Annotated in this window: 70 protein-coding genes, 1 tRNA gene and 5 pseudogenes (1 of these 76 cut by a window edge); 47 read left to right on the top strand and 29 right to left on the bottom strand. The window is 70.8% G+C overall.

The features are described 5' to 3' along the window. On the bottom strand, positions 1–385 hold the beginning of the coding sequence (locus ACWD26_RS31040; RefSeq protein WP_451275271.1) for a Gfo/Idh/MocA family protein. The gene continues 767 nt to the left of window position 1, outside the view; only the first 385 of its 1,152 coding nucleotides appear in the window; it begins with the start codon at positions 383–385; its stop codon lies beyond the left edge, outside the window. A 255-nt stretch (positions 386–640) separates the two neighbouring features. On the opposite strand from ACWD26_RS31040, the gene ACWD26_RS31045 reads away from it, so the two are divergent. Then, entirely contained in the window at positions 641–1,684 is a 1,044-nt protein-coding gene (locus tag ACWD26_RS31045) for a LacI family DNA-binding transcriptional regulator (RefSeq protein ID WP_451275272.1), read from the top strand. A gap of 276 nt (positions 1,685–1,960) precedes the next feature. Here ACWD26_RS31045 and ACWD26_RS31050 read toward each other — a convergent pair whose 3' ends face one another. Next, positions 1,961–2,329, bottom strand: coding sequence for a hypothetical protein (locus ACWD26_RS31050; protein WP_451275273.1), 369 nt, complete (start codon positions 2,327–2,329; stop codon positions 1,961–1,963). Between the two features lie 188 nt (positions 2,330–2,517). On the opposite strand from ACWD26_RS31050, the gene ACWD26_RS31055 reads away from it, so the two are divergent. The 7 genes from ACWD26_RS31055 to ACWD26_RS31085 all read left to right on the top strand — a co-directional run bounded on the left by ACWD26_RS31055 (position 2,518) and on the right by ACWD26_RS31085 (position 8,712). Continuing rightward, positions 2,518–2,721 carry a CsbD family protein gene (locus ACWD26_RS31055; RefSeq protein WP_451275274.1) on the top strand — a complete coding sequence of 68 codons (204 nt, stop codon included), beginning with the start codon at positions 2,518–2,520 and terminating at the stop codon, positions 2,719–2,721. A gap of 225 nt (positions 2,722–2,946) precedes the next feature. Next, entirely contained in the window at positions 2,947–3,954 is a 1,008-nt protein-coding gene (locus ACWD26_RS31060) for an iron-containing redox enzyme family protein (RefSeq protein WP_451275275.1), read from the top strand. Between the two features lie 87 nt (positions 3,955–4,041). Next, positions 4,042–4,734, top strand: a complete 693-nt coding sequence (locus ACWD26_RS31065) for a HemK2/MTQ2 family protein methyltransferase (protein ID WP_451275276.1) — start codon at positions 4,042–4,044, stop codon at positions 4,732–4,734. Further along, positions 4,715–4,972 carry a CDGSH iron-sulfur domain-containing protein gene (locus ACWD26_RS31070; protein ID WP_451275277.1) on the top strand — a complete coding sequence of 86 codons (258 nt, stop codon included), beginning with the start codon at positions 4,715–4,717 and terminating at the stop codon, positions 4,970–4,972. Before ACWD26_RS31065 ends, ACWD26_RS31070 begins: the two co-directional genes overlap by 20 nt. Positions 4,973–4,987: 15 nt before the next feature. Further along, positions 4,988–6,526 (top strand): FAD-dependent oxidoreductase, encoded by a 1,539-nt coding sequence (locus ACWD26_RS31075; protein WP_451275278.1) that lies wholly within the window; start codon positions 4,988–4,990, stop codon positions 6,524–6,526. Positions 6,527–6,765: 239 nt separating this feature from the next. Next, positions 6,766–7,572, top strand: a complete 807-nt coding sequence (locus ACWD26_RS31080) for a sugar phosphate isomerase/epimerase family protein (protein WP_451275279.1) — start codon at positions 6,766–6,768, stop codon at positions 7,570–7,572. A 219-nt stretch (positions 7,573–7,791) separates the two neighbouring features. Continuing rightward, entirely contained in the window at positions 7,792–8,712 is a 921-nt protein-coding gene (locus ACWD26_RS31085; RefSeq protein ID WP_451275280.1) for an MHYT domain-containing protein, read from the top strand. 4 nt (positions 8,713–8,716) lie between these two features. Here the strand turns inward: ACWD26_RS31085 and ACWD26_RS31090 are convergent, their stop codons facing one another. Next, positions 8,717–9,475, bottom strand: a complete 759-nt coding sequence (locus ACWD26_RS31090) for a Type 1 glutamine amidotransferase-like domain-containing protein (RefSeq protein WP_451275281.1) — start codon at positions 9,473–9,475, stop codon at positions 8,717–8,719. Between the two features lie 575 nt (positions 9,476–10,050). Here ACWD26_RS31090 and ACWD26_RS31095 point away from each other — a divergent pair. From ACWD26_RS31095 to ACWD26_RS31105, 3 genes are all read left to right on the top strand, one after another. After that, positions 10,051–11,838, top strand: a complete 1,788-nt coding sequence (locus ACWD26_RS31095; protein WP_451275282.1) for a glycoside hydrolase family 3 protein — start codon at positions 10,051–10,053, stop codon at positions 11,836–11,838. A 122-nt stretch (positions 11,839–11,960) separates the two neighbouring features. Beyond that, positions 11,961–12,614, top strand: a complete 654-nt coding sequence (locus ACWD26_RS31100) for a hypothetical protein (RefSeq protein WP_451275283.1) — start codon at positions 11,961–11,963, stop codon at positions 12,612–12,614. A gap of 111 nt (positions 12,615–12,725) precedes the next feature. Beyond that, positions 12,726–14,987, top strand: a complete 2,262-nt coding sequence (locus ACWD26_RS31105) for a protein kinase domain-containing protein (protein ID WP_451275284.1) — start codon at positions 12,726–12,728, stop codon at positions 14,985–14,987. Positions 14,988–15,044: 57 nt separating this feature from the next. On the opposite strand, the gene ACWD26_RS31110 is transcribed toward ACWD26_RS31105, so the two are convergent. The 9 genes and pseudogenes from ACWD26_RS31110 to ACWD26_RS31150 form a co-directional block, all read right to left on the bottom strand. Then, entirely contained in the window at positions 15,045–16,475 is a 1,431-nt protein-coding gene (locus ACWD26_RS31110) for a S28 family serine protease (protein ID WP_451275285.1), read from the bottom strand. Positions 16,476–16,597: 122 nt separating this feature from the next. Beyond that, on the bottom strand, positions 16,598–16,993 hold the full coding sequence (locus ACWD26_RS31115) for a hypothetical protein (RefSeq protein ID WP_451275286.1): 396 nt from the start codon (positions 16,991–16,993) through the stop codon (positions 16,598–16,600). A gap of 84 nt (positions 16,994–17,077) precedes the next feature. After that, positions 17,078–20,809 carry an ABC transporter ATP-binding protein gene (locus ACWD26_RS31120; protein ID WP_451275287.1) on the bottom strand — a complete coding sequence of 1,244 codons (3,732 nt, stop codon included), beginning with the start codon at positions 20,807–20,809 and terminating at the stop codon, positions 17,078–17,080. A gap of 214 nt (positions 20,810–21,023) precedes the next feature. Continuing rightward, the gene (pgm, locus tag ACWD26_RS31125) at positions 21,024–22,664 is read right to left on the bottom strand and encodes a phosphoglucomutase (alpha-D-glucose-1,6-bisphosphate-dependent) (protein ID WP_451275288.1); all 1,641 of its coding nucleotides are present in this window, start codon (positions 22,662–22,664) and stop codon (positions 21,024–21,026) included. Between the two features lie 1,018 nt (positions 22,665–23,682). Next, positions 23,683–24,027, bottom strand: coding sequence for a hypothetical protein (locus tag ACWD26_RS31130; protein ID WP_451275289.1), 345 nt, complete (start codon positions 24,025–24,027; stop codon positions 23,683–23,685). Next, the gene (locus tag ACWD26_RS31135; protein ID WP_451275366.1) at positions 23,994–24,491 is read right to left on the bottom strand and encodes a hypothetical protein; all 498 of its coding nucleotides are present in this window, start codon (positions 24,489–24,491) and stop codon (positions 23,994–23,996) included. Before ACWD26_RS31135 ends, ACWD26_RS31130 begins: the two co-directional genes overlap by 34 nt. 134 nt (positions 24,492–24,625) lie before the next feature. Then, positions 24,626–24,916 (bottom strand): annotated as a pseudogene (locus ACWD26_RS31140) (RNA polymerase sigma factor); the annotation flags it as partial. A 92-nt stretch (positions 24,917–25,008) separates the two neighbouring features. Beyond that, positions 25,009–26,055: an esterase-like activity of phytase family protein gene (locus tag ACWD26_RS31145; protein ID WP_451275290.1), complete on the bottom strand. Its 1,047-nt coding sequence runs from the start codon at positions 26,053–26,055 to the stop codon at positions 25,009–25,011. Between the two features lie 60 nt (positions 26,056–26,115). Next, positions 26,116–27,009, bottom strand: a complete 894-nt coding sequence (locus ACWD26_RS31150) for a serine hydrolase (protein ID WP_451275357.1) — start codon at positions 27,007–27,009, stop codon at positions 26,116–26,118. 313 nt (positions 27,010–27,322) lie between these two features. Here ACWD26_RS31150 and ACWD26_RS31155 point away from each other — a divergent pair, with 313 nt between their 5' ends. Both ACWD26_RS31155 and ACWD26_RS31160 read left to right on the top strand, forming a co-directional pair. Beyond that, positions 27,323–28,093, top strand: a complete 771-nt coding sequence (locus tag ACWD26_RS31155) for an 8-oxoguanine DNA glycosylase OGG fold protein (protein WP_451275291.1) — start codon at positions 27,323–27,325, stop codon at positions 28,091–28,093. 215 nt (positions 28,094–28,308) lie between these two features. Further along, complete coding sequence (locus ACWD26_RS31160) at positions 28,309–28,677, top strand: DUF4180 domain-containing protein (RefSeq protein WP_451275292.1); 369 nt, start codon at positions 28,309–28,311, stop codon at positions 28,675–28,677. 10 nt (positions 28,678–28,687) lie between these two features. On the opposite strand, the gene ACWD26_RS31165 is transcribed toward ACWD26_RS31160, so the two are convergent. Beyond that, a complete protein-coding gene (locus ACWD26_RS31165) occupies positions 28,688–29,026 on the bottom strand; it encodes a hypothetical protein (RefSeq protein WP_451275293.1) in 339 nt (112 codons plus the stop codon). Positions 29,027–29,114: 88 nt separating this feature from the next. Further along, a complete protein-coding gene (locus ACWD26_RS31170; RefSeq protein ID WP_451275294.1) occupies positions 29,115–29,759 on the bottom strand; it encodes a class I SAM-dependent methyltransferase in 645 nt (214 codons plus the stop codon). Between the two features lie 279 nt (positions 29,760–30,038). Between ACWD26_RS31170 and ACWD26_RS31175 the strand changes: the two genes are divergently transcribed. The 3 genes and pseudogenes from ACWD26_RS31175 to ACWD26_RS31185 all read left to right on the top strand — a co-directional run bounded on the left by ACWD26_RS31175 (position 30,039) and on the right by ACWD26_RS31185 (position 32,896). Continuing rightward, positions 30,039–30,842: an endonuclease I family protein gene (locus tag ACWD26_RS31175; RefSeq protein WP_451275295.1), complete on the top strand. Its 804-nt coding sequence runs from the start codon at positions 30,039–30,041 to the stop codon at positions 30,840–30,842. 98 nt (positions 30,843–30,940) lie between these two features. Continuing rightward, positions 30,941–31,192, top strand: a pseudogene (locus ACWD26_RS31180) (glycosyltransferase family 39 protein); the annotation flags it as partial. Positions 31,193–31,399: 207 nt separating this feature from the next. After that, complete coding sequence (locus ACWD26_RS31185) at positions 31,400–32,896, top strand: hypothetical protein (RefSeq protein WP_451275296.1); 1,497 nt, start codon at positions 31,400–31,402, stop codon at positions 32,894–32,896. A 68-nt stretch (positions 32,897–32,964) separates the two neighbouring features. Here ACWD26_RS31185 and ACWD26_RS31190 read toward each other — a convergent pair whose 3' ends face one another. Then, complete coding sequence (locus ACWD26_RS31190) at positions 32,965–33,873, bottom strand: alpha/beta fold hydrolase (protein WP_451275297.1); 909 nt, start codon at positions 33,871–33,873, stop codon at positions 32,965–32,967. 106 nt (positions 33,874–33,979) lie between these two features. Between ACWD26_RS31190 and ACWD26_RS31195 the strand changes: the two genes are divergently transcribed. After that, entirely contained in the window at positions 33,980–34,594 is a 615-nt protein-coding gene (locus ACWD26_RS31195) for a TetR/AcrR family transcriptional regulator (RefSeq protein ID WP_451275298.1), read from the top strand. Positions 34,595–34,612: 18 nt separating this feature from the next. On the opposite strand, the gene ACWD26_RS31200 is transcribed toward ACWD26_RS31195, so the two are convergent. Continuing rightward, a complete protein-coding gene (locus ACWD26_RS31200) occupies positions 34,613–34,702 on the bottom strand; it encodes a DUF5959 family protein (protein WP_451275358.1) in 90 nt (29 codons plus the stop codon). 56 nt (positions 34,703–34,758) lie between these two features. Between ACWD26_RS31200 and ACWD26_RS31205 the strand changes: the two genes are divergently transcribed. Both ACWD26_RS31205 and ACWD26_RS31210 read left to right on the top strand, forming a co-directional pair. Beyond that, positions 34,759–35,211 carry a DUF5959 family protein gene (locus ACWD26_RS31205; RefSeq protein WP_451275299.1) on the top strand — a complete coding sequence of 151 codons (453 nt, stop codon included), beginning with the start codon at positions 34,759–34,761 and terminating at the stop codon, positions 35,209–35,211. A 78-nt stretch (positions 35,212–35,289) separates the two neighbouring features. Next, positions 35,290–35,874: a DinB family protein gene (locus ACWD26_RS31210; protein ID WP_451275300.1), complete on the top strand. Its 585-nt coding sequence runs from the start codon at positions 35,290–35,292 to the stop codon at positions 35,872–35,874. Positions 35,875–36,036: 162 nt separating this feature from the next. Here the strand turns inward: ACWD26_RS31210 and ACWD26_RS31215 are convergent, their stop codons facing one another. Genes ACWD26_RS31215 through ACWD26_RS31225 form a run of 3 tightly spaced genes read right to left on the bottom strand, consistent with a single transcriptional unit; the run spans position 36,037 to position 40,266 of the window. Continuing rightward, complete coding sequence (locus tag ACWD26_RS31215; protein ID WP_451275301.1) at positions 36,037–37,728, bottom strand: thiamine pyrophosphate-binding protein; 1,692 nt, start codon at positions 37,726–37,728, stop codon at positions 36,037–36,039. Between the two features lie 25 nt (positions 37,729–37,753). Next, on the bottom strand, positions 37,754–38,755 hold the full coding sequence (speB, locus tag ACWD26_RS31220; protein WP_451275302.1) for an agmatinase: 1,002 nt from the start codon (positions 38,753–38,755) through the stop codon (positions 37,754–37,756). Between the two features lie 56 nt (positions 38,756–38,811). Further along, on the bottom strand, positions 38,812–40,266 hold the full coding sequence (locus tag ACWD26_RS31225; RefSeq protein ID WP_451275303.1) for a sodium:solute symporter: 1,455 nt from the start codon (positions 40,264–40,266) through the stop codon (positions 38,812–38,814). Positions 40,267–40,372: 106 nt separating this feature from the next. On the opposite strand from ACWD26_RS31225, the gene ACWD26_RS31230 reads away from it, so the two are divergent. The 3 genes from ACWD26_RS31230 to ACWD26_RS31240 all read left to right on the top strand — a co-directional run bounded on the left by ACWD26_RS31230 (position 40,373) and on the right by ACWD26_RS31240 (position 43,435). After that, positions 40,373–41,974, top strand: coding sequence for a helix-turn-helix domain-containing protein (locus tag ACWD26_RS31230; RefSeq protein ID WP_451275304.1), 1,602 nt, complete (start codon positions 40,373–40,375; stop codon positions 41,972–41,974). A gap of 36 nt (positions 41,975–42,010) precedes the next feature. After that, complete coding sequence (locus tag ACWD26_RS31235; RefSeq protein ID WP_451275305.1) at positions 42,011–42,559, top strand: ATP/GTP-binding protein; 549 nt, start codon at positions 42,011–42,013, stop codon at positions 42,557–42,559. Positions 42,560–42,640: 81 nt separating this feature from the next. Next, entirely contained in the window at positions 42,641–43,435 is a 795-nt protein-coding gene (locus ACWD26_RS31240; protein WP_451275306.1) for a phosphatase, read from the top strand. Positions 43,436–43,564: 129 nt separating this feature from the next. On the opposite strand, the gene tesB is transcribed toward ACWD26_RS31240, so the two are convergent. From tesB to ACWD26_RS31255, 3 genes are all read right to left on the bottom strand, one after another. Then, a complete protein-coding gene (gene tesB / locus ACWD26_RS31245; RefSeq protein WP_451275307.1) occupies positions 43,565–44,443 on the bottom strand; it encodes an acyl-CoA thioesterase II in 879 nt (292 codons plus the stop codon). A 48-nt stretch (positions 44,444–44,491) separates the two neighbouring features. Next, a complete protein-coding gene (locus tag ACWD26_RS31250; protein ID WP_451275359.1) occupies positions 44,492–45,649 on the bottom strand; it encodes an acyl-CoA dehydrogenase family protein in 1,158 nt (385 codons plus the stop codon). A gap of 592 nt (positions 45,650–46,241) precedes the next feature. Then, positions 46,242–46,895: a TetR/AcrR family transcriptional regulator gene (locus tag ACWD26_RS31255; protein WP_451275308.1), complete on the bottom strand. Its 654-nt coding sequence runs from the start codon at positions 46,893–46,895 to the stop codon at positions 46,242–46,244. An 86-nt stretch (positions 46,896–46,981) separates the two neighbouring features. On the opposite strand from ACWD26_RS31255, the gene ACWD26_RS31260 reads away from it, so the two are divergent. The 10 genes from ACWD26_RS31260 to ACWD26_RS31305 all read left to right on the top strand — a co-directional run bounded on the left by ACWD26_RS31260 (position 46,982) and on the right by ACWD26_RS31305 (position 60,263). Next, positions 46,982–48,598: a carboxyl transferase domain-containing protein gene (locus tag ACWD26_RS31260; RefSeq protein WP_451275309.1), complete on the top strand. Its 1,617-nt coding sequence runs from the start codon at positions 46,982–46,984 to the stop codon at positions 48,596–48,598. A gap of 22 nt (positions 48,599–48,620) precedes the next feature. Beyond that, positions 48,621–50,567, top strand: a complete 1,947-nt coding sequence (locus ACWD26_RS31265) for an acetyl-CoA carboxylase biotin carboxylase subunit (RefSeq protein ID WP_451275360.1) — start codon at positions 48,621–48,623, stop codon at positions 50,565–50,567. Further along, positions 50,564–51,523 carry a hydroxymethylglutaryl-CoA lyase gene (locus tag ACWD26_RS31270; protein ID WP_451275310.1) on the top strand — a complete coding sequence of 320 codons (960 nt, stop codon included), beginning with the start codon at positions 50,564–50,566 and terminating at the stop codon, positions 51,521–51,523. The genes ACWD26_RS31265 and ACWD26_RS31270 overlap by 4 nt, the downstream gene beginning before the upstream one ends. 5 nt (positions 51,524–51,528) lie before the next feature. Continuing rightward, positions 51,529–52,689: an acyl-CoA dehydrogenase family protein gene (locus tag ACWD26_RS31275; protein WP_451275361.1), complete on the top strand. Its 1,161-nt coding sequence runs from the start codon at positions 51,529–51,531 to the stop codon at positions 52,687–52,689. A gap of 355 nt (positions 52,690–53,044) precedes the next feature. Then, the gene (locus ACWD26_RS31280) at positions 53,045–54,097 is read left to right on the top strand and encodes an ABC transporter substrate-binding protein (protein ID WP_451275311.1); all 1,053 of its coding nucleotides are present in this window, start codon (positions 53,045–53,047) and stop codon (positions 54,095–54,097) included. Between the two features lie 116 nt (positions 54,098–54,213). Continuing rightward, on the top strand, positions 54,214–55,071 hold the full coding sequence (locus ACWD26_RS31285) for a siderophore-interacting protein (protein WP_451275312.1): 858 nt from the start codon (positions 54,214–54,216) through the stop codon (positions 55,069–55,071). 177 nt (positions 55,072–55,248) lie between these two features. Then, positions 55,249–56,694: a lysine decarboxylase DesA gene (desA, locus tag ACWD26_RS31290; RefSeq protein WP_451275313.1), complete on the top strand. Its 1,446-nt coding sequence runs from the start codon at positions 55,249–55,251 to the stop codon at positions 56,692–56,694. Beyond that, complete coding sequence (locus ACWD26_RS31295) at positions 56,675–57,964, top strand: lysine N(6)-hydroxylase/L-ornithine N(5)-oxygenase family protein (protein ID WP_451275314.1); 1,290 nt, start codon at positions 56,675–56,677, stop codon at positions 57,962–57,964. Before desA ends, ACWD26_RS31295 begins: the two co-directional genes overlap by 20 nt. After that, complete coding sequence (locus tag ACWD26_RS31300; RefSeq protein ID WP_451275315.1) at positions 57,961–58,494, top strand: GNAT family N-acetyltransferase; 534 nt, start codon at positions 57,961–57,963, stop codon at positions 58,492–58,494. The genes ACWD26_RS31295 and ACWD26_RS31300 overlap by 4 nt, the downstream gene beginning before the upstream one ends. Further along, entirely contained in the window at positions 58,491–60,263 is a 1,773-nt protein-coding gene (locus tag ACWD26_RS31305; RefSeq protein WP_451275316.1) for an IucA/IucC family protein, read from the top strand. Before ACWD26_RS31300 ends, ACWD26_RS31305 begins: the two co-directional genes overlap by 4 nt. A 297-nt stretch (positions 60,264–60,560) precedes the next feature. Here the strand turns inward: ACWD26_RS31305 and ACWD26_RS31310 are convergent, their stop codons facing one another. Next, positions 60,561–62,165 (bottom strand): beta-N-acetylhexosaminidase, encoded by a 1,605-nt coding sequence (locus ACWD26_RS31310; protein ID WP_451275317.1) that lies wholly within the window; start codon positions 62,163–62,165, stop codon positions 60,561–60,563. Positions 62,166–62,269: 104 nt separating this feature from the next. Here ACWD26_RS31310 and ACWD26_RS31315 point away from each other — a divergent pair, with 104 nt between their 5' ends. Beyond that, entirely contained in the window at positions 62,270–63,148 is an 879-nt protein-coding gene (locus ACWD26_RS31315) for a DUF4429 domain-containing protein (RefSeq protein WP_451275318.1), read from the top strand. Between the two features lie 54 nt (positions 63,149–63,202). On the opposite strand, the gene ACWD26_RS31320 is transcribed toward ACWD26_RS31315, so the two are convergent. Beyond that, positions 63,203–64,789, bottom strand: coding sequence for a purple acid phosphatase family protein (locus tag ACWD26_RS31320; protein ID WP_451275362.1), 1,587 nt, complete (start codon positions 64,787–64,789; stop codon positions 63,203–63,205). A gap of 216 nt (positions 64,790–65,005) precedes the next feature. On the opposite strand from ACWD26_RS31320, the gene ACWD26_RS31325 reads away from it, so the two are divergent. Both ACWD26_RS31325 and glmS read left to right on the top strand, forming a co-directional pair. After that, positions 65,006–65,263 carry a hypothetical protein gene (locus tag ACWD26_RS31325; RefSeq protein WP_390996511.1) on the top strand — a complete coding sequence of 86 codons (258 nt, stop codon included), beginning with the start codon at positions 65,006–65,008 and terminating at the stop codon, positions 65,261–65,263. A 57-nt stretch (positions 65,264–65,320) separates the two neighbouring features. Continuing rightward, the gene (glmS, locus tag ACWD26_RS31330) at positions 65,321–67,138 is read left to right on the top strand and encodes a glutamine--fructose-6-phosphate transaminase (isomerizing) (protein WP_451275319.1); all 1,818 of its coding nucleotides are present in this window, start codon (positions 65,321–65,323) and stop codon (positions 67,136–67,138) included. A 195-nt stretch (positions 67,139–67,333) separates the two neighbouring features. Here the strand turns inward: glmS and ACWD26_RS31335 are convergent, their stop codons facing one another. Continuing rightward, a complete protein-coding gene (locus ACWD26_RS31335) occupies positions 67,334–67,912 on the bottom strand; it encodes a GPR1/FUN34/YaaH family transporter (protein WP_451275320.1) in 579 nt (192 codons plus the stop codon). A 214-nt stretch (positions 67,913–68,126) separates the two neighbouring features. After that, positions 68,127–68,657 (bottom strand): universal stress protein, encoded by a 531-nt coding sequence (locus ACWD26_RS31340; protein WP_451275321.1) that lies wholly within the window; start codon positions 68,655–68,657, stop codon positions 68,127–68,129. A gap of 491 nt (positions 68,658–69,148) precedes the next feature. Between ACWD26_RS31340 and ACWD26_RS31345 the strand changes: the two genes are divergently transcribed. The 4 genes from ACWD26_RS31345 (at position 69,149) to ACWD26_RS31360 (ending at position 72,010) form a co-directional block, all read left to right on the top strand. Beyond that, complete coding sequence (locus tag ACWD26_RS31345; protein WP_451275363.1) at positions 69,149–69,511, top strand: hypothetical protein; 363 nt, start codon at positions 69,149–69,151, stop codon at positions 69,509–69,511. A gap of 378 nt (positions 69,512–69,889) precedes the next feature. Beyond that, entirely contained in the window at positions 69,890–71,116 is a 1,227-nt protein-coding gene (locus ACWD26_RS31350; RefSeq protein ID WP_451275322.1) for a helix-turn-helix domain-containing protein, read from the top strand. A 91-nt stretch (positions 71,117–71,207) separates the two neighbouring features. Then, the gene (gene orn, locus ACWD26_RS31355; RefSeq protein ID WP_451275323.1) at positions 71,208–71,810 is read left to right on the top strand and encodes an oligoribonuclease; all 603 of its coding nucleotides are present in this window, start codon (positions 71,208–71,210) and stop codon (positions 71,808–71,810) included. Positions 71,811–71,937: 127 nt separating this feature from the next. After that, positions 71,938–72,010: transfer RNA gene (locus ACWD26_RS31360), tRNA-His, on the top strand. A gap of 198 nt (positions 72,011–72,208) precedes the next feature. Here the strand turns inward: ACWD26_RS31360 and ACWD26_RS31365 are convergent. Continuing rightward, a complete protein-coding gene (locus ACWD26_RS31365) occupies positions 72,209–72,982 on the bottom strand; it encodes a hypothetical protein (protein WP_451275324.1) in 774 nt (257 codons plus the stop codon). Between ACWD26_RS31365 and ACWD26_RS31370 the strand changes: the two are divergent. Beyond that, positions 72,970–73,216: pseudogene (locus tag ACWD26_RS31370) on the top strand (hypothetical protein); the annotation flags it as partial. The gene ACWD26_RS31365 and the pseudogene ACWD26_RS31370 sit on opposite strands and share 13 nt — an antisense overlap. Positions 73,217–73,239: 23 nt before the next feature. Here ACWD26_RS31370 and ACWD26_RS31375 read toward each other — a convergent pair. After that, positions 73,240–73,968: an SDR family oxidoreductase gene (locus ACWD26_RS31375; protein WP_451275325.1), complete on the bottom strand. Its 729-nt coding sequence runs from the start codon at positions 73,966–73,968 to the stop codon at positions 73,240–73,242. Between the two features lie 76 nt (positions 73,969–74,044). Between ACWD26_RS31375 and ACWD26_RS31380 the strand changes: the two genes are divergently transcribed. Beyond that, positions 74,045–74,422: a MerR family DNA-binding transcriptional regulator gene (locus tag ACWD26_RS31380; RefSeq protein WP_451275326.1), complete on the top strand. Its 378-nt coding sequence runs from the start codon at positions 74,045–74,047 to the stop codon at positions 74,420–74,422. A gap of 248 nt (positions 74,423–74,670) precedes the next feature. Here the strand turns inward: ACWD26_RS31380 and ACWD26_RS31385 are convergent, their stop codons facing one another. Next, positions 74,671–75,726 carry a LacI family DNA-binding transcriptional regulator gene (locus ACWD26_RS31385; protein WP_451275364.1) on the bottom strand — a complete coding sequence of 352 codons (1,056 nt, stop codon included), beginning with the start codon at positions 75,724–75,726 and terminating at the stop codon, positions 74,671–74,673. 549 nt (positions 75,727–76,275) lie between these two features. On the opposite strand from ACWD26_RS31385, the gene ACWD26_RS31390 reads away from it, so the two are divergent. The 6 genes and pseudogenes from ACWD26_RS31390 to ACWD26_RS31415 all read left to right on the top strand — a co-directional run. Next, complete coding sequence (locus ACWD26_RS31390) at positions 76,276–77,637, top strand: ABC transporter substrate-binding protein (protein ID WP_451275327.1); 1,362 nt, start codon at positions 76,276–76,278, stop codon at positions 77,635–77,637. 5 nt (positions 77,638–77,642) lie between these two features. After that, positions 77,643–78,647 carry a carbohydrate ABC transporter permease gene (locus ACWD26_RS31395; protein WP_451275328.1) on the top strand — a complete coding sequence of 335 codons (1,005 nt, stop codon included), beginning with the start codon at positions 77,643–77,645 and terminating at the stop codon, positions 78,645–78,647. 10 nt (positions 78,648–78,657) lie between these two features. Continuing rightward, entirely contained in the window at positions 78,658–79,575 is a 918-nt protein-coding gene (locus ACWD26_RS31400) for a carbohydrate ABC transporter permease (protein WP_451275329.1), read from the top strand. A 129-nt stretch (positions 79,576–79,704) separates the two neighbouring features. Further along, positions 79,705–81,138 carry a GH1 family beta-glucosidase gene (locus ACWD26_RS31405; protein WP_451275330.1) on the top strand — a complete coding sequence of 478 codons (1,434 nt, stop codon included), beginning with the start codon at positions 79,705–79,707 and terminating at the stop codon, positions 81,136–81,138. 410 nt (positions 81,139–81,548) lie between these two features. Further along, positions 81,549–81,730, top strand: a pseudogene (locus tag ACWD26_RS31410) (VOC family protein); the annotation flags it as partial. A gap of 669 nt (positions 81,731–82,399) precedes the next feature. Then, positions 82,400–82,749, top strand: a pseudogene (locus ACWD26_RS31415) (hypothetical protein); the annotation flags it as partial.

The following is an 82,749-nucleotide window of genomic DNA, read 5'->3' on the forward strand; positions in this document are numbered from 1 at the left end:
CGAGGCGGGCCAGCTCAAGGGCGCCGTCGAGACCGGTGGCGGTCGGCTTCTCCGTGTAGATGTGCTTGCCCGCCGCGATCGCCTTCTTGATCGCCTCCTCGCGGGCCGAGGTGACCTGGGCGTCGAAGTAGATCTCGACGGACTCGTCGGCGAGGACCTGGTCCACGTCCGTGGCCCAGTGCTCCAGGCCGTGCTGCTCGGCGAGCGCCTTCAGCGCGTGCTCGCGGCGGCCCACGAGGATCGGCTCGGGCCACAGCACGGTGCCGTCACCGAGGTCGAGGCCGCCCTGTTCGCGGATGGCGAGGATGGAGCGGACGAGGTGCTGGCGGTAGCCCATGCGCCCGGTCACGCCGTTCATGGCGATCCGTACGGTCTTGCGTGTCACGGCCGGTCCCTTCATTCGTATGTCGTTCGGTGCGCGCTGTGGGGTGTACGCGTCCGCGCCGCGTACGCCCGGAGAACCCGTGGGAGAGGTGAGCGTGACAGCAAGCGCTTTCTATCTGATGAGAAGCTAGCCTCTGACCAGCGGTCTGGACAAGACCGCGAAGGGGTCGAGTTGTTCGAGGGGGCGAACGGCGATCGCGGTCGTATGGTTCCCCGACAGCCCCAACGAGACGCGCACCCGGAGGACGAGAAAACGATGACTGTGACCCTGGCGGACGTGGCGGCCCGTGCGCAGGTGTCGCCCGCGACCGTCTCCCGGGTGCTCAACGGCAACTATCCGGTGGCCGCGTCCACGCGCGAGCGCGTACTGAAGGCCGTGGACGAGCTGGACTACGTCCTCAACGGTCCCGCCAGCGCCCTCGCCGCCGCCACCTCCGACCTGGTCGGCATCCTCGTGAACGACATCGCCGACCCCTTCTTCGGGATCATGGCCGCCGCCATCCAGTCCGAGATCGGGGGGCCGGGCGGGCGCGCGGGCGGGGAGCGGCTGGGCGTGGTGTGCAACACGGGCGGCTCCCCGGAGCGCGAGCTGACGTATCTCACGCTGTTGCAGCGGCAGCGGGCCGCGGCTGTCGTGCTGACCGGTGGGGCCATCGAGGATCCGGCTCATCTGGCCGCCGTGGGCAACAAGCTGCGCAAGCTGGCGGAGGCCGGGACGCGGGTGGTGCTGTGCGGGCGACCGCCCACGCCGGAGGCCATCGCGATCACCTTCGACAACCGGGGTGGCGGGCAGCGGCTCACCGAACATCTGATCGGACTGGGGCACCGGCGGCTCGGATACATCGCGGGACCGCAGGAGCGGACGACGACCCGGCACCGGCTGGAGGGGCACCGGGCCGCGCTGGCCGCAGCCGGGATCGAGGACGATCCCGAGCGGACCGTGTACGGGCGGTACGACCGGCTCTCCGGGTACGAGGCGACGCTGGAGCTGTTGCGGCGGGACCCGTCGCTGACGGCCGTGGTCGCCGCGAACGACACGGTGGCGCTGGGGGCCTGTGCGGCGCTTCGGGATTCCGGGCTACGCATTCCGGACGATGTCTCCGTGGCCGGATTCGACGACCTGCCGTTCAGCATCGACGCGGTGCCGGCGCTGACGACCGTGCGGCTGCCGTTGTCGGAGGCCGGGGCTCGAGCGGGGCGGATCGCGATGGGGCGGGAGGAGCCGCCGCCGGGCGGGATCGCCACGGTTCGGGGGGAGTTGATGGTGCGGGGGTCGAGCGGGGCGCCTCGAAGAGCGTGAGGCGCGAGACCGGTCGGGCGTCGTGCAGTGAGGTGGGGCGAGGCCGGTCGGGCTTCCCACAGCGGAGAGGCGCGAGACCACTCCGGCTCCCCACAGCAGGGAGGCGTGACACCACTCCGGCTCCCCACAGCGGAGAGGCGCGAGGCCAGTCGGGCCTCGTGCAGTGGGGTGGGGTCGGTGGGGACCCTCAGGTGCTCAAGTTGGCTCCGGTCGGAGCCGGTAGGTCCCCGCGCCCCCGGAGGGACGCGGGGTGGGGGCCGGGGTCCGGCCGCCTGGCTAGTACTTCGTGGGGAACAGGGCGATCTTGGCCTTCTTGCCGGAGACCGACTTGACCCAGATCTTGAGGTTGTTGAACTTCACGGTGCCACCGGGGCTGGTGCTGCCGCTGAGGTAGACACCGCCCGACGTGGCCGAGAACTTGACGGACCGTGAGCTGACGGAGACGACCTTCAGCTTCCCGAAGCCGAACTTCTTGCTGCTGACCTTGATGGTCTTGGGGGCGGAGACGGTGGTGTTGCAACGGCCGTCGTAGCAGGGGCCGTTGGCGGCCTGCGCGGCCGGGGCCAGGGCACCGAGGCCCAGTGCGGCCGTAAGGGTCAGGGTCGCGGCGGTGGTGACGGCTCGTCGGCTCGTACCCGTGGTCATGAGGTGGACCTCCTGTGGTCGGCGGGTTCCCGCTCGGCGTTTCCGGCACGATTTGTAGCCCGCCCGAGCCGGGACCCCTCCCGAGACAGGTCCCGTCACGGAACGTGACGCTTCGGCGCGCGACAGTCACCGGACCGTCTTACGTTGGGCGGGAGAGCCATCGCCTCACCCCCCATCAAGGAGGAACCATGGCTGCCAAGGCCAAGAGCAAGGGCCACATGGACAAGATCACCGGCAAGACCAAGGAGATGACCGGGAAGGTCACCGGCAACCGCGAGCAGCAGGCCGAGGGCAAGATGCAGCAGGCACGCGGCGAGGCCAAGAAGATGCAGGGCAAGGCCCAGGAGCGCGTGGAGAAGGCTCAGCGTTCGGTGAAGCGCGACCGCGCCTGAGTGCCGCCGGGCACGTACCGGCGTACGGCCTGTGAGTGGGCGTACCCGCGTACAGCCGGTCAGTGGACGTACCCGCGTACGGCCAGTGAATGGGCGTACCCGACGTGCGGCCGGTGAATGGGCGTACCCGACGGACGCCCGGTGAATGGGGGCTCCCGTGATCATGGGGAGCCCCCTTCGCATGTCCGCTGGTGAGTACTCGCGCATCACGGGTACCCGGCGCCCATGGAGACCCGGATGACAGGACCGGCGCTGCCGGAGAGCAGGGGCCGGGTTTCGGCTGCGGTCCTGGAGTACCTGCGGGGGAAGGGGGCACTGCCGGACGGCCGGGAGATCGCCGGGGCCGACCCCTTCGGCGACGATCTCCAGCTCGCCCTCTACCTCTGTTACGAGCTGCACTACCGGGGCTTCGCCGACGTCGACGCCGACCTCGAATGGGACCCGGAGCTGCTGCGGTGCCGGGCGGCCCTGGAGTGGCCGTTCCTCGAAACCCTGCGCGACCGGGCGACGCGGCACACCAGCGCCCAGGAGGCGCTGGACGAGCTGCTGGTGGAACCGGCCGGCGGGGACGGAGACGGGAACGGAGGCGGTGTCGGTGACTTTCTGCAGGACGAGGGCGAGCTGTGGCAGGTGCGTGAGTACGCGGCGCAGCGCTCGCTGTACCACCTGAAGGAGGCCGACCCGCACGCCTGGGTGCTGCCCCGGTTGTGGGGGCGGGCGAAGGCGGGGATGGCCGCGGTGGAGTTCGACGAGTTCGGCGGGGGCCGGGCCGACCGGGTGCACGCGCGCCTCTTCGCCGACCTCATGACCGACCTGGGGCTCGACCCGGCCTACGGCCGCTATGTGGACGCCGCCGGTGCCGAGGCCCTCGCCCTGGTGAACCTGATGTCGCTCCTCGGCCTGCACCGCTCCCTGCGCGGCGCTCTCGTGGGCCACTTCGCGACGGTCGAGATCACCTCCTCCCCCGGCTCCCGACGGCTCGCCCGCGCGATGCGGCGGACCGGTGCGGGCGCCGCCGCCGAGCACTTCTACGACGAGCACGTCGAGGCCGACGCCGTGCACGAGCAGGTCGTACGGCGGGAGGTCGTCGCCGGTCTGCTGGAGGAGGAGCCGCAACTGGACGCCGACGTGGCCTTCGGTGTCGATGCCACCAACCATCTGGAGGACGCCCTCGCCGACCGTCTCCTCGGAGCGTGGCGAGCGGGCCGGTCGTCGCTCCGCACGCCCGTCTGACCGGCTCAGGTGCTCAGACACTCACGTGCTTCGGACGCTCAGTGACCCGACAGCTCATCGCTCTCTCGCTCTGGAGGCCAATCCCCCGTGATCCCGCTTTCGCTGCCCGTGTCGCTGCCCGGCGTCTACGCCCCTCAGGACGACACCGAACTCCTGGTCCACGCCCTGCGGCGGGAGCCTCTCGCCCCGCACGCCGTCGTGCTCGACGTCGGTACGGGGACCGGGGCCGTCGCGCTGGCCGCGGCACGGCGGGGTGCGCGGGTCACCGCCGTCGACATCTCCTGGCGGGCCGTCCTCAACGCCAAGGTCAACGCCGTACTGGCGGGGCTGCCCATGACGGTCGTACGGGGGAACCTGCTGGCCCCGGTGTCCGGGCGGTCCTTCGATCTCATCGTGTCCAACCCGCCGTACGTGCCGGGTCCGGGCGTCGACGGGTTCGACTCCGTACGAGGGGACGCGCGGGCCTGGGACGGCGGGTGGGACGGGCGGCTGGTGCTGGACCGGATCTGCCGGGACTCGCCGTCCCTGCTGCGGCCCGGCGGGGTGCTGCTGCTGGTCCAGTCGGCCCTGAGCGACGCGGAGCGGACGCTGGCGCAGTTGCGGGCGGAGGGGCTGCGGGCCGACGTCGTGGACCACCGCCGGGTCGCGTTCGGGCCCGTGCTGCGGTCGCGGAGCGCATGGCTGCGCGACCGCGGGCTGCTGGGAGAGCCGTCCGACGGGGACGGCGGCGACGACGAGAAGGAAGAGCTGGTGATCATCCGTGCCGAACGTCCCCGCTGAACGCCGCCGTCTCACCGTGCAACGCCCTGGCCCGCTGCTGGTCGAGGGGCCGGTCGACGTCACGTTGGAGGACGGTACGACCGTGTCGTCGGACCGCTTCTGCGTGGCCCTGTGCACCTGTCGCCGCAGCCGCATCTACCCGTGGTGCGACACCAGCCACCGCCGGCGGGCCGCGGCCGACGCACGACGGCAGCCCGATGCCGACGACCCCCGCCACGCTCAGCAGCCGCCCACCTGAAGGGATTCCGGAGCCATGCCGCAGCAGAAGCAGCCCATGCAGCCCAAGCACGAGTCGTACTGGATCGAGAGCGCGCCGCAGGAGGGCGCGTACCCGCCGCTGGACGGGGAGCTGATCGTCGACGTGGCGGTGGTCGGGGCGGGGATCGCCGGGATCAGCACCGCGTGGGAGCTGGCGCGGCGGGGCAAGCGCGTGGCGCTGCTGGAGGCGGACCGGGTCGCCTCGGGGGTCACCGGGCACACGACGGCCAAGGTGAGCGCGCTGCACACGATGATCTACGACCGGCTGCGGCGGACCCGGGGCGCCGAGGCCGCGGCGCTGTACGCGCGGTCGCAGACGGAGGCGATCCGGCATGCCGCCGCGACGGTGAAGGAGCTGGAGATCGCGTGCGACTGGGAGGACACGGCGGCCTACACGTACGCCGAGGACGAGGGGCGTGTCGCGGAGCTGCGGGCCGAGGCGGAGGCGGCGCGGGAGGCCGGGCTGCCCGCCGAGTTCGTGACGGAGACGGGGCTGCCGTTCCCGGTGGCGGGGGCGGTGCGGGTGGAGGAGCAGGCACAGTTCCATCCCCGTAAGTACCTGCTGGCCCTGGTCGGGGATCTGGTGCGGCAGGGCGCGTCGGTCCATGAGGGGACCCGGGTGGTGCGGCTCAAGGAGGGTTCGCCGTGCCGGCTGACGACCGAGGCGGGGTACACGGTGACCGCCGGGGACGTCGTGGTCGCCACGCACTACCCCGTGTTCGACCGGGCGATGCTCTTCACCCGGCTCTCCCCGCGCCGCGAACTCGTCCTCACCGCCCCGATTCCCGCCGAGGCCGACCCGCACGGCACGTACATCACCCAGGAGCAGCGCACCCGCTCGGTGCGCACCGCCCCGTACGGCGACGGGCGGCGGCTGCTGATCCTCACAGGGGAGCACTTCACGCCGGGCACCGCCGACGTCGACGAGCGGTTCGCCCTCCTCGGGGACTGGGCCGTCGACCGCTTCGGGCCGCTCGACTTCACCCACCGCTGGGCCACGCAGGACAACGACTCCACGGACTCCGTACCGCTGGTGGGCCCCTTCCACGCGGGCAGCCGGCACAGCTGGGTGGCGACCGGGTTCGGCGGCTGGGGCATGAGCGGCGGCATCATGGCCGGGCGGCTGCTGGCCGAGCAGATCACCGGGCACAAGGCGCCGTGGAGCGACCTGTACGACCCGCGCCGGGTGCTCAGCGCGGTGCGGGAGGCGCCGAGCTTCCTCAAGCACCAGGCCCAGGTCGCCCGCCACTTCGTCGGCGACCGGCTGAGCCCGCCCGGCGACACCTCCGTCGAGTCCATCGCTCCCGGGGACGGCGCGGTCGTCCGGCTCTACGGGCACCACTGCGCGGTCCACCGCGACGACGACGGCGTGATCCACGCCGTCTCCGCCCGCTGCACGCACATGGGCTGCCTGGTCGGCTTCAACCGCGCGGAACGCACCTGGGAGTGCCCCTGCCATGGCTCCCGCTTCGACCCGGAGGGGAACATCGTCCAGGGGCCGGCGACGAAGCCGCTGGAGAGGCGGGACATTTGAGGGTGCGGGATGGCCGGGTGACGTTCTCGGGTGCGGGTGCGCGGGTGGCTGGTCGCGCCCACGCGGCGGAGCCGCATATCGACACAGTCCCGCGCCCCTGAGAAGCTGGGCTGCGCCCCTGCTTCTCGCCGCCCGACCGTAGAACCTCCGGCCCACACCCGCGTCCCAGAGGGGCGCGGGGAACTGCGCGAGAAGCCCCACTCACCCGCAGCCGACAACGACGTGTACGGTCCGAAGGCATGAAACTCGCGTTCTCCACCCTCGGTGTCCCCGGCCTCCCCCTCCCCGACGTCATCCACCTGGCCGTCACCCACGGCTACCACGGTGTCGAGTTGCGCGCCCACCCCGAGGAGCCGGTGCACCCGGGGATCGGGGCCGGCGAACGGGCCGACGTGGCCGCCGAGTTCAAGGCGGCCGGTGTCGAGATCCTCGGCCTCGCGGGGTACGCACGGGTCGCGGCGCCGGGCGAGGACGGCCCCGTACTGGACGAGATCCGCGAACTGCTCGACCTCGCCCGGGACCTGGGCGCCCCCTTCGTCCGCGTCTTCCCCGGCGGCGACCTGGCCGGCGGCCAGAGCGCGGAGGAGGCCGACGCGATCGCGGCCCGGCGGCTCGGCACGGCGGCGGAGGACGCGGCCGACCGGGGCGTACGCGTCCTGCTGGAGACCCACGACTCGCACCGCACGGGCGCCGACGCGATCCGTGTGCTCGGCCCGGTCGGCCATGGCAGCGTCGGCTCGCTCTGGGACGTGATGCACACCTGGCTCGGCGGCGAACAGCCCGCCGAGTCCTACGCCGCCCTCTCCCCCTTCCTCGGCTACGTCCAGGTCAAGGACATCGCCTCCCCCGACGACACCACCCCGCTCCCCCTCGGCGCGGGCGTCCTCCCGCTCGCCGAGTGCGTCGAGCTCCTCTCCCGCAAGGAGTGGGACGGCTGGCTCTGCTGGGAGTACGAGAAGCGGTGGTACGAGGAGGCCGCGCCGCTGCCGGAGCTGCTCGCGGCGGGCCGGGAGCACCTCGGACGACTGCTCAACGACGCCGCGTAAAGCCATGGCCTGAGCTTGAAACATCAAGCTCAGGCCGGGTGCGGCGGAGATTTTGGCCGCGAATCGACACGAGTCACCCAAAGCCGATCACCTGCCGAGCGAATACCAAGCAGATACCGACAGTAACTCTTGGAAAACGGAGCGCTCCGGCCTTCCTTACACCAGACTTACCTCCCGCACCCGCCACTCAACTGGCCATGCAACGGGGGTAATTCGCATATGCAGGGCACGGTCGACGGTTTCAGCTACGGCGCGGTCACCCCGGTGGCCGCCTACATCATGGCCTGCCTCGGCGCGGCGCTCGGACTGCGCTGCGTCGTCAGGTCGGTCTACAACGAGCGGTCCTGGAAGCCGGGTTGGCTCGCCTTAGGCGCGGCTTCCATAGGCTGCGGCATCTGGACGATGCACTTCATCGCGATGCTCGGCTTCCGGGTGAAGGAGAGCCGGATCCACTACGACGTCGGCCTGACCGTGCTCAGCCTGGTCGTGGCCGTCACCGTCGTCGGCGTCGGGGTATTCGCCGTCGGCTATCGCGGCGTCAGCACGGCCACCCTGTGCTCGGCGGGGTGCGTCACGGGGCTCGGCGTGGCCGCCATGCACTATCTGGGCATGGCCGCCATCCAGTTGAACGGCTACATCCAGTACGACATCCCCGTCGTCGCCCTCTCCGTCGGCATCGCCATCGTCGCCGCGACCGCCGCGCTCTGGGCGGCCGTGTCGATCCAGGGCTTCCTCACCAGCCTGGGCGCCAGCCTGGTCATGGGAGTCGCCGTCTCCGGCATGCACTACACCGGGATGGCCGCGGTCGGGGTGCACCTCCACGGCACCACCGGCGGCACGATCACCGGCGAGTCGCCCATGTCCATCCTCCTGCCGATGCTCATCGGGCCTGTCCTCTTCCTGCTGCTGGCCGGGGTGGTCGTCATGTTCGACCCGATGCTGGTGCTGGGCGACGGGGACTGGAACAAGTCGGCTGTCCGGCGACGCGCCCCCGAGGAACCGCGCCGGCCCTGGCAGGCCGACCGCCCCGACGTACCGCTGGAGCACCCGGACGACTCCACCGGCTCCCTCTTCGAGCCCGTGCCCGGCCGGTCCCACCGACAGCCCCAGGACACCGGACGCCGCATCCAGCAGTGGTGAGCCCTCAGCCGGCGAACCCACCCGCGTCGCGCGGCTCCGGCAGGAGGCGCGGCTCGACGCGTTCCTCCGTCGCCGTGTCGCCGTCCCGCCGTACGACGTACGCCCCCTTGCCCGGCACCTCCGCGACGGCCTCCACCAACCGCGTCCCGCGGTAGACGAGGCCGACCCCGTCGTCCGTGCAGTGGGTCTCCGGCAGGGTCCCGTCGGCGACGAGGCGGTGCACCAGGGGCCGCCGCCCCGCGTCGCTGTCGTAGTGGACGCCGTTGCCGTACGGGAGGTACGCCAACGCGTCGGTGACGGGGCGGAGCCGGGGGCCGAAGGAGTCGGTCGTGCCGCCCCGGAACCAGCAGATGGAGCCCGCGCTGACGCCGCTGAGGACGACACCGGACTCCCAGGCGCGCCGGAACGTGGCGTCGAGGCCGTGAACGCGCCACACGGCGAGCAGGTTGGCGACCGAGCCGCCCATGACCCAGACGACGTCCTGTTCGAGGACGGCCGCCTCGATGTCCTCGATGTTCGGCATGGGAAAGAGGGCGAGCGGCGTCAGGTCGAAGCCGGCGACCCGCGCCGCCTCGCCCATACGCGCGGTCATGTGCTCGGAGTCGCCGACCGCCGTACCGACGTACATGACCTTCGGGCGCCGGCCGTTCACCCCCGACAGCTCCACCGCGTGGTGCACGAGCGAGTGGAAGGTCACCCGGGTGCGGTCACCGAGACGGTGACCGCCCGAGGTGGCGACGATGGTGGGCTCGGAGGCGGTCATGGCGGGAGGCTAGCGGAAGCCGCGCGAACACCTCGTGGAAGCCCGCCTTGGAGGTGACCGACGCGTTCCGGCTCGGGGGTTGCGGGTTCGTCGGCGGGTGCGGGTGGTTCGTCGTTGCTCGCGCAGTTCCCCGCGCCCCTGAGGGCCCCGGGCGCGACCCATGCTTTTCAGGGGCGCGGGGAACTGCGCGACCAGCCCCCACTCAGCCGCACCCGCCGACGGACCCTCACCCCCCCCCACCACCTCCCGCGACCCTCCCGTCCCGCCCGTTCCAAGTTCCGAAAATCGCCCGTCCGACGGGAACCCGAACCCACCCCACCCCGTCCAACCGCCATGCTGCCGGACGAGTCTCCGCAGCGCGGACGTCGGCTTCGCCGCTGGCTGCGATCGCTGACCAACCCTCTCCTCCGCCTGCGGCCGGCAGCACGCCGTCACCGGCGCGCCCCCCTCCGACAGCGCCGGTGACGGCCCCTTGGAAGCGGCCCGCCGTGCGTTCCCTTGACCGGAAGAAACTTCCCGGATATTCGTGACACCTTGGAAGTTTCCTTCAGCGGCTCCCTCCGGAAGGAGCGCACGTGCCCTCCAGACGTACCGTTCTCGCCGCCACGGCCGGCGTCACCGCGGCCCTCGGCCTCGGCACCGACGCACAGGCCGGCAGCACCGACGACAAGAGGCTTCGCACTCTCGTCTCCCGTATGACGCTCGAGGAGAAGGTCGGGCAGCTCTTCGTGATGCGGGTCTACGGGCACTCGGCGACCGCGCCCGACCAGGCCGACATCGACGCCAACCTCCAGGAGCTCGGCGTCCGGACGGCCGCCGAGCTGCTGGCGAAGTACCGGGTCGGCGGGATCATCTACTTCTCCTGGGCGCACAACACCCGCGACCCGCACCAGATCGCCGCCCTGTCGAACGGCATCCAGCGCGCCTCCCTCGGCCTTCCGCGCGGCCTGCCCGTCCTCATCTCCACCGACCAGGAACACGGCATCGTGGCCCGGGTCGGCGAGCCCGCCACGCTGCTGCCGGGTGCGATGGCCCTCGGCGCGGGCGGTTCGCGCGCCGACGCCCGCGAGGCCGGGCGCATCGGGGGTGCCGAGCTGCGGGCCCTCGGCATCCGGCAGGACTACGCCCCCGTCGCCGACGTGAACGTCAACCCGGCCAACCCGGTCATCGGCGTACGCTCCTTCGGCGCCGACCCGAAGGCCGTCGCGGGGCTGGTCGCCGCGCAGGTGAAGGGGTATCAGGGTGCCGGGGTCGCGGCGACCGCCAAGCACTTCCCGGGGCACGGGGACACGGCCGTCGACAGTCACTACGGCTTCCCGGTCATCGAGCACACCCGGGAGCAGTGGACGACGCTGGACGCCCCGCCGTTCCTGGCCGCGATCCGCGCCGGGATCGACTCGATCATGACCGCGCACATCATGGTCCCCGCCCTGGACCCCTCCGGCGACCCGGCCACCCTCTCCCGCCCGATCCTCACCGGCATCCTGCGCGAACGACTCGGCTACGACGGGGTGGTCGTCACCGACTCGCTCGGCATGCAGGGCGTCCGGGAGAAGTACGGCGACGACCAGGTGCCGGTGCTGGCACTGAAGGCCGGCGTCGACCAGCTCCTCAACCCGCCCTCGATCGACGTGGCGTGGAACGCCGTGCTCGCCGCCGTACGCGCCGGGGAGCTGACCGAGGCGCGGCTCGACGCGTCGATCCTGCGGATCCTGCGGCTCAAGGCGAGGCTCGGGCTGTTCGAGCCGCCGTATGTGAGCGAGGCGGGCGTCGACCGGGTGGTGGGGACCGCGCGGCACCTCGACGCCGCCGACCGGATCGCCGAGCGGACCACGACGCTCCTGGTCAACGAGGGCCCGCTGCTGCCGCTGTCCCGGCGTACGCACGAGAACGTGCTGGTGGTGGGCGCCGATCCGGCGTCCCCGTCGGGCACCACGGGCCCGCCGACGGCCGTCCTCGCCGCCGAGCTCACCTCCCTCGGCTTCACGACGACCCGCCTGTCGACCGGTACGGCGCCCTCGCAGACCGTCATCGACCAGGCCGCGGCGGCGGCTGTGGGCAAGGACGCGGTGGTGGTCGCCACGTACAACGTCACCGCCCAGCAGAAGGCGCTGGTGAACCGGCTCCTCACCACCGGGGTCCCCGTCATCGCCCTCGCGGTCCGCAATCCGTACGACGTGGCCCAACTGACCGGGGTGAAGGGCTACTTGGCGTCGTACTCCTGGACGGACGTCGAGGTGCGGGCGGCGGCGCGGGTGCTGGCCGGGCGGGTGGCGCCGCGCGGGAAGCTGCCGGTGCCGGTGCAGCGGGCCGACGACCCGGCGCGGGTGCTGTACCCGATCGGACACGGGCTGACGTACTAGACCTACGACGCACACCCGGCGTAACCCCGCCGACTGACGCAAAGCGCACGGTACGCCTGGCGTGGCCCTCCCGAGCGGGTCACGCTGGACGTGGGGAGATCGGGGGGTGGGCCGTGCGAGGGGTGTCCGCGGGGCTTGTGTGGGCGAGCGTGACCGTGGCGGTCGCCCTGCTGTCGGGGTGTCAGGCCTGGACGGGCGGGGTGGGTGAGGAGCCCGAGGAGCGGCCGAGTACGACCGCGCCGGCCCGGCCGTCCGAGTACGGGACGGTGTTCCTCGGGGTCGACGAGTGCAGCTCGTTCGGGACGACCAGCTTCACCGAGGTGCCCTGCGCGGGCGAGCGCGCCGCCGCCCGGGTCGTGGCGCGGCACGACGGCCGGGTGGGCCAGGGGCCGCTCTGTCCGCCGACCACCGACTTCGTCCTGCACATCAGCGAGTCCCGGCCCTCCTACGGCGAGTCCGGCGAGTCCACCGAGTCCACCGAGGACGAGGACGGCGACGGCTCCGTACCGCAGGGCTACGCCTGTATGCGCAAGCTCCAGCCGCCGCACCCGGGCGACCCCGGCGGCGGAGGCGGTCCCCGCACCATCGTCGGCGACTGCGTGTACAGCGCCGGGCGGGGCGAGGTCCGCGAGACCGCCTGCGACGGCAGGGGCAGGCACGCCCCGGAGTACGAGGTGACGACGGCCGTCGGCACCAGGGCGCAGTGCCCGGCCACCACGGATCTGTATGTGCAGTTGGGCGGGGCCAGGCCGGTGGGGTGCGCGGTGCCCGTCTGAATTCCGCGTCCCCCTTGGCGAATCGCGTCGTGAATCCCTCCGTACACCGTGATCTCGGATCGATATCATCCGCTTACGGACCGTAGGACGACGGTGAACGGTGGGGGGACCATGGCCCAGGATCCTCAGGGCGCTCCTGGTACGGAGGAGTTGCCGGAGATTCCCGGTTACCGCATCGACTCGTTGCTCGGCTCCGGTGGGATGGGCCGCGTCTTTCTCGGTACGTCGCCCTCGGGCCGCCAGGTCGCCGTGAAGGTGATCCGCGGCAACCTCGCCCACCAGCCCGACTTCCGGCGCCGTTTCCGGCGCGAGGTGACCGCCGCCCGGCAGGTCAGCGGCGCCTTCACCGCGCCCGTGGTGGACGCCGACCCGGACGCCGACCCGCCCTGGATGGCGACCCTCTATGTGCCCGGGGAGCCGCTGGACCAGCGCATCAAGCGGGGGCCCGTCCTGGGCGCCGAGGAGCTGTACCGGCTCGCCACCGGCCTCGCCGAGGCGCTGCGCGACATCCACCGCGCCGGCATAGTGCACCGCGACCTCAAGCCGGCCAACGTCCTGCTCGCCGCCGACGGCCCCCGGGTCATCGACTTCGGCATCGTGCGCGCCGCCGACACCGACATGCCCACGGGCACGGGGATCACGGTGGGCACCCCGCCGTTCATGTCGCCGGAGCAGATCCGCGCCCAGAAGGACGTCGGGCCGCGCAGCGACATCTTCGCGCTGGGCTCGGTGCTGACGTACGCGGCGAGCGGCCATGTGCCGTTCGACGCCACGGACGTGTACGCGGTGGCGTACCAGCTGGTCCACGAGCCCCCCGATCTGGAGGGGGTGCCGGACTGGCTGCTGCCGGTGGTCGAGAGCTGTCTGGCCAAGGAGCCGGCCGAGCGCCCGGACGCGGACGAGCTGCTCGCCCTGCTGCGGAGCACGACCTACCCGGCCGGCCCCGGCTCCCCGGACACCTTCGTGCTGCGCTCACCGGCACCCGGCTCCCAGGCGCCGCCCGTGAGCGCGGGCGCGGGCTCCGCCGCCACTCCGCCGCCCCGGCGGCGCCGGCGGCTCGTCCTCGCCGTGGCGGCGGTGGTGGCCGTCGCCACACTGTCGGGCGGACTGCTGTACGGGCTGCGCGGCGGCGAGGACGGCGCCGGGGACGGCTCGGATTCCGCCGGGAGTCCGAGCGGGAGGCCCGGCCGGACCGCGCGGGCCGTCACCCAGCCGGAGGGGTCCGCCCCGTACACGAGCACACAGTCCGGCTCGGGCGGCTTCACGTTCACGTACCACGACAGCCCCGAGCGCCGCCCGGACGGCTGGCGGCGCTGGCAGTACAACCTCCAGAACAGCGACTGCGTGTACGCCCGGTCGTCCCTGGTGTGCGTCGGCGACCGGACGGTCCGGATCGACGCCGCGACCGGCGAGGAGCTGTGGCGGACGGACGAGGCCTCGTCGTACGGCCAGAACACCCCGGTCGTCGTCGGCGACACCGCGGTCGTCAACATCGGCGACCGCCTCATCGGTCTCTCGCTCGCCGATGGCACGGTGAAGTGGCGTCACGCGATGGCGTTGCTCACGCAGCGGCTCATGGGCGACGGCGAACGGGTGTACGCGGTCGACCACGACGCCCTGGTGCTGGCCGTCGACGCGCGCACGGGCCGGGAGAGCTGGACGCTGTCGGCGCGGAGCCCCGGGGGCGGCAGGGGGCAGCCGCCCGCGCTCCGGGTCGTCGGCGACCGGCTGTACGTGTTCACCGGCGTCACCGACTCCGACCCCGGCGAGGGCTTCGTCACGGTCGTCGACACCGGCAGCGGTGAGAAGGTCGCCGGTTTCGAGCTGTCCGCGCCGTGCGAACCCGGCAGCCAGGCGCTGCTCGAGGAGGACGGCGCGACCCGGCTGTACTGCATCGTGCTGAACGACGAGAGCGCGGAGAGCACCCTGTTGAGCCAGGAGCTCGCGCCCGGCGCCAAGGGGGTGCGCACCGAGGTCGACGCGACGCTGGGCGGAGGCCAGAGCGGGGCGCCCGAGCTGTCGGTGACCCCGGGCCGGGTGCTGTTCGTCTCCCCCACCCAGACGGGCGGCGAACTGGTCGCCGTGGACACGGACCGGCAAACCGAGCTGTGGCGCAGCCCCATGCCCGGCCTGGGCCCGGCCGACGCACCGCCCGTCCAGGCCGGCGACCGCGTCTATGTCGCCAACACCCGTGATGTCGCCGTCTTCGAGCCCCGCACGGGCGAGTTGCTCTACCAGCACAGCCTGCCGAGCATCAAGGACGCCAGCGGTGTGGAGTCGGGCCTGGACACCGAGCCGATGGTGGCGGGCGGCATCGTCTACGTCCCGTCGACCCGGGTGGGCTGGATGGCGCTGGACACCGAGGAGCAGTGAGCCCCGGCCCCGCTCTGCGGCGGAACCGGGGCTCGAATCACTTACTGTCGCTGCGAGTTACGGCCTGAGCGTGAGCTCCCGCTCGACGTCACGCTTGTCGATCTTGGAGTCGAACTTCGCCAGCGGCTTCGCCTTGCTCGGGTCCTCCTCGACGGCGGCCGGGACGACACCCGCCCACTCCAAAATCCGGGCCGTGGCCAGGTCCTTCTGCGACTCGACGAGACCGGCGACGTTGGCACCGTGGTTGGCGCCGGGGGCCGTGAAGACGTACGAGTCACGGGCCTTCTTGCCCAGGTGGAAGGGCTCGGCGCCCCACGGGTCGTTCTGCCCGTACACGAAGAGCATCTGCTTGGCGTTGTTCCGGACCCAGGTGTCGACGTCCCGCATCGCGTACGGCTGGAACCGCATGTCGATGTCACGCGGGACGAAGTTCCGGGGCGGCTGGTAGCCGTAGCGGATGTACTTCTTCTCGATGTGCGGGAACTTGATCGTGGGCGCGCCCAGCTGCGTACCGGCCTGGTAGTAGTACGGCGTGTACGGCGTCAGGCCCTGGTCGGTGTACGAGGAGAAGCCGCCGATCGTGTCGATGGACGTCCAGATCTCGTCGTCCGTGGCCTTCTTGGCGTCCTTCGGGATGACGTCGCTGTCGCAGTCGGCGAGCAGGCTGTACTGCCAGAAGCCCCACACGTAGTCGAGGACGACGGCCTCGTACGCCTTGTCCAGGCTGCCGACCGTGTTGAAGGTGAAGCCCTCGGCGGCGGCGAACTCCGCGTACTTCTTCTTCAGCGGCTCACGGCGCACCAGCGCCTCGCGCTGCACGGCGTTCAGCCGGTCGCGGCACTCCTTGGTGCCGACGTTCGCGAAGAACCGGTCGTACGCCGAGTCCTCCTTGTTGACGACGTCGTTGGGGGCGACGTACGCGACGACGCCGTCCATGTCCTTCGGGTAGAAGCGCTCGTAGTAGGTGGCGGTCATACCGCCCTTGGACCCACCCGTGGAGATCCACTTCTTGCCGTAGACCTTCTTCAGCGCCCTGAAGATGCGGTGCTGGTCGCTGGCGGCCTGCCAGATGTCGAGCTTGGACCAGTCGGCCGGGTCGGGGCGGGACGGGGTGAAGAAGCGGTACTCCATGGAGACCTGGTTGCCGTCCACGATCTGCGTCGGCTCACTGCGGCGGGGGGCCGTGTTGACGCCGTAGCCGCTGGTGAAGAAGACCGTCGGGCGGTTGGTGTCCTTGTGCAGCACGGTGATCCGCTGCTGGAACGTGCCCTTGGAAGGGCGCCGGTGGTCGACCGGCTGGGTGTAGTTGAGGACGAAGAAGCGGTAACCGGGGTACGGCTTCTCCTCGATCAGGCTCATGCCCGGTACCGCGAGCAGTCGGTCCTTGATGTCACCGGTGTCCGGCTCGGCAGCGGTGGCCGCCCCCGCCGTGCTCAACGTGCCTATGAGCACCACGAGCGACAGCACCCATCGGAGTGCTTTGCGCATGCTTCTCTCCCCTGTGCAGCGGCTGTGCGCCGGAAGCTATCGGAGCGACCGCCGGGGCACCAGGGAGGAAAGGGGCCAACTGGACTGCTTTCAGACGGAGATGGGAAAGGTAGGGAAAACCCTCAGCGCAGGATCCAGCCGGAGTCGTACGTCCGCGAGCCGACCCGGGCGTGGATCCACACACCGCGTTTGCCCGCGTGCACGGTCACCGGCCCGGTGGGGTGGGTCTTGTTCCTGCCCCACCGCCCGCCCCACGGGCGCATCTGGACGTACGCCCTGCGGGCCTTCCCCTTCCCGGCCTTCTTCGGCACGAGCACGGCACACACGTACCGGGGGCCCTTGCGGTGGACCCTGATGGTCCCGGCGTCGAACGTCAGCGTCCGCACCTTGCGCCCCGGACAGGACGGGGCGCCGGCCGCCTCCGCGCTCCCCACCGGACCGGTCAGCGCCAGCAGTCCGGCCATCGTCAGCACGGCCAGCACGAGCGCCGCCGGCCGACGTCCCCCACGCCTGCTCACTGTTGTCCCTCCCGCCACACGACCGTACTGATGTACGGACGCGGGACCCCCCTCGAACGGTTGCGCGTGCGGGTCGACTCGCTGCTACGGCTTCAGCGCCGGCTCGCCCACGAAGGTCCGCCACAGCTGCGCGTACCGGCCGTCCCGGGCCAGCAGTTCGTCGTGGGTGCCGTCCTCCGCCACCCGGCCGTCGGCCATGACGACGACGCGGTCGGCGCGGGCGGCGGTGGTGAGGCGGTGCGCGACGACGAGGGTCGTACGGCGGACGGCGAGGCGGTCGGTGGCGTGGTTGACCTGGGCCTCCGTCGCCAGGTCCAGGGCGGCTGTCGCCTCGTCGAGGAGCAGGATGTCGGGGCTGACCAGCTCCGCGCGCGCCAGGGCGATCAGCTGGCGCTGGCCGGCGGAGAGGTTGCGGCCCCGCTCGGCGACCTCGTGGAGGTAGCCGCCGTCGAGGGTGGCGATCATGTCGTGGGCGCCGACGGCGCGGGCGGCGGCCTCCACCTCGGCGTCCGTGGCGTCGGGGCGGCCGTAGGCGATGGCGTCCCGGATCGTGCCCTGGAAGAGGTACGCCTCCTGCGGGACGACGCCCAGGCGGTGGCGGTACGAGGTGAGGTCGAGGTCGCGCAGATCGGTGCCGTCGACGGTGACCCGGCCGCCGGTGGGGTCGTAGAAGCGGGCGACGAGCTTGACGAGGGTCGACTTGCCGGCGCCGGTCTCACCGACGAAGGCGACGGTCTGCCCGGCCGGGATGGACAGCGCCACACCGCTGAGGGCCTCCTCATCGTCCCCGTACGCGAAGTCCACGTCCTCGAAGGTGATGTCACCGCGCAGCGAGAGCACCTCCAGCGGCTCGTCGGCGGACTTCGTCGACGTCGGCTCCTGGAGGAGTTCCTGGATGCGGCCCAGGGAGACGGTGGCCTGCTGGTAGCCGTCGAAGACCTGCGAGAGCTGCTGGACGGGGGCGAAGAAGAGGTCGATGTAGAGGAGGTAGGCGACCAGGGCGCCGGTGGTGAGGGTGCCCGCGTCGACGCGGTGGGCGCCGACGATCAGGACCGCCGCCGCCGCTGCCGAGGACAGGAACTGCACGAACGGGAAGTAGAGCGAGATCAGCCACTGGCCGTGGACGCGGGCTTTGCGGTAGCTGTCGCTGCCGGCCGCGAACCGCTCGCCGCCGTCGCGCTCACGCCGGAACGCCTGCACGATCCGCAGCCCGGCCACCGACTCCTGGAGGTCCGCGTTGACCACGGACACCCGCTCACGGGCCAGCTCGTACGCCTTCACACTCGCCCGGCGGAAGAAGACCGTGCAGACGATCAGCGGCGGGAGCGTCGCGAAGACGACGAGAGCGAGCTGTACGTCGATCACGACCAGCGCGACCATGATGCCGAAGAAGGTGACGACGGAGACGAAGGCCGTGACCAGACCGGTCTGCAGGAACGTCGAGAGGGCGTCGACGTCGGTCGTCATCCGGGTCATGATCCGGCCCGTCAACTCCCGCTCGTAGTAGTCGAGTCCGAGGCGCTGGAGCTGGGCGAAGATCTTCAGGCGCAGGGAGTACAGGACGCGTTCGCCGGTACGGCCGGTCATGCGCATCTCGCCGATCTGGGCCGCCCATTGCGCGACGACCGCGAGCAGCCCCAGCAGCGACGCGGCCCAGACCGCGCCCAGGGCCGCCTGCGAGACACCCTCGTCGATGCCGTGCCGGATCAGCACCGGCAGCAGCAGACCCATGCCCGCGTCGACGGCGACCAGGGCCAGGCTGATCAGGAGGGGCCGGCCGAAGCCCCCCAGCAGCCGCTTCAGGCCGTACGACTCCTCCGGCTCTACCGCGCGCGCCTCGTCGATGCCGGGGGTGTCGGTCGCCGGGGGCAACGCCTCGACCTGGGCGAGGAGTTCGGGCGTGGCGGGGGTGCCGTCGAAGGCGGTGTCGCGTGGCTCCCGGTCGCCGGTCCACAGGCGGGGCGTGATGCCGCGCTCGGCGTCGAACTCGGCGTCCAGCTCGTCTCGTATCGAGTCGCGTGCGGGGCTGTCGTCGTCCTTGGTCAGGGAGGCCGGCGGGTTGTGGCCGGGCGAGACGCCGCCCAGTTCGTCGGGGTCGGTGAGCAGACGGCGGTAGAGGGCGGAGCGCCGCTCCAGCTCCTCGTGGGTGCCGAGGTCGGCGAGGCGGCCCTCGTCGAGGACGGCGATGCGGTCGGCGAGGTTGAGGGTGGAGCGGCGGTGGGCGATGAGGAGGGTCGTGCGGCCCTCCATGACGTGGGTCAGCGCCTCGTGGATCTCGTGCTCCACGCGGGCGTCCACCGCCGAGGTCGCGTCGTCGAGGACGAGGAGGCGCGGGTCGGTGAGGATCGCGCGGGCCAGGGCGATGCGCTGGCGCTGGCCGCCGGAGAGGGTGAGGCCGTGTTCGCCGACCTTGGTGGCGTAGCCGTCGGGCAGCTCGGCGATGAAACGGTCCGCCTGGGCGGCGCGGGCGGCGGTCTCGATCTGCTCGTCGGTGGCGTCCGGGCGGCCGTACGCGATGTTGTTGCGGACCGTGTCGGAGAAGAGGAACGAGTCCTCCGGGACGAGGCCGATCGCGGCCCGGAGCGAGTCGAAGGTCAGCTCGCGGACGTCGTGGCCGCCGATGAGGACGGCGCCGCGCGTCACGTCGTAGAAGCGCGGGAGGAGGAGCGAGACGGTCGACTTGCCGGAGCCGGAGGAGCCGACGACGGCGAGGGTCTCGCCGGGCCGGATCTCGAAGCTCAGGCCGTCCAGGACAGGGCGCCCGTCCTCGTATCCGAAGGACACGTCGTCGAACTCGACGGTCGCCGGTGCGTCCGCCGGCAGGGTCTTGGTGCCGTCGGTGAGGCTCGGCTCGGTGTCGATCAGCTCCAGGACACGCTCGGTGCCGGCGCGGGCCTGCTGGCCGACGGTGAGGACCAGGGCGAGCATGCGGACGGGGCCGACCAGCTGGGCGAGGTACGTGGAGAACGCGACGAACGTGCCGAGTGTGATGTGGCCCCGGACGGCCAGCCAGCCGCCGAGCGCCAGCATGGCGACCTGGCCGAGCGCGGGGACGGCCTGGAGGGCGGGGGTGTACCGGGAGTTGAACCGGATGGTCCGCAGACGGCCGGCGAAGAGCCTGCGGCCCACTTCCCGCAGCTTCCCGGTCTCCTGCTCCTCCTGTCCGAACCCCTTCACCACGCGTACGCCGCTGACTGCGCCGTCGACGACGCCCGCGACGGCGGCGGCCTGGGCCTGGGCGTACCAGGTGGCGGGGTGCAGCTTGGTGCGGCTGCGCTCGGCGATCCACCACAGCGCGGGGGCGACGGCGAGGGCGACGAGCGTGAGCGGCAGGGACAGCCACGCCATGATCACGAGGGAGATCAGGAACAGCAGGATGTTGCCGATGGTCATCGGCAACATGAAGAGCAGGCCCTGGATCAGCTGCAGGTCACTGGTGGCGCGGCCGACGACCTGGCCGGTGGACAGCTCGTCCTGACGGCGTCCGTCGAGCCGGGTGATCGTCCCGTACATCTCCGTACGGAGGTCGTGCTGGACGTCGAGGGCGAGGCGGCCGCCGTAGTAGCGGCGGATGTAGGTGGAGACGTAGACCAGGAGGGCGGCGCCGATCAGGGCGGCCGCCCAGGGGGCCATGTCCCGGGTCTTGTCCCCGATGACATCGTCGATGATCACCTTGGTGATCAGGGGGACGAGGGCCATCACGGCCATGCCCGCGAGGGAGGAGCCGAGGGCGAGGACCACGTCCTTGGGGTACCGCCAGGCATATGCGGCGAGCCTTCGCGCCCAACCTCGGTCGTCCCCCTGCTGCGCTGCCACGCCGGTGCCCTCCTCGTCGTCGGTTGTCCGGAAGGCACCAACGCGTCGGGAGAGGGATTTCATCCCGCCGTGATCTTTGGGGGCGCCTGTGGGGGGTGAGGGGGCTGTGCGTCCGGCGGGTGCGGGTGGGTGGGGGTTGCTCGCGCAGTTCCCCGCGCCCCTGGAGGGCCCGGGGCTGCGCCCCGGGCCCTCCAGCCTTTTGATCCCCCTCTTGTCAGGCTTCCAGTGCCGCCAGGACCACGGACCTGGCCTCCTCCTGGACCTGGTGGAGGTGGTCGGGGCCGAGGAAGGACTCGCCGTAGATCTTGTAGACGTCCTCGGTGCCGGAGGGGCGCGCCGCGAACCAGGCGTTGGTGGTGGCGACCTTGATGCCGCCGAGGGCGGCGCCGTTGCCGGGGGCCTCGGTGAGGACCGTGGTGACCGGCTCGCCGGCGAGGGTGTCGGCGGTGACCTGGCGCGGGGAGAGCTTGGCGAGCAGGGCCTTCTCCTCGCGGGTGGCCGGGGCGTCGACGCGGGCGTAGGCGGGGGCGCCGAAGCGGTCGGTGAGCCGGGCGTAGTGCTGCGAGGGGGTCTCGCCGGTGACGGCCGTGATCTCGGAGGCGAGCAGGGCCAGGATGATGCCGTCCTTGTCGGTGGTCCACACCGAGCCGTCGCGGCGCAGGAAGGACGCGCCCGCCGACTCCTCGCCGCCGAAGCCGAGCGTGCCGTCGGACAGGCCGTTCACGAACCACTTGAAGCCGACGGGGACCTCGACCAGCGGGCGGCCGACGTCCGCCGCGACCCGGTCGATCATGCTGGACGACACCAGGGTCTTGCCGACGCCGGCCCCGGCGGGCCACTGCTGGCGGTGGGAGAACAGGTACGAGATCGCCACGGCGAGATAGTGGTTGGGGTTCATCAGGCCCGCGTCCGGGGTGACGATGCCGTGCCGGTCGGCGTCGGCGTCGTTGCCGGTGGCGATGTCGAAGCGGTCGCGACGCTCGATGAGGGAGGCCATGGCGTACGGCGAGGAGCAGTCCATACGGATCCTGCCGTCCCAGTCGAGCGTCATGAAGCGCCAGGTGGGGTCGGTGAGCGGGTTCACCACCGTGAGGTCGAGGCCGTGCTGCTCGGCGATACGGCCCCAGTAGGCGACCGAGGCGCCGCCCAGCGGATCGGCGCCGATGCGGACACCGGCGGACCGGATCGCCTCCAGGTCCAGGACGTTCGGCAGGTCGGCCACGTAGGCGCCGAGGAAGTCGTGGCGGCCGGTGCCGGGGGCGGTCAGGGCACGGGCGTAGGGGATGCGCCGTACGTCCTTCATCCCGCCGGTGATGATCTCGTTGGCGCGGTCCTGGATCCAGGAGGTCGCCTCGGAGCCGGCGGGGCCGCCGCTCGGCGGGTTGTACTTGAAGCCGCCGTCGGCGGGCGGGTTGTGCGAGGGGGTGACCACGACTCCGTCGGCGAGGCCGGACGTACGGCCACGGTTGTGGGCGAGGATGGCGTGCGAGACCGCCGGGGTGGGCGTGTAGCCGTCGGCCTGGTCGATGAGGACGGTCACGTCGTTGGCGGCGAGGACCTCCAGCGCCGTGATCCGGGCGGGCTCCGACAGGGCGTGGGTGTCGGCGCCGAGGAAGAGGGGGCCGTCGGTGCCCTGGGCGGCGCGGTACTCGCAGATGGCCTGGCTGGTGGCCGCGATGTGGTCCTCGTTGAACGCCGTCGCCAGGGAGGAGCCGCGGTGTCCCGAGGTACCGAACGCCACCCGCTGCCCCGGTTCGGCCGGGTCGGGGTGCAGCGCGTAGTACGCCGTGACCAGGCGGGCCACATCGACGAGATCATCGGGCCCGGCGACCTGCCCCGCTCGCGCGTTCTGCATTGCCCGTCCTCCGCAAGGATCGACCGTTTGAGTACGGCTCACATTCTCCCCTCCTCCTCCCGCCGGAACGCACGCCGGGGCGGGGAGAGGGAGGACTTGTCCGGGGCGCGGAGCGGGGGCGAAGGCTTCTTGGGTCGCGGGGCGGGGAGAGGGAGGGCTTCTCTGGGGCGCGGAGCGGGGGGCGAGGGCTTCTCTGGGGGCACGGGGCGAGGGCACGCCGGATGCGGGGCGGCGGGAGGGCGGGGTGCGGAGGGACGCGGGGCGGGGGTCGCCCGCTGGGGCGGACCCTAAGGCGGGGCGCGGGGCGAGGCAGGGTGCGCGGGGCGGGAGCGCGCGGAGGGACGCGGGGCGGGGGTCGCGCGCCGGGGCGGACCCTAAGGCGAGACGCGGGACAGGCCTGGGCGTGGGACGCGAGGCGAGACGCGGGGCAGGCCTGGGGGCTGGGAGTAGGGCGGGACGTGGGGCAGGCCTGGGGGCGTGCCGGAGGCGGGACGTGGGGCGGGCCCCCAGGCGAGACACGGGGCAAGACTGGGCGTGGGACGCGAGGCGGGGCTCGCGGCAGGACTGGGCGCGGAGCGGGACGCCGGGCGCACCCAAGGCGCGACCCAAGGCGCGACGCCGGGCGGACCCCAAGGCGAGGCGGGGCTCGCGGCAGGACTGGGCGCGGGGCGGGACGCCGGGCGGGCCCAACGCGCGACGCCGGGCGGGCCCAAGGCGCGACGCCGGGTGGGCCCCACGGCGGGACGCGGGCCGACCACCCCAAGGCGGGGCGCGGGGAGTGCGGGACGGGCTCGGTCGGGGTGGTGGTGCGGAGTTGGAGGCGGGCCGGCGTAGCCGGTCGCCTTTGGGGGCGCGGGGAACTGCGCGATCAGCCACGCACGACCCGCACTCGCCGAACTCCCCGCGTCCCCGAACTCTCCGCGCCCCCGAACTCCCCGCGTCCCCGAACTCTCCGCGCCCCCGAGCTCTCATGCGGTCAGTCCAGTGGCGTCCCGTGGCGCGGACCCATGAAGCCGCGTCACCCCACCCCACCGCGCCGGAAGCCGAGTCCGCCGCCGAAGCGGCGGCGGCGCGGCTCCGGTCCGCATGCCGTCCACGTGACGAGCACCGTGATCAGGACGCCCGCCCACAGCGCGTGGGCGTCCGCCCAGCGCAGGTCGCCCGGCGGTACGAACAGGGCGAAGCGGTGCGGGAGGAGCACACCGGCCCCGATCGGCAGCGCGAGCACGGCGCCCGCCACGGCCGGTCCCGGCGCCCGCGTCCCGCTGAACCGCACCACCGCCCCGGCGAGCGCGAGCGCCAGCCCGGACAGCGCGCCGGCCTCGACCGTCACCGCGCCCGAGGGCAGCGCGGACCAGTGCACGCCGCCCGGATCGCCAGCCAGACCATCAGGACGCCCCGCGCGTCGCAGTGCGCTCCGCCGTACCGTTCGTGCCCGACCACCAGTCCCCGGGCGACGCTCGCGGCGAACTCCAGTTCCCGCTCGCCGCCCCACGCGGTGCTCGACGTCACCTCGCCGGGCACGGCGGGCGAGAGCTCCGACATGCCTGACGGCCCGTCGAGCGCGGCGACCTTCTGCCGTACGGTCAGGGCCCGCGTCGCCTCCGGTCCGCCGGCCAGTGACCGGGCCTTGTCCGTCACCCGGGCCCATTCGTCGACCCAGGGGGTGAACTCGGGGAAGGCGCAGTACGTCGTCGCCCCGCGCCGCTCGCAGTCCTGCACCGCCGCCGGGTCCCGGGTCGCCACCTCCCGTGCCTCGCGCACCGTGTCCGACGGCGCCATGCCCTGGAACGCGACAGCGGCCACGACCCCGCCGAGCGAAGCCACGGCGGTGACCCGCAGGCCCGCGTCCGGCCACCGCTCACCAGGGCCGCCCCGCCGCCGCCAGCCCCGAGAGCGCCAGCAGGTACAGCGCGTGCCATCCGGCGGGCCGCCCCAGCAGGTCGGACGGCAGTGGCCGCCCGCCCCCCGTCACCTCGCAGCGCGTCCACCAGGCGCCGCGACCCGATCCGCCACAGCCAGCCCGCCACGTCACCTTCGCGGCGGTAGCGGGCGGCTCCCCGCCACACGTCGAGGAACGTCTCCTGTACGACGTCGTCGACGAGCACCGGATCGGCGCACCGCCCGCGCAGCCGCAGCACGAGCCACGGCGCGTACTGGCGGTACAGCTCCTCGAAGGCGCGACGGTCCCCGTCCGCGACGGCCCGTAACAGCTCGGCGTCGCCCGGACTCCCCCGGTTCGTTTCGCTCACACCCCCTCATCGGACGAGAGGCCCCCAGCGGTTCACGCGGGCGGCTCCCTCGTCCGCGCGAGCACCTGCGTGTCGCGACAGCGCCGGGTCTGTCAGGCCACCCGGACCCGAAGGCCGTAGAACCGTGTCGTCTGGACCGCGTTCTGGTTGTCGTCGCTGACCAGCAGGACGTTCAGCCGGCCCCCGTGCCGCTGCTGCCCGGTGATGACCATCCCCTCGATGTTGTCGAGCAGCGGGTTCGGCTGCGGCTGCTTGGCGGTGGCGCCGAGGGTCGGGCAGTTCACGAGGTCGGCGAGGAGCGTCTTGCGGACGAGTCGTACGCCGTCGCCGTCCTGCCCGGTGAGGACGTCGACACCGGACGTGTCCGTGGCGCGGCGCGTGTCGGCGACGTACAGCCGCACGGTGTTGCCGACGCCTGCGGTGAACCCGCGCTCCAGCACGAGCAGCCGCCCGCCCGGCAGGCCCGCCACCTCGACGACGCCGAGCCCGGTGTCGGCGCGGTAGCCGTACTGGGTGGAGAGCCGGAAGTCCTTGCCGCCGCCCTGCCGCCGCCAGGTCTGGAAGCGGACGACCCCGGCGCTGTCACCGGAGAGCGCGCCCTCCATCGAGGCGAGCAGGGTGCGCCCGCCGGGCAGGAGGGTGAGCCCCTCGAAGGTCTGGTTGGTGGCGGCCCGCCCGGCCGGGGCGACCTTCAGCGCGTCCGGCACGGGAAGGCTGCCGAGGATCCGGCCCTCCCGGTCGTACCGGCGTATGGACGGCTCCGTCTCGGAGGTGATGAGGCGGGTGCCGTCCCGGTCGACGACCAGGCCTTCCGAGTCGAGCGCGGCGCCGGTCTCCGTGGCGAGCGGGACGACGCCCCTCGGCTGGAGGGTGCGGGGGTCGAGGGAGAAGAGGGAGGACCGGTCGGAGACGGCGAGGAGCGAGCCGTCGCGGTCGACGGCGAGGCCGGAGAAGTTGCCGACGAAGGTGTTCTCGTACGTCGTCTTGTCGAGGGCGTCGGAGTACGCCTCGATCGACACGGACGACGAACAGGCGTCGTTCCGCGCGGAGTCGGCGTGCACCGGCCCGGCGGCGGCGAGGGTGGTGGTGGCCGCCGCCAGGCCGGCGGTGAGGGTGGCGAGGAGCGTTCTCAGAGGCATGGCGTCACGGTAGGACGATGCCGGTGATACGGAGATGGCCTCGCCGTGAACGTCCGGATATCAGCCGCCCGTGGTGCCGGCCGCCTCCGGCACCGGCACGGTCGCTTCCTGCGGCTGGTCGGTGGGCACGTACCGCTGCGTGCTCGCGGACGTCGTGACGGGCACAAGGTCCTTGTGGATGGCCTTGGCGACGCCCTGGATGGTGTTCACGCCGTACTTCATGTCGGGGTTGCCGTGGGTCAGGACGGTGATCGTGTAGTCCCGGCCGCCCCCCTTGAACGTGCCGACGCTGTGCACCCGCCAGCCGTGCGTGGCGCGGGACAGCCACCCGTTCTTGACGTGCACCTTCACGCTGGAGGGCGCCCCGGCCGGGGTGCCCCAGCGCTGCGAGGAGACGACCTGGTTCATCAGCTTGAGGATGTACGCGCGGGAGTTGTCGCTCAGAACGCTGTTCTTCGCGGTGAGCAGCGCGAGCAGTCGCTGCTCGTCCCGGACGGTGATCTGGGTCAGACCCCAGTAGTTGTTCGCGCCCGGCTTGGTCTGGGTCATCTTCGCGGCGGCGAGGAATCCCTTGATCTTCGTCATGCCGAGCTGCTTCCACAGCGTGCTGGTGGAGGCGTTGTCCGACTTGGTGATCATGGCGGTGGCGAGCTTGGTCTCGCGATCGGTGAGATACCGCCCCGTCTTCTTCGCGTCCCACAGCAGCGCCGCGAGCACGGTCACCTTCACGACGCTGGCCGAGTCGTAGGCCGTGTCGCCGCGCAGCGTGCAGGTGGTGTTGGTGACCCGGTCGTACAGCCCGACCGCCACCGTCCCCTTCCGCTTCGCCAGCGCCGCCGTGATGTCCTTCTTCAGCTTCTCGGCGAGCCCGGCCTTCCCCGACGTACAACTGACCGTCGGCCCCGCCGCACCCGCCGCCGGCGCGAACACGCCGGCGGCCGCCGAGACGGCCATCCCCGCCCCGACCCCCGCGGCGAGCACACGTGTCCGTCTGGAGGTCCGCGACACCCGGCCTACCCCCGATATCCGGTGAGTCATGTCAACGCTTCCAATCCCCTTGAGCGACAAGAACCCGCCACAGGCGTGTTCACCTCATTTGACTCGCGAGTATGACCGAAAGTTGTACACGCGTTCGCAGAACGGGATTTCGTTGGGATGTAGGAGCTGCGGAAGCGGTAGGAGCTGCGGGAGCGGTGGGAGCCGCAGGAGCTGTGGGAGGTCGATGGTGGGGCGGCAGGACTGCGCGGACGCTCTGGACGAGGAGTGCATGAGACGGCTGTTGCCGGACTCCGCAGTGGAGGCGCTGGGCGGGTGGCTGGCCGGGCCAGGGGCCGCCTATGCCGTGGGGGGCGTCGGAACGCACGCGGTGGACTACGTCCCTGCGTACTGGTCGGGCGTCGAACCGTGGCCGGACCGACTCCTCGACCGTGCGCGGACGGAGGCCTCACCGGTGAGCCGCGACGATGTGACCGCCGCCACGCGAGAGGCCGTGGAGCGCGGGGAGTGGGCCGAGGCGCTGGTGGCCTCGTACGTGTGGGGCCAGGGCAGGACCGGTTACGGCCCCCACCGACTGAAGGAGATCCTGGCCGAGTCGGCGGTCAAGGCCACGCTGGCCACGGCGGGCGCGGGTCTGCGCGAGGAGGGCCCGGTCGCCGCGTACCGCTCGCTGCGCGGAGCCGTGAAGGGGCTGGGCCCCGCGTTCTTCACCAAGTTCCTGTACTTCCTCGACCGGGCCACGGACGGCCCGACCGCGCCCGGCCCCCGCGCCCTGATCCTGGACCAGCGCGTCGCCCGCGTCCTGCGCGCGTATGCCACGCGGGTCGGCTCGGAGATGGGCATGGCGTCGGCGGCGGACATCGCGGCCTGGATCTGGTCCGACAACGGCTGGACCTCGCATCGCTACGACGTGTACCTCCGCTGGATGACCGCCACCGCCGGCCAACTCGCCAGGTCCGGCATCAACTGGCCCGAGCCAGGCGGCCCCGACCTGCTGGAACTGGCCCTCTTCAACGGGGTCTGGCAGCCCGCCTCGGTGTGAGTCGTCGAGGTGGAGTCGTCCGGGTGGAGTCGTCCGGGCGAGCCGCCCAATCAGACGCCCGCGTAAACCGTCGCGTCAGGCGTCCGAAGCGGGCGCACGGGGTGTGGCCGTATCCGCCGCCGGCGTGCGGTCGCCTCCCCAACAGGCCGCGTGGCACAGCGCGTTCCCCGGGTTCCCCCGGCACGGACCGGGCGCACGCATTAGCGTCGGCACCCATGACCACCACACTGCAGACGATCCACGACGTGCCCGTCCTGATGTGCTCCCCCGAGGGCCTGACGATCGCCCGGGAGAGCGACGCCCTGGATCTCATCGGCGACGCCGGGTACCAGGGCGCCTCATGGGTCGTCATCCCCGCCGAACGCTTCGACGAGGCGTTCTTCGAACTGCGCACCCGCGTCGCCGGCGACATCATCCAGAAGTTCGTCCAGTACCGCGTCGGCCTCGCCGTCGTCGGCGACATCTCCCGTCACACGACCGCCAGTTCGTCCCTGCGCGACTTCGTCCGCGAGTGCAACCGCAACCGCCAGACGTGGTTCCTGGCCGACATCGACGAGCTGCGGGACCGCCTGGAGAACTCGTGACGACAGGGGTTCAGGCGGGGAGGAAGCCCGGCCACCACGGCGGGACATTGCCCGGGCATACGGGGGCCGGGTAGGAGTCCGGCATGCCGAGCCAGGTCACGAGGAACCAGGTGAACCACAGGGTGAAGGCGAGCCCCGCGACCAGCGCCGCCCCTCGGTGACGTCGTCCGAGGGTGCCGTGCAGGACGAGCCACGGCACCCCGGCGGCGAGCCAGATGAGAGGGGCGAGGAAGAGCAAGGTCATGCTGTTGGCCGCGGCGCCGCCGATGTCACAGGCGGCCCACGCCCTCCCGATCCCGGCGACGGAGACCACCGCGGTCAGCGCCCCGAAGAGGACGCCGGAGATCATGCCTCTGAACCAGGGGCTCGTAGGACTCGACGCCCCCGCGTCCACTACAGCTGTCCCTTCCACTCCCACTCCCTCACCCGCTCACCGCTCACCCGCCTTTACGCATGAGCAGACGCCCCTGCCGGAACCGCTCCCCCTCACCCGGCTCGCGCAGCATACGGCCGACCTCGACGAATCCGGCCTCGCCCGCCACCCGCGCGAGTTCGTCGACGGGCCAGCGGAACGCCGGCGTCACCTTGTGGTCGAACTCCGTGACCGGCTCGCCCTCCGACTCGAAGAAGCCGAGCAGGAGGTGACCGCCGGGCGCGAGCACCCGCTGGAACTCGGCGAAGTACGCGGGTACTTCACGCGGTGGAGTGTGGATGAGCGAGTACCAGGACACGATGCCGCCCAACTCGCCGTCCGGCAGGTCCAGCGCGTCCATGGAGCCGACCTCGAAGCGCAGGTCCGGGTAGGTCTCGCGGGCGAGGCCGATCATCACCGGGGACAGGTCGACGCCGTACACATCCAGCCCGAGGTCCCGCAGATGGGCGGTCGTCTGCCCGGGGCCACAGCCCAGTTCGGCGACGGGCCCGGCACCGGGAGTCGTCCCCGCGAGTTCGGCGAACGCGGCGAGCACCGCGCGATCGAGCGGCTGCCCGTCGAGCGCGTCGCGGGCGAGTTCGGCGTAGAGGACGGCCACGGAGTCGTAGGCGTCGGAGGTCACAGTGAGGTGCGATGCGGCTTCGGTCACGAGCGAGGACACTAACGATCCTGTCTTCCGGCTGCCCGCAGCACGCCCGAATCCCCACGTCAATGGGGGTCTCCCCTTGAATGGAAGCAGGCAGAGGGGAGTGGGAGCACAGCGGTTGCCCTGTTAGCGATAACGTCACCGAATCGCCTTCCCGCCGTAACACATGGACTGACCCGTCCATGCCAATCTCTCGCTTACCCACACAGTCAACCCGCGTAGATCGAGACTCCCCGGCACCAACTCCTCGCTCGACGCGGCCCTTGGGAAGGGACACCCCTCATGCCTGCTGCGCGGATACGCAGTTGGAAGTCGGTCGCGCTCGCGACGTCGGCCGTGCTCGTCGGTATCGTCCTCCCGGCGGCCACCGCCACCCCCGCCTCGGCGACCACGACCGCGTACGACGACACGTATTACGCGAACGCGATCGGCAAGACCGGCACGGCCCTGAAGTCCTCCCTGCACTCGATCATCGACGGTCACACGACCATCTCGTACTCGGCGGTCTGGAACGCGCTGAAGGTCACCGACCAGGACCCCAACAACAGCAGCAACGTGAAGCTGTTGTACAGCGGCATCTCCCGCAGCAAGTCCCTCAACGGCGGCAACTCCGGCAACTGGAACCGTGAGCACGTGTGGGCCCAGTCCCACGGCGACTTCGGCACCTCCGCCGGCCCCGGCACCGACCTGCACCACCTGCGCCCCGAGGACGTGGCGGTCAACGCCCGTCGCGGCAACCTCGACTTCGACAACGGCGGCAGCAGCTTCACCAACAGCGGCGGCAGCCTCGTCGACTCGAACTCCTTCGAGCCCCGCGACGCGGTCAAGGGCGATGTGGCCCGCATGATCCTCTACATGGCCGTCCGCTACGAGGGCGACGACGGCTGGCCCAACCTGGAGCCCAACGACCTCGTCACCAACGGCGGCACCCGTTTCCACGGCCGCCTCTCCGTACTGAAGGCCTGGAACGACGAGGACCCGCCGGACTCCTTCGAGGAGCGCCGCAACGACCTCATCTACAACAACTACCAGGGCAACCGGAACCCGTTCATCGACCACCCGGAGTGGGTCGAGGCGATCTGGTAGACGCGCACGGCGTGCCTGGCAAGCACGGCGAACCCCGGCCCCTCCTGGGGCCGGGGTTCGCCGTTCCGCACAGGTGCCTCTTTACCCGCACCTGTGTGAATCCACAGGCTGCCGTCTTCCTGATGGTCGCGGGCGCGGCCCTCGCCCTGCGGGCCGTACCCAACGGCAGGTTGCTGCCGCTGCTCGGCTCGGCCGCCTGCTTCGGCCTCGCCTTCAACACCAAGATGCTGCAGGGCTACATCGCCCTGCCCGCCGTCTTCGCCGTCTACCTCTACGCGGCCGACACCGGCCTGGTGAAGCGGATCGTGAACCTGGCGTTCGCGGCGGTGGCGTTGGCCGTCTTCAGCTGGACGCAGACCCGTACCGCTGACCACGAGAGCCCCTGGACGCACGACGTACTCGCGTCAGAGGCTCTCCGTCAGTTACTCACCCAGTCGGTCACTCAGTTACTCACCCATGACATTCGGACGTACAACCGGTGAACCCTCATTCGAGTCGGACTACATGGACGCGGCGCTTCCGCCCCGCCGGACCCCACCGACCCGAAAGGCACGTGCATGTCACGAGCACGAGCAGGAGCACGACGCAGCACCCGTACGGCACGAGTGAGCGCACCCCTGGCCGCAGTGGTGCTGCTGGCCGGAGGCCTGACCGCCCTGTCGCTCGGCCCGGCCTCGGCGGCCCCCGCCTCCGTGGGCGCGGCGGACGACTTCAACGGCGACGGGTACGCGGACCTCGTCATCGGCGCCCCGAACGCCACGGTGTCGGGGAAGGCCAAGGCGGGCTATGTGGCCGTCATGTACGGCTCCAAGAGCGGGGTCTCGACGGCGAAGAAGAAGCTGGTCAGCCGTTCGACGAGCGGCGTGCCCGGCTCCGCCACCGCGAACCAGCGCTTCGGCTCGACGTTCGCCAAGGGCGACCTGGACCGGGACGGCTACGGCGACCTGGTGATCGCGGGCGGTACGGCGGGCTCCGTGATCGTCTGGGGGTCGGCCTCCGGGCTGACCGGCGGTACGAACATCGCCGGGCTCGGGGCGGCCCCGCAGGCGGGCGACTTCGACGGCGACGGCAAGACCGACCTGGCGCTCTTCTCCGCCCAGTCGGTCGGCGGCGACGAGCCCGAGGGTGCCCCGGCGGCGCTGTGGAAGGGCCCGATCTCGCGCACGGGCAAGCCCACCGCCGTCCTGAACCTCCTCGACAAGTCCCTGTGGTGGGGCTGGGAAGAGGACGACGCGTCCTGCGCGACCGGCGGCGGCTGCGAGAACGGCCCGTCCTCCATCACGGGCCCGGTCGTCTCCGGCCAGGTCGGGGACGTCAACGGCGACGGCCGGGACGACCTCGTGCAGTGGCACTACACGGGCGACGGCACCTGGGGCAACCGCCTTCTCCTGGGCGGGAGTTCGGGCTTCACCCGGGGCTGGGTGCCCGGGGACGACGTGAGCCGCGACCCGGCGGGCACGGGCATCGGCGACGTGAACGGCGACGGCTACGACGACGTGGTCGTGGGCGCGGAGGGCTGGTCCGACCAGGTCCGCGTGGCGTACGGCTCCCCCACCGGCCCGTCCGAGGCGAACGTACAGACCTTCGACCAGAACCTCCCCGGCTTCCCGGGTGTGCAGGAGGACGGCGACCTGCTCGGCTCGGCGGTCTCGGTCGCCGACGTCACCGGCGACGGCTACGCGGACCTGGCCCTCGGCATCGCGTACGAGGACATCGACGGCATCGTGAACGCCGGCTCGGTCGCCCTGGTCCCCGGCAGCGCCTCCGGCGTCACGGGCGCCGGCACGAAGGTCTTCCACCAGAACACCGCCGGGGTCCCCGGAGTCGCCGAGGCGGACGACAAGTTCGGCGCCACCACGGCCCTCCTGGACCTCAACGGCAACGGCCACCCCGACCTCGCCGCCGGCTCCCCCACCGAGAACAGCGACAACGGGGCCGTCTGGATCCTCCCCGGCACGACCACGGGCCTGACCACGAAGTCGTCCCTGGCCTTCGGCCCCGGGGACGTGGCGGCTCCGGTTACGGACGCGATGTTCGGAGCGGCGCTGCGCTGAGACCGGTTGCGGCGCGCGTGCCCGGCGGTGCCGGGTACGCGCGCCGCACCACGTCGGCGAGCGGCCCGTCAGGCCGTGTGCCGCAGGATCTCCTCGGCCAGGCGGGCGTCCATCGCCCTGGGCAGGGTGTGCCCCAGACCCTCGACCATGACCAGCCTGGCGCCCGGAATGGCGGCGGCTGTGGCCTCCGCGTGCGCCGGCGCAAACATCGGGTCCTCGGTGCCGTGCAGGACGAGCGTCGGCGCGGTGACGGAGGCCAGGTCCGCCGTGCCGTCCCCGCCGGCCGCCCCGGCGAGCGTGTGGTTGAACCCTGCGGCCAGATCACGCGCCCGCTCGAACACCCGCCGCTCCATGGCCCGGTACTCCTCCTCGTCGAACGGCAGCACCGAGCCGTGCAGCACCCGCCACAGCGGAAGCCGGAGGGTGAGGTGGCCCTCCAGACCCGCCTCCGGATCGGGAAGGGTGGTGGCGAGCGCGGCAAGCAACTCGGTGCTGGGCGGCGGCAGTTCACCGGGCGCCGGGGGCTCCCCCGCCATGGCCCGGCTCACCGCCGCCGCGGTGTCCGTACCCAGCGGCTGGGACGACAGGCTCGTCAGGGTCAGCACCCGCTCCGGATCGGTGACGGCGATCCGCTGCGTGATGATCCCGCCCAGCGACGCCCCCACGAGATGCGCCCGCGCCACCCCGAACGTGTCCAGCACGGCGAGCGCGTCCGAGGCCATGTCGGCGACGGTGTACGGCCGGACGGCGAAGTCGACGACGGAGGACCGCCCGGTGTCGCGATGGTCGTACCGGATGACCCGACGCCCACCCTCGACCAGCCGCCGAACGATCCCGTCGTTCCACTGCACGCCCTGCGCCTGCGCGCCCATCACCAACAGCACAACCGGGTGCTCGGAACTGCCGAACTCCTCGGCCCACAACTCGATGCCGTCCACGGGGACGACCCGCTCGCGGCCGACCAGGTCTTCGTTCATGACTCTATTTTCCTGCATGGTCATTCAAGATAATGAGTCGACGCGGATCACGCACGCCGTTTTACGAAGTGGACGCCTCACCACCCCACCCGGCACCCTGATGCCCATGGCCGGAGTCAAGGGACAGGTGCAGAAGCGGGGCGTGGAACGCCGCCGCGCGATGGTGGACGCGGCGATCGGCCTCTTCTCCCAGCAGGGCGTACGAGGCACCGGCGTGGCCGCGATCGCCGAACGGGCCGGCGTCACCCCTTCCGCCCTCATCCACCACTTCGGCAGCAAGGACGGCCTGGTCCGGGCGGTCCTGGAGGAGGCGGACCGCCGCGCCCTGGCCCGCCTGTCGGCCACCCCGACCTCCGAGCCCACCCTCACAGAGGCCTTCGGCTGGTTCGTACGGGACGCCGAGCACACGGCAGCCGCCGAACGCGAACTGACCGCCCTGCACACCACCTTGACGGCCGAGAACCTGGAACCGGGCACCACCCTCCACACCTGGTTCCGCGACCGGGGCCGGGCCCTCCGCGCCCACCTGACGGCCCTCTTCACCCGCGCGGCGACCGACGGTTCGGCCCGCCCGGACGTGGACCCGGCGGCACTGGCCACCGAAGTCGCCGCGTTCCTGGAAGGCGCCCACCTCCTCTGGCTCCTGGACCCCGACCAGGTGGACCTGCCCGCCGTACACCGCGGCTACTTCGAGGGCCTGGCCGCCCGCCTCCGCCCGTGACACGCACCTGAACCGCCGTCACAAGGAGTCGACGAAGCGCCGAAGACGGGCCCGGTGGTCATCGATCCAGTCCCCTTCCAGAGCGATCGGCACGCGAACGGTCACCATGGGGGAATTGGTCACGGTGGGGCCCCTGCTGCCGGATATCCACGGCGGGAGACAAAATGGACCTGATCAACCTGTCGGACGGCGGCAACAGCGTCCGCCTCCGCATTCTGGGTCGCCACAGACCCGGCATCCTCCCGGTCCATGACCTGATGGACGCGGAGATGATCGTGGGCAGCGAGTTCATCAACGGCAGTTTCCGCGTCCACTTCTTCCTCCGGGACCTGAAGGCATGGTCCTCGGCCCTGGATTCCCTCGAAAACGGCCAGAACGCCGAATGGCTGGACACGGGAAACGGCCCCACGATCAGAATCGAATGCGCGGAAAGCGACCATCACGACACGACCGTCTTCATCGAGGACACCTCCGGCTCGTACGCGACAGCGATCCTTCCGATCGCCTTGAATCCCGGATGGATCCAGGAGCAGCGCACGCTCCTCGTGGAAGGAATGAAAACCTGGCCGATGGAAGTGGTGGAGACATCACCTGGGTGTTACGAGTGGAAGCGCTGAGACCTCGGCCCTGCCAGTCGTCGCGGACCAGGTACGGGATCTTGAGACCACGAGCAGCCCATGACAGGCTCATGCCGCATGATCGATGAATTCGCGAAAGACAACCTGCACGGGAGACTGCGGCGGGATCGCAAGGCGCTGCTCTGGAAACTCGACGGCTTGTCCGAATACGACGCCCGCCGGCCTTTGACAGCGACCGGGACCAACCTCCTCGGCCTGGTCAAACACGTGGCCAGCGTCGAGGCCAGGTATTTCGGCGAGGTCTTCGACCGCCCTTCCCCGGAACCGCTGCCCCGGTGGCAGGACTCCAACGGCAGCGATCTGTGGGCGACCGAGGACGAGACCCGCGATCAGATCATCGGGTTCTACCGGCGCACCTGGGAACACGCGGACGCGACGATCGACGAGCTTCCCCTCGACGCCCCCGGCCACGTCCCGTGGTGGCCGGAGCCTCATGCCGACACGAACCTGTTCGCCATCATGGTCCATGTCCTCGGCGAGTCCATCCGGCATACCGGGCACGCCGATATCCTGCGCGAGGGCCTCGACGGCCGGACCGGGTTGCGCGCCGAACACGAGAAGCAGATCGACGAGGAAGCCCGTGCGGCCTACTGCGCGAGGATCGAGCAGGCCGCCAGGTCGGCCGCTCCGATCAAGGCTTAGAAACACCGCAGTGGTGTACGTGCTGACCGGCGGCGGTGCCTGGCGGCATCTGCCGCCAGGCCGGTGTGGACGGCGGACACGACGGTGGCGTGGTCGGTGGTTCCGTCGAAGTTCCGTTGAAGCGCGGCGCCTTGTCGGCGGGGCCGGGGCCGTTGAGTGCGGTCAGCCCTGTTCGTGCGTCGGCGCGAACATCCTCAGTACCGCCGGGAGGACGACCACCGAGGGGCCGGGGGCGGCAAGGGACTTGGCCAGGTCCTCGGCGAGGGTCTCGGGGCTCGTCCGCATCCCCGGCACACCGAACGACTCCGCCAGCGCCACGAAATCCGGCCGCGCCAGCTCCGTGCCGGTCGTTTCCCCGAACGCGTCGGTCATGTACTCGCGCAGGATGCCGTAGCCGCCGTCGTCGACGATCAGCCAGGTGACGTTCAGGTCGTACTGCCGGGCAGTGGCCAGCTCCGCGATCGAGTACAGCGCGCCACCGTCACCGGAGACGGCGAGCACGGGCTGCGTCGGGTCGGCCGCCGCCGCACCGAGGGCCGCCGGGAAGGCGTAGCCGAGGCCGCCCGAACCCTGGGCGGAGTGCATGGTGTTGGGCCCCTTGGGATCGAACGCCGACCACGCCCAGTACGCCAGGATCGTCATGTCCCAGAAGGAGGGCGCGCGGGGCGGCAGGGCCCGCCGGATGGACGCCAACAGGTCCTGTTCCAGGGTGAGTTGCTGCGAGTCGATGCGCTGGCGGACGCGCTCCAGGACCCCCCGGACGCGTGCGGGCGCCGTCTCGTCCTCCCGAGGCCCCTCGATCGTCTCCAGCAGCGCCTGAAGGGCCAGGCGGGCGTCCGCGTGGATGCCCAGCGCCGGGTGGTTGGACTCCAGCTTGCCCAGGTCCGCCTCGATCTGGATCACCCGGCCACGGGGCCTGAACGTGTGGTAGTTGGAGGAGAGTTCGCCGAGTCCGGAGCCCACCACCAGCAGGACGTCCGCGTCCTCCAGGAAGTCGGTCGTGTGCCGGTCCTCCAGCCAGGACTGCAGCGACAGCGGGTGCGTCCACGGGAACGCGCCCTTCCCCCCGAACGTCGTCACGACCGGCGCCGACAGCCGCTCCGCCAACTGCCGCAGCTTGCCGGACGCGTCCGCCCGGACGGCCCCGCCGCCCGCGATGATCGCCGGGCGGGACGCGGACGACAGCAAGTGGGCGGCCACGGCGGTCAGTTCGGGGCGCGGCGGCAGCTCCTCGGGGAAGGCGTCGCCGCCCGTCACCACCGGGACGGACGTCTCGGCCAGCAGCACGTCCTGCGGGATCTCCACCCACACGGGGCCGTGCGGGGCCGACAGCGCCGACTTCCAGGCCGCCTCGATCGCGGACGGAATCTGGGACTGCGTACGGACGGTGTGGACCGACTTCACAACGCCCCGGAACGAGGCCGCCTGGTCCGGGAGTTCGTGCAGATAGCCGTGGCGGCCGCCGCCCAGGCCGGCCGTCGGGATCTGGCTGCTGACGGCGAGGACCGGGGCCGAGGCCGCCGCCGCCTCCTGCAGCGCGGCCAGCGACGTCAGCGCGCCGGGGCCGGTCGAGAGGAGCAGCGGGGCCGCCTCACCCGTGATGCGGCCGTACGCGTCCGCGGCGAACCCGGCGTTGTTCTCCACCCGGAGCCCTATGTACCGCAGATCCGACCGCCGAAGCGCGTCGAACATGCCGAGCGCGTGCTGGCCGGGGAGCCCGAAGACCGTCGTCGCGCCGAGCCCGGCCAGCGTCTCCACGACCAGGTCTCCGCCGTTGCGGCCGGGGGGAGGGTTCAGCGCGGCCTCCGTCTGGGCGGCCGTCGGGCGGAGTACCAGGTCGTGGTCGTGGGTCACTGCGCTGTCTTCTCCTTGTCGGGGATCACTTGCCCGCGTTCTCCGTACGGGTTGCGGCGATCTGGCGGGACATGATCGTGGTGAGTTCGTACGCCGTGTGCGAGGCGGCCACCGCGGTGATCTCGGCGTGATCGTACGCGGGCGCCACCTCGACGACGTCGGCCGATACCAGGTTGCAGGAGGCCAGGCCACGCAGGATCTCCAGGAGCTCCCGCGAGGTCATGCCGCCCGCCTCCGGCGTGCCCGTGCCCGGCGCGTGGGCGGGGTCGAGGCAGTCGATGTCGATGGAGATGTACAGGGGGCGGTCCCCGATCCGCTGACGCAGCTGGTCGGCGATCTCGTCCACGCCGCGCCGCATCACGTCCGCCGACGTGACGATCCCGAAGCCCATCTTCTCGTCGTCGGTGAGGTCCTGCTTGCCGTACAGCGGGCCGCGCGTGCCCACGTGGGAGAGGGCCGAGGTGTCCAGGATCCCCTCCTCGACCGCCCTCCTGAAAGGCGTCCCGTGGGTGTACTCGGCGCCGAAGTAGGTGTCCCAGGTGTCGAGGTGCGCGTCGAAGTGGAGGAGAGCGACCGGGCCGTGCTTCTTGGCGACCGAGCGCAGCAGCGGGAGCGCGATGGTGTGGTCGCCGCCGAGGGTCATCAGGCGGGCCCCGGTCCCGAGCAGCTCGTCCGCCGCCGCCTCGACCGTCTCCACCGCCTCGTTGATGTTGAACGGGTTGGCGGCGATGTCACCGGCGTCCGCGACCTGCGCGAGGGCGAACGGGGAGGCGTCCTGGGCCGGGTTGTAGGGGCGCAGCAGCCGGGACGCCTCGCGGATCGCGTTGCCGCCGAAGCGGGCGCCCGGCCGGTACGAGACACCCGAGTCGAACGGCACCCCCACGACCGCGACGTCCGCACGGCCGACCTCGTCGAGGCGGGGCAGCCGGGCGTAGGTCGCGGGGCCGGCGTACCTCGGGACGCGGGAGGAGTCGACGGGGCCGCGGGGCGTGGCGGCGGGGCCGTGGGGCGTCTCGTTGCCAGTCATGGGGTAATGCCTTCTTTCTTACGCTTCTTCGCGTATGTACAACTCTGCTGACGACTCTACTGGGGAGTCGGGACTCGTTCGGTCACGAGTTCGGGGGTCCGCCCGGCGAGACGCTCGTGCCAGGCGTCGAGTACGGCGGCGTCGGTCGCCGGGGTCGCCAGGGAGACGGCGACGTACGCGACGAGGGAGGAGAGCAGGCCGTAGTAGACGGGCTCATTGGCGAGGATGCCGTAGGACGCCATCAGGCCGATGACCGCCAGGCTGCCGACGAGCACCGAGGCGAGGGCGCCCTGCGCGGTGCCGCGCCTCCACAGCAGGCCGCCGAGGATCGGGACGAGGAGTCCGCCGACGAGCAGGTTGTAGGCGACGGTGAGCGCCTCGACGACGTTGTTGAGGGCGATGGCCGTACCGATCACGGCGAGGCCCATGATGAGGATGAAGGCGCGGTTGCCCCGCACTTCGTCGCGCTCACCGGAAGCGGTCCTCCCCCGCACCCGCGACCAGATGTCGTTGTTGGCGACGGTCGCGCAGGCGATGAGCGCGCCGGAGGAGGTCGACATCACGGCGGCCAGGGCGGCGGCGAGCACCAACCCCCGTACACCCATGGGGAGTTCCTCCTTCACGATGGTCGCGAAGGCGTCGTCGGCGTTGGCCAGGTTCGGGAACAGCACCTTCGCCGCCGTACCGATGACGGCGCCGGCGAGGGCGTACGCGAGGCAGTAGGTGCCCGCGACCGTGCCGCCCCACTTGGCCGTCCGGTCGCTGCGGGCGGTGAACACCCGCTGCCAGATGTCCTGCCCGATGAGCATGCCGAACGTATAGATCAGGACGTACGTGAAGATCGTCTCGCCGCCGATGCCCAGCGGATCGAAGTACGACGTCGGCAGCGCGTCCCTCATCTCGCCGAACCCGCCCGCCTTGACGACGGCGATCGGCAGGAGCAGGAGCAGCACCCCGATGGTCTTCACCACGAACTGGACCATGTCCGTCAAGGTGATCGACCACATGCCGCCGAGCGTCGAGTACGCGACGACGATCGAACCGCCGAGGACGATCGCGAGCGTGCGGTTCATGTCGAACAGGACGTCGAAGATCGTGGCGTAGGCGATGGTCGAGGTCACCGCGAGCATGAGGGTGTACGCCCACATGACGACGCCGGAGATGACGCCCGCGCGGCCGCCGTAGCGCAGGTCGAGCATCTCGGAGACCGTGTAGACCTTCAGCCGGGCGATACGGGCCGAGAAGAAGACGGAGAGGGCGAGCAGGCCGAGCCCGATGGTGAACACCATCCACGCGCCGGACAGCCCGTACTGGTACCCCAGCCCGACCCCGCCGATGGTGGAGGCGCCGCCGAGGACGATGGCCGCCATGGTGCCGGAGTACATCGTCGGGCCGAGGCGGCGCCCGGCGACCAGGAACTCGCTCTTGGACCTGGCGCGGCGCATGCCCCACCAGCCCATGGCCAGCATTCCGGCCAGATAGACGACGATCACGGTGTAGTCGACGGCCATGAGGGGCCCTCCTTCGCGCACACTCGGTGGCGGGTGACGGGAACTGACATTAGGTGGCCGGAAAGCGACTGCGAAGTGTACGTTTCATCCATTCAGGCCGCGCCGGATGAAGGAAACGCACACCATGCCGGACCCAGCCGTCTCCCCCGCCCCGGCCGTTCCTCCCACCCCGCCCGTGCCCCTCTCAGCCCTTCTCGCCCGGGAGGATCTGGGCCTGCGGCAGATCGCCGGGCCGGTGGACGCGGGGACGGTGATCCACTGGGCGCACACCTCGGAGATGTCGGACCCGTATCCGTACCTGCTCGGCGGCGAGCTGCTCCTGACGGCCGGCGTCCACATCCAGTGGGCGGCCGGCTCGGGCACGTACTTCGACGACTACGTCTCCCGCATCGTCGCGGCGGGCGGCGCGGCCCTCGGCTTCGGTGTCGCCCCCGTGCACGACACGGTCCCGAGGGCGCTGGTGGCCTCCTGCGACGCCTATGAGCTGCCGCTGATCGAGGTCCCGCCCCGCACGACGTTCTCGGGCGTGGCCCGCGCGGTGTGGCAACTGATGGCCCGCGCCCGCCACGCCGAACTCCGCCACGTGACGGAGGCCCAGCAGGGCCTGGCCGCCGCCGCGTCCCGCGCGGACCCGGTCCGCGCGGTCCTCCGCCAGCTGGCCCAGCGAATCTCAGGCCGCGCGGCGCTGTACGGCCCAGACGGCACGGAACTGGCGTCGGCGGGACGCGAGCCCGGTGAAGCGGTCCACCAAGGCCTGGCAGCCCTGACAACAGTGGTCCGCCCCCACCCCACCAGGGGCGAGGGGAACTGCGCGACCAGCCCGAACGAACCCGCGCCCGCCAACGCGCCACAACCCCTCACCCCCTCCCCGCGCACCTCAACCCCCACCTCCGCCACCGACACCATCGACGGCACCCACCTCACCGCCTACGCCCTCGGCTCACCACCCCGCTTCACCCTCGCCGTCGCCACCCCCCACCGCGACCCCGGCACCCACACCATCGCCTCCGTCGCCGCCGTCCTCCTCTCCCTCCTCACCGGTGAGCGACAGAGCGGCACCGGCGCGGCACACACCTCCGCACTGATACGGCTGCTGCTCGGCGCGGCGCGGGAGGACGTGGCTCCGCTCCTGGGCGACGCCGACCGCTGGCTGGTCGTGCACGCGCGGCCCACGGCCGACACCCAGGCGCCGGACGCCCTCTCCGCCGCCGCCCTCGGCGCGGCCCTCGGCTCCGCCCTGGTCGACGCCCACGACGACGTCGTACGCGTCCTCGTCCCCGCCGACCGGGAGGTCACCGAGCAGCCCGGCTGGACGTGCGGGGTGAGCGCCCCCACCGAGCCGCACGCGTGGCCGACCGCCGACGTGCAAGCCGCCCGCGCTCTGGCCCGGGCCAGAGCGACACGGACGGCCCTGGTCCGGCACGGGGCCCGTACGACACTGGCCCAGCTCGTGCCGGAGGCCGAGGCGACCGCCCACGCCCGCACCCTGCTGGCCCCGCTCACCACCGCCCCCGGCGCCGCGGCCCTCACCGAGACCCTGCGCACCTGGCTCTGCCTGCACGGCAGTTGGGACCGCACGGCCGTCGCCCTGTCCGTGCACCGCAACACGGTCCGCCAACGGATCAACCGCTGCGCGGCGTTGCTGGACGCGGACCTCGACGACCCCGACGTACGGATGGAGTTGTGGTTCGCGCTGCGGGAAGGCTGAGGTTTCCCGGTCCCCACCACCCCGAAGGATCCGCCCGTGCGCAGATACGTCCTCACCGGCACTCCCGGAGCAGGCAAGACGACCGTCCTGCGGGGCCTGGCCGCCCTCGGTCACACGGTGATCGAGGAGGCCGCCACCGATGTCATCGCCCGGGCGCAGGCACGCGGCGAGGAGGAGCCGTGGACACAGGCGTCGTTCGTCGACGAGATCGTCGAGCTGCAGAGACGCCGGCAGTTGGCGGCCCCGCCCACGAACCCCGTGCAGCTGTATGACCGTTCGCCGCTGTGCACGCTCGCGCTCGCCACCTACCAGGGGCGTGTGCCGTCTTCGGCGCTGACCGCCGAGGTCGAGCGGGTCACCACACAGAACGTCTACGAACGGCAGGTGTTCTTCGTCCGCAACCTGGGGTTCTGCGAGCCCACCGCCGCACGCCGCATCAGTTTCCAGCAGTCGCTGGAGTTCGAGCGGATCCACGAGGACACCTACCGCGCGTTCGGCTACGAACTCGTCGACGTCCCGGCCGGTGATCTCGCCCGGCGGATCGCCGCGATCGACGCGGTGGTCTCCGCGCGCGGAGCGGAGTGACGCAGGTCGCAGCGGAGTGACGCAGGTCGCAGCGGGCGGGACGCCCGCGACTCCCGCAGTTGTCTGCCTCACAATGGACGCATGCCGATACCCGGGACCCCCAGCCGCGCCGAGCTCGTCGAACACCTCGTACGGACGCGTATCGCGGGCGACGTCGCCACGCCGCGCGAGAACAACCTCTCCCACTACCGCGAACTGGCCAACGGCAACCGCCACTACTGGCTCGGCCTGGAGCTCGGGGACCGCTGGACCGACGAGCAGGACGTGCTGGCCGTGATGGCGGAGCGCGTCGGCGTGAACGACGACCCGGGGCACCGCTACGGCCAGGACACCATCGACCCGGACCTGACGGTCGACGCGCTGGAGCGCATGGCGGCCCGGCTGCGCAAGGCGGCGGAGGGCGGGCAGCGCGTCCTGTTCGCCACCGGCCACCCCGGCGGTCTGCTGCAGGTGCACCACGAGACGGCGCGGGCGCTGCGCGCGGCCGGCTGCGAGATCGTGGTCATCCCGGACGGTCTGCAGACGGAGGAGGGGTACGTGATGCAGTTCGCGGACGTGGCCGTCCTCGAACACGGCGCCACCCTCTGGCACACCCACTCCCCCGAGCCGATGCGTGCCATCCTCCGGGGACTTGAGGGCGCCGGCCGCCCGCTGCCCGACCTGGTCGTCGCCGACCACGGCTGGGCGGGCTGCGCGGGCCAGCTCGGCATCGACTCCGTGGGCTACGCGGACTGCAACGACCCGGCGCTCTTCCTCGGCGAGGCCGAGGGCACCCTCCAGGTCGCCGTCCCCCTCGACGACCACGTGGTCAGCCCGCGCTACTACGACCCGATGTCGGCGTACCTGCTGGAGCAGGCGGGGCTGAAGGAGAGCTAGGCCTGTCGTTCGGATCACGCCCGGGCCGCCGGGCCTGCCGGCAGTCACATGGCGCCGCAGCCCGAAGTCGGCTAGCCCCGCAGCCCGAAGTCGGCGTGATCCGAACGCACGAACACCAGACCCCAGCTCTCAGGGGCCCTTCGGCCTCGGCACGCGCACGACGCCCTCCTGGATCACGGAGATCGCGAGCCGCCCGTCCTGCGTGTAGATCCGGCCCTGGCCGAGGCCCCGGCCGGCCGACGCGGACGGCGACTCCTGGTCGTACAGGAGCCATTCGTCGGCGCGGAAGGGCCGGTGGAACCACATGGCGTGGTCGAGCGAGGCCCCGACCACGTCGCCGACGGCCCAGCCGCCGCGCCCGTGCGCGAGCAGGATGGAGTCGAGGAGCGTCATGTCGGAGACGTACGTGGCGAGGACGACGTGCAGCAGCGGGTCGTCGTCGAGCTTGCCGTTGGCGCGGAACCAGACCTGGGAGTGCGGTTCGCGGGGCTCGCCGTAGCGGCCGTAGGGCGGGTCGTCGACGTAGCGGAGGTCGACGGCGGCGCGGGCCTCCAGCATCTTCGCCACGACGGCCGGGTCGAGCCCGTACGCGGGGAGCCGCTGCTCGGCGGTGGGGAGGCTCTCCGGGTCCGGCGCGGCGGGCATCGGCGCCTGGTGTTCGAGGCCGTCCTCGTACCGCTGGAAGGACGCGGAGAGGGCGAAGATCGGCTGACCGTGCTGGACGGCGACGACGCGGCGCGCGGTGAAGGAGCGGCCGTCGTTCATGCGCTCCACGGTGTAGACGATGGGCGCGCCGGCGTCTCCGATGCGCAGGAAGTACGCGTGGAGGGAGTGGGGCAGCCGGTCCTCGGGGACCGTCCGCCCGGCGGCGACGAGCGCCTGGGCCGCGACCTGCCCGCCGAAGACCCTCGGGACTATGGCGGGCCGGGACCGGCCGCGGAAGATGTTCTCCTCGATCTGCTCGAGGTCGAGCAGATCGAGGAGAGACTGAAGTGCTACCTGACTCATGAGGTCAGTTGTACTGGACAGCAATTTCCGAGACCTTACGGGCCCGTGTCACAGCCCCATGTCCTTGGCGATGATCGACTTCATGATCTCGCTGGTGCCGCCGTAGATGCGGTTGACGCGGTTGTCCGCGTACAGGCGGGCGATCGGGTACTCGTTCATGAAGCCGTAGCCGCCGTGCAGCTGGAGGCAGCGGTCGATGACGCGGTGGGCGACCTCGGTGCAGAACAGCTTGGCGCTGGCGGCCTCGGCGGGCGTCAGCTCACCGGCGTCGAGGGCCTCCAGGGCGCGGTCGGCGACGGCCTCGGCCGCGTCCACCTCGGCCTGGCAGGCGGCCAGCTCGAACTTGGTGTTCTGGAAGGACGCGACGGGCTTGCCGAAGACGGTGCGGTCCTGCACGTACTGCTTGGCGAACCGGACGGCGGCCTTGGCCTGCGCGTAGGCGCCGAAGGCGATGCCCCAGCGCTCGGAGGCGAGGTTGTGGCCGAGGTAGTAGAAGCCCTTGTTCTCCTCGCCGAGCAGGTCCTCGACGGGCACCTTGACGTCGACGAACGCCAGCTCGGCGGTGTCGGACGTCCGCAGCCCCAGCTTGTCGAGCTTCCGCCCGATCGAGTAGCCCTCGGACTTGGTGTCCACGGCGAAGAGGGAGATGCCGTGGCGGCGGTCCTCGGCGCTGGGCGCGTCCGTCCGCGCACAGACGATCACGCGGTCGGCATGCACACCACCGGTGATGAAGGTCTTCGACCCGTTGAGGACGTAGTGCGTGCCGTCCTCGCTGAGCTTGGCGGTGGTCTTCATGCCGGCGAGGTCGGACCCGGTGCCCGGCTCGGTCATGGCGAGCGCCCACATCTCCTCACCGGAGACGAACTTGGGCAGGAACCGCTTCTTCTGCTCGTCGTTGGCGAGCATCTTGATGTACGGCAGACCGAGCAGCACGTGCACACCGGAGCCGCCGAAGTGGACGCCCGCGCGGGCGGTCTCCTCGTACATCACGGCCTCGAACTTGTACGAGTCGATGCCGGCGCCGCCGAACTCCTCGGGCACGTTGATGCCGAAGAGCCCCAGCTCGGCGAGCTTGTAGTAGAACTCACGCGGCGCCTGCCCCGCGGCAAACCACTCGTCGTACACGGGCACGACCTCGGCCTCGATGAAGGCACGCAGGGTCTCCCGGAACGCCTCGTGATCCTCGTTGAACACCGTACGGCGCACCGCCGTCACCTCCACCTGAGTACCTTCGGATGTGCCCAAGCGCCCGACGAACTCGGCTAAGCGCTTGCTCAGACCCCAACGTACCGGCGGGTAGCGACACCCGTCCAGATCCCCACCCCCGTAACGCTCGTCACGCTTCCGCCAACGAAGAGGCAAGGAGCCAGAAGACACCGAGACACGGCGAGGCGAGGCCGCCGGGCCCGCAACGTCGGGACGCACGGACGCCAGGCGCACGGACGCCAGGGCGCACGGACGCCAGAACCCGGAAGCGCCAGGGCGCGCGGACGAGGAGGTGAGCCGAACCGTCAGCACCCCGCCCAGCCCCCACCCCGCCAGGGGGTCGGGCCGTACGGACGCCAGATCACGGGGGCGCGCGAACGACGCAGCGCGCGAGCGACGCAGCGCGCGGACAACGGAGGCGAGCCAACCCGTCCACACCTCGCCCAGCCGCCACCCCGCCAGGGGCGCGGGGAACTGCGCGACCAGCCCCCCACCCACAGCCGGCCGCCGACGCACCAGAAACCCCCCACAGGGGCCACCCGCACCCGACAACGAAAGCCGCACGGGCGGGCAGGTGGGCAACACCCCGCCCTCAGCCGGAGGCCGCCGCCCCGAACGCCCCCCGAGCCATCCGATGCAGCAGTTCCGCCGTGGCCGCCCGCCCCGGCAGTGGCCCCGGTCGGCCCAGATGGGGCGTGGAGTTCAGGAGCCCGAACACCGAGTGGACGGCCGACCGCGCCGCCGGCTCCGCCACCCCCGGGTACACCTCCCGGAGCACCTCCACCCACAGCTCGACGTACTGGCGCTGCAGCTGCCGTACGAGCTTGCGGTCGCTGTCGCGGAGGCGGTCCAGCTCGCGGTCGTGCAAGGTGATCAGTGGACGGTCGTCGAGGGCGAAGTCGATGTGCCCCTCGATCAGCGAGTCGAGGATCGCTTCGGCATCACGTCCGGAGGGCCGCCCGCCGGACTGCCCGGAGGACGCGGCGGGCCCCCGCGCGGACCCCCCGTCGGCCTCCGCCACCCTCCGCTTCGCCCCCGTCAGCAACTGCCCGCTGATCCCCACCAGCAACTCCGCGAGCATCGCGTCCTTACCGGCGAAGTGCCGGTAGAGGCCGGGGCCGCTGATGCCGACAGCGGCCCCTATCTCGTCGACGCCGACCCCGTGGAAGCCGCGCTCGGCGAAGAGCCGGGCGGCCTCCTTGAGGATCTGCTCGCGGCGGGTGGGGGCGTCGGTTCTGGTGGCCATGGAGGCAATTCTAGACAGGGAGGTTAGCGGTCGTTAACCTGGAGGAAATGCGTTAACGCTCATTAACAAGGTGAGGGGTTCGCAGGATGCACGAGGCACCGGAGCTTCACAGCGCGGCAGATCCCGCGTCGGAAGCCTGGCGGGCCAACGAGGAGGCCCACCGCGCGCTGGTGGACGAGCTGCGCGCCAAGCTGGCCGCGGCAAGGCTCGGCGGCGGCGAGAAGGCCCGCGCCCGGCACACCGCGCGCGGCAAGCTGCTGCCGCGCGACCGGGTCGACACCCTCCTCGATCCGGGCTCCCCCTTTCTGGAGCTGGCCCCCCTCGCCGCCGACGGGATGTACGACGGGCAGGCCCCGGCCGCCGGGGTCATCGCCGGGATCGGCCGGGTCAGCGGCCGCGCGTGCGTGATCGTCGCCAATGACGCCACCGTCAAGGGCGGCACGTACTACCCGATGACGGTGAAGAAGCACCTGCGGGCCCAGGAGGTGGCCCTCGAGAACCGCCTCCCCTGTCTCTACCTCGTCGACTCCGGCGGCGCCTTCCTGCCCATGCAGGACGAGGTCTTCCCCGACCGCGAGCACTTCGGCCGGATCTTCTACAACCAGGCCCGGATGTCGGGCGCCGGTATCCCGCAGATCGCGGCCGTCCTCGGCTCGTGCACGGCGGGCGGCGCGTACGTCCCCGCCATGAGCGACGAAGCCGTCATCGTCCGCGGCCAAGGGACGATCTTCCTCGGCGGCCCTCCCCTCGTGAAGGCCGCCACCGGCGAGATCGTCACCGCCGAGGAGCTGGGCGGCGGCGAGGTCCACTCCCGGATCTCCGGCGTCACCGACCACCTCGCCGAGAACGACGCCCACGCCCTGCGCATCGTGCGCACCATCGTCTCCACCCTCCCCGCCCGGGGCCCGCTCCCCTGGTCGGTCGAGCCGGCCGTCGAGCCCAAGGTGGACCCGTACACGCTCTACGGCGCCGTACCGGTCGACTCCCGCACGCCCTACGACGTACGCGAGGTCATCGCGCGCGTGGTCGACGGCTCGCGCTTCGCCGAGTTCAAGGCGGAGTTCGGGCAGACCCTCGTCACCGGCTTCGCCCGGATCCACGGCCACCCGGTCGGCATCGTCGCCAACAACGGCATCCTGTTCTCCGAGTCCGCCCAGAAGGGCGCCCACTTCATCGAGCTGTGCGACCAGCGCGGCATCCCGCTGGTCTTCCTGCAGAACATCTCCGGCTTCATGGTCGGCCGGGACTACGAGGCCGGCGGCATCGCCAAGCACGGCGCCAAGATGGTGACGGCCGTGGCCTGCACCCGAGTCCCCAAGCTGACCGTGGTGATCGGCGGCTCGTACGGCGCGGGCAACTACTCGATGTGCGGCCGGGCGTACTCGCCGCGCTTCCTGTGGATGTGGCCGGGCGCCAAGATCTCGGTGATGGGCGGCGAACAGGCCGCGTCCGTCCTGGCGACGGTGAAGCGGGACCAGTTGGAGGCGCGTGGCGAGGACTGGCCGACGGACGACGAGGAGGCCTTCAAGGCCCCGATCCGCGCCCAGTACGAACGCCAGGGCAACGCCTACTACGCGACCGCCCGTCTCTGGGACGACGGGGTCATCGACCCCCTCGACACCCGCCAGGTCCTGGGCCTCGCCCTGACCGCCTGTGCCAACGCGCCCCTGGGTGAGCCCCAGTTCGGCGTCTTCCGGATGTGAGGGGGAACCCATGAAGCCGACCATGTTCGACACGGTCCTCGTCGCCAACCGGGGCGAGATCGCCGTCCGCGTCATCCGCACGCTGCGGTCGCTGGGCGTCCGCTCGGTCGCCGTCTTCTCCGACGCGGACGCCGACGCCCGGCACGTCCGGGAGGCCGACACAGCCGTACGGATCGGTCCGGCGCCGGCGGCCGAGAGCTATCTGTCGGTGGAGCGGCTGCTGGAGGCGGCGGCCCGCACCGGCGCCCAGGCCGTCCACCCCGGCTACGGCTTCCTCGCGGAGAACGCCGAGTTCGCGCGGGCGTGCGCCGAAGCCGGGCTGGTCTTCATCGGCCCGCCCGCCGAGGCGATCTCCCTCATGGGCGACAAGATCCGCGCCAAGGAGACGGTCCGGGCGGCCGGGGTGCCGGTGGTGCCCGGTTCGAGCGGCAGCGGGCTCACGGACGCCCAACTCGCGGACGCCGCACGGGAGATCGGCATGCCGGTGCTGCTGAAGCCCAGCGCGGGCGGCGGCGGCAAGGGCATGCGGCTGGTGCGGGACGCGGCCGTGCTGGCCGACGAGATCGCCGCCGCCCGCAGGGAGGCCCGCTCCTCCTTCGGCGACGACACGCTCCTCGTCGAGCGGTGGATCGACCGCCCTCGGCACATCGAGATCCAGGTCCTGGCCGACGGCCACGGGAACGTGGTCCACCTGGGCGAGCGCGAGTGCTCCCTCCAGCGCCGCCACCAGAAGATCATCGAGGAGGCGCCCAGCGTCCTCCTCGACGAGGCCACCCGGGCCGCGATGGGCGAGGCGGCCGTCCAGGCGGCCCGCTCGTGCGGGTACTCCGGCGCGGGCACGGTCGAGTTCATCGTCCCCGGCGGCGACCCCTCCGCGTACTACTTCATGGAGATGAACACCCGCCTCCAGGTCGAGCACCCGGTGACCGAGCTGATCACGGGCGTCGACCTGGTGGAGTGGCAGCTCCGGGTCGCGGCGGGCGAGCGGCTGGCCTTCGCGCAGGAGGACGTGACGCTGACGGGCCACGCGGTGGAGGCGCGGATCTGCGCCGAGGACCCCTCCCGGGGCTTCCTCCCCTCCGGCGGCACGATCCTGCGCCTGCGCGAGCCGGAGGGCGACGGCGTACGGACCGACTCCGGCCTCAGCGAGGGCACGGAGGTCGGCTCGCTGTACGACCCGATGCTCGCCAAGGTCATCGCCTACGGCCCCGACCGGCCCACGGCCCTGCGCCGCCTGCGCGCCGCGCTCGCCGAGACGGTGACTCTGGGCGTCCAGACGAACGCCGGGTTCCTGCGACGGCTGCTGGCCCATCCGGCGGTCGTCGCCGGGGAGTTGGACACGGGGCTGGTGGAGCGGGAGGTCGAGGGACTGGTCTCCACGGAGGTCCCGGAGGCGGTGTACGAGGCGGCGGCGGCCGTACGGCTCGACGGGCTGAGGCCGCGTGGGGGCGGCTGGACCGATCCCTTCTCGGTCCCGGACGGCTGGCGTCTCGGCGGCGAACCCCTGCCGCCGGCCTTCGACTTGCGTGTGCCGGGACTCGAACCCGTCACGCACCGCCCGCGAAGCGCCCACACGGTCACCGGCGACCAGGTGTCCGTGACCCTCGACGGAGTCCGTCACACCTTCCACCGCGCCGCCGACTGGATCGGCCGCGACGGCGACGCCTGGCACGTACGCGACCACGACCCCGTCGCCGCCGCGCTCACCGGTGCCGCCCACGCGGGCGCCGACTCGCTGACCGCGCCGATGCCCGGCACGGTCACCGTGGTGAAGGTGGCCGTGGGGGACGAGGTGACCGCCGGGCAGAGCCTGCTGGTGGTGGAGGCGATGAAGATGGAGCACGTCGTCTCCGCGCCGCACGCCGGGACGGTCACCGAGCTGGACGTCACGCCGGGCACGACCGTCGCCATGGACCAGGTGCTGGCGGTCGTCGCGCCCCACGAGGAGCACGAGGAGGTGGAGCGGTGACCCTGCCCATGACGGTCCCCGAACCCGGCCTGCCGGCCCGCGTCCGTATCCACGAGGTCGGCGCCCGGGACGGCCTGCAGAACGAGAAGGCGACCGTCCCGACGGAGGTGAAGGCGGAGTTCGTCCACCGCCTCGCCGACGCGGGCCTCACCACCATCGAGGCCACCAGCTTCGTCCACCCCGAGTGGGTGCCCCAACTCGCGGACGCGGAAGACCTCTTTCCCCTGGTCCGTGATCTGCGGGTGGCCCTCCCCGTCCTCGTCCCCAACGAACGCGGACTCGACCGCGCCCTCGCCCTCGGCGCCCGCCGCGTCGCCGTCTTCGCCAGCGCGACGGAGTCCTTCGCCAAGGCCAACCTCAACCGCACGGTCGACGAGGCGCTGGCCATGTTCGACCCGGTGGTGACGCGGGCGAAGACCGACGGCGTACACGTCCGCGGCTACCTCTCCATGTGCTTCGGCGACCCCTGGGAGGGCCCGGTCCCGATCCCCCAGGTCGTACGGGTCTGCCGCGCGCTCCTCGACATGGGCTGCGACGAACTGAGCCTCGGCGACACGATCGGCGTGGCCACCCCGGGCCACGTCGAGGCACTGCTCACCGCGCTGAACGAGGCGGACGTACCGACCCCGTCCCTAGGGGTGCACTTCCACGACACCTACGGCCAGGCCCTCGCCAACACCCTCGCGGCGTTGCGGCACGGCGTCACGACGGTCGACGCGTCGGCCGGCGGCCTCGGCGGCTGTCCGTACGCGAAGAGCGCCACCGGAAACCTCGCCACCGAAGACCTCGTGTGGATGCTGCGGGGCCTCGGCATCGACACGGGCGTCGACCTCGGCCGCCTCGTCGCCACGAGCGCGTGGATGGCCGGACACCTGGGCCGGCCCAGCCCGTCCCGCACCGTACGAGCCCTGTCCCACGAGGACGCCGAGGGCCACGAGGACCACAAGGAGCAGTGACGTACATGGACCACCGCCTCTCCCCCGAGCTGGAAGAACTCCGCCGCACGGTCGAGGAGTTCGCGCACGAGGTCGTCGCGCCCAAGATCGGCGACTTCTACGAGCGGCACGAGTTCCCGTACGAGATCGTGCGTGAGATGGGCCGCATGGGGCTGTTCGGGCTGCCGTTCCCCGAGGAGTACGGCGGCATGGGCGGCGACTACCTCGCCCTGGGCATCGCGCTGGAGGAACTGGCCCGGGTGGACTCGTCCGTGGCGATCACCCTCGAAGCCGGGGTCTCCCTGGGCGCCATGCCGATCCACCTCTTCGGCACACCGGCCCAGAAGGAGGAGTGGCTGCCGCGCCTCTGCTCCGGCGAGGTGCTGGGCGCGTTCGGCCTGACCGAACCGGACGGCGGCTCGGACGCGGGCGCGACCCGTACGACGGCCCGTCTGGACGAGTCGACGAGCGAATGGGTCATCAACGGCAGCAAGTGCTTCATCACCAACTCGGGCACGGACATCACGGGGTTGGTCACGGTCACGGCGGTGACCGGCCGGGGGCCCGACGGCAAACCCCTCATCTCCTCGATCATCGTCCCGTCGGGCACCCCGGGCTTCACGGTGGCCGCCCCCTACTCGAAGGTCGGCTGGAACGCCTCCGACACCCGCGAACTGTCCTTCTCCGACGTACGGGTCCCGGCGGAGAACCTCCTCGGCGAACTCGGCCGCGGCTACGCCCAGTTCCTGCGCATCCTCGACGAGGGCCGCATCGCCATCTCGGCGCTCGCCACGGGGCTCGCCCAGGGCTGCGTCGACGAGTCGGTGAAGTACGCCAAGGAGCGGCACGCCTTCGGCCGGCCGATCGGCGCCAACCAGGCCATCCAGTTCAAGATCGCCGACATGGAGATGAAGGCCCACACCGCCCGCCTCGCCTGGCGCGACGCGGCCTCCCGCCTGGTCTCCGGCGAACCCTTCAAGAAGGAGGCGGCCCTGGCGAAGCTCTACTCCTCCACCGTCGCCGTGGACAACGCCCGCGACGCCACTCAGATCCACGGCGGCTACGGCTTCATGAACGAGTACCCGGTCGCCCGCATGTGGCGCGACTCCAAGATCCTGGAGATCGGCGAGGGCACGAGCGAGGTCCAACGCATGCTGATCGCACGGGAGTTGGGCCTGACGAGCTGATCGACAGGATACGTTCGAAAGGGTGGCCGGAATCAGCCATGACGGCACGGCGCCGATCCCTCCCACCCGGCCCGCCCCAGGCGAGCCGGGTGCCCTTTCGCCCCGTAGGGGAGTCATGTCGGACCACTCCGGGAACCCTGCGCATCAGTGACCCAAGCCACAGGTTTAGGGTCCGTCAGGTCCTCACGAATCCCGCGAACCTTTGATTCACAGGCATTTCAAAGGTTAGAACCCGAAGGGAACCGGGCACTCCACAACCCGGAAGCACCCATTGGACATGCGGTGAGGTTAGGCTAACCTACCTTCGAACTCACCCTCGGGCGGCACTCCGCCCCGTTCGAAAGTAGCCACACACATGTCCAACGCCAGAGCCGCTCACCTCACCCGCCGTGGCATCCTCGCCGCCGGTGGCGCACTCGGCCTCGGTGCCGCGCTCGCCGCCTGTGGAGACGAGAGCTCGACGAGCAGCAGCACTGGCTCCGACAAGGAGACGGCTGCCGCCAAGTCCGGCCCCTGGTCGTTCAAGGACGACCGCGGTGTGACCGCCAAGACCGACAAGGTCCCGGCGAACATCGTGGCGTTCGTGGGTGTCGCCGCCGCGCTGTTCGACTACGGCATCGACGTCAAGGGTGTCTTCGGCCCGACCAGGACGACGGACGGCAAGGCCGACGTCCAGGCCGGCGACCTCGACATCAGCAAGGTCGAGATCCTCGGCAACGTCTGGGACGAGTTCAACGTCGAGAAGTACGCCGCCCTCGCCCCCGACGTCCTCATCACCACGATGTTCGACGACGCCGGCACCCTCTGGTACGTGCCCGAGGCCTCCAAGGACAAGATCGCCAAGCTCGCCCCGAGCGTCGGCATCTCCGCGTACGACGTCCAGATGACCGAGCCGCTGCAGCGCGTGCTGGAGCTGGCGAAGTCGCTGGGCGCCGACACCGGGTCCGAGAAGATCACCGCCGCGAAGAAGCGGTTCGAGGACGCCGCCGCCCGGCTGCGCGCGGCCTGCAAGGCCAAGCCCGACATCAAGGTGCTGGCCGGTTCCGCCAGCCAGGACATCTTCTACGTGTCCGGCTCGAACCTCTCCATCGACCTCGAGTACTACAAGGCCCTCGGCGTGAACTTCGTCGAGCCGAGCGCCGCCGCGCTGAAGGCCAGCGGGGGTTGGTTCGAGAACCTCAGCTGGGAGAACGTCGACAAGTACGACGCGGACGTCATCATCATGGACAACCGCACGTCGGCGATCCAGCCGGACGCGATCGAAGAGGCGACGTGGAAGAAGCTGCCGGCGGTGAAGGCGGGGCAGGTCATCGGGCGCAACCCCGAGCCGATTCTTTCCTACGACAAGTGCGCGCCGCTTCTCGAGGAGCTGGCCGAAGCGATCGAGAACGCGAAGAAGGTCAGCTGACCGACGTGGTCCGGCTGCGGGTCGCCTGCGGCTGATCGCGCAGTTCCCCGCGCCCCCGGGCTGCCTGGGCTCGCCCTCTTCCCTCTACGCTCCCGCCCCTATTCAGGAGCCATCTCATGACGACGGCCGTAGCCGCACCCTTCCGTTTCTTCTCCCTTCAGGTCGTGCGGACGGAGCGGCTGGGGCCGTCTCTCGTGCGTGTCTCGTTCGCCGGGGACGACCTGCGGTACTTCCATTCAGACGGCCGGGACCAGTCGCTGTCCCTCTTCCTGCCGCATCCGGGGCAGGACGCCCCGGCCATCCCCTACGAGCTGGGCGACGGCTGGTGGCAGGCATGGCGTGAACTGCCGGACGACGTACGGGCGGTGATGCGCTCGTACACCCTGCGGGGGCTCCGGTCGGACGTCCACGGCGAGACCACCGAGATCGACATCGACTTCGTGCTGCACGGCGTGGAGCCGGGGGCCGCCGTGCCCGCCGGCCCCGCGTCCCGGTGGGCCTCCCGGGCGACCACCGGCGACCAGGTCGTCCTGCTCGGCCCCGCCGTCGCCGACAACCGCGCGATCCGTTTCCGGCCGCCGGCGGACGCCGACCTGGTGCTGATCTGGGGTGACGAGACGGCGTTGCCCGCCGCCTCCGCGATCCTGGAGTCGCTGCCCGCGGGCACGCGGGCCCGGGTCTGGCTGGAGGTCCACCACGCCGGTGACATCCAGGACCTGGCCACCGCGGCCGACGCCGAGATCACCTGGCTGGTGCGGAGCGAAGGCACCCCGACCGCCCTCGACACCATCCGTGCCGCCCAACTGCCGCCCAGCGAGCTGCCGTACGCCTGGATCGCCGGTGAGTCCGGCCGGGTGAAGGAGCTGCGCCGTCATCTCGTGCGGGAGCGCGGGATCGACAAGCGGCGGGTGACCTTCGTCGGGTACTGGCGCGAGGGTCTGACGGAGGAACAGCTGCGGGAGCGCGGCGAGTAGACCGAGTCACCAGAGACACAGCAGCGGCTCGCGACATCTCAAGTGACCACAGTCACGGCCGAGCCAGGGCTTCACTCAAGTTAATTAGGTTAGGCTTACCTAAGTTGGACGATGTGATGCCTACCCCCCACTCACCTCTCCGTCCCACCCGGACCGCCCCGCTCGGAGGACCTCCCCATGCGCTCGCACCTGCTCAATGACACGACCGCGGAGCGGTACCGCCGCACCGTGACCGAAGGCGTGGAGCGGGTGGCGGCCAAACTCGCCACCACCGACCGACCGTTCACCGGTGTCACCGTCGACGCCCTCTCCCCCGGCATCGAGAAGATCGACCTCGACAAGCCGCTGCACGACACGGCCGCCGTCCTCGACGAACTCGAGGACGTCTACCTCCGCGACGCGATCTACTTCCACCACCCGCGCTACCTCGCCCACCTCAACTGCCCGGTCGTCATCCCGGCCGTGCTCGGCGAGGCCGTCCTCTCCGCCGTCAACTCCTCCCTGGACACCTGGGACCAGTCGGCCGGCGGCACGCTGATCGAGCGCAAGCTGATCGACTGGACCAACGAGCGCATCGGGTTCGGTCCCGCCGCCGACGGCGTGTTCACCTCCGGCGGCTCGCAGTCCAACCTCCAGGCGCTGCTGCTGGCCCGTGAAGAGGCCAAGACCGACTCGTACGGCAAACTGCGGATCTTCGCCTCCGAGGTCAGCCACTTCAGCGTCAAGAAGTCGGCGAAACTGCTGGGCCTCGGTCAGGACGCCGTCGTCACCGTCCCGGTCGACGGCAACAAGCGCATGCAGACGGTCGCGCTCGCCCGTGAGCTGGAGCGCTGCAAGAGCGAGGGCCTCGTCCCCATGGCCGTCGTCGCCACCGCCGGCACCACCGACTTCGGCTCCATAGACCCGCTGCCCGAGATAGCCGAGCTGTGCGCGCAGTACGACACCTGGATGCACGTCGACGCCGCCTACGGCTGCGGCCTGCTCGTCTCGCTCAAGCGCCGCGACCTGCTGAACGGCATCGAGCGCGCCGACTCCGTCACCGTGGACTACCACAAGTCCTTCTTCCAGCCGGTGAGTTCGTCCGCCGTGCTCGTCCGGGACGCGTCCACGCTGCGCCACGCGACCTACCACGCGGAGTACCTCAACCCGCGCCGCATGGTCACCGAGCGCATCCCCAACCAGGTCGACAAGTCCCTGCAGACCACCCGCCGCTTCGACGCGCTCAAGCTGTGGATGACGCTGCGCACGATGGGCGCCGACGGCATCGGCCAGCTCTTCGACGAGGTCTGCGACCTTGCGGAGGAGGGCTGGGAACTGCTCGCCGCCGACCCGCGCTACGACGTCGTCGTGGAGCCCCAGCTGTCCACGCTGGTCTACCGCTACATCCCCGAGGCCGTCACCGACCCGGCCGAGATCGACCGCGCCAACCTGTACGCCCGCAAGGCCCTGTTCGCCTCCGGCGACGCCGTGGTCGCGGGCACCAAGGTCGGCGGTCGCCACTACCTGAAGTTCACCCTGCTCAACCCCGAGACCACGGTGGACGACATCGCCGCCGTACTCGATCTGATCGCCGGCCACGCCGAGCAGTACCTGGGAGAATCCCTTGACCGCGTCGCTTCCTGAACCCGCCGTGAGGACTCACGACTTCATCGGCATCGGACTGGGACCCTTCAATCTCGGCCTCGCCTGCCTCACCGAGCCCATCGCCGAACTCGACGGGATCTTCCTGGACTCGAAGCCGAACTTCGAATGGCACTCGGGGATGTTCCTCGACGGCGCCCACCTCCAGACCCCGTTCATGTCGGACCTGGTCACCCTCGCCGACCCGACCTCCCCCTACTCCTTCCTCAACTACCTGAAGGACTCGGGCCGTCTGTACTCGTTCTACATCCGCGAGAACTTCTACCCCCTGCGGGTCGAGTACGACGACTACTGCCGCTGGGCCGCGGGCCGGCTGAGCAACGTCCGCTTCAACACGACGGTGGCGGAGGTTACGTACGAGGACGAGCATTACGTCGTGAAGACGACCGGCGGCGATGTCCTGCGCGCCCGTCGCCTCGTCCTCGGCACCGGCACCGTCCCGTTCATCCCGGAGGCCTGCCAGGGCCTGGGCGGGGACTTCTTCCACAACGCCCAGTACATGCACCGCAAGGCGGAGCTGCGGGCGAAGAAGTCGATCACGATCGTCGGCAGCGGCCAGAGCGCCGCGGAGATCTACTACGAGCTGCTCTCCGAGATCGACGTGCACGGCTACCAGCTCAACTGGGTGACGCGCTCCCCGCGCTTCTTCCCCCTCGAATACACCAAGCTGACGCTGGAGATGACGTCCCCGGACTACATCGACTACTTCCGCGCGCTGCCCGAGGAGACCCGCTACCGGCTGGAGAAGCAGCAGAAGGCCCTGTTCAAGGGCATCAACGGTGACCTGATCGACTCGATCTTCGACCTGCTCTACCAGAAGAACGTCACCAGCGGCGGTCGGCCCGTACCGACCCGCCTCCTCACCAACTCCACGCTCAACACCGCGCGTTACGAGGACGGCCGGTACACCCTCGGGCTCCGCCAGGACGAGCAGGGCAAGGACTTCGAGATCGAGACCGAGGGCCTGGTCCTGGCCACCGGCTACCACTACCAGCCTCCGGCCTTCCTCTCCGGGATCAACGACCGGCTCCTCTTCGACGGTCACGGCCGCTTCGACGTGGCCCGCAACTACGCCATCGACACCACCGGCCGGGGCGTCTTCCTGCAGAACGCGGGCGTCCACACCCACAGCATCACCTCGCCCGACCTGGGCATGGGCGCGTACCGCAACGCGTACATCATCCGCGAACTGCTCGGCACCGAGTACTACCCGGTCGAGAAGACCATCGCCTTCCAGGAGTTCGCCGTATGACCTTCACCTTCCGCCCCCTGGACCCGCTGAGCGACGCCGAGCTGCTGCACGGCTGGGTCACGCACCCCAAGGCGGCGTACTGGATGATGCAGGACGCCAGGCTGGAGGACGTCGAGCGGGCCTACATGGAGATCGCGGCCGACCCGCACCACCACGCCCTGCTGGGCCTGCGCGACGGCGAACCCGCCTTCCTCATGGAGAAGTACGACCCCGCCCACCGCGAACTCGTCGGCCTGTACGAGCCCGAGCCCGGCGATGTGGGCATGCACTTCCTGGTGCCGCCGACCGACACACCCGTGCACGGGTTCACCAGGTCCGTGATCACGGCCGTGATGGCGCACCTCTTCGCGGACCCGGCCACCCACCGGGTCGTCGTCGAGCCGGACGTGTCCAACAAGGCCGTCCACGCCCTCAACGAAGTCGTCGGTTTCGTCCCCGACCGCGAGATCGACAAGCCGGAGAAGCGCGCCCTGCTGAGTTTCTGCACGCGAGAGCAGTTCCACGAGGCTGCCCGAGGAGTAGCTGTATGACCCTGTCCGATGCCGTAGCGCATCTGTCCCCCCACCGCTGGGCACGGGCCAACCGCCTGCTCATCCGCAAGGCCCTCGCCGAGTTCGCCCACGAACGGCTCATCACGCCGGAGGCCACCGCCGACGGCCGCTTCGAGGTACGCAGCGACGACGGTCTGACCCGCTACGGGTTCACGGCCGTCCGCCGCGCCCTCGACCACTGGCAGGTCGACGCCGACTCGATCTCCCGTCAACGAGACGGCGTCGACCTTCCCCTCGCCGCGCTGGACTTCTTCATCGAGCTGAAGCGGTCCCTCGGCCTGAGCGACGAGATCCTGCCGGTCTATCTGGAGGAGATCTCCTCCACCCTGGCCGGCACCTGCTACAAGCTCACCAAGCCGCAGATCCCGGTCGCCGAGCTGGCGGAAGGCGGCTTCCAGGCGATCGAGACCGGGATGACCGAGGGCCACCCCTGCTTCGTCGCCAACAACGGCCGCTTGGGCTTCGGCGTCCACGAGTACCTGTCCTACGCCCCCGAGACGGCGAGCCCGGTCCGGCTGGTCTGGCTGGCCGCGCACCGCTCACGGGCGGCGTTCACGGCGGGCGTGGGCATCGAGTACGAGGCGTTCCTGCGGGACGAGCTGGGCGCGGAGACGGTCGCCCGTTTCCACTCCGTCCTCACCGACCTGGAGCTGGACCCCGCCGACTACCTCTTCATCCCGGTCCACCCCTGGCAGTGGTGGAACAAGCTGACCGTCACCTTCGCCGCCGAGGTCGCGCAGCAGCACCTGGTGTGCCTCGGCGAGGGCGACGACGAGTACATCGCCCAGCAGTCGATCCGGACGTTCTTCAACCACTCCGCCCCCGAGAAGCACTACGTGAAGACGGCTCTCTCCGTCCTCAACATGGGCTTCATGCGCGGCCTTTCGGCGGCGTACATGGAGGCGACCCCGGCGATCAACGACTGGCTGGCCGGTCTCATCGACAACGACCCGGTCCTGAAGTCGACGGGCCTGTCGATCATCCGCGAGCGCGCCGCCGTCGGTTACCGGCACCTGGAGTACGAGGCCGCCACCGACAAGTTCTCCCCGTACCGCAAGATGCTCGCCGCGCTGTGGCGCGAGAGCCCGGTGTCGTCCCTCCAGGAGGGCGAGTCCCTGGCGACGATGGCCTCCCTGGTCCACGTCGACCACGAGGGCAACGGCTTCGCGGCGGCCCTGATCGAGCGCTCCGGGCTGACGCCGACGGACTGGCTCCGCCGCTACCTGAAGGCGTACTTCACCCCGCTCCTGCACAGCTTCTACGCCTACGACCTGGTCTTCATGCCGCACGGCGAGAACGTCATCCTCGTCCTCAAGGACGGTGTCGTCGAGCGGGCGATCTACAAGGACATCGCCGAGGAGATCGCGGTCATGGATCCGGACGCGGTCCTCCCGCCGACGGTCGAACGCCTCCGCGTGGACGTCCCCGAGGACAAGAAGCTCCTCTCCCTCTTCACGGACGTCTTCGACTGCTTCTTCCGTTTCCTCGCCGCCAACCTCGCCGAGGAAGGCGTCCTGGAAGAGGAGGAGTTCTGGCGCACGGTCGCCGAGACCGTCCGCGACTACCAGCACGCGATGCCCGAACTCGCGGACAAGTTCGCCCAGTACGACATGTTCGCCCCCGAGTTCGCGCTGTCCTGCCTCAACCGGCTCCAGCTGCGCAACAACCGGCAGATGGTCGACCTGGCGGACCCGGCGGGCGCGCTCCAGCTGGTCGGCAACCTGAAGAACCCCATCGCGGGCCTGTAGCCCCCGGCACGGCCCCCTGAGCAGACGGGCACCTCGGAGTACGGTCCTCCGAGGTGCCCGTCGCGTCGGGCCGGTTTGTTGTTCAGCCGCGGGTGGGTGAGGGCTGGTCGCGTAGTTCCTCGCGCCCCTCGAAGACCAGGCCCTGCGGGCCTGGAAGACGACGGTCCTGCGGCCTGAGATCAGCTGGGCTGCGGGCCGAAAAGCACGGGGCGCAGCCCCTGCTTTTCAGGGGCGCGGGGAACTGCGCGAGCAACCACACACCACCCGCACCCGCCGACGCGCCCGAACCCCCGAGCTCTACCGCGCCGGCCAGGGCACCTGCGGCGAACGGAAGTACCCGATCCCGAGCGCCTCCCACCGGGGCCCCTGCGAAGCCAACCGCACCCGGTAGCCGTCCCACCCCAGCATCGACGCCGGCGACCACCCCAGCTCAGCAACCCCCGGCAGCCTGGGAAACGCCATGTACTCAACATCCCCCGACGTCACAATCGTCTCGGTCCACAGCGGCGCCTCAACCCCCCGGACAGCCCCCGTCGGCACCCCCTCCAGATAGTCCCTCGGATCCCACTCGTACGACCGCCGCACATCCACGTACCCGGCCCAGTCCAGCCCCAGCGGCGTGTCCTTGTCGTACTTCATGTCGAGGTAGATCCGGTCCGCGGGCGACAGAACGACCCCCGTCCCGTTGCGCGCGGCGGCAGCCACCCGCTCCTTCTCCTCCGCACCCGTACTGTCCAGCCCCCAGTACTGCGCGAGAGCGCCCCGCGCGGGCGTCGCCCCGGTCAGCTGATGCCAGCCGACCACGGTCTTGCCGTACCGCTCGACGACCGGCTGCACCCGGTCCATGAACTTGACGTAGTCCTCGTGGCTGGTGGAGTGCGCCTCGTCCCCACCGATGTGGAGATAGCGGCCGGGGGTGAGCGCGGCCAACTCCCGTACGACGTCGTCCACGAAGTCGTACGTCACCTCCTTGTCGACGCAGAGGGAACTGAAGCCGACCTCGGTCCCGGTGTAGAGCGGCGGCGCGACACCGTCGCAGTTCAGCTCGGCGTAGGAGGCGAGCGCCGCGTTGGTGTGGCCGGGCATGTCGATCTCGGGGACGACCTCCAGGTGGCGGGAGGCCGCGTACCGGACGATCTCCTGGTAGTCGGCCTTGGTGTAGTGGCCGCCGGGGCCGCCGCCGACCTGGGTGGAGCCGCCGTGGGTGGCCAGGCGCGGCCAGGAGTCGACGGCGATGCGCCAGCCCTGGTCGTCGGAGAGGTGCAGGTGCAGCTTGTTGAACTTGTAGAGGGCGAGCTGGTCGACGTACCGCTTGACCTGGTCCACGGTGAAGAAGTGGCGGGAGACGTCCAGCATCGCGCCGCGCCAGCCGTAGCGCGGGACGTCCTTGATCGTGCCGCCCGCGACCAGCCACGGGCCCGGCTGCACGGAGTCCTTCTCGACGGCGGCGGGCAGCAGTTGGCGCAGGGTCTGGACGCCGTGGAAGAGCCCGGCGGGCGCGCGGGCGGTGAGGGTGACGCCGGAGGGGGCGCTGTCGAGCCGGTAGCCCTCCTGGCCGAGAGCCGTCTCCCCGGGGGCCAACCGCAGGCGGATTCCGGCCTCTTGGCGCTCGGTCACGGGCAGCCGGTACCCCGTGGAGGGCCGCAGGATCCCCGCGAGGTACTCCCCGACCCGGCGGGCCTCCGGGCCGCCGTCCACGACGATGCGCGTACCGCCCGTCATCCGGTACGGCGATCCGCCGGCCCGGACCGAGGCGGGGGCCGGGATCACCTGGCCGAGCGGGATCGTGGCGGCGTCGGCGCCGGCGTTCTCGGACACGGGTGTGGCTCCCACGGTGAGGATGCCGGCCGCCACGAGCAGCAGCGAACCGAGCAGGCGGGTCGATCTGTGGCGTGGTCTCACCAGGTGCTCCCTTCCACCAACCGAACTGACGACAACCACCATCCCCTCAAAGACCCCTTCAGGTCTAGACCATCTCGACCCCGGCCGGTGGAACAATCCTTCTCATGGCGGAAATCCTCCAGCGGGACGGCACGTGGACCTTCGACGGCGACACACTGCGGCTGACCCCGGGCCGCGACAAGAGCGTGAGCCTGCTGCGCAAGACTCTCGGTGAACTCTCCGTCCCGCTGGGCGCGTTGGCGGGCATCTCCTTCGAGCAGGGCAAGAAGTCGGGTCGGCTGCGCCTGAGGCTGCGCGACGGCTCCGACCCGCTCCTCCAGGCGACCGGCGGCCGGCTCGCGGACTCCAACGACCCGTACCAGCTGGGCGTCGACTCGGACCGGTACGGCGTCGCCGAGTACTTCGTGGACGAGATCCGCAACGCGCTGCTCCTGGACCAGGTGCCGGCCGACGCGGTGGACGCCTACCTCCTCGCCGGCCCCGCCGTCCCGCTCTCCGTCTCCGCCGGGGACGGCACCGCGAGCTTCGACGGCGAGCAGGTACGCCTGGAGTGGAACTGGAAGACGGAGGACGCGAAGGCCGCCGCCGGGACACGGCAGTTGGCCCTTTCGGACATCGCGGCCGTGGAGTGGCACCCCTCGGTCGGCCTGGAGAACGGCTACCTCCGCTTCACCGTGCGGAACGCGCCGACCAAGGCCCCGCCCAAGTACGACCCCAACTCCGTCGAGCTGTGGGGCTTCAAGAAGGACCCGCTGATGGCGCTGGTCGCGGCGGCGGTCCAGGCCCGCCTCCCGCACCCGGCGGCCCCGGCACCGAAGCAACTGATCCCGCCGCCCCCGGCGGCGCCGGACCGGCCGGCCCCCGAGGAGGACCACGACGCCCTGCTGCGCCGCCTGCGCGAACTCGGCGACCTCCACAGGTCCGGCGTGCTCACGGACGAGGAGTTCACCCTGGCCAAACAGGCGGTCCTCAAACGCCTGTGAGGACCGCCTGCCCGCTGTGGTGGTGTGCCCCGCCTTCCGGGCGCACCGGCCGCGCTACTTCGCCCGGCGCGCCACCGTGAAGTGGTCGACCTGGTCACCGGTCTCCGCGATGCCGCGCACGGTCAGCGTGGTGTAGTGCCCCTTCGGCGCGGGCTTCACGTCCACGCGCAGGAAGGAGTAGTCGAGGTAGCGCACCCGTGACCAGGTGACGGTCTCGTTCTGCTTGCCGTCCTTGGTGTTGATGAAGGAGGCCACCGACTCGACCTCGTTCTCGTGGCCCTCGTACGACTCCGCGGCACTGAACGCGTACAGGCTGCGGCCGGCCGCGCCCGCCGTGACGTACACCACGCCCTCGCTCTCGGGGTAGGCCGTGCCGCCGATCGGGAGCTTCTTGGTGACCGCGCCCGCCTTGATGACGTCGGTGCGCTCGTACTGGTGGTTGTGGCCGTTGATGACCAGGTCCACCGAGTACTTCTCGAACAGCGGCACCCACTCCTGGCGTACGCCGCCTTCCGAGGCGTGCGCGGTGGAGGTGCAGTAGGCGCAGTGGTGGAAGAAGACCACGACGAAGTCGATGTCCCGGGACGCGCGGAACTGCTTGAGCCGCACCTCCAGCCACTTGGTCTGGGTGCCGCCCGACATGCCGAGGTTGGCCGGGATCTCGAAGGAGATGTCGTTGGCGTCGAGCGAGATGACGGCCGTGTTGCCGTGGACGAAGGAGTAGACGCCCGGCAGGTTCTTCTTGTCGGGGCCGTTGTCGGGGAGGGTCCAGCGGGCCTCCTCGCCGCCGTAGCCGTTGGGCGAGTACCAGGCCTCCATGTCGTGGTTGCCGTAGGCGGGCATCCACGGCACGGACTTGGCGACGGACTCGGTCTGGGCGAGGAACTGGTCCCAGACCCGGGAGTCGAAGCCGGTGTCGGCGGTCTTTCCGGCGCCGGACGGGTCGGCGTAGGCGATGTCGCCGGCGTGCAGGTGGAAGGCCGGGTTCTGGCCGAGGAGCAGGCTGTTGTTGGCGAGGCCGTGGTAGCCGACACCCTCGTCGCCGAAGGCCGTGAAGGTGAAGGGCGCCTTGTGGGCGGGGGCGGTGGTGAATGTGCCGAGGGTGCCGAGGAGGTGCGGCTCGGCCGGGTCGAAGCCGGCGTGGCCGACGCCGTAGTAGTAGGTGCGGCCGGGCTTGAGGTGGGTGAGCTTGGCGTGCACGTAGTACTGCGTGTGGTCGCCGCTCGCGCCGACGCCGGCCGGGGTGAAGAGGGTACGGACCTCGGCGTCGATCCTGCGGGAGAGGTCCTGGGGGTGGGCGCCGATGCGGATGAAGGGCTTCCGGACGGCGACCGGGACCTGCCACGAGACGGTGATCTCGGTGCGCGGGTCGTTGCCGTAGGCGAGGTGGCGGCCGAAGGGGGCGACGAGGGAGCCGTCGACGCGCTCGGCGCTCGTGCCTGCCTGGGTCGGAACCGAGGTGCGGAGGGCAGCCGGGGCGGCGGCCCGGGCCGTGGCGGCCGGGACGAACGCGCCGCCCGCGACGGCACCGAGCGTGACCGCGCCGCCTCTGACCATCGAGCGTCGGGAGAACTTGGCGCGCAGGTACTCGTGCTGTTCGGCCATGCTCATGCGCTCGGCCAGCCGCTCGGGTACGCCCATGCGAGGAAGGTCCATGGCAGGAAGGTCCATGCGAGGAATGTCCATGGCGTCCGAAAGTCGTCGCCTCAGGCGACGGGATCCGGGCCGCCGCATGGACGGGTCACGAACAGGCACTCATAACACATTCAACGTTCACCCAAGGGTCGGTAACAGGGACCTGCCCGATATCGGGCAGGATTCTTGCGAAACCTTCGCCTGTCCCTCAGGATCTACCGAGTGCACGACGAACTTGTTGATCACCTGACGCGATCCTCGCCCCTCAACCGGGGCGAGGCGCTGCGTGTGATCCAGGACGTGCTCGCCTTCTTCGACGAGACGACGGAGGACTACGTCCGTCGCCGCCACCGCGAACTCCAGGCCCAGGGCCTGGTCAACGCGACGATCTTCGAACGGATCGAGGCGGACCTGAAGTACCGGGCGGTCGCGCCGCCGGAGCTCACGCTCAGGCAGCTGCGCCGCATCGTCTACGGCTGAGCAGCACCGGTCGGCAGACCCGGTGACCACTGACCGAGAAACGGGATACGTATATATATGTGCGGAATTGTCGGTTACATCGGCAAGCGTGACGTGGCGCCGCTGCTCCTGGAGGGCCTGCAGCGCCTGGAGTACCGGGGCTACGACTCGGCGGGCATAGTCGTCACCTCGCCCAAGACGGCCGGCCTGAAGATGGTCAAGGCCAAGGGCCGGGTGCGTGACCTGGAGGCCAAGGTCCCCGCGCGCTTCAAGGGCACCACCGGTATCGCCCATACCCGCTGGGCCACCCACGGCGCCCCGTCCGACCTCAACGCCCACCCGCACATGTCGGCCGACAGCAAGGTCGCCGTCGTCCACAACGGCATCATCGACAACGCCTCCGACCTGCGGAAGAAGCTCGAGGCGGACGGCGTCGAGTTCCTCTCCGAGACGGACACCGAGGTCCTGACCCACCTCATCGCCCGCTCCCAGGCGGAGACCCTGGAGGAGAAGGTCCGCCAGGCGCTGCGCATCGTCGAGGGCACGTACGGCATCGCCGTGATGCACGCCGACTTCAACGACCGCATCGTCGTCGCGCGCAACGGCTCCCCCGTCGTCCTCGGCATCGGCGAGAAGGAGATGTTCGTCGCCTCGGACATAGCCGCCCTCGTCGCCCACACCCGCCAGATCGTCACCCTCGACGACGGCGAGATGGCCACCCTGAAGGCCGACGACTTCCGCACGTACACGACGGAGGGCACCCGCACGACGGCCGAGCCCACGACCGTGGAGTGGGAGGCGGCCTCGTACGACATGGGCGGCCACGACACCTACATGCACAAGGAGATCCACGAGCAGGCCGACGCCGTGGACCGTGTGCTGCGCGGCCGCATCGACGACCGTTTCTCCACCGTGCACCTCGGCGGCCTCAACCTGGACGCCCGCGAGGCGCGCCAGATCCGCCGCGTCAAGATCCTCGGCTGCGGCACCTCGTACCACGCGGGCATGATCGGCGCCCAGATGATCGAGGAGCTGGCCCGTATCCCCGCCGACGCCGAGCCGGCGTCGGAGTTCCGCTACCGCAACGCGGTCGTCGACCCCGACACCCTCTACGTCGCGGTCTCCCAGTCGGGCGAGACGTACGACGTGCTGGCCGCCGTGCAGGAGCTGAAGCGCAAGGGCGCCCGCGTCCTCGGCGTGGTGAACGTGGTCGGCTCGGCGATCGCCCGCGAGGCGGACGGCGGCATCTACGTCCACGCCGGCCCCGAGGTCTGCGTCGTCTCGACCAAGTGCTTCACCAACACGACCGTGGCTTTCGCCCTGTTGGCGTTGCACCTCGGCCGCACCCGTGACCTCTCCGTGCGCGACGGCAAGCGGATCATCGAGGGCCTGCGCAAGCTCCCCGCCCAGATCGCCGAGATGCTGGAGCAGGAGGACGAGATCAAGAAGCTGGCCCAGGAGTACGCCGAGGCCAGCTCGATGCTCTTCATCGGCCGCGTCCGGGGCTACCCGGTGGCCCGCGAGGCCTCCCTCAAGCTCAAGGAGGTCTCCTACATCCACGCCGAGGCCTACCCGGCGTCGGAGCTCAAGCACGGCCCCCTGGCGTTGATCGAGCCCGCCCTCCCCACGGTCGCCATCGTCCCGGACGACGACCTCCTGGAGAAGAACCGCGCCGCCCTGGAGGAGATCAAGGCCCGCAGCGGCAAGATCCTCGCCGTGGCCCACCAGGAGCAGGAGAAGGCCGACCAGACGATCGTGGTCCCCAAGAACGAGGACGAGCTGGACCCGATCCTGATGGGCATCCCCCTCCAACTCCTCGCCTACCACACGGCGTTGGCGCTGGGCCGCGACATCGACAAGCCGCGCAACCTGGCGAAGTCGGTGACGGTGGAGTAGCCACCACGTTCGACTGAGGGAAGGGGCCTGCCCCGAACGGGCCGCAGGCCCTGAGGAGCGCGGGGAACTGCGCGACCAGCCCCCACCCACCCGCAGCGGCCGAACAACCGAACGGACCCCCACGTGAAGCCACCACTCACGGGGGGGTCCGCTCCTGTGCCGCCGGGGTCGCCCAACCCCCGACGCCGGCTGCCTCTATCCGGTGGCCGTCACACCACCTCGTCCGGCAGCACGCCTGGGCACAGCCGTAGGCCAGTGCGCGAGCGCCGCGGTCGCCGCGTACCACGCCACGAGCCCACCCACGGCCGCGAACCACCCGGCCACCTTCGCGAGCGCGGAGCTGTCGCCGAACGAAGCGACGGCGAGCAGCACCATGGCCACGAACACCAACCCGTACGTCGCCCGCGTGAGCGTCACCGACGTGCCCAGCGCGAGACTGAGCGCCACGAGCGCGAACAGCAGCATGAACAGCCCGGAGGCGTTGGCGGAGGCAGGGTCGCCCGTGGGATGACCGGCGGTCCAGCCCCAGGTGAACCAGAGCGCGCCGAGGGCGGCGTACGCCGTCCCCGTGAGGGTGTCCCGGTCGCGCAGGGCGAGGAGCCCCGCGACGAAGAGGGCCACGCCACCGACGTACGTGGCGAGAGAGACCGCGTCGGCTTCCGTCAGACCGTCGATCACCCGGGTGTGACCGAGTCCGAACGCCAACAGGGTGAGTCCGAGCGCGAGTTGGCCGAGAGTGGAGGTGTTGCTGCCCGCAGAGACGCCATTGTCCACGGCGGGGCTCCCTTCGTGCGTGTGCAGTTGTACGGCGATCGGGTTATGCCCTTCACAAGGGCACAAACACCTCTACGCGCCAGTAGGTTGATGCGTTTCCGGAACGTGACGTAGCGCTGCGGAAGGCGCATCCCACCTGGGGGAAAAGGGAGTTACGGAAGCGAAGCGAGGTACCGGGGCTCAGGGAAGGACGCGGCTCAGGGAAGGACGCGGCTCAGGGAATGACGATCACGGGCCGCTGCGCCCGCTTGGCGAGCCGCCCGGCGACCGAGCCGAAGATCCGCCCGACGATCCCGTGCGTCGACCCGACGACGATGGCGTCGGCCTCGTACTCCCGCCCCACCTCTTCGAGTTCGTGGCAGATGTCGCCGCCGCGCTCGACGAGGATCCAGGGGACTTCGGCGAGATAGTCGGCGCAGGCGAGCTCCAGCCCGAGGACCTCGGTCCGGTGATCGGGGACGTCGACGAAGACGGGCGGCTCGCAGCCGGCCCACACGGTCGTGGGCAGCCGGTTGGCCACGTGCACGATGATCAGGCCCGAGCCGGAACGGCTGGCCATGCCGATGGCGTACGCGAGAGCGCGTTCACTGGACGTCGAACCGTCGAAGCCGACGACGACGCCGTGCTTGAAGGCGGGGTCGCAGGACGGGCGTGCCTCTTCCGCCGCAAGGGGCTCGGCCGCCGTGTGATCGGCGACGGGCCGCCGCTTGCGGTCCGCGGAGTCGAAGAATTCGTGACCGGCCATGGGTGTCTCGGCGTTTGGATCCTCATGTGGGACGACGTGGATGGGACGTCAGTGTGCGGCGGAGCCGTGTCCGGGAATCATCTTCCCCACCCCATACCCCCAAGGGTACGACCGCACGCCTCCTCCGCCCAGATCCCGCACCGGCTGCGCGGGGTTCCAGGGAGCATGCACGAGCACCGGCCCGTAACGCAATGGTTGCTGCCACGTACAGCCGGTTTACCCGGCCTCTCCGGCCTGCTCCGGGCCACTCCGGGCCGCGCGCCGAGTGCCGAGCGCGCCGACGCGCGGTTCCCGCACCCCCTGGAAGGGGTGCGCCCTTTCATCCGAGAACCATCGACGGCAACCCGATCAAGCAGCACCAGTGACCGACGGGTCGAACACGCGTTGAACCCCGGTAAGCCGCACCCGAGGGAGCCAGGAGGGAGACCGCAGTGTCCGCACCCCGCACCGCACCCCGCACCGCGCCCCAGCCCACCCCCCAAGCCGACGAGATCCCCCCGGCCCCGGCCGACACCGCCACGGACGTGGTCCGCTGGGCCGCCTTCAGTTGCGTCCTCGTCCCCATCGTCCTCGTCTGGTACGGCACCTCACTCGCCGGCGCGACGGGCGCGGCCCTCGGCCTCGCCGCGGTCACCGGCGCGTGCCGCGTCCTCATCCGCCAGTCCGAACGCGGAGCAGCCGCCGCCCGCACGCCGGCCGCTCGCAGTACGGCCTCCCGCACCACGGCCTCCCGCCCGACGCCCTCCCGTTCGATGGCCGAAGATCACACCTTCCGGCACACCCGACACGGACGCTCCGCTTCCGGGGCACACAGGGGCGGACGGAACTCCGGCCCGAGTGCGCCGGTCGACTGACCGGTTTCCGCGCACACCCCCGTATCTTTTCAGCCAACTTCGGCCACCCGGGCCTCCCTTGCTCGGACACCCCTCCACCCCCCGTTCGACCTGCGCTGAAAGGGGTCAAGGGGCCGCGCGCACCCTACGTGGACCGGCCACCGGGACGAGGCGTACTTCCCTGTGCGGCACGAGAGTGCAACGCTTCGTGATCGAATGCTTCACGCCAAGTTGCCATGTCGACAATGTGCCGGTTGGCGATCTGGTCACGCCGGCACTACGGGACACAGTAGATTCGATCATGACTGTCTTACGGCGGGGGACTCGTGCAGGACCAAGGGGAAACGTGCAGGAGCGACACAACCGAGGAGCCGCGACCACCGAGGGGGGCTTAGCAGTATGAGCCACGACTCCACCGCCGCGCCGGAAGCCGCGGCCCGGAAACTCTCCGGGCGACGCCGCAAGGAGATCGTCGCGGTGCTGCTGTTCAGCGGCGGCCCCATCTTCGAGAGTTCCATACCACTGTCGGTGTTCGGGATCGACCGCCAGGACGCCGGCGTACCGCGCTACCGCCTGCTGGTGTGCGCGGGCGAGGACGGCCCGCTGCGGACCACAGGGGGCCTGGAACTCACCGCACCGAACGGCCTTGAGGCGATCTCGCGGGCGGGCACGGTGGTCGTGCCCGCATGGCGTTCGATCACCTCACCGCCGCCGGAGGAGGCGCTCGACGCACTGCGCCGAGCGCACGAAGAGGGCGCCCGTATCGTCGGGCTGTGCACCGGTGCCTTCGTACTGGCCGCAGCCGGCCTGCTGGACGGCAGGCCCGCGACGACACACTGGATGTACGCGCCGACGCTGGCCAAACGCTATCCGTCCGTCCACGTCGATCCACGAGAGCTCTTCGTGGACGACGGCGACGTGCTGACATCGGCCGGCACCGCGGCCGGAATCGATCTATGTCTGCACATCGTGCGGACGGACCACGGGAACGAGGCGGCCGGCGCGCTGGCCCGTCGTCTGGTGGTCCCACCACGTCGATCGGGCGGCCAGGAGCGCTACCTCGATCGATCTTTACCCGAGGAGATCGGCGCCGACCCGCTCGCCGAGGTCGTCGCCTGGGCACTGGAGCACCTCCATGAGCAGTTCGACGTGGAGACGCTCGCGGCACGGGCGTACATGAGCCGTCGTACGTTCGACCGCCGGTTCCGCTCGCTCACCGGGAGCGCTCCCCTGCAGTGGCTGATCACCCAGCGCGTGCTGCAGGCACAGCGCCTGCTGGAGACGTCGGACTACTCGGTGGACGAGGTCGCGGGGCGTTGCGGCTTCCGTTCGCCGGTGGCGCTGCGCGGGCACTTCCGGCGGCAGCTGGGCTCGTCCCCGGCGGCGTACCGGGCGGCGTACCGGGCCCGGCGGCCGCAGGGCGACAAGCCCGGCGACCACCACGACGGCCCGCACAGCGTCCCGGGGCCGTCCTCGATGTCGCCCGAGCACGCCCCGGTGCCGCTCCAGGCCCGGCGCACGGCCGCGGCCAGCGCCCTGGCGCCGTCGGCGTCCCTCTCCGCGGAGGGCGCCAAGCCTGAGCTGTACGCGACGGGCCGGCTGCCGGGCCAGCGCAGCGCTCCGTAGCACTCACCGGCACACAGCGGCCCGGTCCTGCACTGATCACCCCGGTGCAGGACCGGGCCGTACGGCTGTCACGGGCCGTAAGGTGAGACACATGAACGATCGCATGGTGTGGATCGACTGCGAGATGACCGGCCTCTCGCTGTCCGACGACGCGCTCATCGAGGTGGCCGCCCTCGTCACCGACTCCGAGCTGAACGTGCTCGGCGACGGTGTCGACATCGTCATCCGCCCGCCGGACTCGGCACTGGAGACCATGCCGGAGGTGGTGCGCCAGATGCACACCGCGTCCGGCCTGCTGGACGCCCTCCCCGGCGGCACGACGCTCGCCGACGCGGAGGAGCAGGTCATGGCGTACGTACGCGAACACGTGAAGGAACCGCGCAAGGCCCCCTTGTGCGGCAACTCGGTGGGGACGGACCGGGGCTTCCTCTTCCGTGACATGCCGACGCTGGAGGAGTACCTCCACTACCGCATCGTGGACGTCTCCTCGATCAAGGAGCTGGCCCGCCGCTGGTACCCGAGGGCGTACTTCAACAGCCCCGAGAAGAACGGCAACCACCGGGCCCTGGCGGACATCCGCGAATCCATCGCCGAGCTCCGCTACTACCGCGAGGCGATCTTCGTCCCGCAGCCCGGCCCCGACTCGGACACGGCCCGCACGATCGCCGCGAAGCACGTCCTGCCCGCGGGGTAGCCCTGTCCACGGGGCCCGTCCGGGCCCCGGACGACCGCCACCGGAACGCGTGCACGGGCACCCCTTCAGACCCTGTACACTTTTTCTCGGCCGGTCGGTGAAGCCTTCGGATGAACCGCCGGTCATGGTGGGTGTAGCTCAGCTGGTAGAGCACCTGGTTGTGGTCCAGGATGTCGCGGGTTCGAGTCCCGTCACTCACCCTGAACGAACGAGCCCCGATCTGGGAAACAGATCGGGGCTCGTTCGTGTGCTGCTCCTGCGAACATCACGGAACCTCACGCCCCCGCGCGGGCCTTCGCCATCCCCCGAACAACCGGGGAGCACCGTGAGGAGTTGAGACTCCCGCCGGGTGTGGCCGACAGCGCCCCCGTCCGTCCGGGAGCGCCAGGCCATGGTCATCAGCAGGAGTCGTAGCGCCAGACGCCGGCCTCGCGGATCCACGGCTCCTGCTTCTGGTCGAACTTGGGCATGCCGACGCCGTACGAGACGTGCGCCGCGTCGGCGGAGATGTCGTCGATCTCGAACCGCTTCACGTCCTGGGCGCCGTAGTCCCCGATGGCCCGTTCGGTCAGCGCGGCCATGCCGGCGAGGGTGATCCGCTTCTTGCAGCGCTCGGACAGCATGCCGAAGGCGGTGTCCGGCTTGTTCGCGAAGTACGCCGCGGTGTAGTCACCGACGGCCGCTTCGAGACCCGCGGTGTCGACGCCTGCGGTGTCGGCCGGGCTGGGCGTGGCACTCGGCTCCTGGACCTCGGCGGACGGCTTGTCGTCGGTGCCGCCGGACTCGTCGCCGGACGTGCACGCGGTGAGCGCGAGAAGCGCGACGGCGAGTAAGACGGTGACACGGGTGCGCATGGTCCCCCCTGGGATCGGTGTGTGGAGCAAGGGGCATCGTGGCACGGCCGGGCGTGGACCGGCCTCAGGAGCCCCGCCCCTCAGCCATGCCATGCCATGCCATGCATCCGCGAACTCCCGTACCCGCGCGAAGCGTTCACCTGGATCGGGGCGCGTGGCCCGCTCCACCACGTCCAACTGAGCCGCCGTACCCCGCCAGGCGCCCTCCTCGTCCCCCGCGTCCAGCGACAGCCTTGCGGTGCGGCCCAGTACGTGGACCGTGGTGCGGATGTCGATCGTCGCGCCGCGCTCGTACTCCTCCGACCGGCCACCGCTCAAGGCTGAACTACCGGCCCCGCAGAGACGACGGCCGGCGCGACGGACGCAAAAGCCTCTCCTGGCGCGACTACCGGGACGAGGGCTGGATCGCAGGAGCGGCGACGGCCTCGGGCTCGCCGCCGCGACCTGCTGATCGCCGCCCGCCGGCAGTTCGGCGGCCCGATCGTCCTGGTCCGGGACAACCTCAACGTCCATAAAACCGCCGACCTGCGGCAGCGGGCGGCAGCGACCGAAGTCCGTGCGGCCCGAGGGGCCCCTCAGGCTGCCATCAGCGCCGCCAGGGCGCGGTCCATTGCGGCGTTGAACTCTTCCGGCGTCAGTGGCAGGCGGGACTTGACGTCCCGACTCCACTGGTCGGCGAGGACCTCGGCGGAGCCCGCCTCGACACCGTCGAGCGCCGCGTCGGCCAGGTCCGACGGAGCGATCTTGTCCACGGGCCAGCCCGCGGCCATGTCGGTGTCGGCCAGGCCGAGGTGTACCGCTGTGACGAGCGTGCCCTGCTCGGCGAGCTCCAGGCGGACGCCGTTGGTCATGGCCCAGGCGGCGGCCTTGGTCAGGTGGTAGGCATTGGCGCCCTTGCCCCCGAACCACGACATGGCGGAGAGGACGTTGACGATCGCGCCCCCGCCGTTCCTGGCGAGCGCCGGCGCGAACTCCCGGATCATTCCCAGGTGGCCGAACATGTTGGTCTCCAGTTCATGCCGCACCGCGTCCAGCGAACCGGTGACCAGGTCGGTCCCCGTACTGATTCCCGCGTTGTTGACGAGTAGCGAGACGTCCGGGGCGGCCTCGGCGGCGGCCCTCACGGATGCGGGATCGGCGATGTCGAGGGGCAGCACCTCGACGCCGGGCAGGTCCACGGTCTCCGGTCGGCGGGCCGTAGCGTAGACCGTGCGGGCGCCCCGTTCGAGCAGGCGCTGGGCGAAGGCGCGGCCCAGGCCGCGGTTGGCTCCGGTGACAAGGGCGACGGAGTTGTTGATATCCATGTCCTGGACGCTAAAACCTGACGCTAGCGTCAGAGGCAAGTGCTGGTCGTCAGGGCCAGGGGTGAGAGGAATCACCATGACTGTCACAGTGGCCGCGGCCGAGCGGTTGATCCGCATCGGCGAGGTGGCACGGGGGGCCGGCGTCTCGGTGCGCGCCGTGCGCTACTACGAGCAGCAAGGGCTGCTCATCGCGGAGCGCAGCCCGTCCGGCCAGCGCCTGTACCGGCAGGACGCCATCCCCCTGGTCCGCTTCTTCCAGCAGATGTTCGCCGCCGGCCTCACCAGCCGAAGGATCACCGAACTCCTGCCGTGCTGGGACTCCGGGCACACCGACGCCGAGCAACGAGCCATGCTGCGAGCCGAGCGCGAGCGCATCCAGGCCAAGATCGACGACCTGCAGGCCGCCCTGGACCACCTCGACAAGGTCATCGCGATCACGGACACGCACCCGTAGGCGCGGTCGGCCAGACGTCTCATCAGCGATCTGACCTCGCTGTCTTGGCCGGGACGATGAGGAGTCGTTGAGGGGAACTGCTGTCGGGTGGCCGTTGGTACCGCGGCCGACGGCCAGCCGTCAGCCCCTGCGACACCACGAGTTCGCCTCGACAAGCGCTTCGTCGCCGAGGTCGATTCGGCTCAGGGTCATCAGGTCATGTTCCCCAGGGCGTGCGGGCAGCCCTGGGGAGAAGCGACAGCCGCCCCTTACGACGAAGCCCGCGCCACCAGCTCCGTAGGCAGCACCACCTGACGCCGCTCCAACCCCCGTGACACCGCCGGGCGGCGGTCCGCGATCTCGTCGAGGAGGAGGTCGATCATGGCTCGGCCCATTTCCTCGATGGGCTGGCGGACGCTCGTCATCGGGGGGTCCATGTGGCGGGCGATCGCGGAGTCGTCGTAGCCGACCAGGGCCACGTCGTCGGGTATGCGGCGGCCGGCCTCGCGGAGGACCTGGCGGGCGCCCGCCGCCATGACGTCGGACTCGGCGAAGACCGCGTCCAGGTCGGGGCAGCGGGACAGCAGCTCCGTCATGGCCCGGCGTCCGCCCTCCTCCGTGAAGTCGCCGGGGACGATCAGGCGCTCGTCGACCTCGCGGCCGGCGTCCTCCAGGGCCTCACGGTAGCCGTCGATGCGGCGCTGGGCGCCGTAGACGTCCAGGCGGCCGGTGATCGTGGCTACCCGGGTACGACCGCGTTCGATGAGGTGTTCCACCGCCGAGCGGCCGCCGCCGTAGTTGTCGGAGTCGACGGAGGGGAGCGTCTCGTGCTCCGAACGGGGGCCGCTGATCACCGCCGGGATTTCCAGTTGTGACAGCAAATCGGGGAGCGGGTCGTCCGCGTGCACCGAGACCAGGAGGACTCCGTCGACGCGGTGCGCGGCCAGGTACTGGGCCAGGCGGCGGCGCTCCCGGTCGTTGCCCGCGAAGATCAGCAGGAGCTGCATCTCCGTCTCGGACAGTTGCGCGCCCACGCCCTTGAGGATGTCGGAGAAGTACGGCTCGGAGAAGAAACGGGTCTCCGGCTCGGGCACGACCATCGCGATCGCATCGGTGCGGTTCGCCGCGAGGGCGCGGGCCGCCGTGTTCGGGACGTAGCCGAGCTCCGCGACGGCCGCCTCGACCGCCGCGCGGGTCGCGTCGCTGACCCGGGGCGAGCCGTTGATCACCCGGGACACCGTCCCCCGGCCCACCCCGGCCCGTGCGGCGACCTCTTCCAACGTCGGCCGCCCACCGCTCCGGCCCCGTGCCCCGTGGCCTGCCACCATGGTCGCCTCCCGTTCACACCGCGCTGGCGTGGAATCTAACAGTCCTGATCCTCGTACGACGTCCGGCAAGTGGTCATCGGGGTTTCGGCACCGTCGGCGGCGCCGGTCCCGCGCCTGGTGCTGGTCTCGCGTCCGGACGACTGGTTACACGAGTCCAACAGGGTCAGCGTCTCGGAAACCGGGCGCGGCGGCCCGGCAGGGGCCCGGCCCGGTCGTCGTCCGGGCGCGCCACCCACCCTGCCGAAGCCGTGTCCCCGAAGCCCGTCCGCGTACCATCCGGGCACCATCCGACAGTTTCCGGGCACGCCAGGCCGCCGGTCCCGGGGTTAGTTAACAGCCCGATAACCGAAGACATCTCTCCACGCTCGCTCCCTTGACACCCCCGCACGAACCGACGACTCTTCAACACATCACTTGTGGGAGCGCTCCCACAGTACCTGGCACTTACACATCCCGCACGTTCCCCGCCCGAGCCGCAGCATGACAAACGGGCCCAACAACGCAGTTGGCCGGGGGGTCGGCACGTCAGGGCATCAGGAGGACGCAATGCGAGCACGTACCCTCCCCCACTCCCGGCCGCGGTCGGACGGGGGCACCCGTATCGCCCGCAGGACGCGCAAGACGGTGGTCATCGCGGCCGTCGCCGCGCTGAGCGCCGGGCTGCTGGCCGGCTGTGCCGATGACGGCAAGGACGAGGACGGCACGTCGTCTGACGGCGGCGGTGGCAAGACCAAGATCACCCTTGGCCTCTTCGGCACCGCGGGCTTCGAGGAGTCCGGTCTGTACAAGGAGTACGAGAAGCTCAACCCGGACATCGACATCCAGCAGACCGTGGTGGAGCGGAACGAGAACTACTACCCCGCGCTCCTCAACCACCTGACCACCGGCAGCGGTCTGCAGGACATCCAGATGATCGAGGTCGGCAACATCGCCGAGATCGTCGAGACCCAGTCGGACAAGCTGCTGGACCTGTCGAAGTACGGCAAGAAGAGCGACTACCTGGAGTGGAAGTGGCAGCAGGCCACCACCTCCGGCGGCCAGACGATCGCGGTCGGCACCGACGTCGGCCCGATGGCCATCTGCTACCGCAAGGATCTCTTCGAGGCGGCCGGTCTGCCCACCGACCGCGAGGAGGTCGGCAAGTTGTGGACCGGCAGCTGGGACAAGTTCGTCGAGACCGGCAAGAAGTTCCAGGAGAAGGCGCCCAAGGGCACCACCTTCCTGGACTCCCCCGGCGGTCTGCTGCAGGCGATCCTCAGCAGTGAGAAGGACCGGTTCTACGACTCCTCCGGCGAGGTCATCTACAAGACGAACCCGGCCGTCAAGGACGCCTTCGAGCTCACGGCACAGGCCGCGAAGGACGGGTTGATCGGCAACCAGACGCAGTTCCAGCCGGCCTGGGACACGACGATCGCCAACAGCAAGTTCGCCGCGATGTCCTGCCCGCCGTGGATGCTCGGCTACATCAAGGGCAAGTCGAAGCCCGAGTCGGCCGGCAAGTGGGACATCGCCCAGGCGCCGAAGTCCGGCAACTGGGGCGGCTCCTTCCTGTCCGTGCCCAAGAACGGCAAGAACGCGGAGGAGGCGGCGAAGCTGGCCGCCTGGTTGACCGCGCCGGAGCAGCAGGCCAAGCTCTTCGCCGTGCAGGGCAGCTTCCCGAGCACGCCGGCCGCGTACGACTCGGCCGCGGTGAAGGACGCGAAGAACGACATGACCGGTGACGCGCCGATCGGCACGATCTTCGCGCAGGCCGCCGAGAACATCCCGGTCCAGACGATCGGTCCGAAGGACCAGATCATCCAGCAGGGCCTGACCGACAACGGCGTGATCCTCGTGACCCAGGGCAAGTCGCCCGAGGAAGCGTGGAAGAACGCCGTGAAGACCATCGACAACGCACTGGACAAGTGACCGGCATGGCCACACGGCACGACACCGCCGCGCCCCCCTCCAAGGGGGGCGCGGCCCCGGCCCGCCCGCCCGCGGAGTCCCCGGCCGAGGAACGCCGCCGGGCCCGGCTCTCCCGCCGCTGGCAGCGGGACGTGCGCTGGAGCCCGTACGCCTTCGTCTCGCCCTTCTTCCTGTTGTTCGTCGCGTTCGGCCTGTTCCCGCTGCTCTACACCGGCTGGGCCTCGCTGCACACGGTGGAGCTGACCGCCCCGACCGACATGAGCTGGGCGGGGCTGCGCAACTACACCCGGATCTTCGACGACGAGTTCTTCTGGAACGCGGCGCGGAACACGCTGACCATCGGGATCATCTCGACCGTCCCGCAGCTGATGATGGCGCTGGGCATCGCCCACATCCTCAACTACAAGCTCCGCGCCTCGACCTTCTACCGGGTCGTCATGCTCGCCCCGTACGCCACGTCGATCGCCGCCGCCACCCTGGTCTTCGTCCTGCTCTTCGGCCGTGACTACGGAATGATCAACTGGTTCCTGGGGCTGCTCGGCTTCGACCACATCGACTGGCAGAACGACAAGTGGTACTCGCAGATCGCCGTGTCGACCATCGTGATCTGGCGCTGGACCGGCTACAACGCGCTGATCTACCTCGCCGCGATGCAGGCGATCCCGCAGGACCTGTACGAGTCGGCGGCGCTCGACGGCGCCAGCCGCTGGAAGCAGTTCATCCATGTGACGCTGCCGTCGCTGCGCCCGACGATCCTCTTCACCGTGGTCGTCTCGACGATCGGTGCCTCGCAGCTCTTCGCCGAGCCACTGCTGTTCGACGCCAACAAGGGCGCGTCCGGCGGCTCCCAGCACCAGTTCCAGACGCTCGGCCTGTACCTGTACGAGCAGGGCTGGGTGAACCAGCACCTGGGCCGCGCCTCCGCGATCGCCTGGACGATGTTCCTGATCCTCATCGTGGTCGGAATCATCAACTACGTCATCTCGCGCCGGCTGCGCGCCAGTAGTTAGGAGACCGGCCGTGACGACGACAATCACCAAACCCCCGGCCGACGCGGTCCCCGAGCCGCCGAAGAACGGCAAGCGCAAGCGCGGGCTGAAGGCCGCGCGAGCGGGCGGGCAGCATCACGCCGGACCCGTCGCGTACATCATCCTCATCGCGTTCACCGTGATCTCGCTGTTCCCGCTGGTGTGGACGGCGATCGCGGCGTCGCGCGACAACGCGCGGCTGGCGGAGACCCCGCCGCCCTTCTGGTTCGGCGCGAACCTCTTCGACAAGCTCGAAGTGGCCTGGGAGGACGCCAATCTGGGCGAGGCGTTCCTCAACACGACGATCGTGGCGGGCATCTCGTCGCTGACCATCGTCTTCCTGTCGACGATCGCCGGGTTCGCCTTCGCCAAGCTGCGGTTCAGGGGCCGTAACGCGCTGATGCTGATCGTGATCGGCACGATGATGGTGCCGCCGCAGCTCCAGGTGATCCCGCTGTACATGATGGTCGCCAAGCTCGACTGGACCGACCAGCTGCAGGCGGTGATCCTGCCCTCCCTGGTCAGCGCGTTCGGTGTGTTCTTCATGCGGCAGTACCTGCTGCAGGCCCTCCCCGACGAGATCATCGAGGCGGCGAGGGTGGACGGCGCGAGCAGCTGGCGCGTCATCTGGCACGTGGTCTTCCCGGCCGCGCGGCCCGCGATGGCCGTCCTGGGCATGCTGATGTTCGTCCAGACCTGGAACGACTTCCTGTGGCCGTTCCTCGTCCTGACCCAGCTGGGCAACCCGACCGTGCAGGTCGCCGTCGCCGGACTGGGCCGCGGCTACACCCCCGACCAGGCTCTGATCATGGCGGGCGCGCTGCTCAGCACGCTGCCGCTGCTCCTGGTCTTCGCGATCTTCGGCAAGCAGATCGTGGGGGGCATCATGCAGGGCGCGGTGAAGGGCTGACGGCCCGCGCCATCCGTCCGTTCTCCATGGGGCCGGGTCACCGCCGCCTCGGCCCCTTTTTCTCCCCGCTGTTCTCTTCCCCCCACCCACCCCCGTCGGTCTGCGACGACCACCTATGGGAGCGCTTCCATGCCTGAGCCCACCACGCCGGTGACCTTTCCTCCCGCCTTCCTCTGGGGCGCGGCCACCTCCGCGTACCAGATCGAAGGAGCGGTGCGGGAGGACGGCCGTACGCCCTCCATCTGGGACACCTTCAGTCACACCCCGGGCAAGACCGCCGGCGGCGAGACCGGTGACATCGCTGTCGACCACTACCACCGCTACCGCGACGACGTGGCGATGATGGCGGACCTGGGCCTCACCTCGTACCGCTTCTCGATCTCCTGGTCGCGGGTGCAGCCGACGGGCCGGGGCCCGGCGATCCAGCGCGGCCTGGACTTCTACCGCCGACTGGTCGACGAGTTGCTGGAGAAGGGCATCAAGCCGGCCGTGACCCTCTACCACTGGGACCTCCCCCAGGAGCTGGAGGACGCGGGCGGCTGGCCCGAGCGGGACATCGTGCACCGGTTCGCCGAGTACGCGCGGATCGTGGGCGAGGCGCTGGGTGACCGCGTCGAGCAGTGGATCACGCTCAACGAGCCGTGGTGCACCGCGTTCCTGGGCTACGGCTCGGGGGTGCACGCGCCGGGCCGTACGGACCCGGTGGCGTCGCTGCGGGCGGCCCACCATCTGAACGTGGCGCACGGGCTGGGGGTCGCGGCGCTCCGCTCGTCGATGCCGGCCCGCAACGCGATCGCGGTGAGCCTGAACTCGTCGGTGGTACGGCCGATCTCGAGCTCGCCCGAGGACCTGGCGGCGGCGAGGAAGATCGACGACCTGGCGAACGGCGTCTTCCACGGCCCGATGCTGCACGGGGCGTACCCGGAGAGTCTGTTCTCCGCCACCTCGTCGCTGACGGACTGGTCGTTCGTGCGGGACGGCGATGTGGCGACGGCCAACCAGCCGTTGGACGCGCTGGGGTTGAACTACTACACGCCGACGCTGGTGGGGGCGGCGGACGCCGACCTGAAGGGCCCCCGCGCGGACGGGCACGGCGCGAGCGAACACACGCCGTGGCCGGGCGCGGACGACGTCCTGTTCCACCAGACGCCGGGCGAGCGTACGGAGATGGGCTGGACCATCGACCCGACCGGCCTCCACGAGCTGATCATGCGCTATGCGCGGGAGGTTCCCGGGATGCCGATGTACATCACCGAGAACGGGGCGGCCTACGACGACAAGATGGACGCGGACGGTCGCGTCCACGACCCCGAGCGCATCGCCTACCTCCACGGCCACCTGCGCGCGGTCCGGCGCGCGATCGCCGAGGGCGCGGACGTCCGCGGCTACTACCTGTGGTCCCTGATGGACAACTTCGAGTGGGCGTACGGCTACGCGAAGCGGTTCGGCGCCGTGTACGTGGACTACGCGACGCTCACCCGCACCCCGAAGTCGAGCGCGTACTGGTACGGGCAGGCGGCGAGGACGGGGGCGCTGCCGCCGCTGGTGACGACCTCGGCGTAGGGACCACGGGACCGGGGGCAGGGGAAGCCACCGGGGGGAGCGGGGGGGCCGGGGCGCGGCGCAGATAGGGGAGCGCCGCGCCCCGGGCATGGGTCGGAGAGTGCCCGGGGAGCCTGCCGCTGGGGCGGGGAGGCCGGCCGGAAGCCCACGTCGCCCGCCTGTCCGCGGAGGCGCGCGGCGTAGGCGGCGAGCTGGACGCACCTCAGGAGTGCCTCCCATCGTTCGGGAGAAGGGCAGCTCCGACCGTTCAGGCGACGTGACGGTTTCTGCGAGGCGGCCCTTGGCAGCGACCGGAATTGCAGCGGCGGTCCGTGGCTGAGCAATATCCGTCCAGGCCCGGTACGCGAAATCCCAACTCCTCTTCGACCACATCGGTTCAGCCCATGCGCCCTGTCAGGACTCGGCTGCTTTTCGACGCGCGGGTCGGCACCGGGCTTTGGGGTTGAAGTGCGCCTCGCCACACTGGAGGCCGAGTGCGCAGGGCTGGTCGTGCTCGGGGCGGTGCGGGTGCAACTGCCGTGTGCCGATGGCGTCAACGAGTCGGTGCAACCCGATGCAGGACATCGAGGGCCACCGGTTCTGTCTCGACTGAGCATCCTCCGTCGGTCGCCAGTCGGCAGCCGCGACGGATCTTCCAGATCTCATCCGCGCGAAGACGTGCCCTACGCCGACCAGGCCTCCCGGTGGGAGGTGCTGTGCTCCTCGGACGGCAGACGAACTGCCGCAGCGTCAGTACTGCCAGTCGGCCGATACCAGGAGGATCCGGTCCTCCAGGACAGGCACCATGGTTGGCCTTGCTCACCAGGTCCGCACCCTCGCTCCGCAGTGGCGAGCTCGCAGGACTGCCGCTGACCCAGCCCTGCGAAGGGGGCTGTCCAGGACGGCTCGGACGCCGCGATCAAAGTACGCACCCCTAGATCGCCTTCACCTGCGACGAGCAGTCAGGGGAACTCATTCAAGGCCGGCTTACTGTCGACCCGCTTCACCACCACCGCCGGAGATCGAGCGCTCCCTCATGACCGCTCTGAGGGCAGAGCCACCTGTTACTTCATCAATTAGTTTTTCTGTCAGTGAATTGTTGTCTTGTAGAACTATTGCTCCGTCAACTTACTTATAAGCAAGGACAATTGTTGCAGCCTTAACTAAAATCCCTTCGCGTTTGCAGGGGTTCATGGGGCGTCCTAGAGTTGCAGATGTCGACAAAAGCGACATTTCACCGCCCCTGGGTTACCCCAGCTGGGCCCGGCGAGAGGACGTCGACATGTCATTCCCCAACGGTGGCTCACAGCAGACCGCTGCCCAAGCACTTGGAAGCGCGCTGGGACAGAGCATGCCCTTCAGTGCGCAGGGCGCCGGGCAGGCACAGCCTCAGGCCGCCTCAACCGGCCAGTCCCCCCAGCTGGACCCGCAGTTCCTTCCCATCATCGCGGCGCTGGCACCGGCCGTCGGGGGGCTCCTGTCCAGCCTCAGCGCGCCGCAAGGCGCACCGCAGACCACCGCCCCCCAGCCCCAGCAGCAGCTGGACCCGCAGTTCCTTCCCATCATCGCGGCGCTGGCACCGGCCGTCGGGGGGCTCCTGTCCAGCCTCAGCGCGCCGCAAGGCGCACCGCA

This window comes from Streptomyces sp. NPDC002787 (assembly GCF_053592095.1).

What these genes read in the sequence shown, in the direction of transcription:
- orn (WP_451275323.1), top strand. Translation starts at nt 71,208, where the DNA reads ATGAACGATCGCATGGTGTGGATCGACTGCGAGATGACCGGCCTCTCG.
- ACWD26_RS31045 (WP_451275272.1), top strand. Translation starts at nt 641, where the DNA reads ATGACTGTGACCCTGGCGGACGTGGCGGCCCGTGCGCAGGTGTCGCCC.
- ACWD26_RS31105 (WP_451275284.1), top strand. Translation starts at nt 12,726, where the DNA reads ATGGCCCAGGATCCTCAGGGCGCTCCTGGTACGGAGGAGTTGCCGGAG.
- ACWD26_RS31380 (WP_451275326.1), top strand. Translation starts at nt 74,045, where the DNA reads ATGACTGTCACAGTGGCCGCGGCCGAGCGGTTGATCCGCATCGGCGAG.
- tesB (WP_451275307.1), bottom strand. Translation starts at nt 44,443, where the DNA reads ATGAGTCAGGTAGCACTTCAGTCTCTCCTCGATCTGCTCGACCTCGAG.
- ACWD26_RS31300 (WP_451275315.1), top strand. Translation starts at nt 57,961, where the DNA reads ATGACCTTCACCTTCCGCCCCCTGGACCCGCTGAGCGACGCCGAGCTG.
- speB (WP_451275302.1), bottom strand. Translation starts at nt 38,755, where the DNA reads ATGACTGGCAACGAGACGCCCCACGGCCCCGCCGCCACGCCCCGCGGC.
- ACWD26_RS31080 (WP_451275279.1), top strand. Translation starts at nt 6,766, where the DNA reads ATGAAACTCGCGTTCTCCACCCTCGGTGTCCCCGGCCTCCCCCTCCCC.
- ACWD26_RS31165 (WP_451275293.1), bottom strand. Translation starts at nt 29,026, where the DNA reads ATGATCTCCGGCGTCCTCTTCGGGGCGCTGACCGCGGTGGTCTCCGTC.
- ACWD26_RS31305 (WP_451275316.1), top strand. Translation starts at nt 58,491, where the DNA reads ATGACCCTGTCCGATGCCGTAGCGCATCTGTCCCCCCACCGCTGGGCA.
- ACWD26_RS31145 (WP_451275290.1), bottom strand. Translation starts at nt 26,055, where the DNA reads ATGCCTCTGAGAACGCTCCTCGCCACCCTCACCGCCGGCCTGGCGGCG.
- ACWD26_RS31195 (WP_451275298.1), top strand. Translation starts at nt 33,980, where the DNA reads ATGGCCGGAGTCAAGGGACAGGTGCAGAAGCGGGGCGTGGAACGCCGC.
- ACWD26_RS31060 (WP_451275275.1), top strand. Translation starts at nt 2,947, where the DNA reads ATGGAGACCCGGATGACAGGACCGGCGCTGCCGGAGAGCAGGGGCCGG.
- ACWD26_RS31260 (WP_451275309.1), top strand. Translation starts at nt 46,982, where the DNA reads ATGCACGAGGCACCGGAGCTTCACAGCGCGGCAGATCCCGCGTCGGAA.
- ACWD26_RS31240 (WP_451275306.1), top strand. Translation starts at nt 42,641, where the DNA reads ATGCCGATACCCGGGACCCCCAGCCGCGCCGAGCTCGTCGAACACCTC.
- ACWD26_RS31275 (WP_451275361.1), top strand. Translation starts at nt 51,529, where the DNA reads ATGGACCACCGCCTCTCCCCCGAGCTGGAAGAACTCCGCCGCACGGTC.
- ACWD26_RS31150 (WP_451275357.1), bottom strand. Translation starts at nt 27,009, where the DNA reads ATGGCCGTCTCGGCGGCCGCCGGCGTGTTCGCGCCGGCGGCGGGTGCG.
- ACWD26_RS31055 (WP_451275274.1), top strand. Translation starts at nt 2,518, where the DNA reads ATGGCTGCCAAGGCCAAGAGCAAGGGCCACATGGACAAGATCACCGGC.
- ACWD26_RS31350 (WP_451275322.1), top strand. Translation starts at nt 69,890, where the DNA reads ATGAGCCACGACTCCACCGCCGCGCCGGAAGCCGCGGCCCGGAAACTC.
- ACWD26_RS31175 (WP_451275295.1), top strand. Translation starts at nt 30,039, where the DNA reads ATGCCTGCTGCGCGGATACGCAGTTGGAAGTCGGTCGCGCTCGCGACG.
- ACWD26_RS31230 (WP_451275304.1), top strand. Translation starts at nt 40,373, where the DNA reads ATGAAGGAAACGCACACCATGCCGGACCCAGCCGTCTCCCCCGCCCCG.
- ACWD26_RS31405 (WP_451275330.1), top strand. Translation starts at nt 79,705, where the DNA reads ATGCCTGAGCCCACCACGCCGGTGACCTTTCCTCCCGCCTTCCTCTGG.
- ACWD26_RS31285 (WP_451275312.1), top strand. Translation starts at nt 54,214, where the DNA reads ATGACGACGGCCGTAGCCGCACCCTTCCGTTTCTTCTCCCTTCAGGTC.
- ACWD26_RS31375 (WP_451275325.1), bottom strand. Translation starts at nt 73,968, where the DNA reads ATGGATATCAACAACTCCGTCGCCCTTGTCACCGGAGCCAACCGCGGC.
- ACWD26_RS31265 (WP_451275360.1), top strand. Translation starts at nt 48,621, where the DNA reads ATGTTCGACACGGTCCTCGTCGCCAACCGGGGCGAGATCGCCGTCCGC.
- ACWD26_RS31160 (WP_451275292.1), top strand. Translation starts at nt 28,309, where the DNA reads ATGACCACCACACTGCAGACGATCCACGACGTGCCCGTCCTGATGTGC.
- ACWD26_RS31390 (WP_451275327.1), top strand. Translation starts at nt 76,276, where the DNA reads ATGCGAGCACGTACCCTCCCCCACTCCCGGCCGCGGTCGGACGGGGGC.
- ACWD26_RS31225 (WP_451275303.1), bottom strand. Translation starts at nt 40,266, where the DNA reads ATGGCCGTCGACTACACCGTGATCGTCGTCTATCTGGCCGGAATGCTG.
- ACWD26_RS31320 (WP_451275362.1), bottom strand. Translation starts at nt 64,789, where the DNA reads ATGGGCGTACCCGAGCGGCTGGCCGAGCGCATGAGCATGGCCGAACAG.
- glmS (WP_451275319.1), top strand. Translation starts at nt 65,321, where the DNA reads ATGTGCGGAATTGTCGGTTACATCGGCAAGCGTGACGTGGCGCCGCTG.
- ACWD26_RS31280 (WP_451275311.1), top strand. Translation starts at nt 53,045, where the DNA reads ATGTCCAACGCCAGAGCCGCTCACCTCACCCGCCGTGGCATCCTCGCC.
- ACWD26_RS31205 (WP_451275299.1), top strand. Translation starts at nt 34,759, where the DNA reads ATGGACCTGATCAACCTGTCGGACGGCGGCAACAGCGTCCGCCTCCGC.
- ACWD26_RS31075 (WP_451275278.1), top strand. Translation starts at nt 4,988, where the DNA reads ATGCCGCAGCAGAAGCAGCCCATGCAGCCCAAGCACGAGTCGTACTGG.
- ACWD26_RS31210 (WP_451275300.1), top strand. Translation starts at nt 35,290, where the DNA reads ATGATCGATGAATTCGCGAAAGACAACCTGCACGGGAGACTGCGGCGG.
- ACWD26_RS31315 (WP_451275318.1), top strand. Translation starts at nt 62,270, where the DNA reads ATGGCGGAAATCCTCCAGCGGGACGGCACGTGGACCTTCGACGGCGAC.
- ACWD26_RS31340 (WP_451275321.1), bottom strand. Translation starts at nt 68,657, where the DNA reads ATGGCCGGTCACGAATTCTTCGACTCCGCGGACCGCAAGCGGCGGCCC.
- desA (WP_451275313.1), top strand. Translation starts at nt 55,249, where the DNA reads ATGCGCTCGCACCTGCTCAATGACACGACCGCGGAGCGGTACCGCCGC.
- ACWD26_RS31050 (WP_451275273.1), bottom strand. Translation starts at nt 2,329, where the DNA reads ATGACCACGGGTACGAGCCGACGAGCCGTCACCACCGCCGCGACCCTG.
- ACWD26_RS31190 (WP_451275297.1), bottom strand. Translation starts at nt 33,873, where the DNA reads ATGAACGAAGACCTGGTCGGCCGCGAGCGGGTCGTCCCCGTGGACGGC.
- ACWD26_RS31185 (WP_451275296.1), top strand. Translation starts at nt 31,400, where the DNA reads ATGTCACGAGCACGAGCAGGAGCACGACGCAGCACCCGTACGGCACGA.
- ACWD26_RS31085 (WP_451275280.1), top strand. Translation starts at nt 7,792, where the DNA reads ATGCAGGGCACGGTCGACGGTTTCAGCTACGGCGCGGTCACCCCGGTG.
- ACWD26_RS31090 (WP_451275281.1), bottom strand. Translation starts at nt 9,475, where the DNA reads ATGACCGCCTCCGAGCCCACCATCGTCGCCACCTCGGGCGGTCACCGT.
- ACWD26_RS31255 (WP_451275308.1), bottom strand. Translation starts at nt 46,895, where the DNA reads ATGGCCACCAGAACCGACGCCCCCACCCGCCGCGAGCAGATCCTCAAG.
- ACWD26_RS31155 (WP_451275291.1), top strand. Translation starts at nt 27,323, where the DNA reads ATGAGACGGCTGTTGCCGGACTCCGCAGTGGAGGCGCTGGGCGGGTGG.
- ACWD26_RS31200 (WP_451275358.1), bottom strand. Translation starts at nt 34,702, where the DNA reads ATGGTGACCGTTCGCGTGCCGATCGCTCTGGAAGGGGACTGGATCGAT.
- pgm (WP_451275288.1), bottom strand. Translation starts at nt 22,664, where the DNA reads ATGCAGAACGCGCGAGCGGGGCAGGTCGCCGGGCCCGATGATCTCGTC.
- ACWD26_RS31110 (WP_451275285.1), bottom strand. Translation starts at nt 16,475, where the DNA reads ATGCGCAAAGCACTCCGATGGGTGCTGTCGCTCGTGGTGCTCATAGGC.
- ACWD26_RS31395 (WP_451275328.1), top strand. Translation starts at nt 77,643, where the DNA reads ATGGCCACACGGCACGACACCGCCGCGCCCCCCTCCAAGGGGGGCGCG.